The organism is Streptomyces sp. NBC_00670 (genome assembly GCF_036226765.1).
In the GTDB taxonomy this organism is placed as follows: Bacteria; Actinomycetota; Actinomycetes; order Streptomycetales; family Streptomycetaceae; genus Streptomyces.
Genome location: NZ_CP109017.1, coordinates 1,025,082 through 1,137,715, shown reverse-complemented (window position 1 = coordinate 1,137,715; position 112,634 = coordinate 1,025,082). Strand labels below are relative to the sequence as shown.

Annotated in this window: 104 protein-coding genes and 1 pseudogene (2 of these 105 cut by a window edge); 42 read left to right on the top strand and 63 right to left on the bottom strand. The window is 72.6% G+C overall.

Going from position 1 to position 112,634, the window contains the following annotated elements; all coding sequences use genetic code 11:
• From OIE12_RS04990 to OIE12_RS04980, 3 genes are all read right to left on the bottom strand, one after another.
• Positions 1–387, bottom strand: the 5' portion of a protein-coding gene (locus OIE12_RS04990; RefSeq protein WP_329132135.1) for a GNAT family N-acetyltransferase. It extends 1,053 nt beyond the left edge of the window; only the first 387 of its 1,440 coding nucleotides appear in the window; the start codon lies at positions 385–387; its stop codon lies off the left edge, out of view.
• A gap of 188 nt (positions 388–575) precedes the next feature.
• Positions 576–2,162, bottom strand: a complete 1,587-nt coding sequence (locus OIE12_RS04985; protein WP_329132133.1) for an alkaline phosphatase D family protein — start codon at positions 2,160–2,162, stop codon at positions 576–578.
• 287 nt (positions 2,163–2,449) lie between these two features.
• Positions 2,450–3,277, bottom strand: a complete 828-nt coding sequence (locus OIE12_RS04980; protein ID WP_329132131.1) for an alpha/beta fold hydrolase — start codon at positions 3,275–3,277, stop codon at positions 2,450–2,452.
• A 419-nt stretch (positions 3,278–3,696) separates the two neighbouring features.
• On the opposite strand from OIE12_RS04980, the gene OIE12_RS04975 reads away from it, so the two are divergent.
• Complete coding sequence (locus tag OIE12_RS04975) at positions 3,697–4,458, top strand: GntR family transcriptional regulator (protein WP_329132129.1); 762 nt, start codon at positions 3,697–3,699, stop codon at positions 4,456–4,458.
• A gap of 151 nt (positions 4,459–4,609) precedes the next feature.
• On the opposite strand, the gene OIE12_RS04970 is transcribed toward OIE12_RS04975, so the two are convergent.
• Positions 4,610–5,767: an ROK family transcriptional regulator gene (locus OIE12_RS04970; protein ID WP_329132127.1), complete on the bottom strand. Its 1,158-nt coding sequence runs from the start codon at positions 5,765–5,767 to the stop codon at positions 4,610–4,612.
• 144 nt (positions 5,768–5,911) lie between these two features.
• On the opposite strand from OIE12_RS04970, the gene OIE12_RS04965 reads away from it, so the two are divergent.
• On the top strand, positions 5,912–6,385 hold the full coding sequence (locus OIE12_RS04965) for a hypothetical protein (RefSeq protein ID WP_329132125.1): 474 nt from the start codon (positions 5,912–5,914) through the stop codon (positions 6,383–6,385).
• 39 nt (positions 6,386–6,424) lie between these two features.
• Here OIE12_RS04965 and mug read toward each other — a convergent pair whose 3' ends face one another.
• From mug to OIE12_RS04935, 6 genes are all read right to left on the bottom strand, one after another.
• The gene (gene mug, locus OIE12_RS04960) at positions 6,425–6,970 is read right to left on the bottom strand and encodes a G/U mismatch-specific DNA glycosylase (protein WP_329141732.1); all 546 of its coding nucleotides are present in this window, start codon (positions 6,968–6,970) and stop codon (positions 6,425–6,427) included.
• Entirely contained in the window at positions 6,967–8,409 is a 1,443-nt protein-coding gene (purB, locus tag OIE12_RS04955) for an adenylosuccinate lyase (protein ID WP_329132123.1), read from the bottom strand. The genes mug and purB overlap by 4 nt, the downstream gene beginning before the upstream one ends.
• A 197-nt stretch (positions 8,410–8,606) precedes the next feature.
• Positions 8,607–9,404 carry an SGNH/GDSL hydrolase family protein gene (locus OIE12_RS04950; RefSeq protein ID WP_329132121.1) on the bottom strand — a complete coding sequence of 266 codons (798 nt, stop codon included), beginning with the start codon at positions 9,402–9,404 and terminating at the stop codon, positions 8,607–8,609.
• Between the two features lie 72 nt (positions 9,405–9,476).
• Positions 9,477–10,490, bottom strand: coding sequence for a hemolysin family protein (locus tag OIE12_RS04945; protein WP_329132119.1), 1,014 nt, complete (start codon positions 10,488–10,490; stop codon positions 9,477–9,479).
• The gene (locus tag OIE12_RS04940; RefSeq protein WP_329132117.1) at positions 10,487–11,890 is read right to left on the bottom strand and encodes a hemolysin family protein; all 1,404 of its coding nucleotides are present in this window, start codon (positions 11,888–11,890) and stop codon (positions 10,487–10,489) included. Before OIE12_RS04940 ends, OIE12_RS04945 begins: the two co-directional genes overlap by 4 nt.
• 229 nt (positions 11,891–12,119) lie before the next feature.
• Positions 12,120–12,539: a GNAT family N-acetyltransferase gene (locus tag OIE12_RS04935; protein WP_329132115.1), complete on the bottom strand. Its 420-nt coding sequence runs from the start codon at positions 12,537–12,539 to the stop codon at positions 12,120–12,122.
• Between the two features lie 92 nt (positions 12,540–12,631).
• On the opposite strand from OIE12_RS04935, the gene OIE12_RS04930 reads away from it, so the two are divergent.
• Positions 12,632–12,892, top strand: coding sequence for an antitoxin (locus tag OIE12_RS04930; protein ID WP_329132113.1), 261 nt, complete (start codon positions 12,632–12,634; stop codon positions 12,890–12,892).
• 4 nt (positions 12,893–12,896) lie between these two features.
• Entirely contained in the window at positions 12,897–13,271 is a 375-nt protein-coding gene (locus OIE12_RS04925; RefSeq protein ID WP_329132111.1) for a fic family toxin-antitoxin system, toxin component, read from the top strand.
• A 491-nt stretch (positions 13,272–13,762) separates the two neighbouring features.
• Here OIE12_RS04925 and bioD read toward each other — a convergent pair whose 3' ends face one another.
• The 3 genes from bioD to bioB are packed head-to-tail and all read right to left on the bottom strand — an operon-like array spanning position 13,763 to position 16,950.
• Positions 13,763–14,458, bottom strand: coding sequence for a dethiobiotin synthase (bioD, locus tag OIE12_RS04920; RefSeq protein ID WP_329132109.1), 696 nt, complete (start codon positions 14,456–14,458; stop codon positions 13,763–13,765).
• A 1-nt stretch (position 14,459) separates the two neighbouring features.
• Positions 14,460–15,752 carry an adenosylmethionine--8-amino-7-oxononanoate transaminase gene (locus tag OIE12_RS04915; protein ID WP_329132107.1) on the bottom strand — a complete coding sequence of 431 codons (1,293 nt, stop codon included), beginning with the start codon at positions 15,750–15,752 and terminating at the stop codon, positions 14,460–14,462.
• On the bottom strand, positions 15,745–16,950 hold the full coding sequence (bioB, locus tag OIE12_RS04910) for a biotin synthase BioB (RefSeq protein WP_329132104.1): 1,206 nt from the start codon (positions 16,948–16,950) through the stop codon (positions 15,745–15,747). The genes OIE12_RS04915 and bioB overlap by 8 nt, the downstream gene beginning before the upstream one ends.
• A gap of 190 nt (positions 16,951–17,140) precedes the next feature.
• Here bioB and OIE12_RS04905 point away from each other — a divergent pair, with 190 nt between their 5' ends.
• Entirely contained in the window at positions 17,141–18,268 is a 1,128-nt protein-coding gene (locus tag OIE12_RS04905; RefSeq protein WP_329132102.1) for an 8-amino-7-oxononanoate synthase, read from the top strand.
• Positions 18,269–18,288: 20 nt separating this feature from the next.
• Here the strand turns inward: OIE12_RS04905 and OIE12_RS04900 are convergent, their stop codons facing one another.
• Both OIE12_RS04900 and OIE12_RS04895 read right to left on the bottom strand, forming a co-directional pair.
• Positions 18,289–18,531: a DUF397 domain-containing protein gene (locus OIE12_RS04900; RefSeq protein WP_329132100.1), complete on the bottom strand. Its 243-nt coding sequence runs from the start codon at positions 18,529–18,531 to the stop codon at positions 18,289–18,291.
• Positions 18,532–18,542: 11 nt separating this feature from the next.
• Positions 18,543–19,403, bottom strand: coding sequence for a helix-turn-helix domain-containing protein (locus tag OIE12_RS04895; protein ID WP_329132098.1), 861 nt, complete (start codon positions 19,401–19,403; stop codon positions 18,543–18,545).
• A 279-nt stretch (positions 19,404–19,682) separates the two neighbouring features.
• Between OIE12_RS04895 and OIE12_RS04890 the strand changes: the two genes are divergently transcribed.
• A complete protein-coding gene (locus tag OIE12_RS04890) occupies positions 19,683–20,123 on the top strand; it encodes an ATP-binding protein (protein WP_329132096.1) in 441 nt (146 codons plus the stop codon).
• Positions 20,124–20,135: 12 nt separating this feature from the next.
• On the opposite strand, the gene OIE12_RS04885 is transcribed toward OIE12_RS04890, so the two are convergent.
• Complete coding sequence (locus tag OIE12_RS04885) at positions 20,136–20,687, bottom strand: DUF6328 family protein (protein WP_329132094.1); 552 nt, start codon at positions 20,685–20,687, stop codon at positions 20,136–20,138.
• Between the two features lie 93 nt (positions 20,688–20,780).
• Positions 20,781–21,254: a C40 family peptidase gene (locus tag OIE12_RS04880; protein WP_329132092.1), complete on the bottom strand. Its 474-nt coding sequence runs from the start codon at positions 21,252–21,254 to the stop codon at positions 20,781–20,783.
• A gap of 660 nt (positions 21,255–21,914) precedes the next feature.
• Between OIE12_RS04880 and OIE12_RS04875 the strand changes: the two genes are divergently transcribed.
• Positions 21,915–23,525 carry an alpha/beta hydrolase gene (locus tag OIE12_RS04875; protein WP_329132091.1) on the top strand — a complete coding sequence of 537 codons (1,611 nt, stop codon included), beginning with the start codon at positions 21,915–21,917 and terminating at the stop codon, positions 23,523–23,525.
• Between the two features lie 96 nt (positions 23,526–23,621).
• Here OIE12_RS04875 and OIE12_RS04870 read toward each other — a convergent pair whose 3' ends face one another.
• The 4 genes from OIE12_RS04870 to OIE12_RS04855 form a co-directional block, all read right to left on the bottom strand.
• A complete protein-coding gene (locus OIE12_RS04870; protein WP_329132089.1) occupies positions 23,622–24,344 on the bottom strand; it encodes a lysophospholipid acyltransferase family protein in 723 nt (240 codons plus the stop codon).
• 201 nt (positions 24,345–24,545) lie between these two features.
• On the bottom strand, positions 24,546–25,775 hold the full coding sequence (rocD, locus tag OIE12_RS04865; protein WP_329132087.1) for an ornithine--oxo-acid transaminase: 1,230 nt from the start codon (positions 25,773–25,775) through the stop codon (positions 24,546–24,548).
• Entirely contained in the window at positions 25,772–26,578 is an 807-nt protein-coding gene (gene ddaH / locus OIE12_RS04860) for a dimethylargininase (RefSeq protein WP_329132084.1), read from the bottom strand. The genes rocD and ddaH overlap by 4 nt, the downstream gene beginning before the upstream one ends.
• A gap of 261 nt (positions 26,579–26,839) precedes the next feature.
• Entirely contained in the window at positions 26,840–27,340 is a 501-nt protein-coding gene (locus OIE12_RS04855) for an Lrp/AsnC family transcriptional regulator (protein WP_329132083.1), read from the bottom strand.
• Positions 27,341–27,427: 87 nt separating this feature from the next.
• On the opposite strand from OIE12_RS04855, the gene OIE12_RS04850 reads away from it, so the two are divergent.
• The 4 genes from OIE12_RS04850 to OIE12_RS04835 are packed head-to-tail and all read left to right on the top strand — an operon-like array spanning position 27,428 to position 31,599.
• Positions 27,428–28,228 (top strand): LytR/AlgR family response regulator transcription factor, encoded by an 801-nt coding sequence (locus OIE12_RS04850; RefSeq protein WP_329132082.1) that lies wholly within the window; start codon positions 27,428–27,430, stop codon positions 28,226–28,228.
• A gap of 10 nt (positions 28,229–28,238) precedes the next feature.
• The gene (locus OIE12_RS04845; RefSeq protein WP_329132081.1) at positions 28,239–28,634 is read left to right on the top strand and encodes a hypothetical protein; all 396 of its coding nucleotides are present in this window, start codon (positions 28,239–28,241) and stop codon (positions 28,632–28,634) included.
• A gap of 3 nt (positions 28,635–28,637) precedes the next feature.
• Entirely contained in the window at positions 28,638–30,371 is a 1,734-nt protein-coding gene (locus OIE12_RS04840) for a sodium/solute symporter (protein ID WP_329132080.1), read from the top strand.
• A 19-nt stretch (positions 30,372–30,390) separates the two neighbouring features.
• Positions 30,391–31,599, top strand: a complete 1,209-nt coding sequence (locus OIE12_RS04835) for a sensor histidine kinase (protein WP_329132078.1) — start codon at positions 30,391–30,393, stop codon at positions 31,597–31,599.
• An 8-nt stretch (positions 31,600–31,607) separates the two neighbouring features.
• On the opposite strand, the gene OIE12_RS04830 is transcribed toward OIE12_RS04835, so the two are convergent.
• From OIE12_RS04830 to OIE12_RS04805, 6 genes are all read right to left on the bottom strand, one after another.
• Positions 31,608–31,766 (bottom strand): hypothetical protein, encoded by a 159-nt coding sequence (locus tag OIE12_RS04830; protein ID WP_329132077.1) that lies wholly within the window; start codon positions 31,764–31,766, stop codon positions 31,608–31,610.
• 94 nt (positions 31,767–31,860) lie between these two features.
• Complete coding sequence (locus OIE12_RS04825) at positions 31,861–32,412, bottom strand: DUF3455 domain-containing protein (RefSeq protein WP_329132076.1); 552 nt, start codon at positions 32,410–32,412, stop codon at positions 31,861–31,863.
• A 142-nt stretch (positions 32,413–32,554) separates the two neighbouring features.
• Positions 32,555–33,505 (bottom strand): cytochrome c oxidase assembly protein, encoded by a 951-nt coding sequence (locus tag OIE12_RS04820; protein ID WP_329132074.1) that lies wholly within the window; start codon positions 33,503–33,505, stop codon positions 32,555–32,557.
• 107 nt (positions 33,506–33,612) lie between these two features.
• Entirely contained in the window at positions 33,613–34,638 is a 1,026-nt protein-coding gene (locus OIE12_RS04815; RefSeq protein ID WP_329132072.1) for a 6-phosphofructokinase, read from the bottom strand.
• Positions 34,639–34,825: 187 nt separating this feature from the next.
• Positions 34,826–35,554 (bottom strand): type 1 glutamine amidotransferase, encoded by a 729-nt coding sequence (locus OIE12_RS04810; RefSeq protein WP_030380735.1) that lies wholly within the window; start codon positions 35,552–35,554, stop codon positions 34,826–34,828.
• A 32-nt stretch (positions 35,555–35,586) separates the two neighbouring features.
• Complete coding sequence (locus OIE12_RS04805) at positions 35,587–36,825, bottom strand: MurT ligase domain-containing protein (protein WP_329132069.1); 1,239 nt, start codon at positions 36,823–36,825, stop codon at positions 35,587–35,589.
• A 158-nt stretch (positions 36,826–36,983) separates the two neighbouring features.
• Between OIE12_RS04805 and def the strand changes: the two genes are divergently transcribed.
• Positions 36,984–37,523: a peptide deformylase gene (gene def, locus OIE12_RS04800; RefSeq protein ID WP_329132067.1), complete on the top strand. Its 540-nt coding sequence runs from the start codon at positions 36,984–36,986 to the stop codon at positions 37,521–37,523.
• Positions 37,524–37,541: 18 nt separating this feature from the next.
• Here the strand turns inward: def and OIE12_RS04795 are convergent, their stop codons facing one another.
• On the bottom strand, positions 37,542–38,192 hold the full coding sequence (locus tag OIE12_RS04795; protein ID WP_329132065.1) for a TetR family transcriptional regulator: 651 nt from the start codon (positions 38,190–38,192) through the stop codon (positions 37,542–37,544).
• Between the two features lie 238 nt (positions 38,193–38,430).
• Between OIE12_RS04795 and OIE12_RS04790 the strand changes: the two genes are divergently transcribed.
• Positions 38,431–39,657, top strand: a complete 1,227-nt coding sequence (locus OIE12_RS04790; RefSeq protein WP_329132063.1) for an acyl-CoA dehydrogenase family protein — start codon at positions 38,431–38,433, stop codon at positions 39,655–39,657.
• 128 nt (positions 39,658–39,785) lie between these two features.
• On the opposite strand, the gene OIE12_RS04785 is transcribed toward OIE12_RS04790, so the two are convergent.
• The 5 genes from OIE12_RS04785 to OIE12_RS04765 all read right to left on the bottom strand — a co-directional run bounded on the left by OIE12_RS04785 (position 39,786) and on the right by OIE12_RS04765 (position 44,643).
• The gene (locus OIE12_RS04785) at positions 39,786–40,025 is read right to left on the bottom strand and encodes a DUF6213 family protein (protein ID WP_329132061.1); all 240 of its coding nucleotides are present in this window, start codon (positions 40,023–40,025) and stop codon (positions 39,786–39,788) included.
• Positions 40,026–40,050: 25 nt separating this feature from the next.
• On the bottom strand, positions 40,051–41,436 hold the full coding sequence (locus tag OIE12_RS04780; protein ID WP_329132059.1) for an NADP-dependent succinic semialdehyde dehydrogenase: 1,386 nt from the start codon (positions 41,434–41,436) through the stop codon (positions 40,051–40,053).
• A gap of 113 nt (positions 41,437–41,549) precedes the next feature.
• A complete protein-coding gene (locus OIE12_RS04775; RefSeq protein WP_329132057.1) occupies positions 41,550–42,059 on the bottom strand; it encodes an NUDIX domain-containing protein in 510 nt (169 codons plus the stop codon).
• Positions 42,056–43,594 carry an ATP-dependent DNA ligase gene (locus OIE12_RS04770; protein WP_329132055.1) on the bottom strand — a complete coding sequence of 513 codons (1,539 nt, stop codon included), beginning with the start codon at positions 43,592–43,594 and terminating at the stop codon, positions 42,056–42,058. The genes OIE12_RS04775 and OIE12_RS04770 overlap by 4 nt, the downstream gene beginning before the upstream one ends.
• Positions 43,595–43,623: 29 nt before the next feature.
• Positions 43,624–44,643 (bottom strand): NAD(P)/FAD-dependent oxidoreductase, encoded by a 1,020-nt coding sequence (locus OIE12_RS04765; RefSeq protein WP_329132053.1) that lies wholly within the window; start codon positions 44,641–44,643, stop codon positions 43,624–43,626.
• 76 nt (positions 44,644–44,719) lie between these two features.
• On the opposite strand from OIE12_RS04765, the gene OIE12_RS04760 reads away from it, so the two are divergent.
• Complete coding sequence (locus OIE12_RS04760) at positions 44,720–45,343, top strand: helix-turn-helix domain-containing protein (RefSeq protein WP_329132051.1); 624 nt, start codon at positions 44,720–44,722, stop codon at positions 45,341–45,343.
• A gap of 97 nt (positions 45,344–45,440) precedes the next feature.
• On the opposite strand, the gene OIE12_RS04755 is transcribed toward OIE12_RS04760, so the two are convergent.
• Positions 45,441–48,206, bottom strand: coding sequence for an ADP-ribosylglycohydrolase family protein (locus OIE12_RS04755; RefSeq protein WP_329132049.1), 2,766 nt, complete (start codon positions 48,204–48,206; stop codon positions 45,441–45,443).
• Between the two features lie 325 nt (positions 48,207–48,531).
• Here OIE12_RS04755 and OIE12_RS04750 point away from each other — a divergent pair, with 325 nt between their 5' ends.
• From OIE12_RS04750 to OIE12_RS04735, 4 genes are all read left to right on the top strand, one after another.
• Positions 48,532–49,509, top strand: a complete 978-nt coding sequence (locus tag OIE12_RS04750; RefSeq protein ID WP_329132047.1) for an NADPH:quinone oxidoreductase family protein — start codon at positions 48,532–48,534, stop codon at positions 49,507–49,509.
• Positions 49,506–50,747: an acyl-CoA dehydrogenase family protein gene (locus OIE12_RS04745; protein ID WP_329132045.1), complete on the top strand. Its 1,242-nt coding sequence runs from the start codon at positions 49,506–49,508 to the stop codon at positions 50,745–50,747. The genes OIE12_RS04750 and OIE12_RS04745 overlap by 4 nt, the downstream gene beginning before the upstream one ends.
• On the top strand, positions 50,744–51,844 hold the full coding sequence (locus tag OIE12_RS04740; protein WP_329132043.1) for an acyl-CoA dehydrogenase family protein: 1,101 nt from the start codon (positions 50,744–50,746) through the stop codon (positions 51,842–51,844). Before OIE12_RS04745 ends, OIE12_RS04740 begins: the two co-directional genes overlap by 4 nt.
• 121 nt (positions 51,845–51,965) lie before the next feature.
• Positions 51,966–52,160 carry a hypothetical protein gene (locus OIE12_RS04735; protein WP_329132041.1) on the top strand — a complete coding sequence of 65 codons (195 nt, stop codon included), beginning with the start codon at positions 51,966–51,968 and terminating at the stop codon, positions 52,158–52,160.
• A 132-nt stretch (positions 52,161–52,292) separates the two neighbouring features.
• On the opposite strand, the gene OIE12_RS04730 is transcribed toward OIE12_RS04735, so the two are convergent.
• Positions 52,293–53,543, bottom strand: a complete 1,251-nt coding sequence (locus tag OIE12_RS04730) for a phosphodiester glycosidase family protein (RefSeq protein ID WP_329132039.1) — start codon at positions 53,541–53,543, stop codon at positions 52,293–52,295.
• A 150-nt stretch (positions 53,544–53,693) separates the two neighbouring features.
• Complete coding sequence (locus OIE12_RS04725) at positions 53,694–54,077, bottom strand: DUF779 domain-containing protein (protein WP_329132037.1); 384 nt, start codon at positions 54,075–54,077, stop codon at positions 53,694–53,696.
• A gap of 224 nt (positions 54,078–54,301) precedes the next feature.
• Between OIE12_RS04725 and OIE12_RS04720 the strand changes: the two genes are divergently transcribed.
• Positions 54,302–56,716, top strand: a complete 2,415-nt coding sequence (locus OIE12_RS04720) for a phosphoketolase family protein (RefSeq protein WP_329132035.1) — start codon at positions 54,302–54,304, stop codon at positions 56,714–56,716.
• A gap of 60 nt (positions 56,717–56,776) precedes the next feature.
• Here OIE12_RS04720 and OIE12_RS04715 read toward each other — a convergent pair whose 3' ends face one another.
• Together OIE12_RS04715 and OIE12_RS04710 are read right to left on the bottom strand one after the other, a co-directional pair.
• Complete coding sequence (locus tag OIE12_RS04715; RefSeq protein ID WP_329132033.1) at positions 56,777–56,980, bottom strand: DUF397 domain-containing protein; 204 nt, start codon at positions 56,978–56,980, stop codon at positions 56,777–56,779.
• Positions 56,977–57,873: a helix-turn-helix domain-containing protein gene (locus OIE12_RS04710; protein WP_443053759.1), complete on the bottom strand. Its 897-nt coding sequence runs from the start codon at positions 57,871–57,873 to the stop codon at positions 56,977–56,979. Before OIE12_RS04710 ends, OIE12_RS04715 begins: the two co-directional genes overlap by 4 nt.
• Before the next feature lie 200 nt (positions 57,874–58,073).
• On the opposite strand from OIE12_RS04710, the gene OIE12_RS04705 reads away from it, so the two are divergent.
• Together OIE12_RS04705 and OIE12_RS04700 are read left to right on the top strand one after the other, a co-directional pair.
• On the top strand, positions 58,074–59,012 hold the full coding sequence (locus OIE12_RS04705; protein ID WP_329132029.1) for a hypothetical protein: 939 nt from the start codon (positions 58,074–58,076) through the stop codon (positions 59,010–59,012).
• A gap of 183 nt (positions 59,013–59,195) precedes the next feature.
• Positions 59,196–59,648 carry an ATP-binding protein gene (locus OIE12_RS04700; protein ID WP_329132027.1) on the top strand — a complete coding sequence of 151 codons (453 nt, stop codon included), beginning with the start codon at positions 59,196–59,198 and terminating at the stop codon, positions 59,646–59,648.
• A gap of 177 nt (positions 59,649–59,825) precedes the next feature.
• Here the strand turns inward: OIE12_RS04700 and OIE12_RS04695 are convergent, their stop codons facing one another.
• From OIE12_RS04695 to OIE12_RS04680, 4 genes and pseudogenes are all read right to left on the bottom strand, one after another.
• Positions 59,826–60,014: a hypothetical protein gene (locus tag OIE12_RS04695; protein ID WP_329132025.1), complete on the bottom strand. Its 189-nt coding sequence runs from the start codon at positions 60,012–60,014 to the stop codon at positions 59,826–59,828.
• A 14-nt stretch (positions 60,015–60,028) separates the two neighbouring features.
• Positions 60,029–60,553, bottom strand: a pseudogene (locus OIE12_RS04690) (ArsR/SmtB family transcription factor); the annotation flags it as partial.
• Between the two features lies 1 nt (position 60,554).
• Positions 60,555–61,643 (bottom strand): DNA polymerase III subunit beta family protein, encoded by a 1,089-nt coding sequence (locus OIE12_RS04685; RefSeq protein ID WP_329132024.1) that lies wholly within the window; start codon positions 61,641–61,643, stop codon positions 60,555–60,557.
• A gap of 87 nt (positions 61,644–61,730) precedes the next feature.
• Positions 61,731–62,951: an FAD-dependent monooxygenase gene (locus OIE12_RS04680; RefSeq protein WP_329132022.1), complete on the bottom strand. Its 1,221-nt coding sequence runs from the start codon at positions 62,949–62,951 to the stop codon at positions 61,731–61,733.
• A 189-nt stretch (positions 62,952–63,140) separates the two neighbouring features.
• Here OIE12_RS04680 and OIE12_RS04675 point away from each other — a divergent pair, with 189 nt between their 5' ends.
• Positions 63,141–63,656 carry a MarR family winged helix-turn-helix transcriptional regulator gene (locus OIE12_RS04675; protein ID WP_329132021.1) on the top strand — a complete coding sequence of 172 codons (516 nt, stop codon included), beginning with the start codon at positions 63,141–63,143 and terminating at the stop codon, positions 63,654–63,656.
• Here OIE12_RS04675 and OIE12_RS04670 read toward each other — a convergent pair.
• From OIE12_RS04670 to OIE12_RS04660, 3 genes are read right to left on the bottom strand one after another with little or no spacing between them, the layout of a single operon-like run.
• Entirely contained in the window at positions 63,653–64,813 is a 1,161-nt protein-coding gene (locus OIE12_RS04670; RefSeq protein ID WP_329132019.1) for an oxygenase MpaB family protein, read from the bottom strand. The genes OIE12_RS04675 and OIE12_RS04670 overlap by 4 nt on opposite strands.
• A 58-nt stretch (positions 64,814–64,871) precedes the next feature.
• Positions 64,872–65,924: a polyprenyl synthetase family protein gene (locus OIE12_RS04665; RefSeq protein WP_329132017.1), complete on the bottom strand. Its 1,053-nt coding sequence runs from the start codon at positions 65,922–65,924 to the stop codon at positions 64,872–64,874.
• The gene (locus tag OIE12_RS04660) at positions 65,917–66,216 is read right to left on the bottom strand and encodes a polyprenyl synthetase (RefSeq protein ID WP_329132015.1); all 300 of its coding nucleotides are present in this window, start codon (positions 66,214–66,216) and stop codon (positions 65,917–65,919) included. The genes OIE12_RS04665 and OIE12_RS04660 overlap by 8 nt, the downstream gene beginning before the upstream one ends.
• Positions 66,217–66,589: 373 nt before the next feature.
• Here OIE12_RS04660 and OIE12_RS04655 point away from each other — a divergent pair, with 373 nt between their 5' ends.
• The 7 genes from OIE12_RS04655 (at position 66,590) to OIE12_RS04625 (ending at position 75,490) form a co-directional block, all read left to right on the top strand.
• The gene (locus OIE12_RS04655; protein WP_329132013.1) at positions 66,590–67,036 is read left to right on the top strand and encodes a hypothetical protein; all 447 of its coding nucleotides are present in this window, start codon (positions 66,590–66,592) and stop codon (positions 67,034–67,036) included.
• Positions 67,037–67,202: 166 nt separating this feature from the next.
• Complete coding sequence (locus OIE12_RS04650; RefSeq protein WP_329132011.1) at positions 67,203–68,252, top strand: LacI family DNA-binding transcriptional regulator; 1,050 nt, start codon at positions 67,203–67,205, stop codon at positions 68,250–68,252.
• A gap of 120 nt (positions 68,253–68,372) precedes the next feature.
• Positions 68,373–69,656, top strand: coding sequence for an ABC transporter substrate-binding protein (locus OIE12_RS04645; protein ID WP_329132010.1), 1,284 nt, complete (start codon positions 68,373–68,375; stop codon positions 69,654–69,656).
• 91 nt (positions 69,657–69,747) lie between these two features.
• A complete protein-coding gene (locus OIE12_RS04640; protein WP_329132008.1) occupies positions 69,748–70,770 on the top strand; it encodes a carbohydrate ABC transporter permease in 1,023 nt (340 codons plus the stop codon).
• Between the two features lies 1 nt (position 70,771).
• On the top strand, positions 70,772–71,677 hold the full coding sequence (locus tag OIE12_RS04635; protein ID WP_329132006.1) for a carbohydrate ABC transporter permease: 906 nt from the start codon (positions 70,772–70,774) through the stop codon (positions 71,675–71,677).
• Positions 71,678–71,767: 90 nt separating this feature from the next.
• A complete protein-coding gene (locus tag OIE12_RS04630) occupies positions 71,768–73,585 on the top strand; it encodes a glycoside hydrolase family 76 protein (RefSeq protein WP_329132004.1) in 1,818 nt (605 codons plus the stop codon).
• Positions 73,586–73,780: 195 nt separating this feature from the next.
• Positions 73,781–75,490: an alpha-glucosidase gene (locus OIE12_RS04625; RefSeq protein WP_329132002.1), complete on the top strand. Its 1,710-nt coding sequence runs from the start codon at positions 73,781–73,783 to the stop codon at positions 75,488–75,490.
• 123 nt (positions 75,491–75,613) lie between these two features.
• Here the strand turns inward: OIE12_RS04625 and OIE12_RS04620 are convergent, their stop codons facing one another.
• Positions 75,614–76,366 carry a FadR/GntR family transcriptional regulator gene (locus OIE12_RS04620; RefSeq protein WP_329132000.1) on the bottom strand — a complete coding sequence of 251 codons (753 nt, stop codon included), beginning with the start codon at positions 76,364–76,366 and terminating at the stop codon, positions 75,614–75,616.
• Positions 76,367–76,471: 105 nt separating this feature from the next.
• On the opposite strand from OIE12_RS04620, the gene OIE12_RS04615 reads away from it, so the two are divergent.
• Together OIE12_RS04615 and OIE12_RS04610 are read left to right on the top strand one after the other, a co-directional pair.
• Positions 76,472–78,208: an IlvD/Edd family dehydratase gene (locus OIE12_RS04615; protein WP_329131998.1), complete on the top strand. Its 1,737-nt coding sequence runs from the start codon at positions 76,472–76,474 to the stop codon at positions 78,206–78,208.
• Between the two features lie 75 nt (positions 78,209–78,283).
• Positions 78,284–79,471 carry a fumarylacetoacetate hydrolase family protein gene (locus OIE12_RS04610; protein ID WP_329131996.1) on the top strand — a complete coding sequence of 396 codons (1,188 nt, stop codon included), beginning with the start codon at positions 78,284–78,286 and terminating at the stop codon, positions 79,469–79,471.
• A gap of 27 nt (positions 79,472–79,498) precedes the next feature.
• On the opposite strand, the gene OIE12_RS04605 is transcribed toward OIE12_RS04610, so the two are convergent.
• The 4 genes from OIE12_RS04605 to OIE12_RS04590 form a co-directional block, all read right to left on the bottom strand.
• Complete coding sequence (locus OIE12_RS04605; protein ID WP_329131994.1) at positions 79,499–81,886, bottom strand: beta-glucosidase family protein; 2,388 nt, start codon at positions 81,884–81,886, stop codon at positions 79,499–79,501.
• Between the two features lie 98 nt (positions 81,887–81,984).
• Entirely contained in the window at positions 81,985–82,881 is an 897-nt protein-coding gene (locus OIE12_RS04600) for a carbohydrate ABC transporter permease (RefSeq protein WP_329131992.1), read from the bottom strand.
• A 1-nt stretch (position 82,882) separates the two neighbouring features.
• Positions 82,883–83,785 carry a carbohydrate ABC transporter permease gene (locus OIE12_RS04595; protein WP_329131990.1) on the bottom strand — a complete coding sequence of 301 codons (903 nt, stop codon included), beginning with the start codon at positions 83,783–83,785 and terminating at the stop codon, positions 82,883–82,885.
• Positions 83,782–85,095 (bottom strand): extracellular solute-binding protein, encoded by a 1,314-nt coding sequence (locus tag OIE12_RS04590; RefSeq protein ID WP_329131988.1) that lies wholly within the window; start codon positions 85,093–85,095, stop codon positions 83,782–83,784. Before OIE12_RS04590 ends, OIE12_RS04595 begins: the two co-directional genes overlap by 4 nt.
• A 523-nt stretch (positions 85,096–85,618) precedes the next feature.
• Here OIE12_RS04590 and OIE12_RS04585 point away from each other — a divergent pair.
• Complete coding sequence (locus OIE12_RS04585) at positions 85,619–86,629, top strand: LacI family DNA-binding transcriptional regulator (protein WP_329131986.1); 1,011 nt, start codon at positions 85,619–85,621, stop codon at positions 86,627–86,629.
• 34 nt (positions 86,630–86,663) lie between these two features.
• Here OIE12_RS04585 and exaC read toward each other — a convergent pair whose 3' ends face one another.
• The 6 genes from exaC to xylB all read right to left on the bottom strand — a co-directional run bounded on the left by exaC (position 86,664) and on the right by xylB (position 93,984).
• On the bottom strand, positions 86,664–88,187 hold the full coding sequence (gene exaC / locus OIE12_RS04580; protein WP_329131984.1) for an acetaldehyde dehydrogenase ExaC: 1,524 nt from the start codon (positions 88,185–88,187) through the stop codon (positions 86,664–86,666).
• A gap of 137 nt (positions 88,188–88,324) precedes the next feature.
• Entirely contained in the window at positions 88,325–88,810 is a 486-nt protein-coding gene (locus OIE12_RS04575) for a hypothetical protein (RefSeq protein ID WP_329131982.1), read from the bottom strand.
• Positions 88,811–88,925: 115 nt separating this feature from the next.
• Positions 88,926–90,203, bottom strand: a complete 1,278-nt coding sequence (locus OIE12_RS04570) for a GAF domain-containing protein (protein WP_329131980.1) — start codon at positions 90,201–90,203, stop codon at positions 88,926–88,928.
• Positions 90,204–90,368: 165 nt separating this feature from the next.
• Positions 90,369–90,968 carry an N-acetylmuramoyl-L-alanine amidase gene (locus OIE12_RS04565; RefSeq protein ID WP_329131978.1) on the bottom strand — a complete coding sequence of 200 codons (600 nt, stop codon included), beginning with the start codon at positions 90,966–90,968 and terminating at the stop codon, positions 90,369–90,371.
• Between the two features lie 217 nt (positions 90,969–91,185).
• Positions 91,186–92,394: an ROK family transcriptional regulator gene (locus OIE12_RS04560; protein WP_329131977.1), complete on the bottom strand. Its 1,209-nt coding sequence runs from the start codon at positions 92,392–92,394 to the stop codon at positions 91,186–91,188.
• Between the two features lie 150 nt (positions 92,395–92,544).
• Positions 92,545–93,984 (bottom strand): xylulokinase, encoded by a 1,440-nt coding sequence (xylB, locus tag OIE12_RS04555; protein ID WP_329131975.1) that lies wholly within the window; start codon positions 93,982–93,984, stop codon positions 92,545–92,547.
• A gap of 211 nt (positions 93,985–94,195) precedes the next feature.
• Between xylB and xylA the strand changes: the two genes are divergently transcribed.
• The gene (gene xylA, locus OIE12_RS04550) at positions 94,196–95,362 is read left to right on the top strand and encodes a xylose isomerase (protein ID WP_329131973.1); all 1,167 of its coding nucleotides are present in this window, start codon (positions 94,196–94,198) and stop codon (positions 95,360–95,362) included.
• Between the two features lie 304 nt (positions 95,363–95,666).
• Complete coding sequence (locus OIE12_RS04545; protein WP_030377777.1) at positions 95,667–95,849, top strand: hypothetical protein; 183 nt, start codon at positions 95,667–95,669, stop codon at positions 95,847–95,849.
• Positions 95,850–95,937: 88 nt separating this feature from the next.
• On the opposite strand, the gene OIE12_RS04540 is transcribed toward OIE12_RS04545, so the two are convergent.
• Together OIE12_RS04540 and OIE12_RS04535 are read right to left on the bottom strand one after the other, a co-directional pair.
• Entirely contained in the window at positions 95,938–96,876 is a 939-nt protein-coding gene (locus OIE12_RS04540; RefSeq protein ID WP_329131971.1) for a hypothetical protein, read from the bottom strand.
• A gap of 119 nt (positions 96,877–96,995) precedes the next feature.
• Positions 96,996–97,595: a class I SAM-dependent methyltransferase gene (locus tag OIE12_RS04535; protein WP_329131969.1), complete on the bottom strand. Its 600-nt coding sequence runs from the start codon at positions 97,593–97,595 to the stop codon at positions 96,996–96,998.
• A gap of 210 nt (positions 97,596–97,805) precedes the next feature.
• Here OIE12_RS04535 and OIE12_RS04530 point away from each other — a divergent pair, with 210 nt between their 5' ends.
• Both OIE12_RS04530 and OIE12_RS04525 read left to right on the top strand, forming a co-directional pair.
• Positions 97,806–98,219 carry a roadblock/LC7 domain-containing protein gene (locus tag OIE12_RS04530; protein WP_329131967.1) on the top strand — a complete coding sequence of 138 codons (414 nt, stop codon included), beginning with the start codon at positions 97,806–97,808 and terminating at the stop codon, positions 98,217–98,219.
• A gap of 173 nt (positions 98,220–98,392) precedes the next feature.
• A complete protein-coding gene (locus tag OIE12_RS04525; protein WP_329131965.1) occupies positions 98,393–99,421 on the top strand; it encodes a DUF6397 family protein in 1,029 nt (342 codons plus the stop codon).
• Here the strand turns inward: OIE12_RS04525 and OIE12_RS04520 are convergent.
• Both OIE12_RS04520 and OIE12_RS04515 read right to left on the bottom strand, forming a co-directional pair.
• Positions 99,408–100,277, bottom strand: coding sequence for an acyl-CoA thioesterase (locus OIE12_RS04520; protein ID WP_329131963.1), 870 nt, complete (start codon positions 100,275–100,277; stop codon positions 99,408–99,410). The genes OIE12_RS04525 and OIE12_RS04520 overlap by 14 nt on opposite strands.
• A 19-nt stretch (positions 100,278–100,296) precedes the next feature.
• Positions 100,297–102,810 carry a DEAD/DEAH box helicase gene (locus tag OIE12_RS04515; protein ID WP_329131961.1) on the bottom strand — a complete coding sequence of 838 codons (2,514 nt, stop codon included), beginning with the start codon at positions 102,808–102,810 and terminating at the stop codon, positions 100,297–100,299.
• A gap of 145 nt (positions 102,811–102,955) precedes the next feature.
• On the opposite strand from OIE12_RS04515, the gene OIE12_RS04510 reads away from it, so the two are divergent.
• Positions 102,956–103,750 carry a metal-dependent hydrolase gene (locus OIE12_RS04510; protein WP_329131959.1) on the top strand — a complete coding sequence of 265 codons (795 nt, stop codon included), beginning with the start codon at positions 102,956–102,958 and terminating at the stop codon, positions 103,748–103,750.
• Between the two features lie 38 nt (positions 103,751–103,788).
• Here the strand turns inward: OIE12_RS04510 and OIE12_RS04505 are convergent, their stop codons facing one another.
• Positions 103,789–104,262 carry a DUF5709 domain-containing protein gene (locus OIE12_RS04505; RefSeq protein WP_329131958.1) on the bottom strand — a complete coding sequence of 158 codons (474 nt, stop codon included), beginning with the start codon at positions 104,260–104,262 and terminating at the stop codon, positions 103,789–103,791.
• A gap of 422 nt (positions 104,263–104,684) precedes the next feature.
• Here OIE12_RS04505 and OIE12_RS04500 point away from each other — a divergent pair, with 422 nt between their 5' ends.
• From OIE12_RS04500 to OIE12_RS04485, 4 genes are all read left to right on the top strand, one after another.
• Positions 104,685–105,203 (top strand): toxin-antitoxin system HicB family antitoxin, encoded by a 519-nt coding sequence (locus OIE12_RS04500; protein WP_329131957.1) that lies wholly within the window; start codon positions 104,685–104,687, stop codon positions 105,201–105,203.
• 90 nt (positions 105,204–105,293) lie between these two features.
• Positions 105,294–106,136 carry a DUF4097 family beta strand repeat-containing protein gene (locus tag OIE12_RS04495; protein ID WP_329131955.1) on the top strand — a complete coding sequence of 281 codons (843 nt, stop codon included), beginning with the start codon at positions 105,294–105,296 and terminating at the stop codon, positions 106,134–106,136.
• A 114-nt stretch (positions 106,137–106,250) separates the two neighbouring features.
• The gene (locus OIE12_RS04490; protein WP_329131953.1) at positions 106,251–107,261 is read left to right on the top strand and encodes an ATP-binding cassette domain-containing protein; all 1,011 of its coding nucleotides are present in this window, start codon (positions 106,251–106,253) and stop codon (positions 107,259–107,261) included.
• Positions 107,258–108,040, top strand: a complete 783-nt coding sequence (locus tag OIE12_RS04485) for an ABC transporter permease (RefSeq protein WP_329131951.1) — start codon at positions 107,258–107,260, stop codon at positions 108,038–108,040. Before OIE12_RS04490 ends, OIE12_RS04485 begins: the two co-directional genes overlap by 4 nt.
• An 88-nt stretch (positions 108,041–108,128) precedes the next feature.
• Here the strand turns inward: OIE12_RS04485 and OIE12_RS04480 are convergent, their stop codons facing one another.
• Together OIE12_RS04480 and OIE12_RS04475 are read right to left on the bottom strand one after the other, a co-directional pair.
• Positions 108,129–109,910 carry an ABC transporter ATP-binding protein gene (locus OIE12_RS04480; protein ID WP_329131949.1) on the bottom strand — a complete coding sequence of 594 codons (1,782 nt, stop codon included), beginning with the start codon at positions 109,908–109,910 and terminating at the stop codon, positions 108,129–108,131.
• Positions 109,907–111,751, bottom strand: coding sequence for an ABC transporter ATP-binding protein (locus tag OIE12_RS04475; RefSeq protein WP_329131947.1), 1,845 nt, complete (start codon positions 111,749–111,751; stop codon positions 109,907–109,909). The genes OIE12_RS04480 and OIE12_RS04475 overlap by 4 nt, the downstream gene beginning before the upstream one ends.
• Positions 111,752–112,037: 286 nt before the next feature.
• Here OIE12_RS04475 and OIE12_RS04470 point away from each other — a divergent pair, with 286 nt between their 5' ends.
• Positions 112,038–112,634 carry the 5' portion of a hypothetical protein gene (locus OIE12_RS04470; RefSeq protein ID WP_329141731.1) on the top strand. Its footprint extends 159 nt past the window's final position, so 597 of the gene's 756 nt are visible here — the first part of the coding sequence; the start codon lies at positions 112,038–112,040; the stop codon falls past the right edge of the window.

Below are 112,634 nucleotides of genomic sequence, written 5' to 3'. Positions count from 1 at the left end.
GCCCGGCTCGTCCCGTACCGTCGTCCGCATCCGCCACAGCGCGGCCGCCCCGGCGGCCTCGGCCACCGCGTCGGACCCGGACGGCCCGGCCCGCTCCGCACCGCCGGGGGCGGCCGGCCGGGCGCCGGTATCGCCACTGGGCGGGGCGTGACCGTGGCGGCGTGACCACCACACGTGGAAGAAGGCCGTGGCGACCAGGCCCACGGCGGACAGGACGAGCAGCATCGGCCCGTCCGGCCCGTGCCCCACCGTGTTGGCGACGGCGTCGGCCACGGCGACCGCCGTGAACAGTGCCGCCAGCTCGACGAGGTCCCGCCGCCAGTGGTGGACGGGACGCCTGTGCCGCGTACGTGTTGTCTGCGTCGGGTTCGACAGGTCGGGTGTCATAGGGACACTGTGGAGGAAACGTGTTGCGTGATCACGAACGCTTTGTGACTGTGCGGTAAAGCGTCGATCTGTCCGCTTTGTTGCGCATGCCATGACCGGAACCGAACGCCGCGCACCGGGGGATGACTCCGGTGCGCGGCGTGACGACCGAGACTACGCGAGCCGCCGCCCCGCCGGGCGCGGACGCGTCACTGACCGACCAGACCCGGCTGCAGCACCTGCGTGAACAGCACGCTGCCGTCCTGCTCGCGCAGCCGGACCGTCAACTCCCCGCTGCCGCCGTCGATGTCGACCTCGCCGAAGAACTGGTAGCCCTCCGCCGGGGAGACGTTCGACGCGGTGGGCGCCTTCACGAAGACCCGCTCCGGGCCGAACGTGCCGTCCAGGTCGCTCGCCGGGAACGCGCCCGCGTTGAGCGGGCCCGAGACGAACTCCCAGAACGGCTCGAAATCGGTGAACGCCGCCCGCGAGGGCTGGTAATGCTGCGCCGAGGTGTGGTGCACGTCCGCCGTCAGCCACACCGTGCCGGTGATCCGCTGGTGCTTGACGTACCGCAGCAGCTCGGCGATCTGCAGCTCCCGCCCGAGCGGCCGGCCCGGGTCCCCCTGCGCGACCGCCTCGTAGTTCGGCCGCCCCTCGGTGGTGTCCGGCACGACCAGGCCGAGCGGCATGTCCGCGGCGATCACCTTCCACACCGCCCGCGACCGCTTCAGCTCCCGCTTGAGCCAGGCCAGTTGCTCCGCGCCCATGATGCCGACCGGGTCGGTGGTCTGGGCGTCCGGGGAGTTGGCGTTGCGGTACGTGCGCATGTCGAGGACGAACACGTCGAGCAGCGGGCCGTGCCGCATGACCCGGTACACCCGGCCGTTCCGGTCGCCCGGCGACAGCGTGGACAGCGGGAAGTACTCGCTGAACGCGCGACGGGCGCGGGCGGCGAGCACGTCCAGACGCTTCTCCGTGTACGCGGTCACCGAGTCGGCGATCACCTCGCCCGGGTACCAGTTGTTGCGTACCTCGTGGTCGTCCCACTGGACGATCGAGGGCACCTGGGCGTTGAACCGGCGCAGGTTGTCGTCGAGCAGGTTGTAGCGGAAGTTGCCGCGGTACTCGGCCAGCGTCTCCGCGACCTTGGACTTCTCCTCCGTGGTGATGTTCCGCCAGGTGGAGCCGTCGGGGAGGGGGGCGGTGGCGGAGATCGGGCCGTCGGCGTAGATGTTGTCGCCGCTGCACAGGAAGAAGTCCGGGTCCAGTCTCGCCATCGCGTCGTAGATGCGGTAGCCGCCCAGGTCCGGGTTGATGCCCCAGCCCTGGCCCGCGAGGTCGCCCGACCACAGGAATCGCACGCCCCGCCGGCGCCCCGCCGGGGTGGTGCGGAAGGTGCCGGTCACCGGCTCGCCGGTGCGGCGCGGGTCGTCCGGGTCGGCGAGCAGCACCCGGTAGTGGATCTGCTCGCCGGCCGGCAGCCCGTGCAGCCGGGTGGTGCCGGTGAGGTCGGTGCCGGGGCCGAGGAGCGGGCCGTGCCAGCGGCGCGCGTCGCGGAAGGACTCGGTGGCGGCGGTCTCGACGATCATCCGGGCGGGGCGGTCCGAGCGGACCCAGACCAGCCCGGAGTGCGCGGTGACGTCCCCGGCCTGCACGCCCCAGGAGGCCGCCGGCCGCCCGGACCGGGCGAAGGCAGGTGCCGCGCCGAGCGCGGTGGGCACGGCGGAGGCGGCGGAGACGGCGAGCGCACCGCGCAGCACGCTGCGACGGGCCGGTGACGGGAGGTGTGGCATGACGGATCCCTCCTGGGGAGGCTCTCGGGCGACGGCACGGCCGGCGGGCACGGCCGAGGGGCCCGGCCGACGCGTACGACCGGTGGGCACGGCCGAGGGCACGGCCAATGGGCACAGCCACAACTACTGGCGCCCCGCGGCGCCCGCGCGAACGCCAAGTGAACAACGGGGCGGTGCGTGCGGGCCGACGGCTCGCCGCCCCGCTCACCCCCGCTGCCCACCGCGCGGGCCCTCACCCGCACGCCCTCACCGGATCCGCCCCGCCGGCCCCCGGGCGGCCCGTGCCCTCAGCGGCTGCCGTCCAGCAGGACGCGGGCGACCAGCGCCGGATCGTCGTTCATCGGGACGTGACCGCAGCCCGGCAGCCGGACCAACCGGGCGCCGGGGATGATCTGCTTGGCCCGGACGCCCTGGCGGCGGACCAGCAGCCGGTCCTTGGTGCCCCAGGCCACGGTGACGGGCAGGTCGGGGAGGTCGTCCGTGAACTGCACGGTCGCGCCCGCCCGCAGGGTCTCGGTGAACCCCCGCGCGTGGGCCAGGGCGAGTGTCTCGGCGACGACGGCCTCGGGCGAACGGCGGCCGGGGCGGGCGTAGATGGTGCTGGTCAGCACCGTGCGCCCGGCCGCGGACCGGGACAGCCGCTCCACCACCGGCAGCGGCAGCCGCCGCGCCGCCTGCCGCATCGCCGCCAGGATCCCGAAGGCGTACCGTCGCTCGACCGGCGTCCAGAACCCGGCGGGGGACAGCGCGGTGACGGACCGTACGCGCTTCTCGCGGCCCAGCTCCAGGGCGAGCAGACCGCCCAGCGAGTTCCCGGCGACGTGCGGGCGGTCGAGGTCCAGCGCCTCGCAGAGCGCGCCGAGCGCGGTGTTCACGGTCGGCAGATCGTGCCGCAGCCCGTCGGGCAGCGGCTCGGAGGCGCCGAAGCCGGGCAGGTCGACGGCTATGACGTCCCGCTCGGTGGCCAGGATGTCGACGACCGGGTCCCAGGCCTGCCGGTGGTGCCCGATGCCGTGCAGCAGCAGAAGCGGCTCGCCGGTGCCCACGCGCGCGTAGGAGAGGGTGAGGGTGCGCGGACCGTGGGGCGAGGGGACGTCGAAGGACACCGTGGCCATGCTGCTGCTCCTTGTCTGTGGGGCGGTCGACCTCGTAGACAGCTTGTCAGCAGCGGCTACTGACGGGTAGCCCCTGGTTGGCGTGAACCGCGCGCAACCAACGGCGATGTCCGGTCACTCGTTCGAGGCCGCCTGGACACGTTGGGTGGCGGCGCGGTGGGATGGGCGCGTGCCGGAGGGGGACCTGGTCCGGCAATTCGTGGGGTGGGGGGACCTGGCGGGCGTCGGCGACGTCTTCCATGCCGGAGGCGCGCACGCCCGGCGGGCCACGCCGAGCGCGAGTCTCCGGGAATTTCCCGGGTTGCCCGATTGGTCTTGACCAAGGGTGGGGACCGTTTTATGGTCCAGAGAAGTGCAACAACCTTTAATAAACAAGGGCGCCAAAACGCCGCCGGGTCACGGCGAATGCGGAGGACAGGGTGGGGACCACGCAGCTGGAGACGGTGCCGGAGCCGAAGTACTGGCATCTGAAGAACGTGCTCACACAGGCGCTCGACTCGGAGTTCTCGGTGGGCGAGATCCTGCCCAACGAGCGGGATCTGGCGGCGCGTTTCGGCGTCGCCCGGGCCACGTTGCGGCAGGCGCTGGAGCAGCTCGAACTGGAGGGCAGGCTGCAGCGCCGCCGGGGCGTCGGCACGACGGTCGCGCCGCCGCGCATGGGGGTGGCCGTCGGCTCCGAGGAACAGACCTGGCCGGGCGAGGGGGACGACGCCTGGCAGGCCGTCGACTGCCAGGCCGCGCCGGCGCCGGCCGCGGTGACGGAACTGCTGGAGACCGGGCGCGACGAGGACGTCCACACGGTACGGCGCACCCGGGTGTCGCACGGTCAGCCCGTGGCCGCCGAACTGCTGTACGTCCCGGGGGTCTCCGTGCCCGACCTCTCGGGCATCGACGCCCCCTCCGGCGCGGCCCGCGCGCGTGCGGTGCTGCGCGAGCTGCACCGGCTGGAACTGGAGGGCGAGTACCGCGCGGTGGAGCTCGGCTCCGCGAGCGCGGAGGACGCGAAGGAACTCGACCGGCTCCCCGGCTCCCCGGTCCTGGTCGTCACCACCCGCTTCTACGCGGCCGGCCGCACGGCGGCGGTATCGGTCGCCACGTACCGCGCGGACACGTGCCGACTGACGTTCGGCGACGCGGGCGGCGTGGAGATAGACCCCACACCGGAACGCCGAGCGTCCTGACGGACCCTTTCAGGGGCGCGGAAGAACTGTGCAGACGGGGCGAAGCCCCGTGCCGGGGTGCGGGGGGCGGAGCCCCCGCCCCGGGTCGAAGGGGCGGAGCCCCTGGGGGACGGGAAGGGTGTAGGGGCGGCGGGGGCGGAACAAGCCCCTCTCAGTGACGGGACGTCACCGTCCCCTCCACCGCGAACAGTTGCTCCTCGACATGGTCGAGAGCCAGCCGCAACGCCCCGGTCGCCACCACCGCCTCCCCCACCCCCGACAACGTCACCCTCGGCGGCCGCAGGCAATACCGCGCCAACTCCCGCCGCAACGGCTCCAGCACCCCGTCGAGCCCCGCCGCCCACCCCCCGATCACGACCAGCTCCGGATCGAGCGCGAGCGCCAGCGCCGCGACATCGTGCACCAACCGCTGCAGGAACCGCTCCACCGCCTCCCGCGCCCGCCCGTCCCCCTCCCGCGCCAGCGCGAACACCTCCGCCACCGCCTGCTCGTCCAGCGGATGCAACGGCCGGTCCGTCGTCGACAGCAGCGTCTCCGGCGTCGCCTCCCGCCCCAGCAGATGCAGCGCCCCGATCTCCCCGGCCGCACCCCCGAACCCCCGGTGCAGCCGCCCCCCGATCAGCGCCCCGGCCCCGGGACTCAGCCCCGCCAGGACGAACACCACGTCGTCGGAATCGGTGGCCGCCCCCTTCCAGTGCTCGCCCACCGCCGCCGCGTTCGCGTCGTTCTCCACCAGCACCGGGCACTTGAAGGAGCGGCTGAGCCGGTCGCCCAGCCGCAGCCCCGTCCACCCGGGCAGCGCCGTACCCAGCCGCACCGTGCCGTCCGCCTCCACGATCCCGGGGCTGGCCACGCCGACCGCGCGCAGCGAGTCGCGCGCCACGCCCGCCCGGCGCAGCAGCTCGGCCACGGTGGTGCGCAGCCGCTCGAGGCGTTCGTCGGCGGGCGCGGTCTCGGAGATGTCCTTGGACAGCGTGCCCAGTTCACGGCCGTCGAGGTCGGCGAGGACCGCGGTCACGCGGTGCGCGCCGACGTCGAGGCCCAGCAGATGCCCGGCCTCCGCACGGAACCGGTAGCGCCGGGCCGGCCTCCCCTGCCGCCGGGCGGCACCCTCCTCGGCCGCGACCTCCACCACGAGGCCCGCCCCGATGAGCCCTTCGACGACTCCCTCGACGGTCGGCCGGGACAGGCCCGTCACCCGGGTGATCTCGGTGAGGGTCGCGCAGTCGGTGGCACGCAACGCGTGCAGCACCACAGCGGAATTGATCCTTCGCAGCAGAGAGGGGTCCCCGCCGGTGAGCCGCCCCAACGTCCGTCCTCCCAGCTCGTGCGCGTGTGGGGCGGATCGTACTCGGCCGCGGCCCGCCCCGGCGAGTGCCGGGCGGCCCCGGGCCCGCCCGGCGTCGGTCCGACGGCCCCGCCCATTGTCAGTGGCGGCTGGTCTACTGGAGACATGAGCCTGGATCAGCACCTCGCCGCGATCGGCCTGTTGTGCTCCCACCCCCTCCCGGTGGGGCACGACGGGCCGTCCGGCGGGATGCCCGGGATTCCGGCGACGCCCGGGCATCTGGCGGGACCCGGCTACCGCATAGTGACCCTGGAGGCCGGCCCGGGAGCGTACGGGGGCGGCGGTGCCGGGCGGGAACAGGAGGCGGACGACCTCGACGCCCAACGGGAGGGCCTGGCCCGGATACTGGACGAGAGATGGGGGCCAGGCCAGACCTGGGGCACGCTCACGCCCGCCGTCCGCCTCGCGCGCGGCGAGGAGATACCCGAGCCCTGGGCCGCGCTCACCCACCTCGTGGACCAGCTGCGACTGTGGCAGTGTGCGACGGACGGCCGCTGGATAGGGCTCGGACTGGCGGACCGGGACGGGACGGACGAGGTGCGCCTCCTCGCGGCCGTCACCGACATCGACCCGCCGTGAGCCCGGCCGCAGGCCGGAGCCGGTGCGTCACCGGGTGGGCTACCTCTCGGCCGCTTCCCGGAGGCGGGCGAACTCCTCGGCCATCGTCCGCGCCGTCCAGTGGGCATTGAGGCCGCTGGGGTTGGGCAGCACCCAGACGCGGGTGTCGCCGATGGTCCGCACCTGGGGACCCACCTGGGCCCCGCGGTCGTCGAAGGCGGTCCGGTAGGCGGTGACACCGAGCACGGCCAGCCAACGGGGCCGCAGCCGGGCCACCTTCAGGCCGAGCAGCCGCCCGCCCTCGCGGTACTCCTCGGCGGTCAGCTCGTCGGCCCGGGCGGAGGCCCGCGCCACCACGTTGGTGATGCCCAGCCCGTACGACAGCAGTTCCTCCTGCTCGGAGGGGTGCAGGCGGCGCGGGGTGAAGCCGGACAGGTGCAGCACCGGCCAGAAGCGGTTGCCGGGGCGGGCGAAGTGGTGGCCGGTCGCGGCCGTCATCAGACCTGGATTGATGCCGCAGAACAGCACATGGAGGCCGTCCGCGACCACGTCCGGGACGAGACGGTCGCGGGCGGCCTCCAGCTCCGCCGGGGTGGGGCGTGTCAGAGGATCGCCCCCGGGGTGTAGCCCGCGGCCTCCGGGTGCTGCTTCACGATCTCGCCGATCCGGGCGACGACGGTGGCGACCTGGTCGGCGGCGGCGCCGGTGAACGACAGCTTGTCCGCCATCAGCGCGGCCAGCGCCTCGCGGTCCAGCGGGATGCGCTCGTCGGCGGCGAGGCGGTCGAGCAGCTCGTTGCGCTCGGCGCCCTGCTCTCGCATGGCGAGCGCGGTCGCCACCGCGTTCTCCTTGATCGCCTCGTGCGCCACCTCGCGGCCCACGCCCGCCCGCACCGCGCCCATCAGCACCTTGGTGGTGGCCAGGAACGGGAGGTAGCGGTCCAGCTCGCGGGCGACGACCGCCGGGAACGCGCCGAACTCGTCGAGCACGGTCAGGAATGTCTCCAGCAGGCCGTCGAGCGCGAAGAACGCGTCCGGGAGCGCCACCCGGCGCACCACGGAGCAGGACACGTCGCCCTCGTTCCACTGGTCGCCCGCCAGCTCGCCGGTCATCGAGGCGTAGCCACGCAGGATCACCATCAGGCCGTTGACGCGCTCGCAGGAGCGGGTGTTCATCTTGTGCGGCATCGCGGAGGAGCCGACCTGGCCGGGCTTGAAGCCCTCGGTGACCAGCTCGTGCCCCGCCATCAGCCGGATCGTCTTCGCCAGCGAGGACGGGGCGGCGGCGAGCTGCACCAAGGAGGTGACGACCTCGTAGTCGAGGGAGCGGGGGTAGACCTGGCCGACGGAGGTGAACGCCTGCGAGAAGCCGAGGTGCTCGGCGATGCGGCGCTCCAGCTCCGCGAGGCGGGTGGCGTCGCCGCCGAGGAGGTCCAGCATGTCCTGGGCGGTGCCGACCGGGCCCTTGATGCCGCGCAGCGGGTAGCGGCCGAGGAGCTCCTCGATGCGGCCGTACGCCACGAGGAGTTCGTCGGCGGCGGTCGCGAAGCGCTTGCCGAGGGTGGTGGCCTGGGCGGCCACGTTGTGCGAGCGGCCGGCCATGACCAGCTCGCCGTACTCGCCGGACAGCTTGCCGAGGCGGGCCAGGACGGCGACCGTGCGGTCGCGCATCAGCTCCAGCGAGCGGCGGATCTGGAGCTGCTCGACGTTCTCGGTGAGGTCCCGGGAGGTCATGCCCTTGTGGACCTGCTCGTGGCCGGCGAGGGCGTTGAACTCCTCGATACGGGCCTTGACGTCGTGGCGGGTGACCTTCTCGCGCGCGGCGATGGAGGGGAGGTCGACGTCGTCCAGGACGCGCTCGTAGTCGGCGAGCGCGGTGTCGGGGACTTCGATGCCGAGGTCCTTCTGGGCGCGCAGTACGGCGAGCCAGAGCCTGCGCTCGAGCCTCACCTTCTCCTCGGGCGACCAGAGCGTGGCGAGCTCGGGGGAGGCGTAGCGTCCGGCGAGGACGTTGGGGATGCGGGGCTTGGCGGGCGCAGATGTCACGTGTACGGAGTGTACTGGCGGTTCGTGCAGGTGGGCGGGGCGGGTGGGTTCGGAGGATCGTACGAGGGGGCGGGGGCCGGGGGCCATGTGCGGCTCCGCCGCGCCGCGTAAGGGGCGCGGGGAACTGCGCGGGCAACCACGTACCACACGCGCCCGTGCACGCACGCCTGCCCGCCCCGTCTTCGCGGCGAGCGCCCCTACGCGCGCGGTGGGTCGTACGGGAGGAGGTCCGGGCGTTTGGCGGGGCGGCCGTCGCCCGAGGAGCGGCCTGTCAGCCGCCGGGCTATCCAGGGCAGCAGGTGCTGCCGGGCGAAGCGGGCGTCGGCGGTTCGGCGGGCGAGCCAGGCCGCCGGGGCGGTCGCCGTCATCGGCGTGTGCCAGTCCGCGTCCTCCGGCTCGTAGCCCAGCGACTGCCACACCGCCTCGGCCACCCGCCGGTGGCCCTCGGCCGTCAGGTGCAGCCGGTCCACGTCCCACAGCCGGGGGTCGGAGAGCGACGGCGCCCCGTACAGGTCGACCACGACCGCCCCGTGCCGCTCCGCGAGCGCGTCGACCGTCTCGAACAGCGCCTCCATGCGCGGCCGGAACCGCTCCAGGACGGGACCCTGCCGGCCCGGGCTGCGCATCAGCACCAGCTGCTTGCAGGACGGGGCCAGCCGCTCCACCGCCTCCGTCAGCAGATCCCGCACCCGGACCATGTCGCACTTGGGCCGCAGCGTGTCGTTGAGGCCGCCGACGAGCGTGATCACATCGGCGCCCATCGCGGCGGCCGGGTCGACCTGCTCGTCGACGATCTGGCCGATCAGCTTCCCCCGCACCGCGAGGTTGGCGTACCGGAAGCCGGGCGAGCGCGCGGCCATCCGGCCGGCCAGGAGGTCGGCCCAGCCGCGGTAGGTGCCGTCGGGCAACAGGTCCGACATGCCCTCGGTGAAGGAGTCGCCGACCGCGACCAGGCTGGAGTAAGGGGGGCTGGGGTGAGGCGGGTTCGTCTGCATGGCGGTCCCGATGCTAACGCGCCCCGCATACCCGTCGGTCGGTCGGGAGTCACCCCCCGGCCTCCCCGTCCGTCACGCCGGCTGGCCGAACAGCTCCCGCAGGACGTCCTCCATCGTCACCAGGCCCGACAGCCTGCCGTCCGGGCCGAGCACCGCGGCCAGGTGGGTGCGGCTGCCCCGCATCGCGGTGAGCACGTCGTCCAGCGGCGTGGTCTCCCGGACCCGGGCGATGGAGCGCATCTCCCGCACCGGGAACGGCACCCCGCGCGGACCCGCGTCCAGCGCGTCCTTCACATGCAGATACCCCACGATCCGCCGGGCCGCGTCCACCACCGGGAAGCGCGAGAACCCGGAGTGCGCGGACAGTTGCTCCAGCTGCTCCGGGGTGACGCCCACGCGCGCGTAGACGATCTTCTCCAGCGGCAGCACCACGTCCCGCACCGGCCGGCGCCCCAGCTCCAGCGCGTCGTGCAGCCGCTCCTGCGCCCGCTCGTCGATCAGCCCGGCCTCGCTGGAGTCCTGCACGAGACGGGCCAGCTCGTCGTCCGAGAACGTGGCGGCGACCTCGTCCTTCGCCTCCACCCGCAGCAGCTTCAGGAGCGCGTTGGCGAAGGCGTTGATCGCGAAGATCACCGGCCGCAGCGCACGGGCCAGCCCCACCAGCGGCGGTCCGAGGAACAGCGCCGTCCGCACCGGCTCGGCCAGCGCCACGTTCTTCGGCACCATCTCGCCCAGCAGCATGTGCAGATACGTCGCCAGCGCCAGCGCGATCACGAAGGACACCGCGTGCCCCGCGCCCGACGGCACGCCCACCGCGTGGAACACCGGCTCCAGCAGATGCGCGATCGCCGGCTCGGCGACCACGCCGAGGACCAGCGTGCACAGCGTGATGCCGAGCTGTGCGGCCGCCAGCAGCGCCGACACGTGTTGGAGCCCCCACAGCACGGAGCGGGCCCGTCGGTCGCCCTCCTCCGCGCGCGGCTCGATCTGACTGCGGCGCACCGAGATCAGCGCGAACTCGGCGCCCACGAAGAAGGCGTTGGCGACCAGCGTCAGCAGGCCGATCAGCAGCTGTACGGCGGTCATCGGCCACCCTCCCCGTTCTTCCGGTCGCCGGAACGGCCGGCGGTCTCGTCGTTCCGGGTCCGCCCGGCGACCGCCGCGGCCTCGGCGTCCTCCGCCAGGGGTGCGTGCAGGAGTACCCGGGCCGCGCGGCGACCCGTCGCGTCGACCACGTCGAGACGCCAGCCGGCGACCTCGACGCGGTCGCCCGCGACCGGTATCCGGCCGAGTTCGGCCGCCACCAGGCCGGCGAGCGTCTCGTACGGTCCGTCCGGCGCCCGCAGCCCCACCCGCGCGAGCTGGTCCAGACGGGCCGAGCCGTCGGCGTCGTACCGCGCGCGGCCGTCGTCGTCCGCGCCGGCCGGGGCGAGGTCGGGCGTCTCGTGCGGGTCGTGCTCGTCCCGGACCTCGCCGACGACCTCCTCGACGATGTCCTCCAGCGTGGCCACCCCGGCCGTGCCGCCGTACTCGTCGATGACGACGGCCATGGTCTGCCGGCCGGACGACAGCCGGTCGAGGAGCCGGTCCACGGTGAGCGACTCGGGGACGAACAGGGGTTCGCGTATCACCTGGCCGAGCGTGCGCAGGGGGCGCTGGTCGGCGGGGACCGCGAGGATGTCCCGGATGTGTGCGACGCCCACGACGGAGTCCAGGCTCTCGCGGTAGACCGGGAAGCGGGACAGGCCCGTCGCACGGGTCGCGTTCGCCACGTCCTCGCAGGTCGCCTGGAGGTCGAGGGCGACGACCTGGACGCGCGGGGTCATCACGTTCTCCGCGGTGAGGTCGGCGAGGTTGAGGGTGCGTACGAACAGCTCGGCGGTGTCCGCCTCCAGTGCCCCCTCCTTCGCGGAGTGCCGGGCGAGCGCCACCAGCTCCTGGGGCCCGCGCGCGTGGGCCAGCTCCTCGGCCGGCTCGAGACCGAACCTCCGTACGACGTGGTTGGCCGTGTTGTTGAGATGGGTGATGAACGGCCGGAACGCTGCGCTGAACCAGCGCTGCGGCGTGCCCACGCGCTTGGCCATCGCCAGCGGCGCGGAGATCGCCCAGTTCTTCGGCACCAGCTCGCCGACGACCATCAGGAACACCGTCGACACCGCCGTGCCGAGCACCAGGGCCACCGACGTCGACGCCGAGGGCGGGACGCCGATGTCCTCCAGCGGGCCCGCTATCAGCTTCGAGATCGACGGCTCGGCGAGCATGCCGACCACCAGGTTGGTGACCGTGATGCCGAGCTGGGCGCCGGACAGCTGGAACGTCAGCTGCCGTACGGCCTTCAAGGCGCCCGCCGCGCCGCGCTCGCCGCGCTCGACAGCCCGTTCGAGGTCGCCGCGCTCGACCGTGGTCAGCGAGAACTCGGCGGCGACGAACGCGCCGCAGGCCAGCGAGAGCGCCACCGCCACGAGCAGCAGGAACACCTCGGTCATCGGGTCACCTCCGTCCCGTGCCCGGCCGGGGGCGGGAGGACCGGACGGCGCCGGCCGTCGCGGGGTGCGTGGTGGGTACTACTGGGAGGCTCGCCCATGCGCGGACGCTCACACCTTTCATGGAGGGACGGGTGATCCCTGGAAGGGACCATGCGATGCCTCAAGAGTAAAGGATGGGCAAAAGTGTCCGGCGGGCCTGTGGACAACGGGACGGTGGATGACGGGGTCGCTACAGCGGCTTGACCCAGCGCCGCCAGTGGTCCTCGCGGTGGTAGCCGGCGGCGCCCCACGCCCGGTGCGCCCGCGCGTTGGCCTCCAGGACCATCGCGTCCGCCCGCCGCCCGCCGAGAGTGGAGAATCGTTCCTCCGCTGCCTCCAGCAGCGCGCGTGCGAGGCCCTGCCTGCGGTGGTCGGGGTGCACGGCCAGCCGGTAGAGGTGGCACCGCCAGCCGTCGAAGCCGGCTATCGCCGTCCCGACGAGGGTGCCGTCGCGCTCGGCGAGGAGCAGGGCCTCGGGGTCACGGGCGAGCAGCCGGGCCACGCCGTCGCGGTCGTCGCTGATGCTCGTCCCCTCCGCGGCCGTGCGCCAGAACCGGAGGACGGCGTCGATGTCGGAGGGGGTGGCGGGGCGGATGTGCGGATCGCTCATGCGGGAGAGCGAAGCAGAGGGTGCGGCCCGGCCGCGACCCCGTTTTCCTTCCTCCTTGCCGACGCTAGCGCCGTCGCGCTAGCGTCGGGAGCATGGCCAAAACCCAGCTGAACGTGCGGGTGGACGAGGACACGGCGCGGGCCGCCCGCGAGCGGGCCCTGGAGCGGGGCATGAGCGTCAACCGGTACATCGAGGAACTGGTCCGGCAGGACGCGGGGGAGACGGGGCGGACGTTCGTCGACGCCGCGGCCGACTTCATGAAGCGGTACGAGTCGGTCTTCGCGGAGGAGTTCGGCGCGGGGTCGGCGGGGCCCGCGGGCTCCGCCGGGGCGCGGCAGCAGGGCGGCCGCTGAACCCTTGAGCACGCTCAGAATCGACCTCGCCTGGTTGCTGATGGTCGCCGAACAGCGGACGCCGGGGGATCCGCAGGTCACCGACTGGGGTGCGCTGGTCGCCGCGGTGAGCCGGCACGAGGCGGAGATATTCGGCGTCCCCGTCTACGACACGCCGCACGCGCGGGCGGCGGCGTTGCTGCAGCTTCTGCTGCATGTGCCGGCGCTGGAGCGCTCCAACGCGTTGTTCGCGTCCGCGGTGGCGTACGGCTATCTCGTCGCGTGCGGGGCGAGGGTGGACGTGTCGCCGGAACAGGTCCGCGACCTGGCCCGCCTGGTCAAGACCGGCGGGGCGACGGTCCAGCGGATCACGGAGGAACTCCGCGGGTGGACGGCGTGAAGCCCGCCGTGGTGAGTGTGCGGGTGCGGTTCGCCTCCGGCCGGAACGCGCAGTCCCGCGCGCCCGTGCCGGGCCGCGGGCCCCACGCCTGACGGGCTGCCCCCGGGGGTGGTTGTGCGGCTGCGGGTCGTGTGTGGCTGGTCGCGCAGTTCCCCGCGCCCCTGGTGGGGCGGGGCCCCGGCGTTTGAGGGGTTGCCCCCCGGGGGTGGTTGTGCGGCTGCGGGCTGCGTGTGGCCGGTCGCGCAGTTCCTCGCGCCCCTATGGGGCGCCCCCTGGCGCGGCTCGTGGGGTTGCGGGTCGCTCGGGCCAAGCACCCGGCGCGCCCCCGTAAGGGGCGCGGGGAACTGCGCGCTCAGCCACGACGGGCCCGCACTCGCGCATCCACCGCCGGGGGCACCCCCGTGGGCGTCAGGGGCGCGGGGAACTGCGCGACGAGCCACGACGGGCCCGCGCCCGCGCATCCACCGCCAAGGGCGACCCCGTAGGCGCCCCTACCCCTCCACCTCCCACGTCCCTCCCAACGCCGGCGCCAGCCATCCCCGCGCACCCGCCTGGAAGGCACCCGGCGGCAAGCCCCCCGCTCCCGCCGGGATCGCGCCCGCCAGGGGGACGCCCGTCACCGCCGGGAGGTCCGTCACGTTGCAGCGGGCCGCCAGGTCCGGCCGGGACGGCCACGCGCCGAGCAGGACGCCGGCGGGCGTCAGCCCCCGCCGCCCCAGCTCCCGCGTCGTCAGTTCCGTCACGTTCAGCGTCCCCAGCCCCGCCGAAGCCACCACCAGCACCGGCGCCGACAGCAGCGACGCCACGTCCGCCACCGTGCCGCCCTCGTCGTCGAGGCGGACCAGCAGCCCGCCCGCCCCCTCGACCAGCACCAGGTCGTACTCGGCCGCCAGCTTCTCCGCCGCCTCGGCGACGTCCGCCGGCCGCACCGCCGGCAGCCCGGCCCGCCGCGCGGCCGTCGCCGGCGCCAGCGGCTCGGGGTAGCGCGCGAGTTCGTGCCAGACCCCGGCCCCCGACAGCCGTACCGCCTCCTCCGCGTCCCCCCGCTCCCCGGGCGCCAGCCCCGTCTGCGCCGGCTTCAGCACGGCCACCGAGCGCCCGTCGGCCACCGCCACCGCGGCGACCGCCGCCGTGGCCACCGTCTTGCCGATCTCCGTCCCGGTCCCCGAAACCACCAGAACCGCCATCTCACGCCTCCCGCGCCGCCGCGCACACCGCGCGGCCGATCCGTGCCAGATCCTCGTCCCCCGTGACGTACGGCGGCATCGTGTACACGAGGTCGCGGAACGGCCGCAGCCACACGCCCTCGCGCACCGCCGCCCGCGTCGCCGCCGCCATGTCCACCTCGTGGTCCAGCTGGACCACCCCGATCGCCCCGAGCACCCGTACGTCCCGTACACCCGGCAGCGCACGCGCCGGGGCGAGCCCGTCCGACAGCCCCGCCTCGATCCGCTTGACCTCCGCCCGCCAGTCCTGGCCGAGCAGCAGACCGATCGACGCGCAGGCCACGGCCGCGGCCAGCGGATTGCCCATGAACGTCGGCCCGTGCGCGAGCACCGGCACCTCACCGCGCGAGATGCCCCCGGCCACCCGCGCCGTGCACAGCGTCGCCGCCAGCGTCAGATAACCGCCGGTCAGCGCCTTGCCCACGCACATCACATCGGGCGTCACGGCCGCGTGGTCCGCGGCGAACAGCTCCCCCGTACGCCCGAACCCGGTCGCGATCTCGTCGCACACCAGCAACACGTCGTGCGCGTCGCACGCCTCCCGCAGGACCCGCAGATACGCGGGGGAGTGGAACCGCATCCCGCCCGCCCCCTGCACCACCGGCTCGACGATCACCGCGGCCAGTTCGTGCGCGTGCCGCCCGACGAGGCCGCGCACCTGCTCCGCGTACGCCTCCTCGTACTGCACCGGCGGCGCGTCGGCGAACACCTGGCGCGGCAGCACCTCCTGCCACAGCTCGTGCATCCCGCCCTCGGGATCGCACACGGACATCGGGTGCCAGGTGTCGCCGTGGTAGCCGCCCCGCCAGGTCAGCAGCCGCCGCTTCTCCGGGCGGCCCAGTGAACGCCAGTACTGGAGGCACATCTTGACGGCCACCTCGACCGAGACCGACCCGGAGTCGGCGAGGAAGACATGTTCGAGACCGTCGGGAGACATGTCGACAAGGAGCTTCGCCAGCCGGACGGCGGGCTCGTGGGTGAGCCCGCCGAACATCACATGGCTCATCCGGCCGAGCTGGTCACGCGCGGCCTCGTTGAGCACCGGGTGGTTGTAGCCGTGGATCGCCGACCACCAGGACGACATCCCGTCCACCAGCTCCCCGGAGCCGTCCGCGAGCCGCAGCCGCACCCCGCTCGCCGCCTCCACGACGAGCGGTTCGGCGCGGCCCGGCATCGGGCCGTACGGGTGCCACACGTGCCGCCGGTCGAGTTCCAGCAGTTCGGCCACGCTCCCCGGGCCGGACGGTTCAGGCATTGGGGGCGAGATCCGTTCCGGCACCCCGGCGGCGTACGGCGACGAGATCCGTACGGACGGCCTCCGCCCCCGAACCGACGGAGTCCCGCTCGGCCCCACCGGCATGCGCCCCGCACACCGCACCACCCTCGTGCACCCCGCACGCCCCACCGTCCCCCTCATGCGCCCCGCACGAACCGCCCCCGCCCCCGCCGGCCCGGTGCTCCGGCAGCGTCACCTCGTCCGCGCCCTCCACCTCGAACCCGGCGTCCGCGATCATCTCCAGGTCGGCCCGGCCGGCCTGGCCCTCCGTGGTGAGGTAGTCGCCGAGGAAGATCGAGTTGGCCAGGTGCAGGGCGAGCGGCTGCATCGTGCGCAGATGCACCTCGCGGCCGCCCGCGATGCGCACCTCCACGTCCGGGCAGACGAACCGCACCATCGCCAGGATCCGCAGACAGCGCCGCGGGGTGAGGTTCCACTCCGCGGCCAGCGGGGTGCCCTCCACCGGGATCAGGAAGTTGACCGGCACCGAGTCCGGGTCGAGCGCGCGCAGCGCGAGGACGACGTCGACCAGGTCCTCGTCGCTCTCGCCCATCCCCGCGATCAGCCCCGAACAGGCGGACAGCCCCGCGGCGTGCGCCTTGCGCACGGTGTCGACCCGGTCGGCGTAGGTGTGCGTGGTGGTGATGTCCCCGTACGTCGCCTCGGAGGTGTTGAGGTTGTGGTTGTACGCGTCCGCGCCGGCCGCGCGCAGCCGCTCCGCCTGACCGTCGGAGAGCAGTCCGAGGCAGGCGCACACCTCGACGTTCTCGTGCTGGTCCTTGATCGCCGCGATGGTGCCGGCGACCCGCTCCACGTCACGGTCGGTCGGCCCGCGCCCGGAGGCCACCAGACAGACCCGCTTGGCGCCCCCCGCCAGCCCGGCCGCCGCGGCCTTCGAGGCGTCCTCCGGCTTGAGCCAGCTGTACTTGAGGATGCCCGTGTCGGAGCCCAGCCGCTGCGAGCAGTACGAGCAGTCCTCCGGGCACAGGCCCGACTTGAGGTTGACGAGATAGTTGAGTTTCACCCGCCGGCCGAACCAGTGCCGGCGCACCCGGCCGGCCGCGGCCACCACGTCGAGCACGTCGTCGTCGGAAGTGGCGAGGACGGCCAGCGCTTCCTCGCGGGTCGGCGTCTCGCGCCGAAGCCCCTTGTCCACCAGCGTGTTCAGCAGGTCCATGGGGCCCGATCCTGGCGTACGACGGGGGCCCGGGCCAAGGAGGGATCGCACAACTGTGGGCGTGCGACGTGTGGGTATTGCCACACCCTGGGCGGCTCGCGTCGGCACTACTGTCTGTGCACTGCCTACAAACGCGCGTGCACACCGCCCGCGGATACGAAGGCGTGGCCGCGAAAGCACCGGAGGGACCATGGCGTTCGGGTGGATCGAGGAACAGGCACGGGCGCGCCGCCGGGCGGGTCTGGTACGGACCCTGCGGCCGCGCGCCGCGGATTCCCCGCTGCTGGATCTGGCGGGCAACGACTACCTGGGCCTCGCCCGCCACCCCGAGATCACCCGTTCGGCCGCCGAGGCGGCCCGCGTGTGGGGAGCGGGGTCCACCGGTTCCCGGCTCGTCACCGGCACGACCGAGCTGCACACGACCCTGGAGCGCGAACTCGCCGAGTTCTGCGGCTTCGAGGCGGCCCTCGTCCTCGCCACCGGCTACGCGGCCAACCTCGCCGCCGTCACCACGCTCGCGCCGCACGGTTCCCTGCTCGTCTCCGACGCCGGCAACCACGCCTCGCTCATCGACGGCTGCCGGCTCGCCCGCGGCACCACCCAGGTCGTGGCGCACGCCGACCCGGACGCGGTGCGCAAGGCGCTGGGCACCCACCGGGGAGTGGCCGTCGTCGTCTCCGACACGGTGTTCTCGGTGGACGGGGACGCGGCACCGCTCGGTCGACTGGCGGCGGCGGCACGGGAGTACGGGGCGGGACTGGTCCTCGACGACGCCCACGGCCTCGGCGTGCTCGGCGAGGGCGGCCGGGGTGCCGCGCACGCGGCGGGGCTGGCGGGGGCACCGGACGTGGTGGTGACGGCAACCCTGTCGAAGTCGCTGGGCAGCCAGGGCGGGGTCGTCCTGGGACCGGCGGCGGTGATCGCACACCTGGTCAACGCGGCCCGGACGTTCATCTTCGACACCGGGCTCGCCCCGGCCGCCGTTGGAGCGGCGCTGGCCGCGCTGCGGCTGCTGCGCCGCGAACCCGGGCGTGCGGCCCGGGCACGCGAGGTGTCCCTCACCCTGTACGAGCGGCTGACGGCCGAGGGGTTCGAGGCGGTACGGCCGGACGCAGCCGTGGTCTCCGTACGGGCGCCGTCCCCCGAACGGGCGGTGCGGTGGGCGGAGGACTGCCGGACGGCGGGACTCGCCGTCGGCTGCTTCCGCCCGCCGTCCGTGCCCGACGGTGTCTCGAGGCTGCGGCTGACCGCGCGCGCGGACCTGACGGACGGCCAACTCGACCGTGCCGTCGAGGTGATCCGCGCGACGCGGCCATAGCGGGACCGCCGGGGGCCCGTTCAGCCCAGCGAGGCCAGGAAGTCCTGCCAGGCGCCGGGTCCGAAGAGCACGGCGGGCCCGGGCACGCGCTTGGAGTCGCGCACGGCGACCAGCCCGGCCCAGGGACCGGGCCCCGGACAGGCGGTCTCCACACAGTTGTTCATTCCGGTACTGCGGCTGCTGCGCAGCCACCGCACCCCGGGCAGGGACGCGCCGGGGGGCAGGGTCCGTGAGGTCGCGGAGACGGAAGTGGAAACGGGCATGGGTTTCCTCCTTACGCGCGTTCGGCGAGCGCGGTGAGGTGATCCAACGAGTCCTTGGGCGAGAGGGCGTTGCTCTGCAAGGTGGTGAAGGCCTCGGCGTAGGCCTGGAGTTCTTCTTTCCGTTCCAGATAGAGGCTACTCGTCAAGTGGTCGAGAACAACCACGTCCAGATCAGAAGTGCTCGGAAATGAGAAGATAACGAAAGGGCCGGTGACACCGATGTGCGCCCCGGCGGCGAATGGCAGCACCTGGAGCCGGACATGGGGCAGCCGGGCGGCCGCCACCAGCCGTCTGAGCTGCTGTTCCATCACCGCGGGACCGCCGACCTCGCGGTGCAGCACCGCCTCGTCGAGCACCGCGCTCATCCGCAGCGGCGGGTCCGCGCGCAGCACGTCCTGCCGCGCCAGGCGCACTTCCACCAGCGTGTCGAGATGCGCGTCGTCCGGCGGCCCGACCGCGGCGTGCGTCACCGCGCGGGCATATTCCGGGGTCTGCAGCAGCCCCGGCACCACCAGCGTCTCCAGCGTGCGCATGGCGCAGGCCTGCGACTCCAGGCTGATGAAGTCGCGGTACGCGCGCGGCAGGACGCCCCGGTAGGCGTGCCACCAGTTCTGCCGGCCGCCGCCGTCCTCCGAGCCCGCGAGCACCAGCAGCAACTGGCGCAACTGGGGGTCCACGTCCCCGTAGGCGTCGAGCAGCAGCCGTACATCGGCCGGTTTCACCCCGCTGGAGCCGGTCTCGATCCGGCTCACCTTCGACTGGTGCCAGCCGACCCGGGCCGCGGCCTGCCCGCTGGTGAGGCCCGCCCGCGCCCGCAGGGCCCGTAACTCCGCGCCGAGTTTGCGGCGGCGCACCGCTGGTCCGTACTGCATCGGCCGACTCCTTCCGTCCGCCCCACGCACCGCGGCGACGGTGAGCGACGGCGGGCCCGGTTGGCGACGGTAGAGGATGGACCGAGCAATCGCCCATATACGGTCGGTCGTCGGATAGTTCACCGCTTCGGGCGACAGATATATGCATATCTTGGGGGATCGGCAGCAGGGAGCCCGCCGGTGGTGGCAGTCTGACGCGCAGCACCAAGGCCGGGACCGTACGTGAACCATCCGCTCCGTGGCGGACCCCGCCTCCCGTGGGAAAGGGACGACGTCGCCATGGCAGACCACCAGGAAGCATCCGTCACTCTGCCGAGCGATCCCGCCTCGGTCTCCGCGGCCCGAAGATATGTGGCGGGCGTCCTCACCGACTGGGGACTGCCGCCCGACGCCGATGCCGCCGACACCGTGCGCCTGATCGTGTCCGAGCTCGCCACCAACGCCGTGCAGCACACCTTCGGGCTGTCGCCGACCTTCACGGTCGACCTCGTCCTCGACCGGGACGAGCAGCTCCGCGTCGGGGTGACCGACAGCCATCCGCGGTTCCCGAAACGGCTGCCGGCGGCCGTACAGCAGGACAACGGGCGCGGTCTGGTCATCGTGCGCTGTCTGACCGCGGAGTACGGCGGCCGGCTCAGCGTGCGGCCCACCCGGGAGGGCGGGAAGACGATCGAGATCGAACTGCCCTGGAAGGTGTCCGCGGCCCAGCCGGACCCGTGAAGGAGCGGCTCCTCAGTCGCCGGAGTCCCGGGACCCGGGATCGCTCGGCGTCTCGGTGGGGCCCTCCGTGACCGGCTGGTCCGTGCGGACGCCGGTACGGCGGACCAGCCGCGGCAGGACGCCCCACAGCAGGACGCACACCGCCAGGGTCCCCGCTCCCGCGGCGATGCCCGCCGTCCGGCCCAGGGTCACGTCCACCACCAGCAGCACCGAGCCGGTGAACGCCAGCATCAGCACCGCCAGGCCCGCCGAGGCCAGCCGTGAGGAGACCTGCACGATCACCGGCTTGGCGTTCTGCTGGAACAGCGAGCGGTGCAGCGCCGCCGGCGCCGTGAACAGCACGGCGGCCAGCATCGCCAGGAGCAGCGTGACGACGTACGTCGTGCGCTGGAACGTGTCGATGTGCGGGAAACGCTGGGTGAAGGCCAGCGTCAGCAGGAAGGCGAACAGGATCTGCACGCCCGCCTGGGTGACGCGCACCTCCTGCAGCAACTCGGCGAAGTTGCGGTCGGCGCGTTCCAGCGGGGTCTCGTTGCGTTGCTCGTGATGCGGACGGTCGGCCATGAGGAACAGATAACCGTTCCGCCGCCGGTCACGCCCCCGAGCGACCGGCGGGGCACGGGTACGGGGCCGACGCGCCCGTGCCCCGCCGGCCGGTCAGCGCACCCTGCCGTACCAGACGCTCTTGGTCCACAGCTTCTGCAGCCGTACGACGTCACCCGTCTTCGGCGCGTGCCAGATCTTCCCCTTCCCGGCGTAGATGCCCACGTGGTACACGTAGCTGCCCGTGTGGAAGAACACCAGGTCGCCCGCCTTGCGGCTGGACGACGAGATGTGGCGCGTCTTGTTGTACTGGGCCGCCGCCGTCCGGGGCAGCTTCTTGCCCGCCTTCTTGAACGAGTACAGCGTCAGCCCGGAGCAGTCGAACCGGTGCGGTCCGGTGGCGCCCCACTGGTAGGGGGAGCCCTTCTTCGACGCCGCGACGTGCAGCGCCTTCGTCGCCGTGGTCGCGGCGGACGCCTGGGAGGCGACACCGGGGACCGCGATGCTGCCGCCCACGGCGGCGAGGGTGAGGGCCGAGGCGGTGCCGGCCCGGGTCAACAGCGACGGGACACGATCGAGCGCAGTCATGCGCAACCCTTCGTCAGCCGCCTGTGAAGGATGACCTGTCGGATTCGGGCTGGCGAAGTTGCCCGGCCGCCTGACGCGGCTTCACCCCAAGGGCTGCTCGGCACGGACCGTGCGTCCGTCCCGGCGACCCGTCGTGCTCGGGTCCTCCACTCCTGCCGATCCACTCCTGTCGACCGGTCATCCGGGCGGCGGCAGGACTCGGCGTCCGCCCGGACCGCCCCGCCGCTTGTGGCGGGGGCTGTCAGGAAGGGATCTTCGCCCACGGAAGTCTGAAAATCCCAACGGAAGCGTGGGTTTGTGTTGTTACTCACCACTCTGCTGTTCGAGTGAACGCCCTTTGTTTTTCCCCGTGTCCACAGCCGGGAGGAGGCCCGGACCAGCATCGGAAGATCTCATTCCGCTCGCCGTCCACCGCGCCGCGCAACCGGGACGGCCCCCGAAGTCGAGGTGTGCCTACGCCGAAAGGGGGTAACCCGTCCGGCCCCTTCGTGTCCCGCCGGGCGCACGGACGCCGTACCGCTCAACGGGCGCGCGCGTACCGGATATCGGATTGGCAAAGGAGGCCCACCGCCCCTGTTCTCAGGGACCTCACAGCGACAAGGATCCCCGTAGCCATCGGAAGATTCGTCACGATGTTCGGGGAGGTCCCTCTTGAGGGGTATGAGACCGACGAAGCGAGCCACCGCGCTCGGCTCCGCCGGAGCGCTCGTCACGGCGGCGGCACTGATAGCCGGGGCCGTGGCGGCACCGTCGGCCACCGCCGGCACGCGCCACGGCCACGGCCACGGTCAGAGCCACAGCAGCGAGGCACAGGGTGCCGCGCTCGCCGCCGCCCGGGCGGCCAGGGCGGGCATCGACTGGCAGGACTGCCCGGCCGACTGGGGGCTCGCCAAGCCGATCCAGTGCGGCTGGGTCAGCGTCCCCGTCGACTACGCCAGGCCGAACGGCAAGCAGATCAAGCTCGCCGTCGACCGCATCGGCAACACCGGTACCGCGCACGAGCGGCAGGGTGCCCTCGTCTACAACCCCGGCGGCCCCGGCGGCTCCGGACTGCGCTTCCCGGCCCGCGTCACCGCCAAGAACCCGGTCTGGGCCAACGTCGCCAAGGCGTACGACTTCGTGGGCTTCGACCCGCGCGGCGTCGGCCACTCCGCGCCCATCTCCTGCCAGGACCCGCAGGAGTTCGTCAAGGCGCCCAAGATGGACCCGGTGCCCGACTCCGAGGCCGACAAGCGCGCCCAGCGCAAGCTGGCCCGCGAGTACGCCGAGGGCTGCGCCGAGCGCACCGACCGCACGATGCTCCAGCAGATGACCACCCCGAACACCGCCCGCGACCTGGACGTCATCCGGGCCGCGCTGGGGGAGCGCAAGCTCAACTACCTGGGCGTCTCCTACGGCACCTACCTCGGCGCCGTCTACGGCACGCTGTTCCCGGGGCACCTGCGCCGCATGGTCGTCGACAGCGTGGTCAACCCCGCGCGGGAGAACATCTGGTACGAGGCCAACCTCAACCAGGACATCGCCTTCGAGGGCCGCTGGAAGGACTGGGAGGACTGGGTCGCCAAGAACGACGCCGCCTTCCACCTCGGCGACACGCGAGGAGAGGTCCAGGAGCAGTGGCTGAAGCTGCGCGCCACGGCCAAGAAGAGCCCGCTCGGCGGGGTCGTCGGCCCGGCGGAGCTCATCTCCTTCTTCCAGAGCGCCCCGTACTACGACTCCTCGTGGGTGCCGGTCGCGACGATCTTCAGCAAGTACGTCGCCGGTGACACCCAGGCGCTGATCGACGCCGCCGCGCCGGACCTGACGGACACGGCCGGCAACGCGTCCTCGGAGAACGGCAACGCGGTCTACACGGCCGTCGAGTGCACCGACGCCAAGTGGCCCACGAGCTGGCACACATGGGACCGGGACAACACCCGGCTCCACAAGGACTACCCGTTCATGACCTGGGCCAACGCATGGATGAACCTGCCGTGCGCGACCTGGCCCGTCAAGCAGCGGACCCCGGTGGACGTCCGCACCGGCAAGGGGCTGCCGCCCGTGCTCATCGTGCAGTCCACGGAGGACGCCGCGACGCCGTACGCCGGCGCGGTCGAACTGCACAAGCGGTTCAAGGGCTCGCGTCTGATCACCGAGCAGGGCGCCGGCTCGCACGGCGTCACCGGGCTGGTGAACCCCTGCATCAACGACAGGGTGGACACCTACCTGCTGACCGGAAGGACGGACCGGTCCGACGTGACGTGCACTCCGCACGCGACGCCGACGCCGTGACGACCGCGGTAGCGGTCCCGTGACGGGAGGAGGGGGCGGCCGAACCACCGGCCGCCCCCTCGTCCCCCTTCTGGAATGCCGGCCCTTCCTGGAACGTCAACTGAGCGGCAGACGGGGGAACTTGCGCTCCCTGGCCGTCTGCTCGGCCTCCTCCGCCTTCACCACGGCCGCGTACTTGTCGACGTACTCCTGCTCGGAGAGGGCCAGGATCGCGTACATGATCTCGTCGGTGACCGCGCGCAGGATCGCCTTCTCGTGCTCCATGCCGGCGTAGCGGGAGAAGTCCAGGGGCTTGCCGAAGCGGATCACCACGGGGTGGATGCGGGGGATCTTGCGGCCGGGCGGCTGCGCCTCGAAGGTGCCGATCATCGCGCAGGGGATCACCGGGACGCCGGCCTTGAGCGCCATCACGGCCACCCCGACCTTGCCCTTGTAGAGCCGGCCGTCGTGCGAACGGGTGCCCTCCGGGTAGATGCCCAGCAGCTCGCCCTTGCTCAGGACCCCGAGCCCCTCCCGGATCGCGGCCTGTCCGGCGTCCTTGCCGGAACGGTCGACGGGGATCTGCCCGGCGCTGCGGAAGAAGGCGGCGGTCAGCCGCCCCTTGATGCCCGGGCCGGTGAAGTACTCGGCCTTGGCGAGGAAGGTGATGCGCCGCTTCAGCACGGCGGGCATCAGGAAGTGGTCCGAGAACGACAGATGGTTGCCCGCGACGATCGCGGCCCCGGAATCCGGCACATGCGCGAGCCCTTCGATCCGGGGCCGGAACGTCAGCCTCAGCAGCGGGCCCAGAACCACGTATTTCAGCAGGTAGTAGAACACCGCGGCACTCCTCGCGTTCCCCGGGGAGCGATCAGTGTAGGCGGCGCGACGGACAGACGTAACCGCCATGGGATCACGCTCTGTCGCTACTGATCAGTACCGACAAGAACCGGCCGCGGGGGCAGAGCCCCCTGCCGGCTGCAGGGCCGGGTCCCCTCTCGGGGTGCCCCCGGCCCGTCGGCCCGTCGGCGACCCGCCGGCTCAGCCCGCGCTGGTCAGCACCCTTTCCAACGCCCCCAGCGCCCAGCGCAGCTCGTCCGCCGTGATCGTCAGGGGCGGGGCCAGGCGGATGGTGGAGTCGTGGGTGTCCTTGACCAGGACGCCCTCCTCCAGCAGGCGTTCGCCGATCTCGCGGCCCGTACCGAGGGCCGGGTCGATGTCCACGCCCGCCCACAGCCCCCGCGCGCGGAAACCGGCCACGCCCCGGCCTACCAGGTCCGCCAGGCCGTCCCGCAGCACCACGCCCAGCTCCGCCGCCCGGCGCTGGAACTCCCCGGTCCGCAGCAGCTCCACCACGGCGGAGCCGACCGCCGCCGCCAGCGGGTTGCCGCCGAAGGTCGAGCCGTGCTCGCCCGGATGCAGCACACCGAGCACCTCCCGCCGGGCCACCACCGCCGAGACCGGCACGATGCCCCCGCCGAGCGCCTTGCCGAGCAGCAGCATGTCCGGCAGCACCCCCTCGTGCTCCACCGCGAGGGTCCGCCCGGTGCGGCCCAGTCCCGACTGGATCTCGTCCGCGACGAACAGTGCGCCCGCGCGCCGGGTCAGCTCCCGGACCCCGGCCAGATAGCCGTCGTCCGGGATGATCACCCCGGCCTCGCCCTGGATGGGCTCGATCAGCACCGCCGCCGTCGTCCCGTCGACGGCCGCCTCCAGTGCGGCCAGGTCGTTGTACGGGACCACCCGGAAGCCCGGCGCGAACGGGCCGAAGCCGGTGCGGGCGACCGGGTCCGTGGAGAAGCCGACGATCGTCGTCGTACGGCCGTGGAAGTTGTCCGCGGCGACGACGATCGTCGCCCGGCCGTCCGGGACGCCCTTCACGTCGTACGCCCACTTCCGCGCCACCTTCACCGCGCTCTCCACCGCCTCCGCCCCGGTGTTCATCGGCAGCACCATGTCCAGACCGGTCAACTCGGCCAGGGACGCGGCGAACCCGGCGAGCCGGTCGTGGTGGAAGGCGCGCGAGGTGAGCGTGAGCCGGTCCAACTGACGGTGGGCCGCCTCGATCAGCGCCGGATGGCGGTGGCCGAAGTTGAGGGCGGAGTAACCGGCGAGCATGTCGAGGTAACGGCGGCCCTCGATGTCCTCCACCCAGGTGCCCTCGCCGCGGGCGACGACCACGGGCAGCGGATGGTAGTTGTGCGCGAGGACGGGCTCCTCGGCGCGGATCAGACCGGCGGTGGTGGTGTGGGCACGGGCGGGAGCGGTCATGAACGGATCTCCTGGGTGCAGCACTTGATGCCGCCGCCGGCCTTGTGGAACTCCGACAGGTCGACGGGGACGGGAACGTATCCGCGACGGGCCAGCCGGCCGGCGAGGGCCGCGGCGCGCGGGGAGATGAAGACGTGACGGCCGTCCGAGACGGAGTTGAGGCCGAAGGCGAGGGCGTCCTCGCGGGTGGCGAGCACCGCGTCCGGGAACAGACGGGCCAGGACCTCGCGGCTGCCGGAGGAGAAGGCGTCGGGGTAGTACGCGACGTTCTCCTCGTCGAGGGCGAACAGGGCGGTGTCCAGGTGGTAGAAGTACGGGTCCACCAGCCGGAGTCCGACGACCGGGACGCCGAAGAACTCCTGCACCTCGCGGTGGGCCTCGGGGGTGGTGCGGAAGCCGGTGCCGGCCAGGACGTAGCGGCCGGCCGGGACGAGGTCGCCCTCGCCCTCGCAGACCGACTCGGGGCGGTGGACGGCGAAGCCGGCGGACGTGAACCAGGTCTCGTACGCGCTGGACTCGGGGCGGCGCTGCGGGGCGTGGAAGAGGGAGCCGAAGACGCGGCCGGCGAGGACGAGGGCGGAGTTGGCCGCGAAGACCATGTCCGGGAGGCCGGGGAGCGGTTCCGCGGAGTCCACGGTGTGGCCGTGGGTGCGGAGGGTGTGGACGAGGGTGTGCCACTGGTGCTGGGCGAGGGTGGTGTCGACGGGGGCGCCGGGGCGCATCCAGGGGTTGATCGCGTACTGGACGGCGAAGTGTCTGGGTTCGCAGACGAGGTAGCGGCGGGGGGTGGAGGTGGTGGGCACGAAGGGGTACCTCCGTGTGATGCGGTGCCTACGGTGTGTGTTTCCACGGTAGGGAGGGGGTGGAGGGCGCGACAAGTGACGGGGATTGCGTGTGGGCGCGGGTTTGCTGCGCCGGCTTGGGGGGCGACGCAGCATTCGTGCGTTTCGGGTGCGGGTCGCGTGTGCGACGTGGGGGCGCCCCCTGTCTTTCAGGGGCGCGGGGAACCGCGCGAGCGGCCACGACGTGCCCGCAGCCGCCGACGTACCGAACCCCCCGGGCTGTCAGCTCCCCTCGCGCTCCTTCGGAGCGGCCTGGTTGGCGCCTGCTTCGGGGCTTTCGGGGAGGAGGTGGGAGAGGACCATGTAGCTGATCGTTTTGCGGATGAAGGGTTCCACCCGGATGCGTTCGAGGACCTCCTCGAAGTGCTCCACGTCCCGCGCGCGAACGTGGAGCAGCGCGTCCGCCCCACCCGTCACCGTCATCGCCGCCGCGATCTCGGGATGGTTGCGCACCACCTCCGCGAGCCGGCGCGGCGGCGCCGCGCCCTCGCAGTAGACCTCCACGTACGCCTCCGTACGCCAGCCCAGCGCCGCCGGCTGCACCGTCGCCGTGAACCCGGTGATCACGCCGGTCTCGCGCAGCCGGTCCACCCGCCGCTTGACCGCCGTCGCGGAGAGCCCGACCGCCGTGCCGATCTCCGCGAAGCTGGACCGCGCGTTCGCCGTGAGCGCGGTGACGATCCGGCGGTCGAGTTCGTCGAAGCCGCCCGGCCTGCTGTTCATGGCCGCACTGTATCCACCCGGAGCCGGAGACAACCTCCGCGTTCCGCACATGTTCCGGCGAACGGATCGCCCCTACACTCCACCTTCATGCTGCGCGCCCTCGCCGTCGACGACGAACGCCCCTCGCTCGAGGAGCTCCTCTACCTGCTCAACGCCGACCCCAGGATCGCCGGCGCCGAGGGGGCGAGCGACGCCACCGAGGCGCTGCGCCGGATCAACCGTGCCCTGGAGTCCGGACCGGACGGGCCCGACGCGATCGACGTCGTCTTCCTGGACATCCACATGCCGGGCCTCGACGGCCTCGACCTCGCCCGGCTGCTCACGGGGTTCGCCCGGCCGCCGCTCGTCGTGTTCGTCACCGCCCACGAGGGCTTCGCCGTCCAGGCGTTCGACCTCAAGGCCGTCGACTACGTGCTCAAACCGGTGCGGCGGGAACGGCTCGCGGAGGCGGTCCGCCGGGCCGCGCAGCTCAAGGACGTCCCCGGCAAGGACGTCCCCGGCCAGGAGGCGCAGGCCGTGGGCGTCCCGCCGCGCATACCCGTGCACGAACCCGACCCCGACCACATACCCGTCGAACTCGGCGGCGTCACCCGCTTCGTGCCCGTCGAGGACATCACCCACGTCGAGGCGCAGGGCGACTACGCCCGGCTGCACACCCCGCAGGGCAGCCACCTCGTCCGCATCCCGCTCTCCACCCTGGAGGAGCGCTGGCGCGCCCGCGGCTTCGTCCGCATCCACCGCCGCCATCTCGTCGCCCTGCGGCACGTCGTCGAACTCCGGCTGGACGCCGGGACGGTCAGCGTCCTGGTCGGCAGCGAGGAACTCCAGGTCAGCCGGCGGCACACCCGCGAACTGCGGGACCTGCTGATGCGCCGGACCGCGACCTGAGGAGGACGGCGTGCCCCAGGACCCCAGCCCCGCCGAGCACCCTTCCGCCGAGCGCCGCCCCGCCGAGCGCCGCGTCACCGTCACCGGCCCGCCCCGCCGCACCCGCCGCCCCTCCGTCCCCTACCGGCCCCGCACCGAGATCGACGAACAGACCACCCTCGGCCACACCTACGTCCGCTCCCTGATGCGCTCCCAGCTCCGCGCCGCACTCCTGGTGTTCGCGGTGCTGGTGCTGCTGGTGGGGCCGCTGCCGCTGCTGTTCGCCACCCTGCGGCACGACGGCGGACTGAAGTGGGCGGTGCTCGGCTTCGGGCTCTACGCCCCCCTCGTCCTGCTCGCCCGCTGGTACGTACGGCGCGCCGAACGCAACGAGCGGGACTTCGTACGGCTGGTGGAGGACCGCTGAGCCGTGGACCGCACCTACTCCGTCACCGCCGTCGCCCTGGTGGTGCTCGCCACCGTCCTCGTCGGCGCCTTCGGCCTGCGCATCTCCCGCACCACCTCCGACTTCTACGTCGCCTCCCGCACCGTCGGCCCCCGCCTCAACGCCGCAGCGATCAGCGGCGAGTACCTCTCCGCCGCCTCCTTCCTCGGCATCGCGGGGCTCGTGCTCACCCAGGGCCCCGACATGCTCTGGTACCCGGTCGGCTACACCGCCGGATACCTCCTGCTGCTGCTCTTCGTCGCCGCCCCGCTGCGCCGCTCCGGCGCCTACACCCTGCCCGACTTCGCCGAGGCCCGCCTCGCCTCCCAGCCGGTGCGGCGGCTCGCGGGGGCGTTCGTCGTCGGCGTGGGCTGGCTCTACCTGCTGCCCCAACTCCAGGGCGCGGGGCTCACGCTGGCCGTGCTCACCGGGGCGCCCGCACCGCTCGGCGGGGTCGTCGTGGCGGTCGTGGTCGTCGTCATCGTCGCCGCGGGCGGCATGCGCAGCATCACCTTCGTCCAGGCCTTCCAGTACTGGCTCAAGCTCACCGCCCTCCTCGTCCCCGCCCTCTTCCTCGTCCTGGCCTGGCAGGGCGACGGCGCACCCCGCGGTGCCTTCGACGAACCGCCCGCCCTGCGGGCCCAGCGCACCGTACGCGTCGACGCCACCCTCGACCTGCGCCTCGCCGAACCGCTCGCGGTCACCGCCACCGGCACGGTCGACGGCCACCGCCGCACGGGGGAGCGGATCACGCTCCCGGCCGGCGTCCACCACGTCAGCGGCGGCACCCGGCTCACCCTCCCCGAGGGCGCCCCCGTCCCCGTCGCCGACCGGCGCGGCGACGGCGGCATGTCCAGCTCGCTGGCCTCCGCCCGCGAGGACCGCCCGCTGTACGCCACCTACGGGCTGATCCTCGCCACCTTCCTCGGCACCATGGGCCTGCCGCACGTCGTCGTCCGCTTCTACACCAGCCCGCACGGCGTCGCCGCCCGCCGCACCACCGTCGCCGTCCTCGGCCTGATCGGCGCCTTCTATCTGCTGCCGCCCCTGTACGGCGCACTCGGCCGGCTCTACGCCCCCGAGCTCACCCTCTCCGGCGACGCCGACGCCGCCGTCCTGCTGCTGCCCGAACGCCTGATCGGCGGACTCGGCGCGGACCTGCTCGGCGCGCTGGTGGCCGGGGGCGCCTTCGCCGCGTTCCTCTCCACCGCCTCCGGACTGACCATGGCCGTGGCCGGGGTGCTCACCCAGGACGTGCTGCCCACCCGCGGCGTACGGCACTTCCGGCTCGGCACACTGCTCGCGATGGCCGTACCCCTCGCGGCCGGCGTCCTGGTCGGCGGACTGCCGGTGGCGGACGCGGTCGGGCTCGCCTTCGCGGTGTCCGCATCCTCGTTCTGCCCGCTGCTGGTGCTCGGCATCTGGTGGCGCCGGCTCACCCCGCCGGGCGCGGCGGCCGGGATGCTCGTCGGCGGCGGCTCGGCGTTCGCCGCGGTCACGGCCACCATGGCCGGCTACCCGGGCGCGGGCACCGGCACCCTGCACGCGCTGCTCGCCTGGCCCGCGCTGTGGTCGGTACCGCTCGGCTTCCTCACCATGGTCGCCGTCTCGCTGGCCACCCCGGGCCGCGTCCCGGCCGGCACCGCCGCCATCCTCGCCCGCTTCCACCTGCCCGAACAGCTCACCGGCGGGCAGCCGCGAACGGAGGCACGGGCATGAGCGGGACGGAGCCACGCGCATGAGCGGATTCCTCGCCGGGCTGTGCGTCGCCGTCCTGCCGCTGCTCGCCGCCGGCTTCTGGCTCGGCCGGCGCACCGCCCGTCCGCAGAACCTCGGCGGCCTCGGCACCCCCGTCGAACACGCCACCTTCGAGACGCTGCACAACGCCACCCTCGCCGCACCCCCGCTGCGCGCCGGACTCACCGAAGAGACCGCCCGCAAGTCCGCGCGGCGGCTGCGCACCCTGCTCGGCACCGACGCGCTCTGCCTCACCGACCGGGAGACGGTCCTGGCCTGGGAGGGCGCGGGGGAGCACCACCGCGAGGAGATACTCCAGCGGCTCGGCGGCCCCCTGGAGACCGGCCGCGGCGAGGCCTTCCGGCTGCGCTGCGACGTCCCCGACTGCCCGCTGCGCTGGGCGGTGATCGCCCCGCTCACCGCCGACGACCGCGTGCACGGCGCGCTGGTGGCCTGTGCGCCCCGCGAGTCCGCCGTCCTGGTCCGGGCGGCCGGCGAGGTCGCCCGCTGGGTCTCCGTCCAGCTCGAACTGGCCGACCTCGACCGCTCCCGCACCCGGCTCATCGAGGCCGAGATCAAGGCCCTGCGCGCCCAGATCTCCCCGCACTTCATCTTCAACTCGCTCGCCGTGATCGCGTCCTTCGTCCGCACCGATCCCGAACGCGCCCGCGAACTGCTCCTGGAATTCGCCGACTTCACCCGTTACTCGTTCCGCCGGCACGGCGACTTCACCACCCTCGCCGACGAACTCCACGCCATCGACCACTACCTCGCCCTGGTCCGCGCCCGCTTCGGCGACCGGTTCTCCGTCACCCTGCAGATCGCGCCCGAGGTACTGCCCGTCGCGCTGCCGTTCCTGTGCCTGCAGCCCCTGGTGGAGAACGCCGTCAAGCACGGCCTGGAGGGCGCCGCCGACAAACGGCACCTCAGCATCACCGCGCAGGACGCGGGCGCCGAGGCCCTCGTCGTCATCGAGGACGACGGGCCCGGCATGGACCCCGCGCTGCTGCGCCGCATCCTCGCCGGGGAGACGAGCCCGTCCGGCGGCATCGGCCTGTCCAACGTCGACGACCGGCTGCGCCAGGTCTACGGCGACGACCACGGCCTCGTCATCGAGACCGCGGCCGGCGCCGGGATGAAGATCACCGCACGGCTCCCGAAGTACCAGCCGGGCGTCCACTCGGGGGCCCGGCTGCCCCGGGAGCCGTAGCGGTGGTCTCAGGTGCCGCGGGAGGCCACCATGCCGAGGGTGATCAGACCGAGGACGACCCAGCCGAACCACAGCCAGCCGTTGCTGCCGAGCGTCACCGTGTAGGCGGTGACGACCACCAGCCCGCCGACGGTGATCACCCCCATGGCCTTCGTGGAACCGGGCATCGCACCCTCCTCAAGGGTCGTTCCCCTCATCATGCGCCCGTTCACCGGGCAGGGGGAACCGCGCGTCCGGCCGGCCGGGCCGTCGCTCAGCGCCTCACGTCGCCGGCTTGTAGAAGACGTAGGTGGCGGAGTAGGGGACGCTCACCTGGTCGCTGCCGGTGCAGGCGGTGGTGGGGGCGAGCCCGTCCTCGGTGTTCAGCCGCTGCACGTAGGAGACGTCGGCGAAGACCCCGGCACCGCGGGTGGCGGTGGCCTTCAGGAGCAGTTCGGCGACGGCGCCGTCCTTCGGCGAGGAGGCGACGGCGGTCGCGTTGACGGCGCTGCCGTCCACCGTGGAGACCCAGACGGGGCCGCGCGAGTGCAGGGCGACCGGGCGGCGGGACCTGTCGTGCGCGGCCCGGAGGGTGGCGGCCGGCTCCAGGGACTTCCAGGCGCCGTCGGTGCACGTGTAGGTCTGCACGCCCTCGGCGGCGAAGACACCGGAGAGCCGGTTGCCGTCGGGAACCTTCAGCGCGGCGGGCACGTCCAGGCCGGTGCCGCCGGACCCGGAGGCGGCGGCCGGGCCGGTCGTCACCCCTAAGAAGGTGCCGGCGGCCACGGCGGTGACGGCCGTGACGGTGAGCGCGAGACGGGTGGCGAGTTTCATCGGGATCTCTCCAGAGCGACGGATTCTCTTCGGAACGAGGTCGCAGCGTAGAGCGGGCCGATGAGGCGCAGGGGGCGAACGGGGCTCTTGGCCGGAACCCGGTGCTCCACCCCGGAAATGCCACCGTCCAGAGCCGGAACCCTCAGTTCCCCCGCGCGTTCAGCGAGGCGAGATACGCGTTGTACGCCGCCAGCTCCGCATCGCCGTCCCGCTCCGCGGCCCGGTCCTTGCGCCGGGCCTGCCGCTGCTCCGAGCGGTACCACTGGAACAGCAGCGCCAGCAGCACCAGCACCGACGGCACCTCGCTGAACGCCCAGGCGATGCCGCCCGCCGCCGTCTGGTCCGACAGCGCGTCGATGCCGAGCGAGGCCGGCGGGTTCTCGTACGTGCCGACCATCGGAGCGGAGCCCATCATCAGCGCGATCCCGAAGAAGGCGTGGAACGGCATGCCCGCGAACAGCTCCAGCATCCGCATCAGATAGCCGGGGCGGTGCGGCCCCGGGTCGACGCCCATGATCGGCCAGAAGAACACCAGCCCGACGGCGAGGAAGTGCACCATCATCGCGATGTGCCCCGTCCTGGACTCCATCAGGAAGTCGAAGAGCGGGGTGAAGTACAGCCCGTACAGGCTCGCGATGAACAGCGGGATCGTGAACACCGGGTGGGTGATGATCCGCATGTAGTGGCTGTGCAGCAGCATCAGCAGCAGCTCGCGCGGGCCCCTGCGGCCGTGACCCGCCGTCGGCAGCGCGCGCAGCGCCAGCGTGATCGGGGCGCCCATGAGGATCAGGATGGGGGAGAGCATGCTGATCACCATGTGCTGCACCATGTGCACGCTGAACATGACCATGCCGTAGTCGTTCAGCCCGGTGCACATCATCAGCATGACGGTCAGCACACCCACGGCGAAGGCGACCGTGCGGCCCACCGGCCACGCGTCGCCGCGCCGCAGCAGCCGGGCGACACCCCAGCCGTACAGCGCGAGCCCCAGCAGACAGGCGACGAGGAAGAACGGGTCCGCCGACCACTGAAGGCCCCGTCCCAGCGTGAACGGCGGCAGGTCCATGACCATGCCGTGGCCGCTGTGCTCCATCCGCCGGCTCCTGATTCGTGGGGGTTGGGCGCTGTCTGTCCGAACCAAGAGTAGAACCGCCCCCGGCCGCGTCCGCGACCGGGGGCGAGGTCATGCCGGGGTGTGCGTCAGAGCACGCACTCCGCTTCCGCGTACCGCTCGGTGGGCACCGTCTTGAGCGTCTCGACGGCCTCCGCGAGCGGCACCATGAAGATGTCGGTGCCGCGCAGCGCGGTCATCATCCCGAACTCGCCGCGGTGCACCGCCTCCACCGCGTGCCAGCCGAAGCGGGTGGCCAGCACCCTGTCGTACGCCGTCGGCGTGCCGCCGCGCTGCACATGGCCGAGGATCACCGGACGCGCCTCCTTGCCGAGGCGGTCCTCCAGCTCGAGGGCGAGCTGACGCGCGATGCCGGCGAACCGCTCGTGCCCGTAGGCGTCCTTGCCGCCCTCGTCGAAGTCCATGGTGCCCGCCTTCGGCTTGGCGCCCTCCGCGGCGACGACGATCGCGAACCGCTTGCCCGCGGAGAACCGCTCGCCGACCTTCGCGGCCAGCTCCTCGATGTCGAAGGGGCGCTCGGGGACGACGATGGCGTGCGCGCCGGCCGCCATCCCGGAGTGCAGCGCGATCCAGCCGGTGTGCCGGCCCATGACCTCCACGATCAGCACCCGCTGGTGCGACTCGGCGGTGGTCTTCAGCCGGTCCAGCGCCTCCGTGGCCACGCCCACCGCGGTGTCGAAGCCGAAGGTGACGTCCGTGACCGCGATGTCGTTGTCGATGGTCTTCGGCACGCCGACGATCGGCAGCCCGGCGTCGGACAGCAGGCGGGCCGCCTTCAGCGTGCCCTCGCCGCCGATCGGGATGACCGCGTCCAGACCGAGTTCCTCCAGGTGGCCGCGGGCCCGCTCCACACCGCCCCGCAGCTGCTCGGGACGGACCCGGGAGGAGCCGAGGATGGTGCCGCCGCGGGCGAGGATGCCGCCCACCGCGTCGAGGTCGAGCTTGAGGTAGTCGCACTCCAACAGGCCCCGCCAGCCGTCGCGGAAGCCGATGACCTCGTCGCCGTGATCGACGACGGCGCGGTGCACGACGGACCGGATGACGGCGTTCAGGCCGGGGCAGTCGCCGCCGGACGTGAGGACACCAATGCGCATCGCCCGAAATACCTTCTCCACGTGGGCCCGGGGGCCGGGGACCCGGACCACGTCGTCCGGTTCGATCCCCGCCACCCTAGCGGCACAGGGGGGCGGTTCCGCACCGTGCGTCCGCGTGCTGGACGCCCCCGCTCACCTGTGCGCGAGGCCCGTCAGACGGGCCTCGCGAAGCCTCCGCGAGAGGGCCCTACGCGGGCTGCTGCGCCGCCGCGATCCGCTCGCCCCGCAGCGCCTCGTACCAGCGGTCGTCGACCGGCGGCAGCGCGTTCACGTCGAGCGCCAGCTTCAGCAGCAGATCCGCGATGAGCGGGTTGCGGGCGAGCACCGGGCCGTGCATGTACGTGCCGAACACGGTGTCGTTGTACGCGCCCTCCGTGCCGTCCCCCGTGCCGTTGCCCTTGCCCAGCTTGACCTGGGCGAAGGGGCGCGCGGAGGGACCGAGGTGGGTGACGCCCTGGTGGTTCTCGAAGCCGGTCAGCGGCGGCAGACCGAGCCGCGGGTCGATGTCGCCGAGCACGTCGCCGACGCACCGCTCGCCCTCGCCGCGCACCGAGACCACGTCGAGCAGCCCGAGACCCGCCTCGCGCTGCCCCAGGTCGTTGATGAACTCGTGGCCGAGGATCTGGTAGCCCGCGCAGACCGAGAAGACGATCGCGCCGTTGCCCACCGCCCGGTGCAGCCCGCCGTCACGGCGCAGCCGCTCGGCGGCCAGCCGCTGCGGCCGGTCCTCGCCGCCGCCGATCAGGTAGATGTCGCCGGAGGTCGGGATCGGCTGGTCGCTGCGCACGTCGAGCCGGGCCACGTCGAGCCCGCGCTGGCGCGCCCGGCGCTCCACGACCAGCGCGTTGCCCTGGTCGCCGTAGGTGCTCAGCAGGTCGGGGTAGATCCACACCAGCCGCAGTTGGTTGTCGCTCATGCTCATCCTTGGACTCGGAAGATCGCTCGAGGTCAGTTGCCGACGCGGCGGCGCAGGTCCTGGAAGGCGGTGTAGTTCGCGATGACCTCGATCCGGCCGGGCGGGGCGGACTGCACCGCCTGGTCGAGGGTGTCGCACACCTGGAAGGACTGGTTCGCGACCTCGAGCCGTACGGCGAGGTCCAGCTTCCGGTCGCCGATGACGAAGATCGGGTGGCCGGTCAGCCGGGTGTAGTCCACGTCCCACAGCCAGGAGGTGTCGGTGCCGTCGGCGCCGCGCGCGTTGACCGAGAGGATCACCGGCGCGGGCGGCGGGTCGATCAGCGAGAACGTCTCCAGCCAGCCGGCCGGGTTCTTCGCCAGCAGCAGGCGCAGGTCACGGCCCTGGAACTGCACCACGTCGTAGCGGCCGGCCACCGCCTGCACCTGGTACATCCGCTCCAGCGCCACCTGCGGCGGCACCCCGAAGACGGCGGCGACGGCCGCGGAGGAGGCGGCGTTGGCCTTGTTGGCGCGGCCCGGGAGCTGGAGGTGGATCGGCCAGGCGGAGCCGTGCGGGTCCAGGACGTGGTCGCCGGAGAGCGCCCAGCTGGGCACCGGGCGGCGGAAGCCGCACTCGCCGCAGAACCAGTCGTCACCCGGACGCTGCATCACACCGCCGCAGGACGGGCAGGACCAGGCGTCGTCCTTCCACATCTGGCCGGCCGCGACCCAGATCACGTTGGGGGAGGAGGAGGCGGCCCACACCACCAGCGGGTCGTCGGCGTTGGCGACGACCACCGCCTTCGATCCGGCCAGCCCCTCACGCCAGTTCTCCGCCAGCATGCGGGTCTCGGCGGCGCGGTCGAGCTGGTCGCGGGAGAGGTTGAGCAGCGCGATGCACTTCGGGTCGGTGTCCCGGGCGACGCCGGCGAGGTACTTCTCGTCCACCTCGATGACGCCGAACTTCGACTCCGAACCGCCCGCGAGCGCCGAGGTGATGCCGGCCGGCATGTTGGCGCCCAGCGCGTTGGACACCACCGGGCCCGCGGCGCGCAGCGCCTCCGCGATCAGCCGGGTCGTGGTGGTCTTGCCGTTGGTCGCCGACACGAGGACGACGTCCAGGTTCTGGGCGAGCCGGGCCAGCAGGTCGGGGTCGAGCCTGAGCGCCACCTTGCCGCCGATCACCGAACCGCTGCCGCGCCCCGCGGCGCGCGAGGCCGCAGCGACCGCCTTGCCGGCGGTCACGGCCAGCTTGGCCCGCGGCGAGAGCGGGTCCGAGTTGCCTGCCATCAGTTCTCGATCCTCTCTGGTACGCGCCGCCCCGGAAGCCTGTCGGCAACGTGATGGACGTCAGCCTATCGAGATCCATTCGCACACCCGAATCCCGGACCGGTACGGCGGCCGCCGCACACGGGGGACGGCGTCGGGGAAACCGTACGCTGACCGCCATGCGACACCGTTCCCTCCCGGGCGCCCGCGGGCGCGTCCGGCCCCTGACCCTGCTCGGCGACCCGGTGCTGCGCGCGCCCGGCGCGGAGGTGACCGACTTCGGGCCCGAACTGGCCGCGCTCGTCGAGGACATGTTCGCCACCATGTACGCGGCCCGGGGCGTGGGACTCGCCGCCCACCAGGTCGGCGAGGCGCTGCGGGTGTTCGTCTACGACTGCGAGGACGACGAGGACGTGCGCCACCTGGGCCATCTGGTCAACCCCCGGCTGGTGGCGGCGGACGGGGTGCGGGTGCGCGGTCCGGAGGGGTGTCTGTCGCTGCCCGGCCTGGAGGCGGCCACGCCGCGGTACGACCGTACGGTGCTGGAGGGGCGCACGGTGACCGGGGAGCCGCTGCGGGTGGAGGGCACGGGCTGGTTCGCGCGGTGTCTTCAGCACGAGTACGACCATCTGGGCGGCGGGCTGTACGTGGACCGGGTGGACGGATGGCGCCACCACCGGGTGATGCGGCAGGCGGCGCGGGCGGACTGGGCCCGGTAGCCCCGGGACGGGGGTGCGCTAGAACCCGGGTCCGCCGACCCGGTCGCCCGCCGCGGCCAGCCGGCCCCACAGCAGGTCGGCCAGGGTGCGCACCAACTCGGCGCGGGAGCAGGGGCGTTCGCCCAGCCACCAGTCGCCGGCCGCGTGCATCATGCCGACGATGCCGTGGCCCCACACCCGGGCGAGCTGCTGGGTGCCGGGGCCGAGGTCGAGCCGTTCCTCGATGACCTGGCCCAGTTCCTCGCCCATCCGGCGCAGCACCGGGATGGCGTTCCGGCCGGTGTCGAAGCCGGCCTCACCGGTCTGCTGGGGACCGGCCTCCGCGGGATGCATCAGGAACCGGTACACCTGCGGGCGCGCCTCGATCGCGGCGAGATAGGTGTCGAGCGTGGCCTCCACCCGCTCCCGGCGCTCGGCGGGGGCGTCCAGGGCGGCCCGCAACGAGGCGAGGAGGGCGTCGGTGTGCCGCTTGGCGAGGGCGGCGTAGAGCCCGCCCTTGTCGCCGAAGTGGCGGTAGAGGATGGGCTTGGTGATGCCCGCTTCGGCGGCGATGGCGTTCATCGAGGCGCCGGGACCGTCGCGGAGCACCACCCGGTCGGCGGCCTCCAGCAGTTCGCGCCGGCGGCGGTCGGCGGACGTCTGGTGAGCGGTCCGCTGCGTGGTCTCCATGATCTCTCCCCACCCGTCGTGATTCGGTGACGCCTGCGCAAAGTAGCACTGTTGGGGGTGCCGACCTCGAACGGGCTGCCGACGCGAGTGCAGGTCGCGGCGGGTTCGTGGGCGGTTCGGGGGCCGGTTCGGGTCCCGTTCGGAGCCGGGAGTTGACTTTTCCTACTCGTCGGTAACAGACTCCGAGTTACCGCTAGTAACATCGCTAGTGAGAGGCTACCGCAGTGCTGGAGGGGACATGGCCGAGTTCACCATGGAGCTGAGCGACGAACAGCGGGAGGTCCGGGACTGGCTGCACGGCTTCGCCGCCGACGTCATCCGCCCCGCGGCCGCCGAGTGGGACGAGCGCGAGGAGACCCCCTGGCCGGTCATCCAGGAGGCCGCCAAGGTCGGCATCTACTCCCTCGACTTCTACGCCCAGCAGTACTTCGACCCCACCGGCCTCGGCATCCCCATGGCCATGGAGGAACTGTTCTGGGGCGACGCGGGCATCGCCCTGTCCATCGTCGGCACCGGCCTCGCCGCCGTCGGCGTCCTCGCCAACGGCACCGAGGAGCAGATAGGCACCTGGATCCCCCAGATGTACGGCGACGCGAACGACGTGAAGGTCGCCGCGTTCTGCTCCTCCGAGCCCGACGCCGGCTCCGACGTCGCCTCCATGCGCACCCGTGCCGTCTACGACGAGGCCAAGGACGAGTGGGTGCTCAACGGCACCAAGACGTGGGCGACCAACGGCGGCATCGCGGGCGTCCATGTCGTCGTCGCCTCCGTCGACCCCGAGCTGGGCTCCAAGGGCCACGCCTCCTTCATCATCCCGCCGGGCACCGCGGGCTGCTCCCAGGGCCAGAAGTTCAAGAAGCACGGCATCCGCGCCTCGCACACCGCCGAGGTGATCCTCGACAATGTGCGCGTCCCCGGCTCCTGCCTGCTCGGCGGCAAGGAGAAGCTCGACGAGCGGCTCGCCCGGGCCCGGGAGAAGGCGAAGCAAGGGGGCGAGCGGGTGAAGAACGCGGCGATGGCCACGTTCGAGGCGTCCCGCCCGGCGGTCGGCGCGATGGCGGTCGGCACCGCCCGGGCCGCGTACGAGGTCGCCCTCGACTACGCCAAGACCCGCGAGCAGTTCGGCCGCCCGATCATCGACAACCAGGGCGTCGCCTTCCAGCTCGCCGACATGCGCACGTCCATCGACGCCGCCCGGCTGCTCGTGTGGCGCGCCTCCTGGATGGCCGTCAACGGCAAGCGGTTCACGGCGGCCGAGGGCTCGATGTCCAAACTGTTCGCGAGTGAGACGGCGAAGAAGGCCACCGCCCAGGCCGTCCAGATCCTCGGCGGCAACGGCTACACCCGCGAGTACCCGGTGGAGCGGATGCACCGCGACGCCGCGATCTACACGATCTTCGAGGGCACGAGCGAGATCCAGCGCCTGGTGATCGCCCGGACGCTGTCGGGCGTGCCGATCCGATAAAGGGGCGCGAGGAACTGCGCGAAACGGGGCGAAGCCCCGTGCCGGGGTCAAAGGGGCGGAGCCCCTTCAGGACGGGAAGGGTAAGGGGGGCGGGGGCGAAAAAACCCACCCCCGCCCCCCTCCGCCGCTCAGCCCCCCGACCCCCCGCTGCTATGGGCGATGCACGCCACATCGATCCGATCCGCCAGCTTCGCCAGCTCGATGGTCAACGCCGCCACCGTGTCCTCGTCGAGCCCCCGCTCCCCGGACTCCACCAGATGCAACCACCGCCCTCCGACCGCACGCAGCAGCTTGCTGACATCGGCCGCCGCCACCTGCAACGTGCCGCGGTCGTCGACGATGAGAGGCAGGGTCACTTCGCGGTTCACGACAGCGATCGTAGCCGCGGAACCCTCACGCCCCCTGCCACACCGTCGTGATGTTGCAGAACTCCCGGATTCCGTGCCCGGACAGCTCACGCCCGTACCCGGACCGCTTCACCCCGCCGAACGGGAACGCCGGATGCGAGGCCGTCATGCCGTTGACATACACGGCACCGGCCTCCAGATCCCGTACGAACCGGTCGACATCCCCTTCGTCACGGGTCCACACATTCGAACTCAGCCCGAACGGCGAGTCGTTGGCGATCGCCACGGCCTCGTCGAGGTCCGCCGCCCGGTACAGCGTGGCCACCGGGCCGAACGTCTCCTCGTGGTGCACCCGCATCTCGGGGGTGATGCCGGCCAGCACGGTCGGCGGGTAGTACCAGCCCGGCCCGTCGGGGCGTTCGCCCCCGCACAGCACCGTGGCACCGCGCTCGACGGCGTCGGCCACCAGCTCCTCCAGATCCGCCCGCCCCCGCTCCGAGGAGACCGGCCCGACCTGGGTCTCCTCGTCCATCGGGTCGCCCACCTTCAGCGCCTTCATCCCGGCCGTGAACCGCTCGGCGAACGCGTCGTAGACGTCCGTGTGCACAATGAACCGCTTGGCGGCGATGCACGACTGCCCGTTGTTCTGCACCCGCGCGGTCACCGCGACCTGCGCCGCCCGGTCGAGGTCGGCGGACGGCATCACGACGAACGGGTCGCTGCCGCCCAGCTCCAGCACCGTCTTCTTGATCTCGTCCCCGGCGATCGAGGCCACCGACCGCCCCGCCGGCTCGCTCCCGGTCAGCGTCGCCGCGACCACACGCGGATCGCGCAGGACGCCCTCGACCTCCTTGGAGCCGATCAGCAGCGTCTGGAAACAGCCCTCCGGATATCCCGCCCGCCGGAACAGCTCCTCCAGGTACAGCGCGGTCTGCGGCACGTTCGAGGCGTGCTTGAGCAGGCCGACGTTGCCCGCCATCAGCGCGGGCGCGGCGAACCGGATCACCTGCCAGAGCGGGAAGTTCCACGGCATCACCGCCAGCACCGGGCCGAGCGGCCGGTAGCGCACGAAGCCGCGCGAGGCGCCCGAGTCCTTCACGTCCGACTCGGCCGGCTCCTCGTCGGCGAGCAGTTCCTCGGCGTGGTCGGCGTACCAGCGCATCGCCTTCACGCACTTGGCGGCCTCGGCGCGGGCCTGGGTGACCGGCTTGCCCATCTCCGTGGTCATCACCTCCGCGATCTCCCGCTCGTCCGCCTCCAGCAGATCGGCGGCGGCGTTGAGCAGCCGGGCGCGTTCGGCGAAGGACGTGGTGCGGTGGGTGCGGAACGCGGCCTCGGCGGCGGCGAGCCTGCGCTCGACCTCCTCCGCGCCCAGGGCGTCGAACGTCCTGAGCGTCTCGCCGGTCGCCGGATTCACGGTCGCGAGGGGCATGGCAGTGACCTCCTGGGCAGGCTGTGTCTCGACCTTCCCGCGCCCCGGTGGGCGCCGCAACGCGGGTACGGCAGTCGTCGTCGGGCGGCCGCCAGGCACGCGGCCCCGGCGGCTCACTCCCCGTCCGAGTGCTCCGCCAGCCGGTCGAGAAACGCGGCCTGCGCCGTCACGATCACCGTCCGGGCCTCGTCGAGCCCGAACCAGCGCACCCGGTCGAGCTCGGGGAACTCCTGCCGGCGGCCGGAGCGCGGCGGCCACTCCATGGTGAACGTGCCGGGTACGACGGCCGCCGGGTCCAGGTCCGCCGCCACCGCCCACGCCGTGACGACCTTGCCGCCCGCCTGCCGCACCTCGCCCAGCGGCACCGCCTCGCCGTCCGGCGGCGCCAGCCCCAACTCCTCCCGGAACTCCCGGCGGGCCGCCTCCCAGGCCGGTTCGTCGGGCGCGTACTCGCCCTTCGGCACGGTCCACGCCCCGGCGTCCTTGCGGGCGTAGTACGGGCCGCCCATGTGACCGAGCAGCACCTCCAGACCGCCACCGACGGCGCGGCGGAACAGCAGCAGCCCGGCACTGCGCCGGCCGGGGCGCGCGGGCGGTGCCTGCCGCGGTGCCGGTCCGCTCATGGCGCCACCCCCGGGTGCGCCGCGAGCAGCGTCTCCACGGTGTCCGCGTCCTCCGGACGCTTGTCCTCCCGGTAGCGCAGCACTCGCGCGAACCGCAGGGTGACGCCGGCCGGGTAACGGGTGGAGCGCTGCAACCCGTCGTACGCGATCTCCACGACCAGCTCCGGCCGTACGGTGAAGCCCCAGCGGTGCTCCTCGACGGCCAGTTCCCGCAGCCGCTCGGTCTGCCAGGCGAGCAGCGCGTCCGTCAGGCCCTTGAACGTCTTGCCGAGCATCACGAGGGAACCGTCCGCGCCGCGGGCGCCCAGATGCAGGTTGGACAGCTTCCCGGCGCGCCGGCCGTGCCCCCACTCGGCGGCCAGGACCACCAGGTCGAGGGTGTGCACCGGCTTCACCTTCAGCCAGGAGGCACCACGCCGCCCCGCGCTGTAGGGGGCGTCCAGGGACTTGACGACGACGCCCTCATGTCCGCGCTCCAGCGTCGCGGCGAGGAACGCCTCGGCGCGGTCGCTCTCCTCCGGCCCCGTCACCACCGTCCGGCGCACGCGCAGGGGCTCCGGGACCAGCCGGGCCAGTTCGGCGTGCCGGTCGGCGAACGGCAGGTCGAGCAGATCGCGGCCGTCCACCGACAGCACGTCGAAGAAGACGGGGGAGACCGGCACGGCCGCCGCGGCCCGCGCCACGTCCACCCGGGAGCCCACTCGGCCCGCGGTCTCCTGGAAGGAGCGGGGCCGCCCGTCCTCGTCCAGCGCCAGCACCTCCCCGTCGAGTACGAACCGCTCCTGCGTCAACTCGCGCGCCACCGCGCTGACTTCGGGCAGCCGTTCGGTGATGTCGTCGAGTGTACGGGTGTACACACGCACCGTGTCGCCGTCCCGGTGGACCTGGACCCGGATGCCGTCCAGCTTCTCCTCCACCGCGCAGGCGCCCAGCTTCTCCACCGCCGCGGTGACCGAGGAGGCGGTGTGCGCGAGCATCGGCAGCACCGGGCGGCCCACGGTGAGCCGGAACGCCTCCAGCGCCGACGGGCCGTCCGCGAGCAGCGCCCGCGCCACCGTCTGCAGCGAACCGGCGAGCATCACCGCCCGCCGTACGTCCGCCGGGGCCGCGCCGGTCGCCCCGGCCAGCCCCTCCGCCGCGAGCGCGTCCAGAGCCCCCTGCCGCACCTCGCCGGTCAGCAGGCCCACCAGGAACCGCTGCTCGTCCTCGGTGGCCGCCGCCATCAACTCGCCCAGCAGCCGGCCCCGTTCGGCCTGCGAACCGGTGCCGGTGACGGCGCCCAGCGCGGTCAGCCGGGCGTCCACCTCGCGCACGGTCAGCGACGGCTCGGCGGCCGGGGGAACGGGCCGGCCGAGCAGCTTCCAGCCGATGCCGAGCCGGCCCTGCGGCAGCCGGCCCGCGAGGTACGGGATGACGACGGGCACGTCCTCGGGGTCGGCCGCCCGGAACAGCTCGGCGAGCAGGGCGGTCTTGCGGGAGCGCGCCGAGGTGGCCGCGACCTCCCGGGACACACGGGCGAGCCGGTGCAGCAGCATGCAGCCATGGTGCACCGGGGGCGGGGGGTCTACACCTCCGCGCCGGTCCCGTCCGGGCCCGTCGCCCCGGTGTGCTCCACGCCGATCCGGGCGTCGATGTCCTCGAACACCAGCTCGCCGTTGACGGCGGCGGCCGCCGTGTACCCGGTGCTCGCCGCATTGATCACCTGCTGCGCGAAGAGGGTGGCGTTGCCCGCGGCCCACACGCCCGGCACCGTCGTACGCCCCGTCTCGTCCACCACCGGGCAGGAGCCCATCGGGGTCTCCCGCAGCTCGGCGCCCAGCTTCTCGAGGAGCCCGGTGCGCGGCACCATGCGGGGCGCGACGAAGACGACGGACCGGGCGTGCACCGTGCCGTCGGCCAGCCGTACGCCGGTGATCCGGTCGTCCTCGACCACCAGCCCCGCCACCTCGCCCGGCACGACGCGCACGCCCGCCGCGGCGAGTCTGCGCAGCTCGTCGTCGGAGAGGTCCGCCTCCGCGACGGTGTGCAGGAACAGGGTGGTGTCCTTCGACCAGTGGCTGACCAGCAGCGCCTGGTGGACGCTCATCGGCGAGGTCGCCAGCACGCCGAACGCCTCGTCGCGCACCTCCCAGCCGTGGCAGTACGGGCAGTGGATGACGTCCCGGCCCCAGCGCTCGGCGACACCGGGCACGGCCGGCAGCTCGTCCTTGAGCCCCGTCGCCACGATCACCCGCCGGGCGCGGACGGTCCGCCCGCCGGCGAGGGCGGCGGTGAAGCCGGGCGGAGAGCCCTCCGCCCCGTCCCGGGTCACGTCGACGACCCGGTCCCGGACCAGCTCCACCGTCCCGTACCGGGCGATCTCCTCGCGGCCCACGGCCAGGAGCTCGGCCGGCGGCATGCCGTCCCGGGACAGATAGCCCTGCATGTGCGCGGCGGGCGCGTTGCGCGGCTCGCCCGCGTCCACCAGGAGCGTCCGGCGCCGGGCCCGGCCGAGGACCAGCCCGGCGGAGAGCCCGGCCGCGCCGCCCCCGATGACGAGGACTTCGTAGCTGTCGGTGGATGTGTCGCTTCGCGTGTCGGTCATGGTGACCACCTCCACGGGCAGCGTCGCCGACCCTCGCCGTATTGACAAACGAACTTGCCGAATCTGCAATGAAGGGATGAACGACGATGCGCGGGACGACCTGCCCGGGGGCCACGACACCGACGAGGTACTGGCGGAGGTGGGCCCCCGGCTGCGCAGGATCCGCAAGGAGCGGGGTGCCACGCTGGCCGCGCTGTCCGAGGCCACCGGGATCTCGGTCAGCACGCTGTCCCGGCTGGAGTCCGGGCTGCGCAGACCCTCCCTGGAGCTGCTGCTGCCGATCGCACGGGCGCACCAGGTGCCGCTCGACGAACTGGTGGGCGCGCCCCGGGTGGGGGACCCGCGGGTGCGGGGCGAGCCGATCGAGCGATTCGGCCGCACGTACTGGCCGCTCACCCGCCAGCCCGGCGGGCTCCAGGCGTTCAAGGTGCTCGAGCCGCAACGCGGGTGCGAGCCCCATCCGCGCACCCACGAGGGCTACGAGTGGCTGTACGTCATGTCCGGCAGGCTGCGCCTGGTGCTCGGCGAGCACGACCTCGTGCTCGGCCCCGGCGAGGCCGCGGAGTTCGACACGAGGGTGCCGCACTGGTTCGGCTCCACGGGCGAGGGCCCGGTGGAGTTCCTGAGCCTGTTCGGCCCCCAGGGCGAACGGATGCACGTACGGGCCCGGCCGACGCGGCGGGGCGCGGACGACGCCTGACGCCGCGGGCGCCCCGCGCACTCCACGCGCCCCACGCACGGGCCCGGCACGGCGAAGAGGCGACGCCCGACGCCGCGCCGGTGCCGGGACCGGTGGGTCACCAGCCGGGGTAGCGGCCCCACCAGTGCGGGTCCCAGCCGCCGACGTACTCGCTGCCGCTGGGGGAGTCGGTGAACTGGGCGACGAGGTCGCGGGCCAGGGTGTCGAGCACCCAGGCCAGCTCGTGCCGGCTCACCAGAGCGACGGGCAGCGCCTCGGCGCCATGGGCCGCGCCGAGCAGCGCACCGGCCACACAGGCGACGGAGTCGCCGTCCGGTGCCCCGGCGGCGAAGCGCAGCGCGGCGTCCACCTGGTCCCGGCCGGGGAAGGACGCGGCGACGTACACCCCGCCGAGCAGTGCCGACGGCGCGGTGGGGTCCGGCGCGAGCCGCGCGAGCCGTCCCGCGTCCGCGGGGTGCTCCTCGGCCTCCCGGAGCGCCGCGGCGAGCCGGTCGTGCTCGTCGGCCGTCAGGTCCGGGTCGGCCTCGGGAAGCGCCCGGACGCCGTCCCGCAGGGCCTGCCGCACCTGCGACCGGGTGCCGGGCCCGGAGCCGCGGGCGTCATCGGCGGCACTGGTGAGGCAGTGGCCGGCCAGGGCGACCGCATGGGCCGCCGCGGACTGCGCGGCCCGGTCGCCGTGGGTGAGGGCGGCGGTCTGCCGGGCCAGCTCGGTCGCCCGCCCCGGCTCGTGGGCGACGCCGACCACGGCGATGGGGAGGGTACGGGTGAGCGCGTGGCAGCCGCGGCTGGCCGTCGGCTTCCCCAGGTCGCCCCGCTTGATGCCGGACAACGCCGTCACGGTTGCCGGCGCCGAGCCGCGCCGTTCGGCCAGTACGGGCACCTGGGCGAGCCAGCCGTCGGGCCAGACCCGGCCGCCGGAGGCCCAGTGCCCGCGCATCCGCTCGACCTCGATCCCCTGTAGTGCGGCCCAGCGGCAGTAGGCGTGCCCCACCACCGACGGGGGGTGGCAGATGCCCTTGTGCAGCCCGCGCACCCATGCGCGAATGGTGCCCTCGGCGGTGAAGCAGGCCAGCTGGGTGCTGACCCCGGCCCGCAGCGGTCCGGCGGCGGGCAGCTTGCCCCTCGCGGCGCCCAGTGTGTCCCCCAGCGCAAGGCCGAGCAGCAGGCCGCGCACCCGGGACACCGCGCCCTTCTCCTCCAGGAACGTCCCGGACCGCTGCGGCTCCGTCGGCCGCTGCTCCGGGCCGTCGTCCAGCACGAGCGCCACCTGCTCGGGAGCGACGCCGTCCGGCTGCCCGCCTGCGGCGGACCCGGCGGACCCATCGGATCCGGTGGACCCCGTGGAGCCGGAGGTCAACGCGTGCACCGCGTCGAGCAGTTCGGGGTGCGCCGACAGCTGCCAGCCGTGCGGCAGCACCTCACGGAGACCGGAGAGGGCGGCCTCGGCGCCGATGCCGCGCGCCAGATGGCTGTAGACCGCGGCGACGGCCGGCGTACGGCTCTGCCCGGCGACGCAGTGGAGCAGCACCCGCTTGCCCGCCTGCCGCAGCCGCAGTACCTCGCGGGCGGCCTGGTCCACGACGTAGTGCAGATTGGCGTTGTGCCCGTCGCCGTCCACCAGCCAGACGCGCACGTGCTCGGCTTCGATGCCCGGCAGGACCGGCTCCGTGCCCATGCGGCACAGCGACACCACCGCGTCGACGTCGACCGGCTCGGCCCCCTGGAGGAGGGCGAGGTTGCCCAGGACCACCCCGGAGTCGTGCGGGTGGGGGACGGCGAAGGCGCGGGGTGCGCCCGCCGGGACGGACATGCGCGCGGCGGAGGGCCAGCCGGCGCCGTCGTCCCGCCCGCCCAGGGCGGTGCGTACCGCCAGCCGGACGAGATCGACGCCGGTGAGCGAGGGCCAGCCGTTCACGGCCCGCTGCCATTCCAGCGGGATGCCCGAGCAGCCCCAGCGCGCGCCGAGCAGCGCGCCCGCGATCGCGGCGACGGTGTCGGTGTCGTCGCCGGCCCGGACCGCCGCCTCCAGGGCGAGACGCAGATGCTGGGCGGGGAAGCCGCCCTCGCCGGGGTTCAGCCCGGGAACGGGGGTGTGCGTGATCGCCGACCAGGCGGCCTGGAGCGCGGCGACGACCCAGCCGTTGGGGGAGAAGTGGTGCGGAGGATGGGCCTCCGCCTCGTCCAGCCGCTCGGCCCACAGCGCCCGGCGCTCGGCGGGCAGCAGCTCCAGGCCGGCCCGTACGCCGTCGAAGGTGCCCTCCAGCACGGCCGTGCGGATGCCGGAGCACCACAGCACGCAGGCGTCGGCGCAGTCCGGGTCGGGATGGGTGAGCCCGCTGACCGCGACGGCGGCCTCGGCCATCTCCGCGGCGTCCCCGAGGTGGGCGAGGGCGACGATCCCGGTCCGCATGAGCGAGCCGTTCCCGGCGCTGTTCGCCCTGGCGGCGGTGAAGCTGCGGGCGGCCTCGCGCATCGCCGCGCCCGCCGCTCCGGACGTACGCCCGGCGGCGTGCAGTACGGCCCTGGTCTGGTTGCCGACGTCGCTGGCGCCCTCCCGCAGCCAGCGCTGGAAGTTCGCCGCGACCGCGTCGAGGGCCTCGGGGGAGCGGAGATCGGCTCCGGTGGCCGCGACCTCGGCGATGCACACCTGCATCTGGGTGTCGTCGGAGTACTCGCCGGGCTCGTACGGCCCCAGGCCGCCGCCGATCATCCGCGGCTGCTCCTCGCCGGTCAGCCGCGCCCGGAACTCGTAGGGCACACCCAGCGCGTCCCCCGCGGCCGCGCCGAGCAGGACGCCCGCGGCCCGGTCGGTGCCCCGCGGGCTGAGGTGAGGCTGTGGGGCGCGGGTGGCGGCAGGGGGCATGGAAACTCCGTGGGTCGGGCGCGGCGGCATGCCGAAAAAGGGGTGCTTGTCGGTGAGTTGACGCTGATCGGCGTGGATCGGCGCGCCGCCAGCTTCGCATGGCGTCCCCCTTATCGTCAATGCGACCATATGACGACGTACGAGAGGCCGGCCCCCGTCGGTGCCGTACCGGCGGCTCCTGTTCCCCTGACGGCAAGCGACCGCTTAGTATGCGAAGACGGCAGGGCCGCGGAAGCAGAGACGGCAGAGCCGTGGAAGCAGAGACGGCAGAACCGTACAGACGGCAAGACCCCGGACCGACGACGCAGTCCCCTGGAGGCCGCGCATGCAGGCATGGCAGGTGCACGAGAACGGCGAACCGACCGAGGCCATGCGCCTCGCGGACGTGGAGCCGCCCACCCCCGGCGACGGCCAGGTCGTGCTCAGGGTGCGCGCCGCCAACGTCAACTTCCCCGACGCCCTCCTCTGCCGCGGCCAGTACCAGGTCCGCCCGCCGCTGCCCTTCACCCCCGGCGTGGAGATCTGCGGTGAGACGGAGGACGGCCGCCGCGTCCTCGCCACCTCCGCCCTCCCGCACGGCGGTTTCGCCGAGTACGCCCTCGCGGACGCCGCCGCGCTCCTGCCCGCCCCCGACTCGCTCGACGACGCCGAGGCCGCCACCCTGCACATCGGCTACCAGACCGGCTGGTTCGGCCTGCACCGCAGGGCCCGGCTGGAGGCCGGCGAGACGCTCCTCGTGCACGCCGCCGCCGGCGGGGTCGGCAGCGCCGCCGTCCAGCTCGGCAAGGCGGCCGGCGCCACGGTCATCGGCGTGGTCGGCGGCGCCGAGAAGGCCGCCGTCGCCCGTACCCTCGGCTGCGACCTGGTCGTCGACCGTCGCACCGAGGACGTCGTCGCCACCGTCAAGGAGGCCACCGGCGGGCGCGGCGCCGACGTGATCTACGACCCGGTCGGCGGCACGGCCTACGCCCAGTCCGCCAAGCTCGCCGCCTTCGAGGGCCGGATCGTCGTGGTCGGCTTCGCCGGCGGCACCATCCCCAGCCCGCCGCTCAACCACGCCCTCGTCAAGAACTACGCGATCCTCGGCCTGCACTGGGGCCTCTACCACACCAAGAACCCCGAGCTGGTCCAGCACTGCCACGAGCAGCTCACCGAACTGGCCGCCCGGGGCGCGATCAAGCCGCTGGTCAGCGAGCGGGTGGCACTTCAGGACGCCTCGGCCGCCGTACAGCGGGTCGCCGACGGCCTCAGCACGGGCCGTATCGTCGTGCTGCCCGCAGTGAAGAACGGAGCTTCCGCATGACGGACCACGACGCCCCCGCCAAGCTCGACGCGCCCGAACTGCGCCGCCGCACCCGCGAGTTCCTCGCCGCCCACCCGCCCGCCGGCACCGACCGGCTCGACTTCCTGCGCGCCCGGTTCGACGCGGGCCTGGCCTGGGTGCACTACCCCGAGGGCCTCGGCGGCCTCGGCGCCCCCCGCTCCCTCCAGGCCGTCGTGGACGCCGAGTTGGAGGCCGCCGGCGCCCCCGACAACGACCCCCGGCGCATCGGCATCGGCCTCGGCATGGCCGCGCCGACGATCCTGCGGTACGGCACGCCCGAACAGCAGCGGCGCTTCCTGCGCCCGCTGTGGACCGGCGAGGAGGTGTGGTGCCAGCTCTTCAGCGAGCCCGGCGCCGGCTCCGACCTGGCCGCGCTCGGCACCCGCGCCGTACGGGGCGATGGGGGCCCCTCCCGCTCGAGCGAAGCCGAGAGCGGGGGAGACTGGGTGGTCAACGGGCAGAAGGTCTGGACCTCCAGCGCCCACGTCGCGCGCTGGGCCATCCTCATCGCCCGCACCGACCCCGACGTCCCCAAGCACGCCGGCATCACCTACTTCGTCTGCGACATGACCGACCCCGGCGTCGAGGTCCGCCCGTTGCGGCAGATCACCGGCGAGGCCGAGTTCAACGAGGTCTTCCTCACCGACGTCCGCATCCCCGACTCCCGCCGGCTCGGCGACGTCGGCGACGGCTGGCGGGTCGCCCAGACGACCCTCATGAACGAGCGCGTCTCCATCGGCGGCATGCGGCTGCCCCGCGAGGGCGGCATGATCGGCCCGGTCTCCCGCACCTGGCGCGAACGCCCCGAACTGCGCACCCACGACCTGCACCAGCGGCTGCTGAAACTGTGGGTGGAGGCCGAGGTCTCCCGCCTCACCGCCGAACGCCTGCGCCAGCAGCTCGCCGCCGGCCAGCCCGGCTACGAGGGCTCCGGCATGAAACTCGCCTTCGCCCGCCTCAACCAGGAGATCAGCGGCCTGGAGGTCGAACTACTCGGCGAGGAGGGCCTGTTGTACGACGACTGGACCATGCGCCGGCCCGAACTCGTCGACTTCACCGGCCGCGAGGCCGGCTACCGCTACCTCCGCGCCAAGGGCAACAGCATCGAGGGCGGCACCAGCGAGGTGCTGCTGAACATCGTCGCCGAACGCGTCCTCGGCCTGCCCGCCGAGCCGCGCACCGACAAGGACGTCGCCTGGAAGGACCTGGCCCGATGAGCACACAGCCCGACCTGCTCCACTCCGAGGAGGAAGAGGCGCTGCGCGCCGCCGTCCGCGACCTGCTCACCGACCACTGCGACCCGGCGGGCGTCCTCGCCCGCACCGAGTCGGAGACCCGGCACGACGTACGGCTGTGGAAGGCGCTCACCGAGGGCATGGGCCTCGCCGGACTCCTCGTCCCCGAGGAACTCGGCGGCCAGGGCGCCACCCACCGCGAGGCCGCCGTCGTCCTGGAGGAACTGGGCCGCGCGGTCGCACCCGTGCCGTACCTGACGAGCGCCGTCGTCGCCACGGAGGCACTGCTGGAACGCGGGACCGGGGACCCGGCCGTCGGTCTGCTCGGTGAACTGGCCTCGGGCGCGACGGTCGCAACGCTCGCCGTCGCCCTGCACACCGCCCCGGGCGCCCCCTTCCCCACCGCCCGCCTGGAGAACGGCACCCTGCACGGCGAGCTGACCGCGGTCGCCGACGCCACCGCCGCCGACGTCCTCCTCGTCCCGGCCGACGACGGCGGCCTGTACGCGGTGGCCGCCGCCGACGTGACCGTCACCGCACAGCTCTCCCTGGACCTGACCCGCCCGGTGGCCCGCGTACGCCTCGACGGCGCACCGGCCCGCCGCCTCGGCGACGCCGAACCCGCCGTACGCCGCGGGCTGCGGGCCGGCGCCGGACTGCTCGCCTCCGAACAACTGGGCCTCGCCGACTGGTGCCTGACGGAGACGGTCCGCCATCTGAAGGACCGCAAGCAGTTCAACCGCCCGGTCGGCGGCTTCCAGGCGCTCAAGCACCGGCTGGCCCAGCTGTGGCTGGAGATCGTCAATCTGCGCGCCGCCGCCCGCAACGCCGCCGACGCGCTCGCCACCGGCAGCGAGGAGCGCGACCTCGCGGTCACCGTCGCCCAGGCGTACGCCGCCGGGGTCGCCGTGCACGCCGCGGAGGAGGCCGTCCAACTGCACGGCGGGATCGGCATGACCTGGGAGCACCCGGCCCACCTCTACCTGAAGCGGGCCAAGGCCGACTCGCTGGCGTACGGCACGGCGGGCGCCCACCGCGAACGGCTGGCGGGACTGGTGGACCTGCGCGCACCGGCGTAGGAGCCACGCACGGCCGTGACACCACTCGTTCGGAGGACACGTCAGCCGCCCGGACGAACCCTCCGCTACGCCACACTTGCGGCCGAACGCCGCGAAGCGGACGTGGCGGAGGAGGTTGACCATGGCCATTTCCATCTCGCTCGTACTGCTGCTGACCATCCTTGCGGTGATCTTCCTCCGCAACGGCGGCCTGAAGGTCTCGCATGCCCTGGTCTGCGCCCTGCTGGGCTTCCTCCTGGCCAGCAGCAGCATGGCGCCCACAATCCACAACGGCCTGCTGGCGACGGCGGACATCGTGAGCAGTCTGCGTCCGTGAGCAGGGGCGCGGGGAACTGCGCAAAACGGAGCGAAGCTCCGTAGGGGGGTCCGGGGGCGCAGCCCCCGGGGGTGGGACCGGGAAGGGGCGGCGGGGGCGAAAAAGTCCCGCGGACGCCCCCCGGAGGAGGGCTCACCCCCCGACGGCAAACACCCCCACCCCGTTGGCAACCGCCCTCTCCCCACCCCCGGAGGGATGGTTCCGCACACTCACGGACGCACCCCCCGCTCCCCGCGCAACCAACGTCGTGGACCCCCCACCATCCACCCCGACGACATCCCCCGCCCCCAACCGCCCCAACTCCGCCCCCACTTCGGCCACCGTCAACCCCGACCGGTACGCCGCCCCACCGTCCAGCGCGAGCAACAGCAACCGCCGCCCCCCATCGGCGACCCCCAGCGCCGTACGAACCGTCGACACCGAGTCGTCCAGCCCCGGCACGGCCTTCCCGCCCCGCCGCAGCACCGCACCCCCCACCGCGAAGCGGTACGACACCCCCGCCGTCTTGGCGACCAGCCGCTGCTCCACCGTGACCTGCTCGCCGACGGCGAGCTTCCGCAGCCACTGGGCGCCCGCCTCGCGCCCGACCAGCACGGTCGCACCGTCGGCGACGGTCCCCGAGCCGGGGGAGTCGGCGGCCGAGACGACCCGCCCACCGCGCACCGTCACCTCGTAGGTGTCCGTACCGCACGGCGCCCCGCGCTCGGTGTCGGTGCCGCACACCGCCCGGCGCCGCGAGACGCCGCCCCAGTCGGCGGTGTACGCGCCGACCGAGCCCTCGGGCAGCGCGTACTGGTTGAGCCCGCGCAGCGGCAGGGACCCGTCGGCCGCCGTCCGTACCGTTCCGGTCAGGGACAGCCGGTCCAGCCGGGCGACGCCGTCGGTGCCGACGCCGAGCACGTCCTCGGTGCTGCCCGAGGCAGGCAGCGCCGGGCCGAAGCGCTGGCCGCGCGGCACCGCCGCCTTCAGCGCACGGCCGCCCGCGACCGCCGGGCCGACCGGGGCGCCGGTCACCTCCACGCCGGGGTGCTGGGCCTCGCTGATGTCGAAGAAGTCACCGTTGACCCCGGCGACCGCGCCGGCGGAGGCGGCCATCCGGGAGACGGTGGCGCGGGCGGCGACGGCACCCGGATACAGCAGATCCACACGTACGTGCGGATCGCTCAGGTCGACGGTGAGAAGGTGGACGTGGGTCGTGCCGTGGGCGGCGGCGAGGTCGTAGTCCCGGTAGGTGACGCCGGGCGAGATGTCGACGGCGCGCTGTCCGGCGGCGGCGGGCGAGGCGCCCGCGAGGGCGGCACCGGCCAGCGTGCCGAGGACGGAGAGCTGGGCGAGAAGGGTGGTGAGCCGGGTTCTGGGACGGAAGTGCCGGTAACGCGTCACGAGTACCCCCTGGGGACCGGTGGCTGCCTGGCTGTCTGACCGTCAGCTTTTCGGAGTCGAGCTGACGCATCATCAACTCACCCGCTCATCACAGGAATGAGCCGGGAGTGCGAGGGGCAGTCCACCAGACGGTGGTGACGCGGACGGCTGCTATGCGTCGACGACGCGGGAACGGATCAGAAAACGCACTCCTTCGGGTGCCTCCAGGGAGAATCCGCTGCCGCGTCCGGGTACGACGTCCACGATCAGCCGGGTGTGCGCCCACACCTCGTACTGGCTGCGGGACATCCAGAACCCGACGGGTTCGCCGACCCCGTCGACCTCCAGCTCGGCGAGCAGCACGTCGGAGCCGCCGGTACGGAATTCGCCGTCGGGGTAGCACATGGGGGCGCTGCCGTCGCAGCAGCCGCCCGACTGGTGGAACATGAGCGGCCCGTGCGCCGCGCGAAGCCGCCGTACGAGGTCGGCGGCGGCGTCCGTCAACGCCACGCGCGCTACGACGACCTCGCGGGCGTCGCGCTCTCCCTCACCCATCCCCTGCCTCCCGCCGTCCGGCACGTGAACTGCCGATTGAACGGCACGCCAGGTTGCAGGGGGGTTGCACGGGGGGCCGGGGCAGAGCCCCATCGAGGGTGCCCTGTGACGGGCCCGATGGCGAAAAACTCACCGCCCGCCATCCGAGTGGGCCAACCGGCCCTCGCGGGTACCCGGGAAAACGCGCAAGGTGGAACCACCCGCCCCAACCCGGAAGGCCCCCCATGCCCGCCGACGACACCGCACAAGCCGGCACCCCCCGCACTCCCCAAGCCCCCCAGACCCCCCTCACCCCCGAAGACCTCACCACCCTCGACGCCCACTGGCGCGCAGCCAACTACCTCGCCGTCGGCCAGATCTACCTCATGTCCAACCCCCTCCTCTCCACCCCCCTCCGCCCGGAACACGTCAAACCCCGCCTCCTGGGCCACTGGGGCACCTCACCCGGCCTCAACCTCGTCCACACCCACCTCAACCGCATCATCCGCACCCGCGACCAGGACACCCTCTGCATCTGGGGCCCGGGCCACGGCGGCCCCGCCGTCGTCGCCAACAGCTGGCTGGAGGGCTCGTACACCGAGACCTACCCGGACGTCACCCGCGACGCCCCCGGCATGGCCCGCCTCTTCAAACAGTTCTCCTTCCCCGGCGGCATCCCCAGCCACGTGGCCCCCGAGACCCCCGGCTCGATCCACGAGGGTGGCGAACTCGGCTACGCCCTCTCCCACGCCTACGGCGCCGCCTTCGACAACCCCGCCCTCCTCGTCGCCTGCGTGATCGGTGACGGCGAGGCGGAGACCGGCCCGCTCGCCGCGTCCTGGCACTCGAACAAGTTCCTCGACCCCGTCCACGACGGTGCCGTCCTCCCGATCCTCCACCTCAACGGCTACAAGATCGCCAACCCGACCGTCCTCGCCCGCCTCCCCGAACCCGAGCTCGACGAGCTGCTGCGCGGCTACGGCCACGACCCCCTCCACGTCACCGGTGACGACCCTGCCGCCGTCCACCAGGCGATGGCCGGCGCGCTGGACACCGCCCTGGACCGCATCGCCGCCATCCAGCGTGCCGCCCGCGAGGAAGGCGCCACCGAACGCCCCCGCTGGCCGATGATCGTGCTGCGCACACCGAAGGGCTGGACCGGTCCCGCCGAGGTGGACGGCCTTCCGGTGGAGGGCACCTGGCGCGCCCACCAGGTCCCGCTCGCCGCCGTCCGCGACAACCCCGAGCACCTCCGCCAACTGGAGGCCTGGCTGCGCTCGTACCGCCCGGAGGAACTCTTCGACGAACACGGCGCACCCCGCCCCGAGGTGCTGGCCTGGATCCCGGAGGGCGAGCGCCGGCTCGGCGCCACACCCCGCGCCAACGGCGGCCTGCTGGTCCGCGAACTGCCCCTGCCGCCACTGGAGAAGCACGCCGTCGCCGTCGACAAACCCGGCGCCACCCTGCACGAACCCACCCGCGTGCTCGGCGACATGCTCCTGGACGTCATGGCCGCCACCACCGACCGCCGCGACTTCCGTCTCGTCGGCCCCGACGAGACCGCGTCCAACCGCCTCCAGGCCGTCTACGCCGCCAGCGGCAAGGCGTGGCAGGCGGAGACCCGCCCGGTGGACGAGGACCTGGACCGGCACGGCCGGGTGATGGAGATCCTCTCCGAACACACCTGCCAGGGCTGGCTGGAGGGCTACCTCCTCACCGGCCGGCACGGACTGTTCTCCTGCTACGAGGCATTCGTGCACATCGTCGACTCGATGGTCAACCAGCACATCAAATGGCTGCGCACCACCCGTAGCCTCTCCTGGCGCGCCCCCATCGCCTCACTCAACTACCTCCTCACTTCCCACGTCTGGCGCCAGGACCACAATGGCTTCTCCCACCAGGACCCCGGCTTCGTCGACCACATCCTCAACAAGAGCCCCGAGGCCGTACGGGTCTACTTCCCGCCGGACGCCAACACGCTGCTGTCGGTCGCCGACCACGCGCTGCGCAGCAAGAACTACGTCAACGTGATCGTGGCCGGCAAACAGCCCTGCTTCGACTGGCTCACGATGGAGGAGGCCCGCGTCCACTGCGCCCGCGGCCTCGGCGTCTGGGACTGGGCCGGCACCGAGGACGGCACCCGGGAGCCCGACGTGGTCCTGGCCTGCGCCGGCGACGTCCCCACCCAGGAGACGCTCGCCGCCGCGCAGTTGCTCCGCACGCACCTGCCCGACCTCGCCGTCCGCGTGGTCAACGTCGTCGACATCGCCCGGCTGCTCCCCGCCGAGGAACACCCGCACGGCATGACCGACTTCGAGTACGACGGCATCTTCACCGCCGACAAACCGGTGATCTTCGCCTACCACGGCTACCCGTGGCTCCTCCACCGCCTGGCCTACCGCCGCGACGGCCACGAGCACCTGCACGTCCGCGGCTACAAGGAACGCGGCACCACGACCACCCCGTTCGACATGGTCGTCCAGAACGACCTGGACCGCTACCGCCTGGTCATGGACGTCATCGACCGGGTCCCCGGCCTCGCCATCCGCGCCGCCACGGTCCGCCAGCACATGCAGGACACCCGCCTGCGCCACCACGACTGGATCCGCGAACACGGCGTGGACCTCCCGGAGGTCGCGGACTGGACCTGGGACGGCTGACTCCCGGGGCGGACGGGTGGGTGGCCCCCCTGCCACGCTCGGCCACCCGCCCGGCCCCCGTCACTCGGTGGATGCCAGGAAAGCGGCCCACTCCGCCCTGCCGACCCGCAGCACGGGCCCGCCGCCCGTGACCTTCGAGTCCCGTACGTACATGGCGTCCAGCCCGGCGGCCACCTCCACGCAGTTGCCACCCCCCGAGCCGCTGTAGCTGCTCTTGAACCAGCGCAGCCCGTCCACGTTCTCGGTCACCTGCTCCACGCTCATGTCTCTCCCACCATCCGCTCGATGAGGCGCGCAGACTCGACGCCGCTCAGAGCCTGCGACCGCAGCTTGCCATACCGCAACCCGAAGGCACTGACCTCTGCGGGATCGTGCACGACGCACCCGACTTCCTGAGATTCGATGTAGCCGAGGTGCTGGTGGTCCCTGGTCTCCAGAACCACGAAAGACCCGTTCAGGCCGGAGTGGAACCCGCAGTCGGCGGGCATCACCTGGACCTCCACGTTGCGCAACGCCCGCGTCTCAAGCAGGTGTTGCCACTGTTCCCGCATCACCTCCCTGTCGGCCACCGGGTTTCGCAGGGCCTCCTCACCGATGATGAAGGACAGTTCCGCGAACGGCACCCGGGTCAGGAGCTTCTGGCGACACAGTCGTGCCTCCGTGTGTTGGTCGATGACCTCTTCACCGAGCGGCGGGCAGTGCCCGGCGAACAAGGCTCGGGCATACCCTTCCGTCTGCAACAGCCCTGGCACCAGCAGTGGGTCATAGTCGAACCTGCTCACCGCCTCCGCCTCGAAGAGCGCGAAGTTCCTGAAGAACCTCGGCAGCTTCGCCCGGTCCACCTCGTCCTGGAGCACCTCCAGAACTCCGCCCGCCTCCAGCACCCGGTCCGCCGCCCTCGTGAACGCCGCCTTCGCCGGGCGTCGGCCCTGTTCGACCGAGCCGACCTGTTCCAGCGAGTACCCGATGGCCTCCCCGAGCTCCTGCTGATTCAACCCGGCCCGCTTGCGCAGGTGTTGCAGCAGCCTGCCGTACGCCGACCACGCCCCTGGCCGATCCCCTCCGTCCTCCTTCGGCTTCGCCGCCCGACCGCTTCGCGCTTCCCGTACCGTGCTCACGCCCTCACGTCCTTCCGTCCCGGAACGCACCCCGCTCATCCGCCCCGCAGCCTCGCCCGACCTCGCCACCGGGACCCTGCTCAACGCGACCCGCGACGATCGGGACACGACCCGGACCCGTACAACGCCCGTACAAAAACCCGTACAACGTCGGTCCGCGAATCCGTAAGGTGGGGATCTTCGGGCGGTGTTGGCCCCCAGAGTCCTTGAGGTGACCGATCTCGATGACGCGTCAGTCGATGAGTGATCACACCGATCCCCCCGTGCACGAGGCGTGGACCGTGCCCGCCGATGACATCGCGCAAGGGCGCGAGGCACTGTGGTGGAGCGTCGGCCCGGCCGGTGAACTCTCGGTCCTGCTCGTGCACCGGCGGCATGTGGACCACACCCCCTACATCAGGGGATGGGTCGGATGGAGACCGAAGGGCACCTTCACCGGCGAGCTGGTCACCGTCACGGGACAGCAGGAGCGGCGCACCACGGTGGAGAACATCGAGGGCCGCCCCAGCCACTTGGCGCTGCTTCCGGACTCACGGTTCCTCCTGGTGAGCGGACGTACCATGCGCAACAAGTCCGACGGTCTCTGGGCACCCAACGCCGTGGTGTACTCGGCGACGGGCACGCCCGAGGCGGAGTTCTGCGTCGGCGACGACATCCCCGCCCTCGTGACCGACCGCCACGGACGGATCTGGACGGCCCACGGGGACGAAGGGATCTACGGGGGTCACCCCGAGTCCGGAGCCGGGCTCGCCGGCTGGAACACCGAAGGCCGGGCGATATGGAGTCCGCGGGGCCGTCTGCCCTGCCCCCCTCTGGAGGGCTGCACGGCCGCGACCGAAGGCGACCAGGTGTGGCTGGTCTGGTACTCGGGCGGCAGCATGCGCGGCACCTTCCTCTCCCGCATCACCCCCTCCACCGGTGAGGTGACGACCTACCCGAGCCCCGTCCACGCCCCGGACGGGTTCGCGGTCCGCGGCAACCGGGCACTCCTGACCCGCCGTCACCACAACGAGCCCACCGTCGAACTCACCCGCGCCGAACTCGACGGCACCACCTGGACGGTGACCGACCAGCGCGTACTCGACGTACCCGGCCGGGTCGTTCTCCGCTGTGGCCAGGGCCGCGACGGCACGCTCTGGCTCCGCACCGGCGACACCTGGCTGCGCATCGAGGTGTGAGGGGGCTGAACCACCGGGACGAGTGGGCCGCGGGTCACGAAGGCAGCCCACTCGTCCCGGCCGCCCCGGCTACGCTCACGGCCCCGTACGCCCGTCCTACGAACCCCTACAGCGGCCGTACCACGCGACCACGTACGGAGATCCGACCTCGTCCGGTCGTCCGCGCCACGGGACTGTCACTGCGTGAAGCCGACCAACATCAGTGTGAAACCGCCCACTGGCGCCCCGCACCTCGCCGTCCGCCTCAGCAGCACCGCACGCGGAGCCCGTCTCGCCCGTCGCCTCGCCGGACAGCAGCTCGCGGCCTGGGAGATCCCGTACGGCTCCGGGACGTCACAGGCCGTCGCCCTCGTCACGGCCGAGCTGGCGGCCAACGCGATCACCCACGGCAGGACACCCGGCCGGGACTTCCGCCTGACGCTGCTCCTCCTGCCCGTGCACGGCGTCGTCCGCGTCGAGGTGACGGACACCCGCCCGGGGCGGCTGCCCCGCGACCCCGTGGCCGAACCGGCGGCGCCCGACGCCCCGTCCGGGCGTGGACTGCTGCTCGTGGCGGCATACGCCGAACGATGGGGCTGCGAGGTCCGGGACGCGTACACGAAAACGGTCTGGGCGGAGGTCGCACTACCCAGGTGACTTTCTCCCCGCAGGCGCCCTGCCGACGTTGCTGTGGGCCGGGCTGGTCGAATCGCTCGGCCACGTCGTGACGTGGAGCGTGCCGCTCTCCTCGTCGTAGTTGAGGGTGCCGGGCGCCGCGGAGCCGACCGGCGTCATGAGGGCGCGGCGCGCCCGTGCGGACGGGCGGAACGGGGGTCAGGAAACGGCGGTCGCCGTCCTGGGTGCGGTGGTCAGCCGGAGGCCGACCTCCACGAGGGTCCAGCCGAGGCGGACACGCAGGTTGCGGGGCTGCCGTGCCGCTATGACGCGGCGGTACGCCTCGGCGTCGGCGCGGAGTTCGGCGGCGTGGGCGTGGTGCAGGGCGAGGTACGTCTCGGGGTCCATCGGGTCGTGGCCTCTCATTCCGTGGTGAGGGGGAACGCGTGGGTGTGGATGCGTACCTGTGCGGCGGCGACGTCCTCGTCGGTGGCCCGGTCGCGGTAGGTGTCGATGAGCGTGTGCATCTTCTCGACGAGTTCGCGGGTGAGTTCGGGTGTCAGCCGCAGCGTCGCGCTGCTCATGTCCCACGTGCGGCTCCACTCCTCCGGCCACGTCTGGCGGTTGCCCAGCCAGGTGGACAGGTCGCGGGTCTGGGTGGTGGCCACCTCGTGGAGGTACATGTCGGCGGCGCCGCGCACGTCGGGGTTGGTGTCCGTGAGGAGGGCGTCGTCGAAGTGCAGGCCCTTGTGGACCGCCTGCCACCACCGCTCCCGCCCCTTGCCCCGCTCGGGGGCTTCCTCGATGAAGCCGTGAGCGGCGAGCTGCCGCAGGTGGTAGCTGGTGGCGCCGCTCGACCCGCCCAGTTTCTGGGCGAGTCGGGAGGCGGTGGCAGGACCTTCGAAGCGCAGCGCGTCGAGGAGCCGCATGCGCAGGGGGTGGGCGAGCCTAGTCCTCCAGCCGGACCGGCATCAGGAGCGAGAAGGTGTGCTCGTCGTCGGGTCGGCGGATCGCCAGGGGAGCGGTCGGAGAGCCGACCTCCAGGAGCAGCCGGTCCCGGGCACCGGCGGTGAGCGCGTCCAGCAGAAACGCGCGGTTGACGGCGAGGGTGCCCTGGTCGTCGTCGCCGTCCTCGCAGAGGGTCACCGTGCCGTCGTCCGCCACCTTGAGCACACTGAGGTCGTACGCCAGGCCGTCCTGCTCGCGCACCTCGCCCGCGCGGACGGGGCCGGTCTCCAGGGCCTCCCGGAAGGCCGGCACCTCGACGAGGGCGCGGCGCCCGGCCGGCAGGTGGACGAGGCGGCGGTAGTCGGGGAAGTCGTGGTCGAGGCACTGGCCGGCCGCCTGGCGGTCTCCGGCCTCCAGCGTCACGCGGTCACCGTCCACGGCGAGCCGCACCGGGCCCTCGCCGCTCAGCAGCGCCCGCATCGCGTCGACGAGGGGGACGGGCACGACGACCTGCACGCGGTCCGCGGTGTGCCCCGTGGCGTGTGCCCGCGCGACGGCCAGCCGGTAGCGGTCGGTGGCCACGACCTGGAGCCTGTCGTCCTCCACGTCGAAGAGGACGCCGCCGAGCATCGGCAGCTCGGGGTCGGCACCGACCGCGAAGCGGACGGCGTCCAGCGCGGCGGCCAGTTCGGGCGCGGGAACGGTCAGGTGGGTGGCGGCGGCGGTGGTACGGGGCGAGGTCATGGGGTTCTCCCTTTGATCGAGCAGTGCGTGGAGCGTGGAGAACTCGCCGCGGGCCTCGGACAGCCCCCGTTCGAGACGGCGCAGATGCGCCTGGAGGAGCCCGCGCACCAGGTCCGCGTCCGCGCTCGACCAGCCGGCCAGCACCAGCCGGATGTCCGCCAGCGGCATGCCGGCCCGGCGCAACCGGGCCAGCAGCCGGGCCTCGTCCAACTGCCCGGGGTCGTACCAGCGGTAGCCGCTGACCGGGTCCACCCAGGTGGGGACCAGCACACCGGCACGGTCGTAGAACCGCAGGGCGCTCACACTCAGCCCGCTCTCCCGGGCCATCTCCCCAATGCTGCGCATCTCGCTCTCCACACCCGGAACCCTGCGCCCTCGACAAGGTCGAGGGTCAACCCGAGTGACCACCGGCCGCCCGAGTGAGGCGTCGCCTCACTCCGCGTCTGCGTAATCCGGCAGCACCAGCGCCGAATGCGTCTCCCGTCGGTCCGTCGCGCGCTGGGCGGCCCGGGCTGCCTGGGGGTCGCGGATCAGGGCGTTGCGGGCGTCCAGGGCCTCCCGTGTCGTCGGGGTGATGACCGTGCCGCCGCCGGTGGCCAGGGCCTGGTTGCGTTCGGCGAAGGGGCGCAGCCGGCGTTCGTAGGCCGCGAAGGCCTCGGTGTGGTGCGCGTGCGTGGCCAGTTCGCCGGCCAGGACGTACGCGCCGACGAGTGCGACGCTCGAGCCCTGGCCGGAGATGAACGACGTGGCGTGCGCCGCGTCGCCCGCCAGGGCGACCCGGCCGTGGGACCAGGTGGGCATGTGGATCTGGCTCACGATGTCGAAGAAGAGGTCGTCGGCCTCCTGCATCGCCTTCACCAGACGCGGCACGTGCCACGCCTGCTCCGGGAAGCACGACGTGACCAGGTCGCGCTGGGCGCGCGGATTGCGGAACGCCTCGAAGGGCGGGGTGTCGCGGAGGAAGGTGAGGAAGCCGTGCACGGGGTCGGTGGGCTCGTAGGAGTAGACGACGGCGGCCCGTCCCGGTTCGTTCCAGACGGCGGCCTCGTGCGACAGGCCGAACTCGTTGGGCAGGGTGAAGCCCGCGAAGACGTGCCCGAGGTAGCGGTGGAAGGGCTCCTCGGGCCCGAAGACCAGCCGGCGCGTGTTCGAGTGCAGCCCGTCCGCGCCGATCACCAGGTCGAACGTGCGGGACGTGCCGCTGGCGAAGACGACGTGCACGGCGTCCCCGTCGTCGTCCAGCGTGGCGATCGAGTCGTTGAAGAGGAACTCGACGCGGTCCCGCAGCGGCGTGTAGAGGGCGTCGGCCAGATCGCCGCGCCGTACCTCGAGGTCGAGGCCGGCCTCCCCGCCGGTCATCTGTTCGGGCTGGAGCGAGCCGACCGTGTCGCCGGCCGCGTCGACGAAGGTGATCCGCCGGGTGTCGACGTGCGCCTCGCTCAGCCGCGACAGCAGGCCCATACGGTCCACGACCGCCCGGGCCGTGCCGCGTATGTCGATCGGGTACCCGCCCCCGCGCACGGCGGCGGCCTTCTCGACGACGGTCACCTCGAAGCCGTACCGGTCGAGCCAGTACGCGAGCGTGGGGCCGGCGATGCTCGCCCCGGAGATCAGGACCCGTCGGGCGGCGGGCGTGGGATTGGTGTGCGTCATGGGGGTGGCACCTTTCCGCCGGGGCGTGCCCGGCCTGGAGAACGGCACGCGGCAGACCACGCGGCAGACCACGGAGGCGCCAAGATGCGTACCTTAGGTATCCTTTATAGAGGCGTACGGCACCCTCGGTGCCGCGCTGCCGCTCCCCACACTATAGATACCTAACTCAGGTATGCAAATGGAGGTGCCATGACCCCCGAGTCCCCCGGGGAGCCCGCGCCTGCGGTGTCGCACGACGACCTGCTCGCCGTACTGCCCCGACTCACCCGGCTCAGCGCCGCGTTCAGCAAGGGCCGGCTCGTCGAACGCGCCGCGGCGGCGGCCGGTCCGTCCCTCGACCGCCCCGCCGTGGGCGTGCTCGTCTCCCTGCGCGCGGCCGGCGAGCCGCTGCGCATCGGGGAGATCGCCGACCGTATGCAGGTCGTGGGCCCGCACGTCACCCGTCAGGTACAGCTGCTGGAGAAGCGTCACCTGGTGCGGCGCATCGCCGACCCCCACGACCGCCGCGCGAGCCTCATCGAACCGACCGGGGCGGGGGAGGAGGTCGCCAACCGCTATGTGGCCTCCCTGCTCGGCTGGTTCGCCGGGGTCCTCGCCGACTGGCCCGCCCAGGACCGCGACGACCTCCTGCGCCTCCTCGCCCGCTTCGCCGACGACGTGACGGCCCGGCTGGCGCGGCCCGAGGAGGACGACGCGGAGATTTAGGCGACCGTGGGCGCCGGCGGTGTCCAGCGCTGGGTGCGGGGGACGCCGCCGGGGACGCCGAAGTCCTTCCTGAGCTGTTCGGGAATGGCGTAGTGCATGACCCGGCCGCGGGTCAGGGAGGACAGCTCGAACAGGGTGGTGAGGTGGCCGAGCCGGTCCAGGGCCCAGGCGCCCAGCGGCGAGCGGTCCTCGATGCCCTCCAGCACGCCGAGCAGCGCGGGGGCCGCCTTGACCAGCCGGTCCCAGGAGGTGCGGGGCACCTGGAGCCAGTCGGCGCAGGTGTCACCGATCAGGTACCGGATCAGGGCGGAGACGACCGGGTCGAACAGCGTGCCCGGCACGACCTCCTCGTACAGGTCGATCAACTGCCGGGTCAGATGGGCACCCTCCGCCGACGGGCCCATGTGCCGGACCATGTACAGGTCGAGGAACTCCCGCCCCTCCGACACGTTTTTGGGCACCGCGTCCTGGTCGACCCCGAGGAGGGCGCCGACCACGCGCCAGGCGTAGAAGTAGGCCTCCGCGCCCTCGGCGGACATGTGGATGCCCAGCCGGTGCAGACAGTCCAGGACGAGCATGGAGAAGAACATCTGCCCGCCGATCATGTCCTCCTGACAGATCGGCACACCGTGCGCCGCGGTGTCCCAGTGGTTCTCGCGTGTGAGGTGGTGGCGGATGGCGGCGTGCAGCAGGCGCACCTTCTGCGCGGCGGGCAGGAAGCGGCTGCCCGCCTCGAAGGCGTCCGGCTGCATCAGGTACACGGTGAACTGCCCGGTCTCCGCCATCCGCTTCGACGGGTAGTTCAGCCCGTGCGTGGCGGACAGGAGCCTCGCCACGTGCGGGACGACGTAGCAGGCGGGCATGGAGGCGAAGGACAGCGCGGTGGAGATGTGCACGTTGTTGTCGGTGAAGAACAGCCGCGCCCTCTCCATCTCCGTCCAGTCCACCCAGGACGGCGGCGCCGAGGTGGCCCGCAGATACTCGCGGGCCACCTCGGGCAGCCCGTCCGGCAGCGGAGCGCCGACGGTGGAGACGTACCGCATGAGGGTGTTGAACTTCCCCACCTCCCCGCGCGCGAACAGGGTGGCCACGACGGAGTCGGCGAGCTTGTCGCCGGACTCGCGCAGGGCGTCCAGCGACGACTGGGTGTAGGGCATGACAGCGGTCCTTCCTCGGCTGCGGGTCCCGTCCGCCGGGCGGGGGACGGGGATGCGTTCAGTGGCGGCGGTCGGTGGCCGAGTGGGCGAGGGCGTGCAGGGCCCGCCGGGCGGGGGCGGGCACGGTGAGCCCGTCCACGACGGCGGTGGCCGCCCCGACCCGTGCGTCGATCATTTCCTCCACCCGCCGGGGCGCCTGAAGCCGCACCATCAGCTCCCGCACCCGGGCCAGGTCTCCCTCGTCCAGGTCACGGCGGCCCAGCATCCCCGCCAGCTCGGCGCGTTCACCGGGCTGCGCGGCCCGCCAGGCGTGGGCCAGCAGGGCGGTGGGCCGCTGCCCGCGCAGATCGTCCAGGGGAGCCTTGCCGGTGCGCGCCGGGTCGCCGAACAGGCCCAGCAGGTCGTCCCGGAGCTGGAAGGCCTCGCCGAGCGGCAGCCCGTAGGCGGAGAACCCGGCACGCAGCTCCGGCGCGGCCCCGGCGAGCAGTCCGCCGAGGAGCAGCGGCTGCTCGACCGTGTACTTGGCGGTCTTGTAGCGGATCACCTTCAGCGAGGTGTCCGCATCCGGGCGGGCGCCGGTGTGCAGGAGTTCCAGGCACTCGCCCGCGATCAGCTCACGGGCCAGCTCGCCCCACAGCGTCCGGGCCCGCGCGAGGTAGGCGGCCGGCAGACCGCAGTCGGCGAACAGCCGTCCCGCCAGCGCCATCAGATGGTCGCCGACCAGCATGGCCAGGTCACGCGCGAGGGCACCGGCGCGCGGCCGTCCGGACACGGCGGAGCGCAGGGCCACCTGGACGGTCGGCAGGCCGTGCCGCAGCGGGCTGTCGTCGATGAGGTCGTCGTGGACGGTCGCCGCGGCGTGCACCAGCTCCATCGAGGCGGCCGCCCGCAGCAGCGCGTCGCTGTCGGGCTGTCCCGCCGCGCGCCAGCCCCAGTAGCAGAACGCCGCCCGCAGCCGTTTGCCGTGGCCCGCGACCCGCCGCAACTGCTCGGCCACCGGCCGCAGGGCCTCGTCGATGGCCAGCAGCTGTGCGCTCTCCTCGGCCAGGAACGCGCTCAGGACGCCGTCGACACGTGCCTGGAACGCCTCCGGCTCCCAACGGTCAGGCATCGCCGCCGGGGGCCGGCCGCCGGGCCGGGACGTCCTGGGCGAGTACGTGCTGGGCGAGCACTTCGAGGTGGGCGGGGGGCGCGGTCGCCAGCCGGTCGAGGAGGAGTCGGCCACGTGCCGTCAGGTCCTGCTCCGCGTCCCGCGCGAGGTCGGCGCCGTCGCTGCGGCGCAGCAGCCCCCACACCTTCCCGGCGACCGACCCCGCGGTGCTCACCGCCAGCTCGGCCAGGCCCGCCGCCAGCAGGACGAGGTGTTCGTCGCGGGGCTGGTGCGGTCGCGCAGTGGGCGTCATGCCGTTGACCTCCGGGGATCGGGTGCCGGTCCGGGCGCACGCCGGCCCGCGGCGCCACCCACCGATCATGGAGCGGCGGCGGGGGCGCGTGACTCCCGGTTACCGCAACGAGTGACACGGGGAACAGGTGTGGGAGCGCCCGCCCGCAGGGGCCCGCTCGCGCCCGCCCGCCCGCACGTACGGTGTCGCCCGCACAGGCCCGTCGGCACGTGCCCGCCCGCACGGTGTCGCCCGCACAGGCCCGTCGGCACGTGCCCGCCCGCACGGTGCCGCCCGCACAGGCCCGTCGGCACGTGCCCGCCCGCACGGTGCCGCCCCCCGTCGGCCCGGGGCTAGGGTGTGCGGCAACGAACGCTCGTGTGCGGGGGCCGACATGGTTGAGGCGGGGAGCACTCCGGCGGCGTGGCGGGTTCCGCCGGGGCAGATCGCGATGCTGATCCTGCTCGCCTGCCCGTGTGCCGCGGTGAACATCTACTGGCATCCCTCGGCGGCGCTGCGGCTGCTGACGCTCGCGGCGGGCGCGGCGGCACTGGTGACGGCGCTGGTGAGCGCGCGGATGTACCTCGTGGTGGACGGCGAGGGGATCGCCGTCCGGTTCGTCGGCCGTGAGCAGTGGCTGCCGTGGGCGTCCGTCGCGGAGGTCGACGTCGTCTCCGGTGTGCGCGGTGCGGAGACCATCCGGGTCAGCCGCGCCGACCGTACGTACGTCGATGTGCCGCCCTCGCTGCTGCAACCGTCCCGCCCGGTCCGCAAGCCGGTGGCCCGCACGCTCCTGCGGGACGCCGTACGCCGGATCGAGGCGCTGCGCCCCGAGGCGTGAGCGGTGCCCCCGGCCTTCGGGACCGTGCGCGCGACGGCCGCGCATCCCCATGCCCGCCGCTGGATACACTTGCGCACCGCCCGCCTCGCGAAGTCTCGGCGGTGTGGCGTGGACGTCCTCAGTGGTCACGCCGGGTGGCCGCGGGGGCCGGGGATGAGAGGGGACCATGTCCCGTAGTGCGGGCGACAAGGTACCGACCATGGTGGACGTCGCGCGGCGCGCCGGCGTCTCGCCCAGCACGGTCTCCTATGCCATGACCGGCAGCCGGCCCATCTCGGAGGCCACGCGCACCCGGATCCAGCAGGCGATGGCCGAACTGGGCTACCGGCCCAACGTCTTCGCCCGGGGACTCAAGAGCAAACGCAGCCACATCATCGCGGTGCTGTTCCCCAAGGACGGGCAGGGCATGAACCTCGGCTCGATGGAGTACATCTTCGGCGCCTCCGACCACGCCCAGGACCGCGGATACCACCTGCTGCTGTGGACCTCCGGGGCCGAGGCGCTCGACGACCTCGCCGGCCTCGCCCAGCAGGGGCTGGTGGACGGCGTCCTGCTGATGGAGGTCCGGCTGGAGGACCCCCGCATCGAGGTCCTGCGGAACTCGGAGCTGACCTTCACCATGCTGGGGCAGAACGCCGACCCCGGTGACCTGGACTACGTCGACACCGACTTCGACCAGTGCGCCCGGCTGGCCGTCGAGCACCTCGCGGGGCAGGGCCACCGCCATCTCGGCTTCGTGCACCAGGACGCCGCGACGATCGCCTCCGGGCGCGGCAACGCGATCCGGCTGCGGGACGGCATCCTGCGGGCGGCGCGGGACGCGGGCGTCGAACTGACCGCGCTGACCTGCCGGAGCACCCCCGCCGGAGGCAGGCAGGCGTTCGCCGAACTGCTCGCCGCCCAGCCGCGGACGACCGCGGTGATCGCGTTCAACGAGCAGGCCACGCCCGGCATCATGGCCGCCGCGGTGGGGCAGGGCCGCCGTATCCCCGAGGACTTCTCCGTGGTGTCCATCGACATGCCGGCCCAGGCCGCCGAGATGACGACGCCGACGATGACCACGGTGGGACCGGGCGCCGCGGCCATGGGCAAGGCGGCGGCCGAGATGCTGATCCGCCGTATCGAGGGACAGCAGCTCAGCACCCCTTCGCAGCTGCTGTTCGACGGTGAGCTGGTGGTCCGGGCGAGCTCCGGACCGGCTCCCGAGCCGCGCTGATCCGTTATCGACCCGTAATCCGGCCGGATCTTCTCGCCATTGACTCGCCCCAGGGCGCACTTTAACGTGCTCGCAACATCGTCGAATCGTATCGATTCCATGGACGAAGGGGAGCGCCTCATGGGTGCAAGGAGGGTCGCGGCCGTCGCGGGCACGCTCAGCGCGGCGCTGGTCCTGGCCGGCTGCGGGGGCGGTTCGGGCGGTGACAGCGCCGCGCAGGGAACGAAGTCCAGGGGGCCGATCACCTTCGTCACGGGCAAGGACAACAGCGGTGTCCTGCCGTTCATCGCCAAGACGTGGAACAAGGCACACCCGGACGAGAAGGTGACGATCAAGCAGCAGAGCGACCAGGCCGACCAGCAACTGTCCGACCTCGAACAGCACTTCCAGGCCAAGGACCCCGGTTACGACGTCGTCACCGTCGACGTGGTCTGGACGGCCGAGTTCGCGGCCAGGGGCTGGATCATCCCGCTCACCGGCGACTACGCCCTGGACACCGGCAAGCTGCTCCCGGCCACGGTCACCTCGGCCACCTACAACGGCAAGCTCGTCGCCGCGCCGTACGGGTCCGACGGCGGGCTGCTCTACTACCGCACCGACCTGGTCTCCAAGGCGCCCACCACGTGGGACGAGCTGATCGACGACTGCGCGGGCAAGACCACCAAGGGCACCATCACCGGCCCCAAACCCGGCTGCTACGCGGGCCAGTTCGCCAAGTACGAGGGCCTGACGGTGAACGCCGCCGAGGCGATCAACGCGACGGGCGGCGCGATCGTCGGCAAGGACGGGCGGAGCGCGACGGTCGACTCCCCGGAGTCCGCCAAGGGCCTGGACTTCCTGGTCAAGGGCTTCAAGGACGGCTACATCCCCAAGGAGGCCCTCGGCTTCCAGGAGACCCAGAGCCTCAACGCGTTCGAGTCCGGCCAGCTGATGTTCCTGCGCAACTGGCCGTACGCCGTCGCCATCCTGGACGGCAAGGGCTCCAAGGTGGCCGGCAAGTACGGCGTCGCCCCCCTGCCCGGCCCCTCCGGCCACGGCGCGTCCACGCTGGGCGGTCACAACCTCGGCATCAGCGCGTACTCCAGGCACAAGGCGACCGCCCTGGACTTCCTGAAGTTCATCGAGTCCGACACCGTCCAGCGCAACAACCTGACCGTGGGCACGCTGGCGCCCGTCCTCACCTCGATGTACAGCGACCCGGAGCTCACCAAGAAGTTCACCTACCTGCCCGACCTGCTCAAGAGCATCCAGACGGCGGTACCGCGCCCCATCACCCCGTTCTACCCGGGCGTCACCGAGGCGATCGAGACCAACACCTACGCGGCCCTGCAGGGCCGGACGAGTACCGAGAAGGCACTGAAGGACATGCAGGCGGCGATCAAGTCCGCCACCGCCGGCGGCTGACCGGCCCGGGGGAGGGGCCGGCGGCCCCTCCCCGCCCGCCTTCCCCTCCGGGTCACGACGCCGGACGGTGCCTCTACCGCAAGGAGCAGCCATGACCGTAGCCGGTCACGTGGAACGAAGAGCCGGGGAGAACCCACCGGGCGGCCCGCGCCGGACCCGGACCCGCCGGGGCGCCACCCGCCCCCGTGAGGCACGGCGCGCCTACCTGCTGATCGCCCCCGCCCTCCTCCTGCTGGCACTCGTCGTCGGCTACCCCATCGTCAAGGCCGTCCACCAGTCGTTCCTGACCGACCCGGGCCTGGACAAGGCCACCGGGATGTTCGACGAGGGCAACAACTGGTTCGGGCTGCACAACTACACACACTGGCTGCTGCAGCAGTGCGCCTCCCCGGACGGCGGCTACACCTCCTGCCCGAGCGGGGCCCTGGGGTCGCAGTTCTGGAGCTCGGTCGGCGTCACGGTCGGCTTCACCGTCGTCGCCGTCGCCCTGGAGACCGTCATCGGCATGGGGTTCGCGCTGACGATGCACCGGGCCTTCCGCGGCCGCGCCCTCGTCCGCGTCGCGATCCTCATCCCGTGGGCGATCCCCACCGCGGTCACCTCCAAGCTGTGGCAGGTCATGTTCGACCCGCAGGGCGTCATCAACAAGCTCCTCGGCACCCACTACGCCTGGACGTCCTCGCTGTGGCCGGCCCGGTCCGCGATCGTCATCGCGGACACCTGGAAGACCACGCCCTTCATCGCCCTGCTCATCCTGGCCGGCCTGCAGAACATCCCCGCGGAGACCTACGAGGCGGCGAAGATCGACGGGGCCAATGCCTGGCGGCGCTTCACCAGCGTGACCCTGCCCCTGGTGAAACCGGCGCTCGCCGTCGCCGTCGTCTTCCGGGCCCTGGACACGCTGCGCATGTACGACCTGCCGCAGATCCTCACCGGCGGCTCCAACGGCACGACGACCAGCTCGATCCTCGTGGTCGACCAGCTCACCCGGGGCGCCAACTCGGCGTCGGCGCTGTCCACCCTCACCTTCGTCCTCATCTTCGTCATCGCCTTCGGACTGGTCCGCCTCCTCAACGCCAACCTCTTCGGCGCGCAGGCGAAGGCGGTGAGGTGACATGACGACCACCACCGCGACCACCACCGCGCCGCCCGTCCCGGCCGCGCTGGCGTCCGCGCCGCGGCGAGGCCGGGGCATCAATTGGAGCACCGTCGGAACCGCCGTCACCACCATGATCATCGTCGTGTGGTGCCTGGCGCCGTTCTACTGGATGCTCGTGCTCGCCTTCCGCGACAACGACCACACCTTCTCCACGGACCCGTGGTTCAGCCACGTCACCCTGGACAACTTCCGGTACGCGTTCAACGCGGAGTACAACCCCTTCGCACGCTCACTGCTGAACAGCCTCCTCATCGGCGCGGTGGTCACCGCGGTGTCCATGGTGATCGGCGTCTTCGCCGCGTACGCGCTGGCCCGGCTGTCCTTCCGCGGCAAGGGATTCGTGCTGACGGTGATCCTCGGCGCCTCGATGTTCCCCGGCGTCGCCATCCTGACCCCGCTGTTCCAGCTGTTCAGCAGCTGGCACTGGCTGGGCACCTACCAGGCGCTGGCCCTGCCGCAGGTCTCCTTCTCGCTGCCGCTGGCCGTCTACACGCTGACCAGCTTCTTCGCCGAGATGCCGTGGAACCTCGAAGAAGCGGCCCGGGTGGACGGCGCCACCTCCGGGCAGGCGTTCCGGCTGGTCATCCTGCCGCTGGCCGCCCCGGCCATGTTCACCACGGCGATCCTGGTCTTCCTCGCGTCGTGGAACGAGTACCTGCTGTCCAGCGTGCTGTCCAACGGCTCGACGGAGGTGGCGCCCTCGACGGTGGCCATCGCCAACTTCACCGCGGGGCCGCACATCGTCCCCTACACCCAGACGATGGCCGCCGGGCTCATCGTGACGGTTCCCCTGATCGTCGTCGTGCTGCTGCTCCAGCGGCGCATCGTGAGCGGCCTGACCGCGGGCGGCATCAAGGGCTGACCCGCGTCACCGGCATCCCCGTATGTACCACCCCCACGCGGAACGGCCCCCTCTGAAGGCCGTTCACCGAACAGACAGGGAGTGCAACCCATGAGGTACGAAACCCATGCGGTGAGGGCGACAGGAGTCGTGCTCGCGACCGCGATGCTCACCGGCGGCTTCCTCGCCGGTGCCTCGCCGGCGAGCGCGGCGAGCACGGCCGCCACGTTCAACCGGGCCGACCTCGTCAGGACCACGAACTCCTTCCTCGGCAACTACTCCATCGACGCGGGCGACTTCAAGACCGACCTCTCCCACACCTCGGCCATCCACTTCTGGGAGGCATCCTTCGACCGGGAGACCCTCACCGACGCCTCACGGCTGACCGGACAGTGGAAGGACCGGATCAGCGAGACCTACTACCGGTACGAGAACACGCACTCGGCCGACCGCTTCGGGAACCCCAACTGCTGGATAGGCAACGACTCGGACTGGAACGACGACTACTCCTGGGCCACCCAGTTCGCCCTCGACGCCTACGAGGCCACGGGCGACCGGCACATGCGCGACCAGGCCAAGTGGCATCTGGACTTCTTCTACCGGGACTACTACGACGACGTCCACGGCGGCGGCTTCTGGCGCGAGCGCGCCACCAAGGACCAGAAGGACGTCCCCTCCAACGGCTTCGCCATCGCCGCCGCCGAACTGGCCCGCTACTACCCGGACGTCACCGTCCACAACAACCCGACGAACACCGACAAGACGTATCTGCAGATCGCCCAGGACACCTACGACTGGCTGAAGAAGAGCTTCCTGCGCCCGGACGGCGGCCTGGAGAACTCCTTCTCCGGACGCGGCTGGGACGACAACCTCTACACCTACAACGCCGGCGTCTTCCTGGAACTGGGCGCCAACCTCTACGACCTGACGAAGGACGACACCTACCTCGCCGACGGCCGGAAGGTCGCCGACTTCGCCAGGTCCCACTTCACCACCGGCAACAAGCAGATCATCGTCCACGAGGACGACGTCGGCGGCAACGGCCTCTACCGGCCCGACCCGGTGGGCAGCTACGAGATCGTCTTCAAGGGCATCTTCCTGCGCGGGCTCTACAAGTTCATCACGCTGGGCGGCCAGGACCAGTACCTCGGCTGGCTCGGCGACAACGCCCAGTCGTCCTACGACCACCGCACCAACGACCTCCCCTCGGCCGCCTTCGACCAGACCCTCACCAACGGGCGGTCCACGGGCGTGGCCTCCGGCCTCGCGGCGATGACGTACACCCTCGCCGCCCGGCAGCGCTCGGGCCGCATCGAGGCGGAGACCGGCCAGAAGTACGGCACCGGCCGCAACGAGTCGGCCACCTCGGCCTCCGGCGGCCAACTGGTCGGCAGCATCGACAAGGCCGGGGCGGGCGTCGAGTTCCACAACCTCTCGGCGACGGACTCGCTGACCTTCAGAACCGCCAGCGCCAACAAGGGCGCCAAGCTCAGCCTCTACGTCAACGGCCGCTTCGCGCGGAAGGTCGCCTTCCCGTACACCGGGAACTGGAACGCCACCTTCGCCGACACCACCGTGCCCGTCTCCATTCCCGACGGAGCGACGGTCAAGCTCCAGTACGACACCGGCGACTTGGCGGCGAACATCGACTCGCTCACCCTCTCCGGCTCCCCGGACGCCGCGACGTTCTACGAGGACGCGGGCTACACGGGGAAGGCCGTCTCCCTGAAGAAGGGCGACTACACGGTCGCCCAGCTGCAGGCCGCCGGCCTCAGGAACGACACCATGACCTCCCTCCAGGTACCGGCCGGCTGGACCGTCGACGTCTACCAGGACGGGAACTTCGACGGCACCAAGTGGACGTACACGGCGGACAACCCGAACGTCGGACCGGCGAACGACCGGATGTCCTCCGTCCGGATCCACTGAGCCGGGCGGCCGGACCGACCGATCAGCAGGCGTGGAGGGCCGGGTGAGCGCCCGGCACCACGCCCGAGACAGGCGGACAGTGGGGCGGCACACCGCCGCGGCACCTCCCGGCGGTGTGCCGCCCCGCTGCCCGCACCCACCGCCGAGACCGGTTCCCGCGGGCCCGCGGCTCCGCGACGGCGATGCGACGGAAGGATGCAGACGATGGACCCCTGGTGGAAAAGCGCTGTCGTGTACCAGATCTACCCCCGCAGCTTCGCGGACGCCGACGGGGACGGCGTGGGAGACCTGCGCGGAATCATCGCCCACCTGGACCACCTCGCCGGCCTCGGCGTCGACGTCATCTGGCTGTCGCCCATCTACCCCTCCCCGCAGGACGACAACGGCTACGACATCAGCGACTACCAGGACATCGACCCCCTCTTCGGCGACCTCGACGTCTTCGACGAGCTGCTCGCCGGCGTCCACGCGCGCGGCATGAAACTGGTCATGGACCTGGTGGTCAACCACAGCTCGGACGAACACCCGTGGTTCCTCGAGAGCCGCAGCGACAAGGCGTCCCCCAAGCGTGACTGGTACTGGTGGCGGCCGGCCCGCGAGGGCATGGAACCCGGCACGCCCGGCGCCGAACCGACCAACTGGACCGCCGCGTTCGGCGGCTCGGCCTGGGAGTTCGACGACAAGACCGGCGAGTACTACCTGCACCTCTTCTCCCGCAAACAGCCCGATCTGAACTGGGAGAACGAGGAGGTCCGGCAAGCCGTTCACACGATGATGCGGTGGTGGCTGGACCGCGGCGTGGACGGCTTCCGGATGGACGTCATCAACCTGATCTCCAAGGACACCGCGCTCCCGGACGGCCCGGTGGCGGGCACCGCGGTCTTCCCCGAGAGCGCGGCGGGGTACGTCAACGGCCCGCGCGTCCACGAGTTCCTGCACGAGATGCACGAAGAGGTGTTCGCCGGCCGCGACGCGGTACTGACCGTCGGCGAGATGCCCGGCGTGACCATCGAGGAGGCCGTCCGGTTCACCGACCCGCGCCGGCGCGAACTCGACATGGTCTTCCAGTTCGACCACGTCTGGGCCGACCGCGGCGACGACCCCTGGCAACTCGTCCCACTCAAGCTCACCCGGCTCAAGGCCATCCTCGGACGCTGGCAGGCGGGCCTCGCGGAACACGGCTGGAACAGCCTCTACTGGAACAACCACGACCAGCCCCGCGCGGTCTCCCGCTACGGCGACGACAGCCCCGCCCACCGCGTCGCCTCCGCCAAGATGCTCGGCACCGTGCTGCACATGCACCGCGGCACGCCCTACGTCTACCAGGGCGAAGAACTCGGCATGACCAACTACCCGTTCGAGACCATCGCCGACTTCCGCGACATCGAGTCCCTCGGACAGTATGCCGAGGCGGTGGAGAGGGACGGCCGTTCCCCCGAGGAGGTGCTCACGGTGCTGCGCGCCCGGGGACGGGACAACGCGCGCACGCCGATGCAGTGGGACGCCTCGCCGCACGCGGGGTTCACCACCGGGCGGCCGTGGCTGGCCGTCAACCCCAACCACACCCGGATCAACGCCGCCGCCCAGCGCGACGACCCCGACTCGACGTACCACTACTACCGTCGGCTCATCGCCCTCCGGCACACCGAACCGGCCGTGGTCGACGGCGACTTCACCATGCTGCTGCCGCACGACGAGCGGCTGTACGCCTTCACCCGGCGGCTCGGCGCCACCGAGCTGCTGGTCATCGGGAACTTCACCGGCCGGCGCGTCAGGGCGGAGATCGAGGACGCCGCCGCCTGGTCGTCCGCCGAACTCCTGCTGACCAACGAGGCGGCCCCGTCGGCCGACCTCACGCTGGCGCCCTGGCAGGCGGTGGTCTACCGCCGGACGGTCGAGGCCTGAGCCGCCCGCGTTGCGAGGCCGGAGCCGCCCGCTGTCGAGGCCCGGACCGTCTGCGTATGCCGTGGGCCCCGGTGAAACGATCCGGGCACAGCCCGGGAGCCGGCTCCGCGCCGAGCTCCCGGGTCACACGGTGTCGCCGGGCGGGCCCGGCCTGCCCGGCGACCGGGCGATCTCCTGGTCGGCGGCCTCGATGATCGCCAGCACGGCGGCCGCCGCGGCGTCCGGATCGCGGGCCTCGACGGCCCGCACGACGGCGCGGTGCCGCGGCAGCGAGGCCTCCACCGCGCCCGGCGTCCGGGTGCTGACGTGGAAGCTGTGCTCGAGGGCGATGTCGACGGCTCGGCCCAGCGAGCCGAGCAGACGGTTGCCGCCGGCGTCGAGCAGGGCCCGGTGGAAGGCGGTGTCGGCCTCGACATAGCCGCGGCGGCCGGGTGCCGCCGCCGCGGCCTCCATGGCCGCCAGGCAGTCGTACAGGACCCGCACCTCCCCGGGCCCGGCCCGCTCCGCGGCGAGCCGGGCCGCCGCGGGCTCGACGATCCGGCGCAGTTCCCCCGTGTCGCGCAGCAGCGCCGCCGCGTCCCCGGCCTGCTGCCAGCGCAGCACGTCACGGTCCAGATGGTTCCACTGCTCCGGCGGCAGCACCCGCGTGCCGGTGCGCGGCCGGACGCGCAGCATCCCCTTGGCCACCAGCGCCTTGACCGCCTCCCGCAACACCCCCCGGCTGACGCCGATCTCCGCCGCGAGCACGTCCTCGACCGGCAACGGCCCGCCCGGCTCCCACTCGCCGCCCGCGATGCGCCGCCCGAGCTCGTCGACCACGCGCTGGTGCATGGTCAGGAATTCGACCACGATCTCCGCTCGCCCCCTGGACGCCATTCATCGAATCATTTAATGATTGCCTGACAGGGTACGGCCTCCGGGCCACCGCCCGGCAACGCCCCTTCGCGCAGCGGACGACGCCACAGCCACGGGAGTGTGCACATGACCGACGGTCGGGAGAAGAGCCGCCGCAGCCAGGCCTGGTTCGGCGCACGGGGCCGCAGCGGCATGCTGTACCGCTCCTGGATGCGCAACCAGGGGCTCGGACACGAGGTGTTCGACGGGCGCCCCGTCATCGGCATCGCCACCAGCGCCTCCGAACTCGCCCCCTGCAACACCCACCTGACCGACGTCGCCGAAGCCGTCAAGCGGGGCGTGTGGCAGGCGGGCGGACTGCCGCTGATGTTCCCCACCATGGCCACCGGCGAGACCCTGATGCGCCCCACCGCCATGCTGTACCGCAACCTCATGGCCATGGAGGTCGAGGAGCTGATCCGGGCCAACCCGCTCGACGGCGTCGTGCTCCTGTCCGGCTGCGACAAGACGACCCCCGCCATGCTCATGGGCGCCGCCAGCGTCGACCTGCCCGCCGTCATGGTCACCGGCGGACCGATGCTCAACGGCAAGTACCGGGGCCAGGACGTGGGATCCGGCACTCACGTCTGGAAGTTCGAGGAGGACCTGAAGACCGGCCGCATGACCGAGGAGGAGTGCTTCTTCGCCGAAGGGTGCATGGCCCGCTCCCGCGGCCACTGCATGACGATGGGCACCGCCTCCACGATGGCCTGCATGGCCGAGGCGCTCGGCATGCAGCTGCCGGGCTCGGCGGCCTGGCCCGCCGTCGACTCCCGGCGGATGGAGACCGCACAGGCGGCCGGGCGGCGCATCGTGGCGATGGTCGAGGAGGAACTGCGCCCCTCGCACATCCTGACCCGGGAGGCGTTCGAGAACGCCATCCGCGTCAACGCGGCCATCGGCGGCTCCACCAACGCCCTCATCCACCTCACCGCCCTCGCCGGACGCGTCGGCGTCGAGCTTGACCTGCGGGACTTCGACGAACTGGTCCGCGCGGTGCCCACCCTGGTCAACCTGATGCCCAGCGGCACGTACCTCATGGAGGACTTCTGCTACGCGGGCGGCCTGCCCGCCGTGCTGGCCGAACTGCTCGGCGGCGAGCTGCTGCACGGCGAAGCGCTCACCGTCACCGGACGCACCCTCGCCGAGAACAACGAGGGCGCCGAGTGCGTCGACTCCGACGTCATCACCCCCCTAGACGCCCCCTTCCAGCCCGCCGGCACCGGCATCGCCGTCCTCCGCGGCAACCTCTGCCCCGACGGCGCCGTGCTCAAGCAGTCCGCCGCCTCGCCGCACCTGCTCACCCACCGCGGCCCCGCCCGCGTCTTCGACTCGCCCGAGGCCTACCACGAGGTGGCCGACGACCCCGACCTCGACGTCGACGAGAACACCGTCCTCGTCATCCGCAACGCCGGCCCCAAGGGCTACCCCGGCATGCCCGAGGTCTCCAACGTGCCCCTGCCCGCCAAGCTGCTCAAGGCCGGCGTCACCGACATGGTGCGCGTCTGCGACGGCCGGATGAGCGGCACCGGGTACGGGACGGTCGTCCTGCACGTGGCGCCCGAGGCCGCCGTCGGCGGACCCCTCGCCCTGGTGCGCGACGGGGACCTCGTCGTCCTCGACGTCCCGAACCGCACCCTGCGCCTGGACGTGGACGACGCCGAACTCGCGCGCCGCCGGCAGGAATGGCGGGCGCCCGCCGAGCGGTACACCGGCGGCTACACCTGGCTCTACACCCAGCACGTGGAACAGGCGCACCGGGGCGCCGACTTCGACTTCCTGCGCGGCAGCCGGGGACACGAGGTGCCGCGCGACTCCCACTGAGCGGGCCCCTCGGCTCGAGGAGAGTTCGCGACTTCCACTGAACCCCTACCTTCCGACCCCAGGAGAGCATCGATCGTGGAACCGGCAGCAGCGCGCCCCCGACCGGTCCTCACCGCCGGTTCCGTCCTGCCCGAGGACGCCGACCGGGCCGCCCTCGTCGCCCGCGTCCACGACCCGGAGCGCGACGGACCGTGCGTCGCCGCGGTCCGCGGCGAGCACGTCGTCGACCTGACGGCCCTCGCACCCACCGTCTCCGACCTCATGGAACGCGACGACGCGGCCGCCCTCGTCCGCGAGGCCGACGGCGGACGGGTCTGGCGCCTGGACGCACTCCTCGACACGCCCGTCGGCCGCCGTGACCTGCCCCACCTGCTCGCCCCCGTCGACCTCCAGGTCATCAAGGCCGCGGGCGTCACCTTCGCCCGGAGTCTGCTGGAGCGCGTCATCGAGGAGCGCGCCGGCGGCGACCCGGCACGGGCCGCACGGGTACGCGACCGCGTCCAGCAGGTGGTGGGCGGCGCCCTCGACGGCATCCGCCCCGGCTCGCCCGAGGCGGCCAGGGCCAGAGAACTGCTCGTCGCCGAAGGACTGTGGTCGCAGTACCTGGAGGTCGGCATCGGACCGGACCCGGAGGTCTTCACCAAGGCCCCCGTCCTGTCCGCCGTCGGCACCGGCGCCGAGATCGGAGTGCTCGGCGCCTCGGTGTGGAACAACCCCGAACCCGAACTCGTCCTCGTCGTGGACTCCCGCGGCCGGACACGCGGCGCCACCCTCGGCAACGACGTCAACCTCCGCGACATCGAGGGACGCAGCGCCCTGCTGCTGGGCCGCGCCAAGGACAACAACGCCTCCTGCGCGATCGGCCCGTTCGTCCGCCTCCTCGACGAGGACTTCGGCCTCGACACCGTCCGCGGGCTCGACATCGACCTGCGCGTCGACGGCACGGACGGCTACGTCCTGCACGGCAGCAGCTCCCTGCGCGAGATCAGCCGCGACGTGGCGGATCTGGTGGCCGCCACGTACGGCCCGCACCACCAGTACCCGGACGGCTTCGCGCTGTTCACCGGAACCCTGTTCGCGCCCACCGAGGACCGGCACGCGCCCGGCGCGGGCTTCACCCACGAGTACGGCGACCTCGTGCGGATCTCCAGCCCGCGGCTCGGCGCCCTGGTCAACACCGTCGTGACCAGCGAACAGGCCGCGCCGTGGACGTTCGGCGTGGGCGCGCTGCTGCGCAACCTCGCCCGGCGCGGCCTGCTGTGACCTGTTCCCAGGCGGCGGGAGCCCGCGTCACTCCTTGGCGACCGGCTCCTGCGTCACCGTGGCGTGCAGACGCCGCGTGTGGTCCACGGGGCGCTCGGCCCCGGTCAGCGTGAGCGTCGCCGTCAGGCGCGGATCGGCGCTGGACGCGGCCAGCCGCAGCTCCAGCTCGCCCGGTTCGACGACGCGCCGGCCGTCGCGCCCGGTGAAGGAGGCGAGGTCGGCCGGGACGGTGACCCGCACCCGCCGCGCCTCGCCCGGCTCCAGTGCCACGCGGGCGTAGGCGACGAGCCGCTGCACCGGCTGGACCACGGAGGCGACCGGGTCGTGCAGATAGAGCTGGACGACCTCCGTCCCGGACCGCCCGCCGGTGTTGCGCACGGTGAGGGCGAGGGCGAACTCGCCGTCCGTCGGGGCTTCACGGCTGTCCACGGCCAGGTCCGTCCAGTCGAACCGTGTGTAGGACAGACCGTGTCCGAAGGCGAACGCGGGCGTCGGGTCGATGCTGGACACGCCGCTGACATGCGCGAGCGGCGCCCCCAGGTACGTGGCCGGCTGGGAGCCCGCATCGCGCGGCACCCCGACCGGGAGCCGCCCGGAGGGGTTGACGCGGCCGCTGAGCACCCCGGCGAGCGCGTGCGTGCCCTCCTCGCCCGGGAAGAAGGACTGCACGAGCGCGGCGGACTCCGCCACGGCGCGGCCCAGCGCGTACGGCCGCCCCGCGAGCAGCACGGTGACCACGGGCGTCTCCCCGTCGAGCAGGGTGTCGAGCAGCCGCTGCTGCGCGCCCGGCAGCGCCAGCGAACCGACGTCGCACCCCTCGCCGCTGGTGCCCCGCCCGAAGAGCCCGGCACGGTCGCCGAGCACCACCACGGCGACGTCGGCCTCGCGCGCGGCCCGGGCGGCCTCCTCGATGCCGGAGAGATCCCCGTCGTCGATCCCGGTGCCGCGGGCGAGAGTGATCTCCGCGTCGGGGAACTCGGCGGCGAGCGTGTCGCGCAGCGTGGGCAGTTCGATGCCGAGCGGGGTCCCGGGATGGCGGACGCCGATGTGCTGGGGGAAGGAGTAGCAGCCCAGCACGGCGACGGGCTCGTCGGCGTTGGGCCCGAGCAGGGCGATCCGGCGCGGCCCGGCCAGCGGCAGGGTGCCGTCGTTGCTCAGCAGGACGACCGCCTCCTCGGCGATCGTGCGGGCCAGCGCGCGGTTGTCCGGACCGTCCAGGTCGATCCGGCCGCGCAGCGCTGCCGGGTCCGGGTCCTTGAGGTCCGGTCCGTCGAGCGCGGCCGGCACGGGGTCCCAGTCCGCGTCGAGCAGACCGAGCTCCGCCTTCTGGGTGAGCACCCGCCGCACCGCGCGGTCGACCAGTTCCTCCGGTATGCGGCCGTCGGCGACGGCCTCGGTCAGGGGTGCGCCGTACGTCTTGACGTTGGGCAGTTCGACGTCGACGCCGGCCCGCAGCGCCGTACCGGCGGCGTCCGCCCAGTCGGCCGCCATGCCGTGCAGGGTCTTGAGGAAGGCGATGGCGAAGTAGTCGGCGACGACGGTGCCGTCGAAGCCCCAGGTGTCCCGCAGCAGTCCGGTGAGCAGATCCTCGTCGGCGGCGGAGGGCAGGCCGTCGGTGTCGGTGTAGGCGTTCATCACCGACCGGGCGCCGCCTTCCCGGATCGCCATCTCGAAGGGCGGCAGCAGGACGTCGGCGCGTTCGCGCGGGCCCATGGAGACGGGGGCGAGATTGCGTCCGGCGCGGGAGGCGGAGTACCCGGCGAAGTGCTTGAGGGTCGCGACGATGCCGGCGGACTCCAGGCCCTGGACGTAGGCGGTGGCGACGGTGCCGACGAGGTAGGGGTCCTCGCCGATGGTCTCCTCCACCCGGCCCCAGCGGGCGTCGCGCACCACGTCCAGGACGGGCGCGAGGCCCTGGTGGACGCCGACCGCACGCATGTCCCGGCCGATGGCGGCGGCCATCTCCCGCACCAGGTCCGGGTCGAAGGTGGCGCCCCAGGACAACGGCACCGGGTAGGCGGTCGCCCCCCAGGCGGCGAAGCCGGCGAGGCACTCGTCGTGGGCGAGGGCGGGGATGCCGAAGCGGTTCGTGGCGGCGATGCGCTGCTGGGTGCGGGCCAGGGACAGGGCGCCCAGGGCGGGATCCACGGGGCGGGAGCCGAAGGGCCGGGTCAACTGGCCCAGTCCGGCGGGCAGGAGCGCGTCGAGATCGACGGGATCCTCCATGTCGTGCTGGTGGGGGGCCACTTCGCCGCCCTCGTCGGAGGCGCCGACCCATACCCCGTACAGCTGGGCGGTCTTCTCCTGGAGGGTCATCGCGGCGATCAGGGCGTCGACCCTGGCGCTGACGGGGACGGTGGGGTCGTTCCAGAGGGGTATCGCGGGCAGGGGCTCCACGGCCACGTTGACGGTCACTTTCCTTCCACGGACGACGTCAGGGCTTCCAGCGGGCGGGTCACGGGCCTCGAGGTTCCGGCGGGCCGGTGCCCGGCCTCATGGTCTCCAGCGGCCGGTCACCGGCCGAATCCGGCCGTCAGGCCGCTGAGCAGCTGCCGGCGCCCGAAGACGTAGAGCGCCAGGATGGGCGCCGTCGTGAGGACGACGGCGGCGAGCACGGCGGGGACGTTCACCCCGTACTGGCCCTGGAACGACCACAGGGCCAGCGGAAGCGTCCGCTTCGACGGGCTCTGGGTGAGGATCAGCGGCAGCAGGAAACCGTTCCAGATGGTCAGCGCGTTGTAGATGGACACGGTGGTGAGGGCCGGCCGGGTGAGCGGCGCCGCCAGCCGCCACAGGGTCGTCCACTCGGTGGCCCCGTCGACCCGCATCGAGTCGAAGAGTTCCTTGGGCACGTCCCGGAGGAAGGTGGACAGCACCAGCACGGACAGCGGAATGGCGAAGGCGATCGACGGCAGGATCAGCGCCAGCAGACTGTCGTACAGATGCAGCTTGATGATGATCAGGTACACCGGGATGACCGTCGCCTGCAGCGGAATGGCGAGGCCCATCAGGAACAGGCCGTTGACGGCCCGCAGAAACCTGAAGCGCCAGCCCCGCACGATCGCGTAGGCGGCCATGAAGGAGACCGCCACGGCCGGTACCACCGCGCCGACGGCGACCACGACACTGTTGACGAAGTAGGACGGGAAGTCGGAGTCGATGACCATCTGGTAGTTGTCCAGCGTGGGGTCGCCCGGCGGCACCATCGGATTGCTCGCGTAGTAGGCGCTCTTCTCCTTCAGACTGGTGATGAGCACCCAGTACAGGGGCACGGCGACGATGAGGAACCAGAGCCAGCCGGCCAGACCGCCCGCCCAGTTGCGCCGGCGGGCCGCCGGACGGGAGCGGCGGCGCCCCTCGCGCTGCGCGGTCTTCTCCGGCCGCTCGGGCTTGGTCAGCGTGGTCGTCACGTCAGGCCCCCTCGAGTTGGCTGTCACCGGCGTCCCGGCCCCCGAGCCTGCGCAGCAGCAGGGCGAGGGCCAGGCCCACCAGGACGAGGATGACGGCGATGGCGCTGGCCGGTCCCATCAGGTTGGCCTGGAAACCCCGTTTGTACATGTCCAGTGCGAGGACCCGGGTCGCGTCCCCGGGACCGCCCTCGGTCAGGATGAAGATCAGGTCGAAGAAGGTCAGCGACCCCACCACCATGAGCGTCGAGGAGGTGATGACGGTGTACTTCAGCTGCGGCAGCGTGATGCTGAAGAACTGCCGGACCCGACCGGCGCCGTCCAGCTGCGCCGCCTCGTACAGCGACTGCGGGATCTGCCGGACCGCGCCCTGGTACAGCAGCGAGTGGAACGGGATGAACTGCCAGGAGACGACGAAGATCACCAGGCCGAAGGCGAGCCACGGCCGGCCCAGCCAGTCCTGGCTGAGGAAGCCGATCCCCAGCCCGTGACCGATCCCGAAGTTGGGGTCAAGGAGTGCCTTGTACGTCAGCGCGATGGCCGCCGAGCTGAGCAGCAGCGGCACGAAGTACACCACGCCCAGCACCGCACGGTAGCGCTGACTGCCGGCCAGGAACGCGCCGAGCAGCACGCTCAGCGGCGTCTGCACCGCCCAGGACACGGCCATGACCAGGAACGTGACCCAGAGGGCGTGCGGCAGCCCGGGGTTGGTGAGCACCGCGCGCCAGTTGGTCAGCCCCGAGGGATGGATGCTGCCGATCCCGTCCCAGTTGGCGAAGCTGAGCGCGAAGACACCGAGGAGCGGGATCACGGCGAAACCGACGAAGAACACCAGCGCCGGCGCCGCGAGCCACGGCAGGATGCCGCTCGGCTCGCGACGCCGCGGAGGACCGGTCAGTACGCTCATTTGCCGATGACCGCGTTCATGTTGGCGGCGAAGGTCTTCGGCGAGATGGACCGCTGGAACAGCTTGGCGATGTTGTCCAGCAGCGTCTCCGCGGCCGTCGGACTGAGCGCCTGGTCCCAGGACTGGGCGAACGTCTTGGCCTTGCTGGCGACGTCGTAGGTGAAATTCAGGAACTCGGCGTCGTCGGAGGCCGCCAGCTGCTTCTCGGTGCCGAGCAGCAGCGGGACCGCGCCGGTGCCGATCCAGTTCTTCACCTCGGCCGGCTGGAGGACACCCTTGGTGAAGTAGTCCTTGGCGATCTTCTTCTGCTCGGCGCTTGCCTTGGACGAGATGTACAGATACTGGCCGGGGTTGCCGACGGTGTCACTCGGATCGCCCTTGCCGCCGTCGACGGGCGGGAAGTTCATGAAGCCGAGCCCGTCGTCGGCGACGAAGCGCCCGCCGTCGGCCTTCTGGATGCCGTACGACCAGGAACCGTGCAGCATCATCGCGGCCCTGCCGGAGTAGAGCAGCGCCTGGTCGGCGTTGGAGTCCGCGGTGATCGAGGAGAAGCCCTTGACGAAGCCGTCCGCCTTGATCAGCTCCTGCACCTTGCCGAGCGCGTCCAGGGCCGCCGGGTTGGACCAGGCGTCCTTCTCACCGTCGAAGACGGCCTGGAACACCTCGGGACCGCCGATGCGGTCGAAGAGGAACTCCAGCCACATCATGTTCGTCCACCGGGACTGGCCGCCCAGGGAGAAGGGCGCGATGTTCTTCGCGTTGAACTTGGGAACCAGGTCCATGATGTCGCCCCAGGACTGCGGGGGCTCGACGCCGACCTTCTCGAAGACCTTCTTGTTGTAGTAGAGGACGATCGGCTGCACCGTCTCGCACGGCATCGCGTAGATCCTGCCGTCGATCGTGGCCGGGCCGAACGCGGTCGGGAACAGCCGCTTCTTGACCTCCGGGTGGTCGCCGAACCACGACGTGAGGTCCTCGACCTGCCCCGCCTTCACATAGCTGCGCAGCGTGCCGCCGCCCCAGCCCCAGATGAGCGTGGGCGCCTCGCCGGCGCCGATGGCCGTCTTGATCTTCGTCTTGTAGGCGTCGTTCTGGAAGGTGGTGCCCTTGATCCGCTCGTCGGAGTGGGCCTCGTTGAACGCGTCCAGGGCCTTCGTCCTGACGCCTTCCTGGGGCTGGCCGCTGAGGTACCAGTACGAGGCCTTGTCGCTCTTGCCGGGACCCGACGAGCCGCACGCCGACAGCGCCGCGGAGACCGGGACGGCGGCCGCCATGCCGAGGAGGGTACGTCGAGAGAGGGGGTTCGCCATGTGCTTCTCCGCACTCGAGGGCCGTCGGCCGCTGGTGAGCCGTCGGCTGCTCGTGAGTCGTCGGTTACTCGGGGAGTCGTGTCGAAAACTTTTCGAAACAGCAATCGTCGAACGTGTCCGCGAACTCGGTGCACGCAAATTAGGTACCGGGCCGAAGCCCTGTCAAGGTATGTGCAGAGGCGTTCTCAGAGTGGAGTTCGGACTCGCGGTGCCGGGCCGGGGTGACGTACGAGTATTCTGGGCAGGGCCCGAAACTGTTTCGAAAGGACTTGGCGAAAGGCAGGCCGACGGGCGGGCTGGGGCCGACGCGCCGTCGGTGCAGGTCATGCCGCGACGACCCGGCACGGCCCGCCGCCGCCCGTACCGGACCGCGTCCGGGCGGGCGGGGTGGTGGATCGTCCCCGGACGGGCGGGGTGCCGTCCCCGGACGGGCGGGGCGCCGGATTGCCGTACCGTTGACCGGCTCCACCCGCGCGAACCGCGGCTCACACCGCTCCGGTGGACCCGATGCTGAGAGGAACCGATGCGACCGAACGCCAGGCGCACCACGTTGGCGGACATCGCCCAAGCGGCCGGAGTGTCCGTGGCGACCGTGTCCAAAGTGGTCAACGGCCGCGGTGACGTGGCGCCGGGCACCCGCACCCGGGTGCAGGAACTGCTGCACCTGCACGACTACCTCGCACCTGTCTTCCGCCACACCGAGGCCGTCGAGAGCCCGACCATCGAGGTGCAGTTTCAGGGCGGTCTCAAGGCGTACGTGGCCGAGACACTGGAAGGCATCGTCGACGCCGCGGCCGAACTGGGCGCCTCGGTGGTGATCAGCAAGGCCACCCTCGCCCCGCACTGGGCCCGGGACCTGGTCTCGGCCGGGCGCCGCGCCCTGATCGCGGTCACCAGCGTGCACACCGCGGCACACCTGAACGAACTGGCCAGGTCCGGGCTGCCACTGGTCGTCCTCGACCCCCTGCACCTGCCGGACAGCCGGGTCAACAGCGTCGGCGCGACCAACTTCGCCGGCGGCCTGGCCGCGACCCGGCACCTGCTCTCCCTGGGGCACCGCCGCATCGCCTACCTCGGCGGGCCCGCCCTGGCCGTGTGCAACCAGGCACGCATGCACGGCTACCGCGCCGCCATGGAGGCGGAAGGGGCGCCGGTACCGGACGCCTACGTCCGGCCCGGCGAATTCACCTACGAGACCGGACTGCTCGGCGCCGGCGCGCTCCTCGACCTGCCGCAACCCCCAACGGCGATCTTCGCGGGCAACGACGAGATCGCCGTCGGCGCCGTCGAGGCCGCCCGCGCGCGGGGACTGCGCGTCCCCGAGGACCTGAGCGTGGTCGGCTTCGACGACACCAGCCTCGCCCAGATGGCCTCACCCCCGCTGACCACCGTGCGCCAGCCCCTGCGCGAGATGGGCGGCGCGGCCCTGCGCACCGCCCTCCGCCTGGCCAACGGCGAGAAGATCGAGTCCCACCACGTCGAACTCGCCACCGCACTGGTGGTACGGGCGTCCACGGGGGCGCCGCGGGGGTGAGGGGGTACTTCTTCCCCTCCAGCCCTCTTCTCCTCTAGAAGAAGCCGAGCTTCTTCGGCGAGTAGGAGACCAGGAGATTCTTCGTCTGCTGGTAGTGCTCCAGCATCATCTTGTGCGTCTCGCGGCCGATGCCGGAACCCTTGTAGCCGCCGAACGCCGCGTGCGCCGGGTACGCGTGGTAGCAGTTGGTCCACACCCGGCCCGCCTGGATGGCGCGGCCCGCCCGGTACGCCGTGTTCATGTCCCGGGTCCACACGCCCGCGCCCAGCCCGTACAGCGTGTCGTTGGCGATCTTGATCGCGTCGTCGAGGTCGTCGAAGGACGTCACCGACACCACCGGACCGAAGATCTCCTCCTGGAAGATCCGCATCCGGTTGTCACCCTCGAAGATCGTCGGCTGGACGTAGTAGCCGCCCTTCAACTCGCCGTCGTACTCGATGCGTTCCCCGCCGGTCAGGACACGGGCGCCCTCCTGCCGGCCGATGTCCAGGTAGGAGAGGATCTTCTCCAGCTGGTCGTTGGAGGCCTGCGCGCCGATCATCGTGTCGGTGTCCAGCGGATGCCCGGTGACGATCCGCTCGGTGCGGGCCACCGCCGCCTCCATGAACTCGGCGTAGTGACCGCGCTGCACCAGCGCGCGCGACGGGCAGGTGCACACCTCGCCCTGGTTGAGCGCGAACATCGTGAAGCCCTCGAGCGCCTTGTCGAGGAAGTCGTCCCGCGCGGACGACACGTCGTCGAAGAAGAGGTTCGGCGACTTGCCGCCCAGCTCGAGCGTGACGGGGGTGATGTTCTCCGAGGCGTACTGCATGATCAGCCGGCCGGTCGTCGTCTCACCGGTGAACGCCACCTTCGCCACCCGCGGACTGGACGCCAGCGGTTTGCCCGCCTCGACCCCGAAGCCGTTGACGACGTTCACCACACCTGGCGGCAGCAGGTCGGAGACCAGGCTCAGCCAGTAGTGGATCGACGCCGGGGTCTGCTCGGCGGGCTTCAGCACCACCGCGTTGCCCGCGGCCAGCGCCGGCGCCAGCTTCCAGGTCGCCATCAGGATCGGGAAGTTCCACGGGATGATCTGGGCGACCACGCCCAGCGGCTCGTGGAAGTGGTACGCCACCGTGTCGTCGTCGATCTCCCCGAGCGAGCCCTCCTGCGCCCGCAGCGCGCCCGCGAAGTAGCGGAAGTGGTCGATGGCCAGCGGAATGTCCGCGGCCAGCGTCTCCCGCACCGGCTTGCCGTTCTCCCAGCTCTCCGCGACGGCCAGCCGCTCCAGGTTCGCCTCCATCCGGTCGGCGATCCGCAGCAGGACCTCCGCCCGCGCGGCCACGGACGTGCGCCCCCAGGAGGGCGCCGCCGCGTGCGCGGCGTCCAGGGCACGCTCGACGTCCTCGGCGGTGCCCCGCGCGATCTCCGTGAACGGCTGCCCGTTCACCGGACTCGGGTTCTCGAAGTACTGCCCCCGGGCCGGCGGCACGTACTCGCCGCCGATGAAGTGGTCGTACCGCGCCTGGTAGGAGACGACCGCCCCCTCGCTCCCCGGCGCCGCGTAACGCGTCATACCCCTCACCCTCCCGAACCAACCACCACCCACCACCGGGCAGCTCCCGACCGGAGACTAGGAGGAGGGGGGTTGCAGGGAGGTTGCGGGACGCACCGCTGCGGCACCTCTCGCGCGGTGTGGCCGCCGTCCCCTTGTCATCGGACGGGTGGCTGCGCGAGGAGGACGACCCGATCGGCTCCGACATCGAAGCCCAGCACCGGATGGCCGTGGTCGCCCTCCGGGTCCATGAACACCGGCTTGCCCAGCCGCCGTCCGATCTCGCGCACGAAGCCGCAGAACACATCGAGTCGCGCCTGGCCCTGCAGTTCCCGCAGATCGACGTCGAAGTCGATCTCGTCGTCGGAACCGAACCGGAAGATCGCCAGGACAGCGGTGTCCGGCCGGACCCGCAGGCTCGGGCACTCGGCATCCGGCGGCCGCGACAGCACGACCCCTGCCGGAGGCACGGGGAGGACTGTCTCACCTTCGACGTACTCGCACTGCCAGCCCCGCTCCGCCACCAGGTCGAGAACCGCCTGCCAGTCCTCCACCGACGTGCCGGGCACACGGATGTCCGGCAGCGCTCCCATCACCTCCGGATCGAAGAAGCCTTTGACGTCGTCCCACAGCAGATCGGCCACCGTGCCATGGTGCCGGGATCCTGACGCCGGGCGCGGCTTTGGGGTGTGGCCGAGGGCCGGGGGGCTCCTTCCCCGGGGGGCTTCCTCCCTGGGGGGCTTCCCCCTCCCCGCCCCCTCACCCCATCCCCACCCCGCCCCAACCCCCCGGCACCGCCAGTTCCGTCTCCAGTTGGTGGAGATGGGCGCGGACCGTCGGGGTCGGGCGCAGCGTGGCCAGTGCGCGCCAGATCTCCAGGTCGTCCTCGCCCCACGCGGCGTGGGCCCAGCCGGCGAGCAGGTCCGGGTCGCGCCGGGCCAGCAGCGCCGTGCGCAGCCCGTCGGCGAGCCGGCGCCGCAGCCGGACCACCGCCGGTGCCTGCGAGGCGGGCAGCAGCGGGCCGACGTAGGCCAGCACCGCACCGGCCACCGCTCCCGTCTCCAACCGGCGCTCCACGACGGTGACGTCGGACTCGACCGCCGCCGTCAGCCGGTACGGACGCGAGGCCAGCAGCCCCGGTCCCAGGATCCGGCGCAGCCGGGCCAGTTCGGCGCGCAGGGTCACCGGCGTCACCGACTCGTCCTCGTACAGCGCGCACAGCAGCTCGTCGCCGCTCAGCCCCTCCGGATGCCGGGCAAGCAGCAGCACGATCTCGCTGTGCCGCCGGCTGAGCCGCAGCGTCCGCCCGCGTACCCGCAACCGCGCCTCGTCCCGGCCCAGCGCCGACAACTCGGCCGTGCCGGCGGCCGGTCCCGGCGGCTGGAGCAGCGACAACTGCGACTCCGCCGCCCGGGCCACCGCCTGTACGAAGCCCAGGCTGTGCGGATGCGCCAGCCCGTCCCCACCGGTGATGTCGACCGCGCCGAGCACCCGCCCCGTCCGTGGATCGTGCACCGGCGCCGCCGCGCACGTCCACGGCTGCACCCGCCGGCTGAAGTGCTCGGCCGCGAACACCTGCACCGGCCGGTCGACGGCCACCGCCGTCCCCGGTGCGTTGGTGCCGACCGCGCTCTCCGCCCAGCGGGCACCCGGGACGAAGTTCATCCGGTCCGCCCGCCGCCGCGTCACAGGGTGCCCCTCGACCCACAGCAGTCTGCCCTGCGCGTCGCACACCGCCAGCAAGTGCTCGCCGTCCGCCGCGAACGACCCCAGCAGTTCCCGGATCAGTGGCATCACCACCGCCAGCGGATGCTCCGCGCGGTACGCCCCGAGGTCCGTTCCGGACAGCTCCACGTCCGCCGTGCCGTCCGGCCCCACCCCGGCCCGCGCCGAGCGCCGCCACGAGTCGGCCACCACGGACCGCACCGGCTGCGGCACCGTGCCGGCCCGCGTGAACGTCTCATGGGCCCGGCGCAGCGCCCGGACCCGCTCGACGGGGTCGGCACCCGGTTCCAGGGCCACCCAGGGATCGGTCAACTCGGCCTCCCGGAGGGCGATGCGCGGCGGTACGGCGTGGTGCGGGGAGACAACGGGACGGTGCGGCTGGGCACATCGTCACTCCCCGACCGGACCCCGACAACCGTTTCGACGCGCATCCGTCCGAACGGGCGGGATCCGGCCCCGCCGGGTGGACGACGGGTGTCAGGCGTTGTTGACGAGTCTTATGTAGCGCGTCCAGTCCCAGTGCGGTCCGGGATCGGTGTGGTCGGTGCCGGGCACCTCGTAGTGTCCGATGATGTGCGAGCGGTCCCTCGGGACGCCGTACGTGTCGCACAGCGCGGCCGTGAGGCGCGCCGACTCCTCGTACAGGGCGTCGGTGAAGTACGCCGGCTGGTCCACCCAGCCCTCGTGCTCGATGCCGATGCTGCGGGTGTTGTAGTCCCAGTTCCCCGCGTGCCAGGCGATGTCGTGCTCCCGTACGCACTGCGCCACGTGTCCGTCGGCCGACCGCACGACATAGTGCGCGGACACCTGCTTCTGCGGGTTCTGGAAGATCTTCAGCGTGTCGGCGTAGGTCTCCTGGGTCACATGGATGACGACGTGGTCGACCGGGTAACTCGTCGGACGGCCGGACGCGGTGTAGTTGGAGGTGCTCGCGGGAACCCATTCGGCGTCCGGGTAGTCGACGGTCCGGACGCGTGCGCCCGCCGGCGGCGCGGGGAGCAGCGGACAGGAGACGGCGGCGAGCGCGGCGCTCTTCAGTAAGAGCCGCCTGCCGACGAGCGGAAGGCCTCGTTCCATGGTCGGGTCCCTTTCCGTGAGGGGCGAAGGATGCGGGAGCGAGGCCCGCCCGACCGGTTCCCTGCCGGGCCCGGGCGCCTCGCGTGACATCACGGTACGGCGCTTCCCGGGAGGACAGGGGAACGGCACGGGAATCGGTGGACAACCCGCGAATTGTGGATAACTCCGCCACTCACACGAGTGAACGAGGCGCACAGCCGGTGCCTTTGGCGTGTGCCTACCCGCGTTCCGCCACCGCCGCCGGGTCGTCGAGGACCGCCCTGGCCACCGAGTGCGCCGCCCCGAGCAGAGGGCCCTGCGGGCCGAGCCGGGAGACGGCCACCGGGCACGCGGATCCCGCCGTGCGGCGGTCCAGTTCCCGCTCCAGCGAGGGCAGCAGCCAGGGCGCGAGATGGGACAGCGCCCCGCCCAGCACGACCGTCCGCGGGTCGAGCAGATTGACCGCGCCGGTCAGCGCGATGCCGAGCGCGGTACCCGCCCCGCGCAGCGCCCGCCGTACGGCGGCGTCCCCCGCGGCCGCACGCTCGCCCAGCAGCCCGACCCGGTCCTCCCGCGGCTCCAGCCCGGCCGCCCGCAGCACCGCCTCCTCACCCGCGTACTGCTCCAGACAGCCGCGCCCGCCGCAGACACAGGCGGGCCCCTCCGGCCGCACCGGCACATGCCCCAGCTCCCCGGCGAACCCGCGCGTGCCCCGCAGCAGCCGCCCGTCCACGACCACCGCGCCACCGATACCGATCTCGGCGGACACGTGCAGGAAGTCGCGGGGCGTGCCCTCCCCGAGCCAGAGCTCCGCCAGACTGCCGAAGTTGGCCTCGTTGTCCACGGTCAGCGGCAGCCCGGCGGGCAGCAGCGGACCGAGATCGAGCTCCCGCCAGCCCAGGTTGGGGGCCCGGACGACGGTACGGGCGTCGGGGGCGACCAGACCCGGCACGGCGACCGCGAGTCCCGCCGCCCACAGCCCCTCCGTCTCGGCCTGCGCCACAACCTGCCGCACCAGCGCGGTCAGTTCGCCGAGCACCGGCTCCGCGGGACGGCCGCGGTTGGTGCCGTGACGTATCGCCCGGGCCCGCACCTCGCCGCGCAGGTCCACCGCGCACACCGCGAGGTGGTCGACGCCGATCTCCGCGCCGATGCCGGCCGGACCGCGTCCGCTGACCGCCAGGGCGGAGCCCGGACGGCCCACCCGGCCGGGGCGTTCGGGACCCAGCTCCTCCAGCAGTCCGGTCCTGATGAGCTCGTCGACGAGCGTGGACACGGCCGCGCGGGTCAGACCGATGCGCGAGGCGACGGCGGCGCGCGACAGCGGTCCCTCCGCGCTCACGGTGTGCATCACGCGCGCCAGATTGCGCCGGCGCATGCCCGCCTGCGTGTCCGGCAGCCGACGGCCGGGACTGGTCGGATGGGCCTCGTGCAGCGGTGCGGTCATGCCTCCCTCGTCACTTCGTCGGTCTGCCGGTCACGCTCACGCCCGGCCCCTCCCGCGCGCGCACCGCCGGTCCGACGGCGGTCGCCGCACCGCACGGCACGGCCGCCCGTCCGGACCGCACGGCGCCGGACGGGTACGCGCCCCGGTCGTTCAGCGCGACTCCTTCTCCAGCAGCGGAGCCGCGTCGGAGAGTACCCCGGTGATCCGCTCCATCGTCGCCTCGTCCCGCTCCACGGACTTTAGAACGGGCCCCCGGGCGGTGTCCCAGCGCCGGGCGACGGCCGCCGGGTCCTCGCCGGTCAGCAGCCCGGCCGCCTGGGCGGCGGCGCCGAGCGCCACCAGTTCCCTGGCCTCGGGCACCTGGACCGGACGGCCCGACAGCCGGCGTACCGTCTGCTGCCACGCCGTGCCCCGGGCGCCGCCGCCGATGAGGAGCAGCGGGGCGTCGCGGTCGGCGTCGTCGTCCAGGACCAGGTCCAGCGCGCCGAGGAGCGCGTGGACGGCGCCGTCGTAGGCCGCCTGGAGCAGCTGCCCGGGCGTCGTGTCGTGCCGCAGCCCGTGCAGCAGCCCGGAGGCGTGGGGGAGCGCGGGGGTGCGCTCGCCGTCCAGGTAGGGCAGCAGGGTGACGCCGGTGCCGGGCTCGACGGCCTCGCGGTCCAGGCCGAGCAGGGCCGCGATCCGGTCCACGGCGAGGGTGCAGTTCAGCGTGCAGGCCAGCGGCAGCCAGTCGCCGCGGGCGTCGGCGAACCCCGCCACCGTGCCGGTCGGGTCGGCCGGACGGCGCGTGGAGACGGCGTACACGGTTCCGGAGGTGCCCAGGCTCAGCACCGGGGTGCCGGGCCGCAGGCCGAGGCCCAGCGCGGCCGCCGCGTTGTCGCCGGTGCCGCAGGCCACCAGGGTGCCCTTGGCGAACGGCAGGTCGTGGCCGTCACGCACGGTGCCGGCCACCTCGCCGGGACGCACCACGCGGGGCAGCAGCGCCGGGTCGAGCCCCACGCGCGCGAGGATCTCCTCGTCGTAGTCCTCCGTCGCCGACGCCCACCAGCCCGTGCCGGAGGCGTCGCCGCGGTCGGTGGTGCCCTCGCCCGTGAGGCGCTCGGTGAGGTAGTCGTGCGGCAGCCGCACCGCCGCGGTGGCGGCGGCCGCCTCCGGCTCGTGCTCCGCGAGCCAGGCCCACTTGGTGACGGTGAACGAGGCGCCGGGCACGCTGCCCGTGCGCTCGGCCCAGGCCTTGGGGCCGCCGAGCTCTTCCACCAGGCGGCCGGCCTGGGCCGCCGAGCGCACGTCGTTCCACAGCAGCGCCGGACGCACCGGCTCGCCCCGGGCGTCCAGTGTCACCAGGCCGTGCTGCTGCCCGCCGATCGACACGGCGGCGGCCTCGCGGGCCGCGTCCCCGCACTGGCGCAGCGCCTCGCCCAGCGCCTCCCACCACTGACGCGGGTCGCTCTCACGGCCCGCACCGGAGGAGACGGTGTGCGGCGCCTGGCCGCTCGCCACCACCCGTCCGGTCGACGCGTCGACGACCAGCGCCTTGGTGGACTGGGTGGATGTGTCCACACCGACGACGAGCGGTCCTTCGGCTGCTGACATCGGGCTCTCCCTCTTCCCGCGGCTCGCGGGATCCGACCTGACCTGACCTGGCTGTCAAGGTGCCCCGGACCGGTGTCGGCCCGGGGGATGTCCGGCGTCTCCGGACCCCTGTACCGGAGACGGCACCCCCGGGTGTCTTCCCAGAGCTGCGATCGCATACTAATTTGTAAAGCGCCATGACGAATAGTCCCAGCAAGCAAGGAGCCGTGGCATGAACTACCAGCCCACCCCCGAGGACAGGTTCACCTTCGGCCTGTGGACCGTCGGCTGGCAGGGACGGGACCCCTTCGGGGACGCGACCCGCCGCGCCCTGGACCCGGTCGAGTCCGTGCAGCGCCTCGCCGAGCTCGGGGCCCACGGAGTCACCTTCCACGACGACGACCTCATCCCCTTCGGATCGAGCGACACCGAGCGCGAGTCCCACATCAAGCGCTTCCGGCAGGCCCTGGACGCCACCGGCATGAAGGTGCCGATGGCCACCACCAACCTCTTCACGCACCCCGTCTTCAAGGACGGCGCGTTCACCGCCAACGACCGCGACGTGCGCCGCTACGCCCTGCGCAAGACGATCCGCAACATCGACCTGGCGGCCGAACTGGGCGCGAAGACCTACGTGGCCTGGGGCGGCCGCGAGGGCGCCGAGTCGGGCGCCGCCAAGGACGTGCGCGCCGCACTCGACCGCATGAAGGAGGCGTTCGACCTCCTCGGCGAGTACGTCGTCTCCCAGGGCTACGACCTCCGCTTCGCCATCGAGCCCAAGCCGAACGAGCCCCGCGGCGACATCCTGCTGCCCACGGTCGGCCACGCCCTGGCGTTCATCGAGCGCCTGGAGCGCCCGGAGATGTACGGCGTCAACCCCGAGGTCGGCCACGAGCAGATGGCCGGCCTGAACTTCCCGCACGGCATCGCCCAGGCCCTGTGGGCGGGCAAGCTCTTCCACATCGACCTCAACGGCCAGTCCGGCATCAAGTACGACCAGGACCTGCGCTTCGGCGCCGGTGACCTGCGTGCCGCCTTCTGGCTGGTCGACCTCCTGGAGAGCGCCGGTTACGACGGCCCGCGGCACTTCGACTTCAAGCCGCCGCGGACCGAGGACCTCGACGGGGTGTGGGCGTCCGCCGCCGGATGCATGCGCAACTACCTCATCCTCAAGGACCGCGCGGCCGCCTTCCGCGCCGACCCGGAGGTCCAGGAGGCCCTGCGCGCCTCGCGTCTCGACCAGCTGACGCAGCAGACCGCGGCCGACGGCCTCCAGGCGCTGCTCGCCGACCGGACCGCCTTCGAGGAGTTCGACGTGGAGGCGGCCGCCGCACGCGGTATGGCCTTCGAGCGTCTCGACCAGCTGGCCATGGACCACTTGCTGCGTGCGCGCGGCTGACCGCGCACGTCCGGGGAGCGGGGCGGTCCGACGCACGGGGTGCGTCGGACCGCCCCGGCCGTGTCCGGACCGGCGCACGACGGGGTGACCGGCGTGCGTATCAGGGGAGACTGAGGGACGCGGCTCAGGGACGTCTCAGGGGTGCGATCAGGGACGTGTCAGGGTCGCGGAAGGAACCGGACGAGGCCCGCGCCCGTTCTTCGGACAGAGAGCTGGAGCAGACATCCGAAGGCAGCTCCGGACAAGGCGTCCGGACGCGGTCCTCAAGGACAGGAAGCGGCGGCTGCCGCGCAGGAGGCGACACATGTCGAGAAACGCGAAGATCGCCGTGGGCGGGGTGCTCGTCGGCCTCATCCTGTGGATCTGGCTGCCCTGGTGGGCCGCCCTGCTGATCGTCCTGGGCATACCGGCGGCCGCGTATCTGGCCCTGGACCCCTCCCAGCGCCGCCGGCTGCGCCGCGTGACGCGCAAGGAACTCGGGCGCTGACGGACACCCGGTGACGGCCGGCGCGGGATGCGTGCCGGCGCCCGGGCCGGGCCTTCTCGGGCCGGGGCCCGGGCCGTGCGCCTGACGTTCAGGCCGGGCGGACGGCCATCTTGTCCAGGGCCTCCAGCAGATCCGGCAGTTCGGGGCCGCGTCCCACGGGGAGAACCTCTCCCGGTTCGTCGTCCAGGAGCAGGAACGCCATGTCGTCCGTGCGGGCGACCAGGGACCATCCCGGACCGTCGGCGCGCAGGGTACGCGCGTCGTCGGACGCGAAGGAGGACCGGACCCGGCCCAGCGGCGGGGGAGTGTCCACATAGGCACGCGCCTCGGCGAGAACACGGCGGATCTCACGGGACCTGCTCCCCGGGGCCGTCCGCGCCTCGCTCCCGGCGGGGGCGCCGGCGTCGCCGTGCACGCGCTCGGCCTCGGTCACGGCTGCACCGGGAGGCGTGTCCTCTTCGGCGCCGGGCGTTTCCCCGGCCGTCCCGGAGTCGTCCGCCGCGGTGCGCGCCCCCGGCGGCGCGGAGAAGGCCTCGTCGATCTGCGCGCGCCAGGCCGCCCACTGCAGCGCGATCTCGTCGGCGCCGAGCCGGCGCTGCGCGGGACCCCAACTGGTGGTGTCCGGCGGGACGAGCGGTGCCCGGTCCGTGAGCTCGGGCGGCGGATCGTGCGGCGCGGGCACGCCCGGTGCGGCCACGGCGACCGCGAGGGGCCAGCCGGGCAGCGCGGTGACGACCGACCGCTCGTCGGGCGACAGGTCGTACTCCATCCCGCAGTCCCAGGAGGAGATGGCGACGGCGACCAGCGACACGTCGTCGACGACGACCGTCCACCGTGCGCCCTCACTGTCCTGACCGAGCACGAGACCGTACCCGTCGACGAGGGGCGCCAGTTCCAGCGCCGCGCAGGCCGCCGGGTAGTCGTCGCCCAGCACACTGGGGAAGTTCGCAGGCGTCAACAGGATCGCCGTGAGCACATACAGCGCATCGTCCTCGACAGTCACGACGTCCTCGTCCGTCCCGGCCATTGCCCTCCTCCTCTCTGCTCGCCCCTCGGCGCACCGCGCACCCTAATGCGCACGCGACCCGGTTGTCACGACTGCGAAGCACACCCGGACCTGCGCGGGCACCGCCGTCCCGGTCCTGGTCAGTCCTCGCGCAGGGCCAGCGCCAGGAATCGCGCGTCCTCGTCGACGTACGACGTCATGCGCCAGCCGGAATCCCCCAGCAGAGGCCCCAGGTTGGCCTCGGCACGCAGATCCCCGGGCGTGATCCGGCGGCCCTGCCGTGCGGCGAGGGCCGCCCGGCCGATCGGATGGAAGAGCGCGAGGACGCCACCGGAGCGCACCACACGCGCCAACTCCCGAAGGTTTCCAGCCGGATCCGGCAGATGTGCGACAAGGCCCGCGGCGAACACGGCGTCGAACGAGGCGTCGCGCAGCGGCAGCCGTGCCACGTCGGCGAGCAGCAGCCTCCCCGCCCGGTCCCGCCCGGCCCGTACGGCGGCCCCGAGCATGGCGGGGGTCAGGTCGGCGCCCACCACCGTCCCCGTATCACCCACCGCCGCTCTCAGCGGTGGCAGGGCCCGCCCCGTGCCGCATCCGGCGTCCAGCACCCGGTCACCGGCCCGCAGACCCAGGCCGGCGACCGCGGCGGCGTACGCGGGAGCGTCGTCCGGGAACCGGCGGTCCCAGTCGGCGGCCCGAGCGGTGAAGAACTCCCTTACGCGTGTGTGGTCGTCACTCATGCACGGCATGATCCCGCACGGAGGAGGGGCCCGCCGCTCGCGCGCACCCCGCCCGCGGCCCCGCCGCCGTCCCCGGTCCGGCCACCGGCCGCCGTCGGTCCTCGGTCATCTTCCGCGCCGTGTCCCGCATCCGCTTGCCCGTGCGCCACCCGTGGGGAAGGCTGGCCGAGCGGACCCCGGAGAGGGGGAGCCGGACGGGGGGAGCGATCCATGGCGTACGACAAGAGGCTCGGCTGGCTGCTCGACGACCTGACCCAACGTGTCGAATACGTGCGCCACGCACTGGTGTTGTCCAACGACGGGCTGGTGACCAGTACGAGCACGGGGTTACGACGGGAGGACGCCGAGCACCTGGCGGCAGTGTCCTCGGGGCTGCACAGTCTGGCCAAGGGGTCCGGGCGGTACTTCGGTGCGGGCGGTGTACGGCAGACCGTGATCGAGTTCGACGACGCCGTCCTGTTCGTGACCTCGGCCGGCGAAAGCAGCTGCCTGTGCGTCCTGAGCGCCGCCGAGGCCGACGTCGGGCGCCTCGCCTACGAGATGACGCTGCTCGTCAACCGCGTCGGCGAACACCTCGGCGTCGACACCCGGGGGCCGGAGCGCCCGCCCGACACCGCGTACTGAGCGCCCCCGAACGTCGCCTGCCGGCCGTCACCACTGCGCCCCTGACCTTGCGGGAACAACGAGCGCGGCCGAGTTGTCCACAGGCCCGCTCGGCGATCCGCGAATCCGGCTACGGTTTTTCCCGAAGCGAGCGCACACCGACGCGAGCACCGGCTCCACGGGGGAGAACCATCATGTCCGGCAAAACCATGACGCTCAACGACACGCCCACGTCCGTCTCACACGCGCACCCGGAACGCGCACTTGCCGCAGCACCGGGCACCACCGTGACGTTCGCCCGGGCCGCCCGGGAACTGCAGTTGCGGCGCGGCGAGTTCGACCTGGCCGTGCGGCTCGGACGCATCCGCACCGCGCCCGACGAGGGAGGCGGGGGCGAGGACCGCCGGGTGCCCCGGGAGGAGATCGAGCGGCTGCGCGCCGAGCCGGGCTTCCCCGAGGCGCTGCGGGAACGCGTACGCGCCGTCGGCACCCGTGAGGGCGCCGCACTGATGGGGGTGACGGTGGCGCGGTTCACCCGGTTCGCCCGCTTGGGCCTGGTCGTCCCGGTGACGTTCTACCTCAACCGCTACCGGGCCGTGGTCTGGCTGTACCTGGCCGAGGAGATCCGGCGGTTCGCCGCCGACGAGGCCCACGCCCCGCTGCTGACCGGCCGCACTCCGGAAGGACTGCGCGACCAACTGGCGGCCGGCCTGGACCTGCGGCCCCGCAACTGGCGCGGCAGGCACCTCGGGTTCCTGCTGCGCCGGACCGAGAACCCGTGGCGGCGGGCGGCCGCGATGGCCTCCCTGCTCGATCCCCTCCTCGTGGCGGAGCTGGTGCCGGACCCCTACGAACGGGCGCACCTCAACCGCCACCGGCCCGACCGGTCCGCCCCTGTCGTCGCGGAGTCGCCGGCGGCCCGCATCACCGCGGACGTCATGACCGCCGGCGATCCCGATGAGATCGACTGGCTCCGGGCCTGCCTGGAGCAGGAGCTCGCCGCCGCGCGGCGCCACCGGCCCGCCCCCCGTCCCGCTGCGTCGCTGCCGCGCGCACAGCCGCACGGGACGCCACCGCAAGCCCGGCACGGGCGGCGTCCGGACGACCCGGAGCAGGCGCGGCGACGGCAGCTGCTGCGCTGGCCGGGGCGCGGCCGCGCCCGTCCCGACGGGACGGTGCCCCGGGGGAGGGAACGGAGCGGCGCACCGGCTACAACGCCCTGAACAGCCCTTCCTGGACCACCGACACCAGCATCTGCCCCTGACGGTCGTAGATGCGCCCGCGGGCCAGTCCCCGGCCGCCCACCGCGATCGGCGACTCCTGGTCGTAGAGGAACCACTCGTCCGCGCGGAAGGGACGGTGGAACCACATGGCGTGATCCAGCGACGCCATGTCGAAGCCGCGTGGCCCCCACAGTGGTTCGACGGGCAGGCGGACGGCGTCCAGCAGCGTCATGTCGCTCGCGTACGTCAGCGCGCAGGTGTGCACGAGAGGGTCGTCACCCAGCGGCCCGACGGCCCGCATCCACACCGCGCTGCGCGGTTCGGCGTCCTTGACCTCCTCGGACGTCCAGCGCAGCCGCTCCACGTAGCGGATGTCGAACGGCTGCCGCCGGGCCATCCGTTCCAGCGTCTCGGGCACCGCGCCGAGGTGCTCCCTGACCTCCTGCGACACCGTCGGCAGCGACTCGGGGTCCGGCACCTCGCGCGCCGGAGGCAGCTGGTGCTCGAAACCTCCCTGTTCCGGCTTGTGGAAGGAGGCGGTCAGCGTGAAGATCGTGCGGCCCTGCTGCACGGCCGTGACCCGGCGGGTCGTGAAGGACCGCCCGTCACGGGAACGTTCGACCTGGTACACGATCGGCACCCCGGGAATTCCCGGGCGCAGGAAGTACGCGTGCAGCGAGTGCACCGGGCGCTCGCCGTCGGTGGTGCGGCCCGCCGCGACCAGCGCCTGGCCGGCCACCTGGCCGCCGAAGACCCGCTGCAGGGACTCCTGGGGGCTGCGGCCGCGGAAGATGTTGACCTCGATCTGCTCCAGATCGAGCAGGTCGACGAGTCGCTCCGCCGGGTTCGTGGTCATGGAACGCGCCTTTCCGTGCTCACAGCTGGCCGACGTCGGTGACCCGGATGACGGCGCGGCCCTCGGCGTCCGAGGCCGTCAGGTCGACCTCGGCGCTGATGCCCCAGTCGTGGTCGCCGTTGGGGTCGGCGAAGGCCTGGCGGACCCGCCAGATCCCGGCACCCGGGTCCTCCTCGATCATCAGCAGACGGGGGCCGCGGGCATCGGGACCGGTGCCCAGCTCCTCGTACTCGTCCCAGTACTTGTCCATCGCCTCGCCCCAGGCGTCCGCGTCCCAGCCGGTCTCGGCGTCCAGCTCGCCCAGTTCCTCGACCTGGTCCAGCGCGGCCAGTTCGACCCGGCGGAACATGGCGTTGCGGACCAGCACCCGGAAGGCGCGGGCGTTGGCGGTGACCGGCTTGACCTGGTCGGCCTTCTCCTGGGCCTGCTCGGCGGTCATCTCCTCGGGGTTGGCGAGTTGCTCCCACTCGTCCAGCAGGCTGGAGTCGACCTGACGCACCATCTCGCCCAGCCAGGCGATCAGGTCCTCGAGGTCGTCGGACTTCAGATCGTCGGGGACGGTGTGGTCGAGGGCCTTGAAGGCGCTGGCGAGATAGCGCAGCACGATGCCCTCGGTGCGGGCGAGCTCGTAGAACGACACGAACTCCGTGAAGGAGAGGGCCCGCTCGAACATGTCCCGGACGACGGACTTCGGCGACAGCGGATGGTCGCCCACCCACGGGTGGCTCTTGCGGTACGTGTGGTAGGCGTGGAAGAGCAGCTCCTCCAGCGGCTTGGGGTACGTCACTTCCTGGAGCCGCTCCATCCGCTCCTCGTACTCGACGCCGTCCGCCTTCATCGCCGCCACGGCCTCGCCGCGCGCCTTGTTCTGCTGGGCGGCGAGGATCTGCCGCGGGTCGTCCAAGGTGGACTCCACGACGGAGACCATGTCGAGCGCGTAGGACGGCGACTCGGGGTCCAGCAGCTCGAAGGCGGCGAGCGCGAACGTCGACAGCGGCTGGTTGAGCGCGAAGTCCTGCTGAAGGTCGACCGTGAGCCGCACGATCCGCCCGGTGGGGTCCGGCTCGTCGAGCTTCTCGACGATGCCGCCGTCCAGCAGCGACCGGTAGATGGCGATGGCCCGCCGGATGTGCCGCAGCTGCTGCTTGCGCGGCTCGTGGTTGTCCTCCAGCAGATGGCGCATCGCCTCGAACGCGTTGCCGGGACGGGCGATCACCGACAGCAGCATCGTGTGCGTCACCCGGAAGCGGGAGGTGAGCGGTTCCGGCTGCGAGTCGATGAGCTTCTCGAAGGTCTTCTCGGTCCAGCTGACGAACCCCTCGGGTGCCTTCTTGCGCACCACCTTGCGGCGCTTCTTCGGGTCGTCACCGGCCTTGGCGAGCGCCTTCTCGTTCTCGATGACGTGCTCGGGCGCCTGCGCGACGACGAAGCCGGCCGTGTCGTACCCCGCCCGCCCCGCGCGGCCCGCGATCTGGTGGAACTCACGTGCGCGCAGGGTCCGCACCCGGCTGCCGTCGTACTTCGTCAGCGCCGTGAACAGCACGGTCCGGATGGGCACGTTGACGCCCACGCCCAGGGTGTCGGTGCCGCAGATGACCTTCAGCAGACCGGCCTGGGCGAGCTTCTCGACGAGCCGCCGGTACTTGGGCAGCATGCCGGCGTGGTGCACACCGATGCCGTGGCGTACATAGCGGGAGAGGTTGCGGCCGAACTTGGTGGTGAAACGGAAGCTGCCGATCAGCTCGGCGATCTGCTCCTTCTCCTCCCGGGTGCACATGTTGATGCTCATCAACGCCTGCGCCCGCTCCACGGCCTGCGCTTGGGTGAAGTGGACGATGTACACCGGCGCCTGCCGGCCCGCCAGCAGGTCGGTGAGCGTCTCGGTCAGCGGGGTGTAGCGGTACTCGTACGACAGCGGCACCGGACGGGTCGCCGAACGGACCACCGCGGTGGGGCGGCCGGTGCGGCGGGTGAGGTCCTTCTCGAAGAAGGAGACGTCGCCGAGCGTCGCCGACATCAGGATGAACTGGGCCTGCGGCAGCTCCAGGATCGGGATCTGCCAGGCCCAGCCGCGGTCGCCCTCCGCGTAGAAGTGGAACTCGTCCATCACCACCTGGCCGACGTCCGCCTGCCGGCCGTCGCGCAGCGCGATGGACGCCAGCACCTCGGCCGTGCAGCAGATGACGGGGGCGTCGGCGTTGACGGAGGCGTCACCGGTGAGCATGCCGACGTTCTCGGTGCCGAACAGCTTGCACAGCTCGAAGAACTTCTCCGACACCAGCGCCTTGATCGGCGCGGTGTAGAACGTGACCTCGTCTTTGGCGAGCGCCGCGAAGTGCGCCCCCGCGGCGATCATGCTCTTGCCCGAGCCCGTCGGGGTGGAGACGATCACGTTCGCACCCGAGACCACCTCGATCAGCGCCTCCTCCTGGTGCGGGTAGAGGGTCAGACCCCGTTCCCCGACCCACGACTCGAAGGCTTCGTAGAGGGCATCGGGGTCGGCGGTCCGCGGGAGCTGATCGATAAGGGTCACGCCCTCCATCTTGCCTGCCGACGGCGCCGTAGGGGGAATCGGCTGCGGGCCCGAAGATCGCGAACGCTACGCTGTGGCGCCGGTGCGGTGGCGGCGCACGCACCAACTGGGCAACGGCGAACGAGAAATGGGGCGGGACACGGCCATGATGGGACCAGCGCACTCACTGTCGGGGGCGGCGGCCTGGCTCGGCGTCGGCGCGGCGACGGCCGCGGCCGGGCATCCGATGCCCTGGCCGGTGCTGCTGGTCGGCGCCCTGATCTGCGCGGGGGCCGCGCTGGCCCCCGATCTGGACCACAAGGCGGCCACCATCTCGAGGGCGTTCGGCCCCCTGTCCCGCTGGCTGTGCGAAATCGTCGACACGCTGTCCCACACCGTCTACCAGGGCACGAGGAAGAAGGGTGACCCGAGGCGCTCGGGCGGTCACCGCACGTTGACGCACACCTGGCTCTGGGCCGTGTTGATCGGTGGTGGCACCTCCGTCCTCGCCATCACGGGCGGTCGCTGGGCCGTGCTGGGCATCCTCTTCGTGCACATGGTGCTGGCCATCGAGGGCCTGCTGTGGCGGGCGGCGCGCGGGTCCAGCAGTGACGTCCTGGTGTGGCTGCTGGCCGCGACGAGCGCGTGGATCCTCGCGGGCATCCTCGACGAGCCGGGCAAGGGCTCGGACTGGCTGTTCACGGCGCCGGGCCAGGAGTACCTGTGGTTGGGACTGCCGATCGTGCTCGGCGCGCTGGTGCACGACATCGGGGACGCCCTGACGGTCTCCGGCTGCCCGATCCTGTGGCCGATACCGGTGGGCCGCAAGCGCTGGTATCCGGTGGGTCCGCCGAAGGCGATGCGGTTCCGTGCGGGCAGCTGGGTGGAGCTGAAGGTGCTCATGCCGGCGTTCATGGTGCTCGGCGGGGTCGGCGGCGCGGCGGCACTCAACTACATCTGACCCCTGGTCCGCATCTGCCCACGGGCCACGGGCCGCCGTCAGGCATACGGGGCGGAGTCCTCGTCGACGACGTGCACCGCCGCCTCCTCCGCGGACGCCGCGGCACCGTCGATGCCGACGTCCGTGGCGATCAGCCCGCTCTCCCCGTCCTCGTGCGCGCCCTCGTCGGGCGCCACCAGCCGGCCGGAACGGGCAGTGCCCACCTCGTTGTCGACGGGCTCACCGTCGCTGTCCGGTGCGTCACCGATGCCGTCGCCGTCCACGGGCACCGGGTCGGGCAGCTCCTCGGCCAGACGCTGCTCCAGCGTCTCGCCCCGCCGGCGCTCCGCCGCGGTCACTCCCCGGTGCTCCACCGCCCAGGGCCGCTCCGGGGGCGACCAGCCCCGGTCGAGCGGGTCGTCCACTCCGTCGGTCTCCAGGGTGTCCTCGACGTCGAGGAGCCCCGAGTCCTCCTGGATCTCGGATCCGTCGGGCTGGTAGACGTCGTCCCCCCATCCGTCGGCGCTGGACACGGGTACCTCCAAGGGGAGGGGCCGCACGCCCGGGCCGCCCGGTGCGGCCGGAGGAGCGCACGTGCCCGGCACGGGCCAGGACGCCGGTGACCGTACGGCTGCGGCGGCCTCCGCGACCCGTGACACCTCCAGCGTTCCACCCCGGCTCGACACGGCGCAAACGGCCGGTCCGGCGGGGCTGCCGCAAGCCCCGGCGGCGCCGGGTGGCGCCGAGTGGCACCCCGTGGCACCGCATGGCGCCATGCGGTGCCACGGGGTGCCAGGGTGCGGTGTCATCGGCGTGTGGCGGTGGATGGTGTCAACGTGGCTCAGGCTGACCTTCCTTGGGTTCTCGCAGGTCAGGGCTGCCTTCGAGGGAGGTCGGACATGCCGGGTGCCAATCGGGCTTGTGCGTGGCGCCATAGTGATGCCATGATGGCGTCATGGACCTCACTCCCTACGTCGACACTCTCCGCCGTGAACTCGCGGTGGCCGCCGAGGCCGGCGGAGAAGACGCCCGCGAGCTGGCCGAGCGGCTCACCGCTCCCCTGGAGTCGGCGACCCGTCTGACCATGCTCAACGTGCTCTCGGCCGCGATGGACGAGATCACACGGGAGCTCGCCCCCGGCTCGGTCGACGTACGGCTGCGCGGACTGGATCCCGACTTCGTGGTCACGCCGCCGCCCGTCGACGTCGTCGCCGCGAAGTCGGCCTTCACCCATGCCGAACCGCTCAAGGCGCCGGCGCCCGTGGAAGGCGACGAGGGTGGCACCGCCCGCGTCAACCTGCGCCTGCCGGCCCACCTCAAGGCGCGCGCCGAGGAGGCCGCGGCCCACGAGGGGCTGTCGGTCAACGCCTGGCTGGTCCGGGCCGTGTCGGCGGCGGTCGACGGCGGCGCGCGGCCGCGTACGTCGGAGAGGGCCCACGCCGTCGGACAGAGCTTCACGGGCTGGGTGCGCTAGCCGCAGCCGCTCGCACCAGAGGAAAAGCGCGACACCCGCATCACGTCCCACCAGCGGGACGACCCGACGAACCAAGAGGACGGAACAGCCATGCCTTCTTTCGACACCCCCGAGCCCATCGCCGTCACCGCCCACGTCGGCGCCGGATCCATCCGGTTCGCCGCGGGCGACCGCCCCGAGACGGTCGTCGAGGTACTGCCCCGCGACCCGAAGCGGACCAAGGACGCGAAGGCCGCCGAGCAGACCGAGGTCACGTACGCGAACGGCACGCTGACCGTCCGGACGAAGGAGCGCCGCGTGATCGGGCCCTCCGGAGTCGTCGACGTGACGGTCGAACTGCCCATGGGCTCGCAGGTCGATGCGAACGGTTCCTGGATCCAGGTATCCGGTGAGGGCCGGCTCGGCGAAGTCCGGGTGAAGACCTCCGTCGGCGACGTCCGCCTCGACACCACCGGTCCGCTGCAACTGACCACCTCCCATGGGTCGATCAGCGTCGACCGGGTCGAGGGCGCGGCCGAGATCGCCACCAGTTCCGGCAGTATGCGGATCGGCGCCGTCAGCGGCGCGGCCGTCCTGAAGAACTCGCACGGCACCACCACCGTGGGAGTCGTGACCGGTGACCTCCGGGTGAACGGCGCCAACGGGGACATCGACATCGCGCGCGCCGAGGGCTCGGTCACCGCCACCACCGCCCACGGCACCCTGCGTGTCTCCGAGGTCGCCAGGGGCTCGGTCCAGTTGGAGACGTCCGCCGGCGCCATCGAGATCGGCATCCGGAAGGGCACCGCCGCCTGGCTGGACGTCAGCTCCGGCCACGGTCAGGTGCGCAATACGCTCACCGCTTCCGACGCTCCGGCGGAGGCCGAGGACACCGTCGAGGTGCGCGCCCGGACCCGCTACGGCAACATCGACATCCGCCGCGCCCAGGTCTGAGTACGGGGCCGCCCACGCCTCACCCACTCGTCAGCTCGCCCAGCATTGCCGGCCGCCCGGATCCCGCCGGCTGCTCCAGCCCTCGAAACGGGGAACTCGATGCCTTCATCTGTCATGCCCACGTCCAATCGGCCGAATGGTCCCCAGCGGGCCGCCGCCGTCTCCACCCTCGGTCTGCGCAAGTCGTACGGCGACAAGACCGTGCTCGACGGAATCGATCTGCGCATCCCGGCCGGATCCGTCTTCGCTCTGCTCGGCCCCAACGGCGCCGGCAAGACCACCACCGTGCAGATCCTCTCCACGCTGATCGCCGCCGACGGAGGACAGGCCCAGGTCGCGGGGCACGACGTCGCCACGTCACCGGACGGAGTGCGCGCCGCGATAGGCGTCACCGGGCAGTTCGCCGCGCTCGACGATCTGCTCACCGCCGAGGAGAACCTGCTCCTGATGGCCGACCTGCTGCGCCTCGGCAAACGGGAAGGGCGCGTCCGCGTAGGGGAGTTGCTCCGGCGATTCGGCATCGCGGACGTCGCGCACAAGCGGGCCGCGACCTTCTCCGGCGGTATGCGGCGCCGCCTCGACCTGGCCATGACGCTGGTCGGGGACCCGCAGGTGATCTTCCTGGACGAGCCGACGACCGGGCTCGACCCGCGCAGCCGGCGCACCATGTGGGACACGGTGCGCTCGCTGGTCGCGGGCGGCACCACGGTCTTCCTCACCACTCAGTACCTGGAAGAGGCCGACCAGTTGGCCGACCGGATCGCCGTGCTCGACGGCGGCCGCATCGTCGCCGAGGGCACCGCCGAGGAACTCAAGGCGCAGATCCCCGGCAGCCACGTACGGCTGCGGTTCAACGACCTCGCCGAGTACGAGCGCGCGGCCGCCGTCTTCCCCGGCGCGGCCCCCGACGACGAGAACCTCGCCCTGCGCGTGGCCGGCGACAGCGGGCTCGACGCGCTGCGCGCCCTCCTCGACCGGCTCGACGCCGCCGGGGTCCGCGCCGCCGACTTCTCCGTGCACACCCCCGACCTCGACGACGTGTTCCTCGCCCTCACCGGCGACGGCACCACCGGGACGGACACCGACACCAGCACGCCGACTTCCGTGAAGGAGACCTCGCGATGAGCACCCTCGGCTACGCCGTGCACGACTCGATGACGATGCTGCGGCGCAACCTGAAGCACGCGATCCGCTACCCGGCTGTCGGGTTCGGCAGCGCCATGACACCCATCCTGATGCTGCTGCTGTTCGTGTACGCCTTCGGCGACTCCCTCGGCGCCGGAATGGGCGGCGGCAGGGACGCGTATCTCGACTACCTGACGCCCGGCATCATCGTGATGGGCGTGGCCGCCGGATCGATGTCGACCTCGATCGCGGTCTGCTCCGACATGACCGAGGGCATCATCAACCGCTTCCGCACCATGAACATCACACGCTCGTCGTTCATGACAGGACACGTCCTCGGCAGTGTTCTGCAGACGATGATGTGCCTCGTCCTGGTCGTGGGCGTCGCACTCGCAGTCGGCTTCCGGCCCGACGCGAGCCCGCTCGAGTGGCTGGCTGCCGCAGGCCTCCTCGCGGCCATCGCGTTCGCGGTGACGTGGCTGTCGGCGGCGCTCGGACTGATCTCCAAGACCGTCGAGTCGGCGAGCAACAAGCCGCTGCTGGTCCAGTTCCTCCCGTTCCTCGGTTCGGCGTTCGTGCCGGCCGACTCGATGTCGCCGGGGCTGCGCTGGTTCGCCGAGAACCAGCCCTTCACGCCGATGACCGAGACGTTGCGGGGGCTGCTCTCCGGCACGGCGATCGGCGACAACGGATGGATATCCCTCGCCTGGTGCGCCGGTATCGCCCTGGTCGGCTACGTGTGGTGCCGCTCCCTGTTCAACAGCACCACCACGCGCTGAGCGGCACGTACCGTCGCCCCAGACCGCCTCGCACCGCCCAAGCACCTCCCCTCCGGTCCCGTCCCACCGGCGAAAGGCGGCCCCCGTGTCACCCGTGCCAGGAACGCCACAGGGCCGCGTACGCCCCGTCGGCGGCCACCAGCTCCTCATGGCTGCCGAGCTCACTGATCCGGCCGTCCTCGACCACGGCGATGACGTCCGCGTCGTGCGCGGTGTGCAGCCGGTGGGCGATGGCGACGACGGTGCGGCCGTCCAGCACCCGGGCGAGCGAACGCTCCAGATGGCGGGCGGCGCGCGGATCGAGCAGCGAGGTCGCCTCGTCCAGGACCAGGGTGTGCGGATCGGCGAGGACCAGCCGGGCCAGGGCGATCTGCTGGGCCTGGGCCGGTGTGAGGGCGAGACCGCCGGAGCCCACCTCGGTGTCCAGTTCCTCGGCGAGCGCCCGCGCCCAGCCGTCCGCGTCGACCGCGCCCAGCGCCGCCCACAGCTCCGCGTCCTGGGCGTCGGCGCGGGCGAGCAGCAGATTGTCGCGCAGGGAGCCGACGAAGACGTGGTGCTCCTGGTTGACGAGGGCGACATGGGAACGGATCCGCTCGGCGGGCATCCGGGACAGTTCGGCGCCGCCGAGGGAGATCGCTCCCTCGCGGGGGGCGTAGATCCCGGCGAGCAACCGGCCCAGGGTGGACTTGCCGGCGCCGGAGGGGCCGACCAGGGCGAGCCGGGTTCCGGGCGCGACCGCCAGCGAGACCTGGTGCAGAACGTCGACGCCCTCCCGGTAGCCGAAGCGCACCCGGTCGGCCCGGATGTCCCGGCCCTCGGGCGACAGCGAACGGTCGCCCGTGGCCGGCTCGATGTCGCGGACACCGACCAGACGGGCCAGGGACACCTGGGCCACCTGCAGTTCGTCGTACCAGCGCAGGATCAGTCCCACCGGTTCGACCAGCATCTGGGCGATGAGTGCTCCGGTGGTCAGCTGCCCGACGTCGATCCAGCCGTTGAGTACGAAGACGCCTCCGACCATCAGCACCGAGCAGAGAACCGTCGTATGGGTGACGTTGACGACCGGGAAGAGCACCGACCGCAGCCAGAGCGTGTACCGCTCCCATGCGGTCCACTGCTTGACGCGCAGCTCCGACAGCGCGATCCGGCGTCCGCCCAGGCGGTGTGCCTCGACGGTGCGGCCGGAGTCCACGGTCTCGGCGAGCGCGGCGGCGACGGCGGCATAGCCGGCGGCCTCGGAGCGGTAGGCGGACGGCGCCCGCCGGAAGTACCAGCGGCAGCCGACCACCAGCAGCGGCACGGCGAGCAGCACGGCCGGCGCGAGCGGCGGCGCGGTCACGGCGAGGCCGCCGATCAGCAGCGCCGCCCACACCACGCCGATGGCGAGCTGGGGGACTGCCTCGCGCATCGCGTTGGCCAGCCGGTCGATGTCGGTGGTGATCCGGGAGAGCAGGTCGCCGGTCCCGGCCCGCTCCAGGACGCCGGGCGGCAGCCCGACGGACCGCACGAGGAAGTCCTCGCGCAGGTCCGCCAGCATCCGCTCGCCGAGCACCGCGCCGCGCAGACGGAGCTCCCGCACGAACACGGCCTGGACGGCCAGCGCCACCACGAACAGCGTGACGGTACGCGTCAGATGGATGTCACCGGCGTGCTCCGAGACCCGTTCGACCAGCCCGCCCAGCAGGTACGGGCCCACCATCGAGGCGACCACGGCGACCGTGTTCACCGTGATGAGCAGGAAGAAGGCCCGGCGGTGCCGGCGGAACAGTTCCAAGACGTACGCGCGCACGGTGGCCGGGGCGCCGACGGGCAGGGTGTGCGCCGTCGTCGGTGCCGCCGGGTCGTACGCCGGGGGCGCCACGCCGATCATGCGTTCTCCTCGATCTCTTCGCGTACGCCGTCCGCCCGCAGGGAGGCGTCACCCGCACCCGGTCCGGCCTCGTCAGGGGCACCGGCGTCCGCCTGGGCGGCGGCGGTCTCCTCCTCGGTCTCGCGGGTCACGACCGCCCGATACCGGGAATCGGTGGACACCAGTTCGCGGTGCACACCGACCGCCGCGACCTCGCCCCGGTGCACCAGGACCACCCGGTCCGCCCGGTCGAGCAGCAGGGGAGAAGAGGTGAACACGACGGTGGTGCGGCCGGCCCGCAGGGAGCGCAGACCCTCGGCGACCCGCGCCTCGGTGTGCGCGTCGACGGCGGAGGTCGGCTCGTCCAGTACCAGTACCTCCGGGTCGGTGAGCAGCGACCTGGCCAGGGCCAGCCGTTGGCGCTGCCCGCCCGAGAGGGAGCGCCCGCGTTCGGTGATCAGTGTCTCCAGCGGTTCCCGGGCGGACGGCGAGGCCTGCGCCAGGGCGTCCAGCACATCACCGCACTGGGCGGCGGCGAGCGCCTCCTCGCTGCCCACGAGACCCGAGGCGGGCACGTCGAGCAGTTCGCGCAGCGTGCCGGAGAGCAGCACCGGGTCCTTGTCCTGGACCAGGACGGCGGTGCGCGCGACGTCGAGCGGCAGTTCGTCCAGCGCCACGCCGCCCAGCAGCACCGACGTGCTCTTCTCGGCGGGGTGTCCGCCCAGCCGTTCGGCGAGCAGGCCCGCCGCGTCCGGGTCCCCGCACACCACGGCGGTCAGCCGGCCGGAGGGGGCGAGCAGTCCGGTCGCGGGGTCGCAGAGATCACCGGAGGGCACGACGGTCCCGCCCTTGCCCCCGGCGTCGGTGGCCCGTTCCAGGGCCAGCACCCGGGCGGCCCGCTGCGCGGAGGGCCGGGAGAAGGAGTACGCCATCGCGAACTCCTCGAAGTGTTGCAGCGGATACGTCAGCAGCAGCACCGAGCTGTACACGGTGACCAGCTCGCCGACCTCGATCCGGCCCTCCCGCGCCAGGGCCACGCCCCGCCAGACCACCGCGATCAGCAGCAGTCCGGGCAGCAGTACCTGGATGGCGGAGATCAGCGACCACATACGGGCGTTGTGCACCGCCGCCCTGCGCACCTCCTGGGAGGCCCGGCGGTAGCGGTCCAGGAAGAGCTCCTCGCCGCCGATGCCGCGCAGCACCCGCAGCCCGGCGACGGTGTCGGAGGCCAGCTCGGTGGCGCGGCCGGCCTTCTCGCGCTGGACGTCGGCGCGCCGGGTGGCACGCGGCAGCAGCGGCAGCACCGCGAGGGCCAGCACGGGCACACCGAGGGCGACGATCACGCCGAGCGCCGGCTGGTAGACCACGAGGGCCACGCACACCGCGGCCACGGTGACCGCCGCGGCGGTGAACCGGGAGACGGACTCGACCAGCCAGCCGATCTTCTCGACGTCACCGGTGGAGACCGCGACGACCTCGCCGGCGGCCACCCGCCGGGTCAGCGCCGAGCCGATCAGGGCGGCCTTGCGGGCAAGCAGCTGCTGGACGCGGGCGGCCGCGGTGATCCAGTTGGTCACCGCGGTGCGGTGCAGCATCGTGTCGCCCAGGGCGATGGCCGCGCCGCACAGCGCCAGCAGACCGCCCGTCCAGGCCAGCCGGGTCCCCGAACGGTCGACGACGGCCTGCACGGCCAGGCCGACGCAGAAGGACAGCCCGGAGACGGAGAGGAAGTGCAGCAGGCCCCACAGCAGGCTCCGCACCTGCCCACCGAGCTGGTTCCGGAAGAGCCACCACAGGAAGCGGGGACCCGAACGAGCGTCCGGCACGCCCGGATCGGAATACGGAAGGTCTTGGATCTGCATGACGTCCCAGCGGTTCGGGTGCGGCTCGGGTCTGGCTCGGGCGGGGCGGGTGGTGCTCGGGACGCGGTCCCGGCTCCGGTCCGCCGCGGTGGACGGGCCGGGGCGGGCCGGTGGCCGGGTCCGCAGCAAACCGTGCCAGGTTCGCCGCGCGGAGTGCCGGAAAGCAAGGGGTTTTTCCGCGTCCCGGGCCCCGCTGTTTCCCGAAGCTGTCACAAGGCGTCCCCAATCGGCCGACAAACGAGGGGGCGTGCGCAATCGTCCGCAAGACGGTGGGACGATGGACCGCATGCGAATAGGCGGTGTGAAGGATGCGGTACGGGCCGGGGTCGCGGCCGCGGCCTGTGGTGTCCTGCTGATGTCCCTGTCGGCATGCGGCGGTTCGGACGGCGGGGGCAAGGCGAAGGCCGACGGCGCCGCGGCCGCCCGCACCGATCGGGCCAAGGCGCGTACGACCGATCTGAAGGCCATCCCGGACGTCGGCGACCGGCTGCGGAGCCAGATCCCGGCCGCCTCCCGCCAGGTCGTGGCGGTCTACGGCGACGGCCGGAACGCGATCGGCTCCACGATCGTTCTGTACACCAAGCACGGCTCGACGTGGGACCAGACCCGCACCTGGCAGGGACACAACGGCAAGAAGGGCTGGACCACCGACCACCACGAGGGCGACAACCGCAGCCCCGTGGGGGTGTTCACGCTCAGCGACGCGGGCGGCGTCCTCGCGGACCCGGGCGCCAAGCTGCCGTACACCCAGTCCGGCTCCTTCCAGGCGCCGCACTACTGGTCGAAGTCGCACTGGCACGACTTCGACTACGTCATCGCCATCGACTACAACCGCGTCAAGGGCACCTCGCCGAACGACCCGACCCGGCCCGAGGGACAGTCC

Coding starts and splice junctions, on each gene's coding strand:
- OIE12_RS04985 (WP_329132133.1), bottom strand. CDS start 2,162: ATGCCACACCTCCCGTCACCGGCCCGTCGCAGCGTGCTGCGCGGTGCG.
- OIE12_RS04980 (WP_329132131.1), bottom strand. CDS start 3,277: ATGGCCACGGTGTCCTTCGACGTCCCCTCGCCCCACGGTCCGCGCACC.
- OIE12_RS04965 (WP_329132125.1), top strand. CDS start 5,912: ATGAGCCTGGATCAGCACCTCGCCGCGATCGGCCTGTTGTGCTCCCAC.
- OIE12_RS04950 (WP_329132121.1), bottom strand. CDS start 9,404: ATGCAGACGAACCCGCCTCACCCCAGCCCCCCTTACTCCAGCCTGGTC.
- OIE12_RS04945 (WP_329132119.1), bottom strand. CDS start 10,490: ATGACCGCCGTACAGCTGCTGATCGGCCTGCTGACGCTGGTCGCCAAC.
- OIE12_RS04940 (WP_329132117.1), bottom strand. CDS start 11,890: ATGACCGAGGTGTTCCTGCTGCTCGTGGCGGTGGCGCTCTCGCTGGCC.
- OIE12_RS04935 (WP_329132115.1), bottom strand. CDS start 12,539: ATGAGCGATCCGCACATCCGCCCCGCCACCCCCTCCGACATCGACGCC.
- OIE12_RS04930 (WP_329132113.1), top strand. CDS start 12,632: ATGGCCAAAACCCAGCTGAACGTGCGGGTGGACGAGGACACGGCGCGG.
- bioD (WP_329132109.1), bottom strand. CDS start 14,458: ATGGCGGTTCTGGTGGTTTCGGGGACCGGGACGGAGATCGGCAAGACG.
- OIE12_RS04915 (WP_329132107.1), bottom strand. CDS start 15,752: ATGCCTGAACCGTCCGGCCCGGGGAGCGTGGCCGAACTGCTGGAACTC.
- bioB (WP_329132104.1), bottom strand. CDS start 16,950: ATGGACCTGCTGAACACGCTGGTGGACAAGGGGCTTCGGCGCGAGACG.
- OIE12_RS04905 (WP_329132102.1), top strand. CDS start 17,141: ATGGCGTTCGGGTGGATCGAGGAACAGGCACGGGCGCGCCGCCGGGCG.
- OIE12_RS04900 (WP_329132100.1), bottom strand. CDS start 18,531: ATGCCCGTTTCCACTTCCGTCTCCGCGACCTCACGGACCCTGCCCCCC.
- OIE12_RS04895 (WP_329132098.1), bottom strand. CDS start 19,403: ATGCAGTACGGACCAGCGGTGCGCCGCCGCAAACTCGGCGCGGAGTTA.
- OIE12_RS04890 (WP_329132096.1), top strand. CDS start 19,683: ATGGCAGACCACCAGGAAGCATCCGTCACTCTGCCGAGCGATCCCGCC.
- OIE12_RS04885 (WP_329132094.1), bottom strand. CDS start 20,687: ATGGCCGACCGTCCGCATCACGAGCAACGCAACGAGACCCCGCTGGAA.
- OIE12_RS04880 (WP_329132092.1), bottom strand. CDS start 21,254: ATGACTGCGCTCGATCGTGTCCCGTCGCTGTTGACCCGGGCCGGCACC.
- OIE12_RS04875 (WP_329132091.1), top strand. CDS start 21,915: ATGAGACCGACGAAGCGAGCCACCGCGCTCGGCTCCGCCGGAGCGCTC.
- rocD (WP_329132087.1), bottom strand. CDS start 25,775: ATGACCGCTCCCGCCCGTGCCCACACCACCACCGCCGGTCTGATCCGC.
- OIE12_RS04855 (WP_329132083.1), bottom strand. CDS start 27,340: ATGAACAGCAGGCCGGGCGGCTTCGACGAACTCGACCGCCGGATCGTC.
- OIE12_RS04850 (WP_329132082.1), top strand. CDS start 27,428: ATGCTGCGCGCCCTCGCCGTCGACGACGAACGCCCCTCGCTCGAGGAG.
- OIE12_RS04835 (WP_329132078.1), top strand. CDS start 30,391: ATGAGCGGATTCCTCGCCGGGCTGTGCGTCGCCGTCCTGCCGCTGCTC.
- OIE12_RS04830 (WP_329132077.1), bottom strand. CDS start 31,766: ATGCCCGGTTCCACGAAGGCCATGGGGGTGATCACCGTCGGCGGGCTG.
- OIE12_RS04825 (WP_329132076.1), bottom strand. CDS start 32,412: ATGAAACTCGCCACCCGTCTCGCGCTCACCGTCACGGCCGTCACCGCC.
- OIE12_RS04820 (WP_329132074.1), bottom strand. CDS start 33,505: ATGGAGCACAGCGGCCACGGCATGGTCATGGACCTGCCGCCGTTCACG.
- OIE12_RS04815 (WP_329132072.1), bottom strand. CDS start 34,638: ATGCGCATTGGTGTCCTCACGTCCGGCGGCGACTGCCCCGGCCTGAAC.
- OIE12_RS04810 (WP_030380735.1), bottom strand. CDS start 35,554: ATGAGCGACAACCAACTGCGGCTGGTGTGGATCTACCCCGACCTGCTG.
- OIE12_RS04805 (WP_329132069.1), bottom strand. CDS start 36,825: ATGGCAGGCAACTCGGACCCGCTCTCGCCGCGGGCCAAGCTGGCCGTG.
- def (WP_329132067.1), top strand. CDS start 36,984: ATGCGACACCGTTCCCTCCCGGGCGCCCGCGGGCGCGTCCGGCCCCTG.
- OIE12_RS04795 (WP_329132065.1), bottom strand. CDS start 38,192: ATGGAGACCACGCAGCGGACCGCTCACCAGACGTCCGCCGACCGCCGC.
- OIE12_RS04790 (WP_329132063.1), top strand. CDS start 38,431: ATGGCCGAGTTCACCATGGAGCTGAGCGACGAACAGCGGGAGGTCCGG.
- OIE12_RS04780 (WP_329132059.1), bottom strand. CDS start 41,436: ATGCCCCTCGCGACCGTGAATCCGGCGACCGGCGAGACGCTCAGGACG.
- OIE12_RS04775 (WP_329132057.1), bottom strand. CDS start 42,059: ATGAGCGGACCGGCACCGCGGCAGGCACCGCCCGCGCGCCCCGGCCGG.
- OIE12_RS04770 (WP_329132055.1), bottom strand. CDS start 43,594: ATGCTGCTGCACCGGCTCGCCCGTGTGTCCCGGGAGGTCGCGGCCACC.
- OIE12_RS04765 (WP_329132053.1), bottom strand. CDS start 44,643: ATGACCGACACGCGAAGCGACACATCCACCGACAGCTACGAAGTCCTC.
- OIE12_RS04760 (WP_329132051.1), top strand. CDS start 44,720: ATGAACGACGATGCGCGGGACGACCTGCCCGGGGGCCACGACACCGAC.
- OIE12_RS04755 (WP_329132049.1), bottom strand. CDS start 48,206: ATGCCCCCTGCCGCCACCCGCGCCCCACAGCCTCACCTCAGCCCGCGG.
- OIE12_RS04750 (WP_329132047.1), top strand. CDS start 48,532: ATGCAGGCATGGCAGGTGCACGAGAACGGCGAACCGACCGAGGCCATG.
- OIE12_RS04745 (WP_329132045.1), top strand. CDS start 49,506: ATGACGGACCACGACGCCCCCGCCAAGCTCGACGCGCCCGAACTGCGC.
- OIE12_RS04740 (WP_329132043.1), top strand. CDS start 50,744: ATGAGCACACAGCCCGACCTGCTCCACTCCGAGGAGGAAGAGGCGCTG.
- OIE12_RS04735 (WP_329132041.1), top strand. CDS start 51,966: ATGGCCATTTCCATCTCGCTCGTACTGCTGCTGACCATCCTTGCGGTG.
- OIE12_RS04725 (WP_329132037.1), bottom strand. CDS start 54,077: ATGGGTGAGGGAGAGCGCGACGCCCGCGAGGTCGTCGTAGCGCGCGTG.
- OIE12_RS04720 (WP_329132035.1), top strand. CDS start 54,302: ATGCCCGCCGACGACACCGCACAAGCCGGCACCCCCCGCACTCCCCAA.
- OIE12_RS04715 (WP_329132033.1), bottom strand. CDS start 56,980: ATGAGCGTGGAGCAGGTGACCGAGAACGTGGACGGGCTGCGCTGGTTC.
- OIE12_RS04710 (WP_443053759.1), bottom strand. CDS start 57,873: ATGAGCGGGGTGCGTTCCGGGACGGAAGGACGTGAGGGCGTGAGCACG.
- OIE12_RS04705 (WP_329132029.1), top strand. CDS start 58,074: ATGAGTGATCACACCGATCCCCCCGTGCACGAGGCGTGGACCGTGCCC.
- OIE12_RS04695 (WP_329132025.1), bottom strand. CDS start 60,014: ATGGACCCCGAGACGTACCTCGCCCTGCACCACGCCCACGCCGCCGAA.
- OIE12_RS04685 (WP_329132024.1), bottom strand. CDS start 61,643: ATGCGCAGCATTGGGGAGATGGCCCGGGAGAGCGGGCTGAGTGTGAGC.
- OIE12_RS04680 (WP_329132022.1), bottom strand. CDS start 62,951: ATGACGCACACCAATCCCACGCCCGCCGCCCGACGGGTCCTGATCTCC.
- OIE12_RS04675 (WP_329132021.1), top strand. CDS start 63,141: ATGACCCCCGAGTCCCCCGGGGAGCCCGCGCCTGCGGTGTCGCACGAC.
- OIE12_RS04670 (WP_329132019.1), bottom strand. CDS start 64,813: ATGCCCTACACCCAGTCGTCGCTGGACGCCCTGCGCGAGTCCGGCGAC.
- OIE12_RS04665 (WP_329132017.1), bottom strand. CDS start 65,924: ATGCCTGACCGTTGGGAGCCGGAGGCGTTCCAGGCACGTGTCGACGGC.
- OIE12_RS04660 (WP_329132015.1), bottom strand. CDS start 66,216: ATGACGCCCACTGCGCGACCGCACCAGCCCCGCGACGAACACCTCGTC.
- OIE12_RS04655 (WP_329132013.1), top strand. CDS start 66,590: ATGGTTGAGGCGGGGAGCACTCCGGCGGCGTGGCGGGTTCCGCCGGGG.
- OIE12_RS04650 (WP_329132011.1), top strand. CDS start 67,203: ATGTCCCGTAGTGCGGGCGACAAGGTACCGACCATGGTGGACGTCGCG.
- OIE12_RS04645 (WP_329132010.1), top strand. CDS start 68,373: ATGGGTGCAAGGAGGGTCGCGGCCGTCGCGGGCACGCTCAGCGCGGCG.
- OIE12_RS04640 (WP_329132008.1), top strand. CDS start 69,748: ATGACCGTAGCCGGTCACGTGGAACGAAGAGCCGGGGAGAACCCACCG.
- OIE12_RS04635 (WP_329132006.1), top strand. CDS start 70,772: ATGACGACCACCACCGCGACCACCACCGCGCCGCCCGTCCCGGCCGCG.
- OIE12_RS04630 (WP_329132004.1), top strand. CDS start 71,768: ATGAGGTACGAAACCCATGCGGTGAGGGCGACAGGAGTCGTGCTCGCG.
- OIE12_RS04625 (WP_329132002.1), top strand. CDS start 73,781: ATGCAGACGATGGACCCCTGGTGGAAAAGCGCTGTCGTGTACCAGATC.
- OIE12_RS04620 (WP_329132000.1), bottom strand. CDS start 76,366: ATGGCGTCCAGGGGGCGAGCGGAGATCGTGGTCGAATTCCTGACCATG.
- OIE12_RS04615 (WP_329131998.1), top strand. CDS start 76,472: ATGACCGACGGTCGGGAGAAGAGCCGCCGCAGCCAGGCCTGGTTCGGC.
- OIE12_RS04595 (WP_329131990.1), bottom strand. CDS start 83,785: ATGAGCGTACTGACCGGTCCTCCGCGGCGTCGCGAGCCGAGCGGCATC.
- OIE12_RS04590 (WP_329131988.1), bottom strand. CDS start 85,095: ATGGCGAACCCCCTCTCTCGACGTACCCTCCTCGGCATGGCGGCCGCC.
- OIE12_RS04585 (WP_329131986.1), top strand. CDS start 85,619: ATGCGACCGAACGCCAGGCGCACCACGTTGGCGGACATCGCCCAAGCG.
- exaC (WP_329131984.1), bottom strand. CDS start 88,187: ATGACGCGTTACGCGGCGCCGGGGAGCGAGGGGGCGGTCGTCTCCTAC.
- OIE12_RS04565 (WP_329131978.1), bottom strand. CDS start 90,968: ATGGAACGAGGCCTTCCGCTCGTCGGCAGGCGGCTCTTACTGAAGAGC.
- OIE12_RS04560 (WP_329131977.1), bottom strand. CDS start 92,394: ATGACCGCACCGCTGCACGAGGCCCATCCGACCAGTCCCGGCCGTCGG.
- xylB (WP_329131975.1), bottom strand. CDS start 93,984: ATGTCAGCAGCCGAAGGACCGCTCGTCGTCGGTGTGGACACATCCACC.
- xylA (WP_329131973.1), top strand. CDS start 94,196: ATGAACTACCAGCCCACCCCCGAGGACAGGTTCACCTTCGGCCTGTGG.
- OIE12_RS04545 (WP_030377777.1), top strand. CDS start 95,667: ATGTCGAGAAACGCGAAGATCGCCGTGGGCGGGGTGCTCGTCGGCCTC.
- OIE12_RS04540 (WP_329131971.1), bottom strand. CDS start 96,876: ATGGCCGGGACGGACGAGGACGTCGTGACTGTCGAGGACGATGCGCTG.
- OIE12_RS04535 (WP_329131969.1), bottom strand. CDS start 97,595: ATGAGTGACGACCACACACGCGTAAGGGAGTTCTTCACCGCTCGGGCC.
- OIE12_RS04530 (WP_329131967.1), top strand. CDS start 97,806: ATGGCGTACGACAAGAGGCTCGGCTGGCTGCTCGACGACCTGACCCAA.
- OIE12_RS04525 (WP_329131965.1), top strand. CDS start 98,393: ATGTCCGGCAAAACCATGACGCTCAACGACACGCCCACGTCCGTCTCA.
- OIE12_RS04520 (WP_329131963.1), bottom strand. CDS start 100,277: ATGACCACGAACCCGGCGGAGCGACTCGTCGACCTGCTCGATCTGGAG.
- OIE12_RS04510 (WP_329131959.1), top strand. CDS start 102,956: ATGATGGGACCAGCGCACTCACTGTCGGGGGCGGCGGCCTGGCTCGGC.
- OIE12_RS04500 (WP_329131957.1), top strand. CDS start 104,685: ATGGACCTCACTCCCTACGTCGACACTCTCCGCCGTGAACTCGCGGTG.
- OIE12_RS04495 (WP_329131955.1), top strand. CDS start 105,294: ATGCCTTCTTTCGACACCCCCGAGCCCATCGCCGTCACCGCCCACGTC.
- OIE12_RS04490 (WP_329131953.1), top strand. CDS start 106,251: ATGCCCACGTCCAATCGGCCGAATGGTCCCCAGCGGGCCGCCGCCGTC.
- OIE12_RS04485 (WP_329131951.1), top strand. CDS start 107,258: ATGAGCACCCTCGGCTACGCCGTGCACGACTCGATGACGATGCTGCGG.
- OIE12_RS04480 (WP_329131949.1), bottom strand. CDS start 109,910: ATGATCGGCGTGGCGCCCCCGGCGTACGACCCGGCGGCACCGACGACG.
- OIE12_RS04475 (WP_329131947.1), bottom strand. CDS start 111,751: ATGCAGATCCAAGACCTTCCGTATTCCGATCCGGGCGTGCCGGACGCT.